The 112,080-nt window shown below is 61.3% G+C and carries 112 protein-coding genes, 1 tRNA gene and 2 pseudogenes (1 of these 115 cut by a window edge); 71 read left to right on the top strand and 44 right to left on the bottom strand.

Going from position 1 to position 112,080, the window contains the following annotated elements; genetic code table 11:
- Positions 1–104: 104 nt before the first annotated feature.
- Positions 105–1,001 (bottom strand): LysR family transcriptional regulator VtlR, encoded by an 897-nt coding sequence (locus tag NE852_RS15700; RefSeq protein WP_004671024.1) that lies wholly within the window; start codon positions 999–1,001, stop codon positions 105–107.
- A 22-nt stretch (positions 1,002–1,023) separates the two neighbouring features.
- Positions 1,024–1,998: a thioredoxin-disulfide reductase gene (trxB, locus tag NE852_RS15695; RefSeq protein WP_008530884.1), complete on the bottom strand. Its 975-nt coding sequence runs from the start codon at positions 1,996–1,998 to the stop codon at positions 1,024–1,026.
- A gap of 231 nt (positions 1,999–2,229) precedes the next feature.
- On the opposite strand from trxB, the gene NE852_RS15690 reads away from it, so the two are divergent.
- On the top strand, positions 2,230–2,697 hold the full coding sequence (locus NE852_RS15690) for an Lrp/AsnC family transcriptional regulator (protein WP_008530885.1): 468 nt from the start codon (positions 2,230–2,232) through the stop codon (positions 2,695–2,697).
- A gap of 5 nt (positions 2,698–2,702) precedes the next feature.
- Here NE852_RS15690 and NE852_RS15685 read toward each other — a convergent pair whose 3' ends face one another.
- Both NE852_RS15685 and NE852_RS15680 read right to left on the bottom strand, forming a co-directional pair.
- Positions 2,703–4,049, bottom strand: a complete 1,347-nt coding sequence (locus tag NE852_RS15685) for a sigma-54 dependent transcriptional regulator (protein ID WP_008530886.1) — start codon at positions 4,047–4,049, stop codon at positions 2,703–2,705.
- 4 nt (positions 4,050–4,053) lie between these two features.
- On the bottom strand, positions 4,054–5,925 hold the full coding sequence (locus NE852_RS15680; RefSeq protein WP_258155809.1) for an ATP-binding protein: 1,872 nt from the start codon (positions 5,923–5,925) through the stop codon (positions 4,054–4,056).
- A 225-nt stretch (positions 5,926–6,150) separates the two neighbouring features.
- On the opposite strand from NE852_RS15680, the gene NE852_RS15675 reads away from it, so the two are divergent.
- Positions 6,151–7,482, top strand: coding sequence for a dicarboxylate/amino acid:cation symporter (locus NE852_RS15675; protein ID WP_008530892.1), 1,332 nt, complete (start codon positions 6,151–6,153; stop codon positions 7,480–7,482).
- 71 nt (positions 7,483–7,553) lie between these two features.
- Here the strand turns inward: NE852_RS15675 and NE852_RS15670 are convergent, their stop codons facing one another.
- Entirely contained in the window at positions 7,554–8,609 is a 1,056-nt protein-coding gene (locus tag NE852_RS15670; protein WP_037173042.1) for a glycosyltransferase family 4 protein, read from the bottom strand.
- 27 nt (positions 8,610–8,636) lie between these two features.
- Positions 8,637–9,113, bottom strand: coding sequence for a transcription elongation factor GreA (greA, locus tag NE852_RS15665; protein ID WP_003565408.1), 477 nt, complete (start codon positions 9,111–9,113; stop codon positions 8,637–8,639).
- A 240-nt stretch (positions 9,114–9,353) separates the two neighbouring features.
- On the opposite strand from greA, the gene NE852_RS15660 reads away from it, so the two are divergent.
- Positions 9,354–10,586, top strand: coding sequence for a putative DNA modification/repair radical SAM protein (locus NE852_RS15660; protein ID WP_008530896.1), 1,233 nt, complete (start codon positions 9,354–9,356; stop codon positions 10,584–10,586).
- Entirely contained in the window at positions 10,586–12,040 is a 1,455-nt protein-coding gene (locus tag NE852_RS15655) for a UdgX family uracil-DNA binding protein (RefSeq protein ID WP_258155808.1), read from the top strand. The genes NE852_RS15660 and NE852_RS15655 overlap by 1 nt, the downstream gene beginning before the upstream one ends.
- A gap of 55 nt (positions 12,041–12,095) precedes the next feature.
- Here NE852_RS15655 and carB read toward each other — a convergent pair whose 3' ends face one another.
- From carB to NE852_RS15640, 3 genes are all read right to left on the bottom strand, one after another.
- Positions 12,096–15,584, bottom strand: coding sequence for a carbamoyl-phosphate synthase large subunit (gene carB / locus NE852_RS15650; protein WP_258155807.1), 3,489 nt, complete (start codon positions 15,582–15,584; stop codon positions 12,096–12,098).
- A 171-nt stretch (positions 15,585–15,755) separates the two neighbouring features.
- Positions 15,756–16,784 (bottom strand): zinc-dependent alcohol dehydrogenase family protein, encoded by a 1,029-nt coding sequence (locus tag NE852_RS15645; RefSeq protein ID WP_258155806.1) that lies wholly within the window; start codon positions 16,782–16,784, stop codon positions 15,756–15,758.
- Positions 16,785–16,863: 79 nt separating this feature from the next.
- Entirely contained in the window at positions 16,864–17,640 is a 777-nt protein-coding gene (locus tag NE852_RS15640; protein ID WP_008530915.1) for a LytTR family DNA-binding domain-containing protein, read from the bottom strand.
- 85 nt (positions 17,641–17,725) lie between these two features.
- On the opposite strand from NE852_RS15640, the gene NE852_RS15635 reads away from it, so the two are divergent.
- Together NE852_RS15635 and NE852_RS15630 are read left to right on the top strand one after the other, a co-directional pair.
- Entirely contained in the window at positions 17,726–18,217 is a 492-nt protein-coding gene (locus NE852_RS15635; RefSeq protein WP_008530916.1) for a DUF2306 domain-containing protein, read from the top strand.
- A gap of 76 nt (positions 18,218–18,293) precedes the next feature.
- Entirely contained in the window at positions 18,294–19,217 is a 924-nt protein-coding gene (locus NE852_RS15630; protein ID WP_008530917.1) for a neutral zinc metallopeptidase, read from the top strand.
- Between the two features lie 204 nt (positions 19,218–19,421).
- Here the strand turns inward: NE852_RS15630 and NE852_RS15625 are convergent, their stop codons facing one another.
- Positions 19,422–20,417, bottom strand: a complete 996-nt coding sequence (locus NE852_RS15625) for an aldo/keto reductase (RefSeq protein ID WP_008530919.1) — start codon at positions 20,415–20,417, stop codon at positions 19,422–19,424.
- A gap of 111 nt (positions 20,418–20,528) precedes the next feature.
- On the opposite strand from NE852_RS15625, the pseudogene NE852_RS15620 reads away from it, so the two are divergent.
- From NE852_RS15620 to NE852_RS15605, 4 genes and pseudogenes are all read left to right on the top strand, one after another.
- Positions 20,529–20,637 (top strand): annotated as a pseudogene (locus NE852_RS15620) (LysR family transcriptional regulator); the annotation flags it as partial.
- Positions 20,638–20,810: 173 nt separating this feature from the next.
- The gene (locus NE852_RS15615) at positions 20,811–22,454 is read left to right on the top strand and encodes an adenylate/guanylate cyclase domain-containing protein (RefSeq protein ID WP_245270615.1); all 1,644 of its coding nucleotides are present in this window, start codon (positions 20,811–20,813) and stop codon (positions 22,452–22,454) included.
- Positions 22,455–22,647: 193 nt separating this feature from the next.
- Positions 22,648–23,892, top strand: a complete 1,245-nt coding sequence (locus tag NE852_RS15610; RefSeq protein WP_008530923.1) for a TCR/Tet family MFS transporter — start codon at positions 22,648–22,650, stop codon at positions 23,890–23,892.
- 145 nt (positions 23,893–24,037) lie between these two features.
- The gene (locus NE852_RS15605) at positions 24,038–25,441 is read left to right on the top strand and encodes an MATE family efflux transporter (protein WP_008530924.1); all 1,404 of its coding nucleotides are present in this window, start codon (positions 24,038–24,040) and stop codon (positions 25,439–25,441) included.
- Positions 25,442–25,452: 11 nt separating this feature from the next.
- On the opposite strand, the gene NE852_RS15600 is transcribed toward NE852_RS15605, so the two are convergent.
- Positions 25,453–25,773: an antibiotic biosynthesis monooxygenase gene (locus NE852_RS15600; protein ID WP_008530925.1), complete on the bottom strand. Its 321-nt coding sequence runs from the start codon at positions 25,771–25,773 to the stop codon at positions 25,453–25,455.
- Between the two features lie 126 nt (positions 25,774–25,899).
- On the bottom strand, positions 25,900–27,105 hold the full coding sequence (gene carA / locus NE852_RS15595) for a glutamine-hydrolyzing carbamoyl-phosphate synthase small subunit (protein ID WP_008530926.1): 1,206 nt from the start codon (positions 27,103–27,105) through the stop codon (positions 25,900–25,902).
- Positions 27,106–27,376: 271 nt separating this feature from the next.
- Here carA and NE852_RS15590 point away from each other — a divergent pair, with 271 nt between their 5' ends.
- The gene (locus NE852_RS15590) at positions 27,377–27,829 is read left to right on the top strand and encodes a GatB/YqeY domain-containing protein (protein WP_008537659.1); all 453 of its coding nucleotides are present in this window, start codon (positions 27,377–27,379) and stop codon (positions 27,827–27,829) included.
- Here NE852_RS15590 and NE852_RS15585 read toward each other — a convergent pair.
- Positions 27,810–28,709 (bottom strand): hypothetical protein, encoded by a 900-nt coding sequence (locus tag NE852_RS15585; RefSeq protein WP_258155805.1) that lies wholly within the window; start codon positions 28,707–28,709, stop codon positions 27,810–27,812. The genes NE852_RS15590 and NE852_RS15585 overlap by 20 nt on opposite strands.
- A 70-nt stretch (positions 28,710–28,779) precedes the next feature.
- Positions 28,780–29,157, bottom strand: a complete 378-nt coding sequence (locus NE852_RS15580; protein WP_164841436.1) for a hypothetical protein — start codon at positions 29,155–29,157, stop codon at positions 28,780–28,782.
- A gap of 218 nt (positions 29,158–29,375) precedes the next feature.
- Between NE852_RS15580 and dnaG the strand changes: the two genes are divergently transcribed.
- The 17 genes from dnaG to NE852_RS15495 all read left to right on the top strand — a co-directional run bounded on the left by dnaG (position 29,376) and on the right by NE852_RS15495 (position 46,465).
- Positions 29,376–31,370, top strand: coding sequence for a DNA primase (dnaG, locus tag NE852_RS15575; RefSeq protein WP_258155804.1), 1,995 nt, complete (start codon positions 29,376–29,378; stop codon positions 31,368–31,370).
- Complete coding sequence (recQ, locus tag NE852_RS15570; RefSeq protein ID WP_258155803.1) at positions 31,370–33,235, top strand: DNA helicase RecQ; 1,866 nt, start codon at positions 31,370–31,372, stop codon at positions 33,233–33,235. The genes dnaG and recQ overlap by 1 nt, the downstream gene beginning before the upstream one ends.
- Before the next feature lie 69 nt (positions 33,236–33,304).
- The gene (locus NE852_RS15565) at positions 33,305–34,033 is read left to right on the top strand and encodes a bifunctional 2-polyprenyl-6-hydroxyphenol methylase/3-demethylubiquinol 3-O-methyltransferase UbiG (protein WP_008530944.1); all 729 of its coding nucleotides are present in this window, start codon (positions 33,305–33,307) and stop codon (positions 34,031–34,033) included.
- Positions 34,034–34,100: 67 nt separating this feature from the next.
- The gene (locus NE852_RS15560) at positions 34,101–35,288 is read left to right on the top strand and encodes a glycine C-acetyltransferase (RefSeq protein ID WP_258155802.1); all 1,188 of its coding nucleotides are present in this window, start codon (positions 34,101–34,103) and stop codon (positions 35,286–35,288) included.
- 216 nt (positions 35,289–35,504) lie between these two features.
- Positions 35,505–36,542, top strand: coding sequence for an L-threonine 3-dehydrogenase (tdh, locus tag NE852_RS15555; RefSeq protein ID WP_258155801.1), 1,038 nt, complete (start codon positions 35,505–35,507; stop codon positions 36,540–36,542).
- A 9-nt stretch (positions 36,543–36,551) separates the two neighbouring features.
- Complete coding sequence (locus tag NE852_RS15550) at positions 36,552–36,899, top strand: GFA family protein (protein WP_008530952.1); 348 nt, start codon at positions 36,552–36,554, stop codon at positions 36,897–36,899.
- 466 nt (positions 36,900–37,365) lie between these two features.
- Entirely contained in the window at positions 37,366–39,423 is a 2,058-nt protein-coding gene (gene rpoD / locus NE852_RS15545; RefSeq protein WP_126924255.1) for an RNA polymerase sigma factor RpoD, read from the top strand.
- Between the two features lie 316 nt (positions 39,424–39,739).
- Positions 39,740–40,033: a GYD domain-containing protein gene (locus NE852_RS15540; protein ID WP_008530955.1), complete on the top strand. Its 294-nt coding sequence runs from the start codon at positions 39,740–39,742 to the stop codon at positions 40,031–40,033.
- 182 nt (positions 40,034–40,215) lie between these two features.
- Complete coding sequence (locus NE852_RS15535) at positions 40,216–40,953, top strand: DUF930 domain-containing protein (protein WP_258155800.1); 738 nt, start codon at positions 40,216–40,218, stop codon at positions 40,951–40,953.
- Between the two features lie 30 nt (positions 40,954–40,983).
- Positions 40,984–42,084, top strand: a complete 1,101-nt coding sequence (locus tag NE852_RS15530) for a DUF930 domain-containing protein (RefSeq protein WP_037173066.1) — start codon at positions 40,984–40,986, stop codon at positions 42,082–42,084.
- Between the two features lie 102 nt (positions 42,085–42,186).
- Positions 42,187–42,348 carry a hypothetical protein gene (locus NE852_RS15525; protein ID WP_003561192.1) on the top strand — a complete coding sequence of 54 codons (162 nt, stop codon included), beginning with the start codon at positions 42,187–42,189 and terminating at the stop codon, positions 42,346–42,348.
- On the top strand, positions 42,348–43,133 hold the full coding sequence (locus NE852_RS15520; RefSeq protein WP_037173068.1) for an APH(3') family aminoglycoside O-phosphotransferase: 786 nt from the start codon (positions 42,348–42,350) through the stop codon (positions 43,131–43,133). Before NE852_RS15525 ends, NE852_RS15520 begins: the two co-directional genes overlap by 1 nt.
- Before the next feature lie 68 nt (positions 43,134–43,201).
- Positions 43,202–44,005 (top strand): AraC family transcriptional regulator, encoded by an 804-nt coding sequence (locus NE852_RS15515; RefSeq protein WP_008530965.1) that lies wholly within the window; start codon positions 43,202–43,204, stop codon positions 44,003–44,005.
- Between the two features lie 84 nt (positions 44,006–44,089).
- Positions 44,090–44,989: a DMT family transporter gene (locus NE852_RS15510; RefSeq protein WP_008530968.1), complete on the top strand. Its 900-nt coding sequence runs from the start codon at positions 44,090–44,092 to the stop codon at positions 44,987–44,989.
- 3 nt (positions 44,990–44,992) lie between these two features.
- Positions 44,993–45,691, top strand: a complete 699-nt coding sequence (locus tag NE852_RS15505; RefSeq protein WP_008530970.1) for a B3/4 domain-containing protein — start codon at positions 44,993–44,995, stop codon at positions 45,689–45,691.
- Positions 45,692–45,756: 65 nt separating this feature from the next.
- Positions 45,757–46,155, top strand: coding sequence for a DUF427 domain-containing protein (locus NE852_RS15500; protein ID WP_008530972.1), 399 nt, complete (start codon positions 45,757–45,759; stop codon positions 46,153–46,155).
- Between the two features lie 76 nt (positions 46,156–46,231).
- On the top strand, positions 46,232–46,465 hold the full coding sequence (locus tag NE852_RS15495; protein ID WP_037173075.1) for a DUF6894 family protein: 234 nt from the start codon (positions 46,232–46,234) through the stop codon (positions 46,463–46,465).
- A gap of 439 nt (positions 46,466–46,904) precedes the next feature.
- Here NE852_RS15495 and NE852_RS15490 read toward each other — a convergent pair whose 3' ends face one another.
- Positions 46,905–47,924 carry a 1-aminocyclopropane-1-carboxylate deaminase gene (locus NE852_RS15490; protein ID WP_008530975.1) on the bottom strand — a complete coding sequence of 340 codons (1,020 nt, stop codon included), beginning with the start codon at positions 47,922–47,924 and terminating at the stop codon, positions 46,905–46,907.
- Between the two features lie 153 nt (positions 47,925–48,077).
- On the opposite strand from NE852_RS15490, the gene NE852_RS15485 reads away from it, so the two are divergent.
- Both NE852_RS15485 and NE852_RS15480 read left to right on the top strand, forming a co-directional pair.
- Positions 48,078–48,539, top strand: coding sequence for an Lrp/AsnC family transcriptional regulator (locus NE852_RS15485; RefSeq protein WP_008530976.1), 462 nt, complete (start codon positions 48,078–48,080; stop codon positions 48,537–48,539).
- Between the two features lie 76 nt (positions 48,540–48,615).
- Positions 48,616–49,212, top strand: a complete 597-nt coding sequence (locus tag NE852_RS15480; RefSeq protein WP_128623587.1) for a DUF922 domain-containing Zn-dependent protease — start codon at positions 48,616–48,618, stop codon at positions 49,210–49,212.
- A 32-nt stretch (positions 49,213–49,244) separates the two neighbouring features.
- Here the strand turns inward: NE852_RS15480 and NE852_RS15475 are convergent, their stop codons facing one another.
- Both NE852_RS15475 and NE852_RS15470 read right to left on the bottom strand, forming a co-directional pair.
- Positions 49,245–49,595 (bottom strand): YidB family protein, encoded by a 351-nt coding sequence (locus tag NE852_RS15475; RefSeq protein ID WP_008530978.1) that lies wholly within the window; start codon positions 49,593–49,595, stop codon positions 49,245–49,247.
- A gap of 69 nt (positions 49,596–49,664) precedes the next feature.
- Positions 49,665–50,144, bottom strand: coding sequence for a hypothetical protein (locus NE852_RS15470; protein ID WP_008530979.1), 480 nt, complete (start codon positions 50,142–50,144; stop codon positions 49,665–49,667).
- A gap of 256 nt (positions 50,145–50,400) precedes the next feature.
- Here NE852_RS15470 and NE852_RS15465 point away from each other — a divergent pair, with 256 nt between their 5' ends.
- The 5 genes from NE852_RS15465 to NE852_RS15445 all read left to right on the top strand — a co-directional run bounded on the left by NE852_RS15465 (position 50,401) and on the right by NE852_RS15445 (position 53,103).
- Positions 50,401–50,754 (top strand): DUF1428 domain-containing protein, encoded by a 354-nt coding sequence (locus NE852_RS15465; RefSeq protein WP_008530981.1) that lies wholly within the window; start codon positions 50,401–50,403, stop codon positions 50,752–50,754.
- Positions 50,755–50,853: 99 nt separating this feature from the next.
- Positions 50,854–51,606, top strand: a complete 753-nt coding sequence (locus NE852_RS15460; RefSeq protein WP_008530983.1) for a carbonic anhydrase — start codon at positions 50,854–50,856, stop codon at positions 51,604–51,606.
- A 127-nt stretch (positions 51,607–51,733) separates the two neighbouring features.
- On the top strand, positions 51,734–52,156 hold the full coding sequence (locus tag NE852_RS15455; protein WP_008530984.1) for a secondary thiamine-phosphate synthase enzyme YjbQ: 423 nt from the start codon (positions 51,734–51,736) through the stop codon (positions 52,154–52,156).
- Positions 52,157–52,279: 123 nt separating this feature from the next.
- Positions 52,280–52,585 carry a hypothetical protein gene (locus NE852_RS15450; protein WP_008530985.1) on the top strand — a complete coding sequence of 102 codons (306 nt, stop codon included), beginning with the start codon at positions 52,280–52,282 and terminating at the stop codon, positions 52,583–52,585.
- A 149-nt stretch (positions 52,586–52,734) separates the two neighbouring features.
- Positions 52,735–53,103 carry a hypothetical protein gene (locus NE852_RS15445; protein WP_008530986.1) on the top strand — a complete coding sequence of 123 codons (369 nt, stop codon included), beginning with the start codon at positions 52,735–52,737 and terminating at the stop codon, positions 53,101–53,103.
- 242 nt (positions 53,104–53,345) lie between these two features.
- On the opposite strand, the gene NE852_RS15440 is transcribed toward NE852_RS15445, so the two are convergent.
- Positions 53,346–54,086, bottom strand: coding sequence for an SIMPL domain-containing protein (locus NE852_RS15440; protein WP_008530987.1), 741 nt, complete (start codon positions 54,084–54,086; stop codon positions 53,346–53,348).
- Between the two features lie 468 nt (positions 54,087–54,554).
- Here NE852_RS15440 and NE852_RS15435 point away from each other — a divergent pair, with 468 nt between their 5' ends.
- Positions 54,555–55,091, top strand: coding sequence for a hypothetical protein (locus NE852_RS15435; RefSeq protein ID WP_245270946.1), 537 nt, complete (start codon positions 54,555–54,557; stop codon positions 55,089–55,091).
- Between the two features lie 56 nt (positions 55,092–55,147).
- On the opposite strand, the gene NE852_RS15430 is transcribed toward NE852_RS15435, so the two are convergent.
- Entirely contained in the window at positions 55,148–55,294 is a 147-nt protein-coding gene (locus tag NE852_RS15430) for a hypothetical protein (RefSeq protein WP_008536996.1), read from the bottom strand.
- A gap of 223 nt (positions 55,295–55,517) precedes the next feature.
- On the opposite strand from NE852_RS15430, the gene NE852_RS15425 reads away from it, so the two are divergent.
- Positions 55,518–55,727 carry a hypothetical protein gene (locus tag NE852_RS15425; RefSeq protein ID WP_037173082.1) on the top strand — a complete coding sequence of 70 codons (210 nt, stop codon included), beginning with the start codon at positions 55,518–55,520 and terminating at the stop codon, positions 55,725–55,727.
- A gap of 121 nt (positions 55,728–55,848) precedes the next feature.
- Here NE852_RS15425 and NE852_RS15420 read toward each other — a convergent pair whose 3' ends face one another.
- The 3 genes from NE852_RS15420 to NE852_RS15410 all read right to left on the bottom strand — a co-directional run bounded on the left by NE852_RS15420 (position 55,849) and on the right by NE852_RS15410 (position 57,684).
- Complete coding sequence (locus tag NE852_RS15420) at positions 55,849–56,085, bottom strand: DUF982 domain-containing protein (RefSeq protein ID WP_008530989.1); 237 nt, start codon at positions 56,083–56,085, stop codon at positions 55,849–55,851.
- 85 nt (positions 56,086–56,170) lie between these two features.
- The gene (locus tag NE852_RS15415; RefSeq protein ID WP_008530990.1) at positions 56,171–56,866 is read right to left on the bottom strand and encodes a hypothetical protein; all 696 of its coding nucleotides are present in this window, start codon (positions 56,864–56,866) and stop codon (positions 56,171–56,173) included.
- Between the two features lie 742 nt (positions 56,867–57,608).
- Positions 57,609–57,684, bottom strand: a tRNA-Ile gene (locus tag NE852_RS15410).
- A gap of 222 nt (positions 57,685–57,906) precedes the next feature.
- On the opposite strand from NE852_RS15410, the gene NE852_RS15405 reads away from it, so the two are divergent.
- Positions 57,907–58,275, top strand: a complete 369-nt coding sequence (locus NE852_RS15405; protein WP_008530992.1) for a response regulator — start codon at positions 57,907–57,909, stop codon at positions 58,273–58,275.
- Between the two features lie 104 nt (positions 58,276–58,379).
- Here NE852_RS15405 and NE852_RS15400 read toward each other — a convergent pair whose 3' ends face one another.
- The 3 genes from NE852_RS15400 to NE852_RS15390 form a co-directional block, all read right to left on the bottom strand.
- Positions 58,380–58,574 carry a hypothetical protein gene (locus NE852_RS15400; RefSeq protein ID WP_008530994.1) on the bottom strand — a complete coding sequence of 65 codons (195 nt, stop codon included), beginning with the start codon at positions 58,572–58,574 and terminating at the stop codon, positions 58,380–58,382.
- Entirely contained in the window at positions 58,571–59,236 is a 666-nt protein-coding gene (locus NE852_RS15395; protein ID WP_008530997.1) for an acyl-homoserine-lactone synthase, read from the bottom strand. The genes NE852_RS15400 and NE852_RS15395 overlap by 4 nt, the downstream gene beginning before the upstream one ends.
- Before the next feature lie 217 nt (positions 59,237–59,453).
- On the bottom strand, positions 59,454–60,179 hold the full coding sequence (locus NE852_RS15390; RefSeq protein WP_008530998.1) for a LuxR family transcriptional regulator: 726 nt from the start codon (positions 60,177–60,179) through the stop codon (positions 59,454–59,456).
- A 123-nt stretch (positions 60,180–60,302) separates the two neighbouring features.
- On the opposite strand from NE852_RS15390, the gene NE852_RS15385 reads away from it, so the two are divergent.
- Positions 60,303–60,497 carry a hypothetical protein gene (locus tag NE852_RS15385; protein ID WP_008530999.1) on the top strand — a complete coding sequence of 65 codons (195 nt, stop codon included), beginning with the start codon at positions 60,303–60,305 and terminating at the stop codon, positions 60,495–60,497.
- A gap of 347 nt (positions 60,498–60,844) precedes the next feature.
- A pseudogene (locus tag NE852_RS15380) lies at positions 60,845–61,142 on the top strand (hypothetical protein); the annotation flags it as partial.
- A gap of 175 nt (positions 61,143–61,317) precedes the next feature.
- On the opposite strand, the gene NE852_RS15375 reads toward NE852_RS15380, so the two are convergent.
- Positions 61,318–61,557, bottom strand: coding sequence for a DUF2934 domain-containing protein (locus NE852_RS15375; protein WP_008531001.1), 240 nt, complete (start codon positions 61,555–61,557; stop codon positions 61,318–61,320).
- Positions 61,558–61,583: 26 nt separating this feature from the next.
- On the bottom strand, positions 61,584–61,790 hold the full coding sequence (locus tag NE852_RS15370) for a hypothetical protein (RefSeq protein WP_008531002.1): 207 nt from the start codon (positions 61,788–61,790) through the stop codon (positions 61,584–61,586).
- A 360-nt stretch (positions 61,791–62,150) separates the two neighbouring features.
- On the opposite strand from NE852_RS15370, the gene NE852_RS15365 reads away from it, so the two are divergent.
- Positions 62,151–62,534, top strand: a complete 384-nt coding sequence (locus NE852_RS15365; protein ID WP_008531003.1) for a hypothetical protein — start codon at positions 62,151–62,153, stop codon at positions 62,532–62,534.
- A 119-nt stretch (positions 62,535–62,653) separates the two neighbouring features.
- Positions 62,654–63,067, top strand: a complete 414-nt coding sequence (locus NE852_RS15360) for a DUF4174 domain-containing protein (RefSeq protein ID WP_008531004.1) — start codon at positions 62,654–62,656, stop codon at positions 63,065–63,067.
- Between the two features lie 63 nt (positions 63,068–63,130).
- Here the strand turns inward: NE852_RS15360 and NE852_RS15355 are convergent, their stop codons facing one another.
- Complete coding sequence (locus NE852_RS15355; RefSeq protein ID WP_008531006.1) at positions 63,131–63,841, bottom strand: GntR family transcriptional regulator; 711 nt, start codon at positions 63,839–63,841, stop codon at positions 63,131–63,133.
- Between the two features lie 268 nt (positions 63,842–64,109).
- Between NE852_RS15355 and NE852_RS15350 the strand changes: the two genes are divergently transcribed.
- The 9 genes from NE852_RS15350 to NE852_RS15310 all read left to right on the top strand — a co-directional run bounded on the left by NE852_RS15350 (position 64,110) and on the right by NE852_RS15310 (position 71,885).
- Positions 64,110–65,198, top strand: coding sequence for an ABC transporter ATP-binding protein (locus NE852_RS15350; protein WP_258155799.1), 1,089 nt, complete (start codon positions 64,110–64,112; stop codon positions 65,196–65,198).
- A gap of 36 nt (positions 65,199–65,234) precedes the next feature.
- Entirely contained in the window at positions 65,235–66,533 is a 1,299-nt protein-coding gene (locus NE852_RS15345) for a PotD/PotF family extracellular solute-binding protein (RefSeq protein ID WP_008531015.1), read from the top strand.
- Positions 66,534–66,691: 158 nt separating this feature from the next.
- Positions 66,692–67,606 (top strand): ABC transporter permease, encoded by a 915-nt coding sequence (locus NE852_RS15340; RefSeq protein ID WP_008531016.1) that lies wholly within the window; start codon positions 66,692–66,694, stop codon positions 67,604–67,606.
- Between the two features lies 1 nt (position 67,607).
- Positions 67,608–68,429 carry an ABC transporter permease gene (locus NE852_RS15335; protein WP_258155798.1) on the top strand — a complete coding sequence of 274 codons (822 nt, stop codon included), beginning with the start codon at positions 67,608–67,610 and terminating at the stop codon, positions 68,427–68,429.
- 1 nt (position 68,430) lies between these two features.
- Entirely contained in the window at positions 68,431–69,174 is a 744-nt protein-coding gene (locus NE852_RS15330) for an aspartate/glutamate racemase family protein (RefSeq protein ID WP_258155797.1), read from the top strand.
- A 4-nt stretch (positions 69,175–69,178) separates the two neighbouring features.
- Positions 69,179–69,790, top strand: a complete 612-nt coding sequence (locus NE852_RS15325; RefSeq protein WP_008531020.1) for a flavin reductase family protein — start codon at positions 69,179–69,181, stop codon at positions 69,788–69,790.
- 87 nt (positions 69,791–69,877) lie between these two features.
- The gene (locus NE852_RS15320; RefSeq protein ID WP_008531021.1) at positions 69,878–70,372 is read left to right on the top strand and encodes a heme-degrading domain-containing protein; all 495 of its coding nucleotides are present in this window, start codon (positions 69,878–69,880) and stop codon (positions 70,370–70,372) included.
- 132 nt (positions 70,373–70,504) lie between these two features.
- Complete coding sequence (locus NE852_RS15315) at positions 70,505–71,128, top strand: DUF2799 domain-containing protein (RefSeq protein ID WP_008531025.1); 624 nt, start codon at positions 70,505–70,507, stop codon at positions 71,126–71,128.
- A 166-nt stretch (positions 71,129–71,294) separates the two neighbouring features.
- Entirely contained in the window at positions 71,295–71,885 is a 591-nt protein-coding gene (locus tag NE852_RS15310) for a DUF2799 domain-containing protein (protein ID WP_008531027.1), read from the top strand.
- Positions 71,886–71,927: 42 nt separating this feature from the next.
- Here NE852_RS15310 and NE852_RS15305 read toward each other — a convergent pair whose 3' ends face one another.
- Positions 71,928–73,187 (bottom strand): AGE family epimerase/isomerase, encoded by a 1,260-nt coding sequence (locus NE852_RS15305; RefSeq protein ID WP_008531029.1) that lies wholly within the window; start codon positions 73,185–73,187, stop codon positions 71,928–71,930.
- A 273-nt stretch (positions 73,188–73,460) separates the two neighbouring features.
- On the opposite strand from NE852_RS15305, the gene metH reads away from it, so the two are divergent.
- The 3 genes from metH to NE852_RS15290 all read left to right on the top strand — a co-directional run bounded on the left by metH (position 73,461) and on the right by NE852_RS15290 (position 78,048).
- Entirely contained in the window at positions 73,461–77,234 is a 3,774-nt protein-coding gene (gene metH, locus NE852_RS15300; protein ID WP_258155796.1) for a methionine synthase, read from the top strand.
- Positions 77,235–77,416: 182 nt separating this feature from the next.
- Entirely contained in the window at positions 77,417–77,650 is a 234-nt protein-coding gene (locus tag NE852_RS15295; protein ID WP_008531035.1) for a type II toxin-antitoxin system Phd/YefM family antitoxin, read from the top strand.
- Positions 77,647–78,048 carry a type II toxin-antitoxin system VapC family toxin gene (locus tag NE852_RS15290; protein WP_008531037.1) on the top strand — a complete coding sequence of 134 codons (402 nt, stop codon included), beginning with the start codon at positions 77,647–77,649 and terminating at the stop codon, positions 78,046–78,048. Before NE852_RS15295 ends, NE852_RS15290 begins: the two co-directional genes overlap by 4 nt.
- 3 nt (positions 78,049–78,051) lie before the next feature.
- Here the strand turns inward: NE852_RS15290 and NE852_RS15285 are convergent, their stop codons facing one another.
- Genes NE852_RS15285 through NE852_RS15275 form a run of 3 tightly spaced genes read right to left on the bottom strand, consistent with a single transcriptional unit; the run spans position 78,052 to position 80,032 of the window.
- The gene (locus NE852_RS15285) at positions 78,052–78,816 is read right to left on the bottom strand and encodes a GntR family transcriptional regulator (RefSeq protein ID WP_258155795.1); all 765 of its coding nucleotides are present in this window, start codon (positions 78,814–78,816) and stop codon (positions 78,052–78,054) included.
- On the bottom strand, positions 78,813–79,697 hold the full coding sequence (locus NE852_RS15280) for a BadF/BadG/BcrA/BcrD ATPase family protein (RefSeq protein ID WP_258155794.1): 885 nt from the start codon (positions 79,695–79,697) through the stop codon (positions 78,813–78,815). Before NE852_RS15280 ends, NE852_RS15285 begins: the two co-directional genes overlap by 4 nt.
- Positions 79,698–79,756: 59 nt before the next feature.
- Positions 79,757–80,032: a hypothetical protein gene (locus NE852_RS15275; protein ID WP_258155793.1), complete on the bottom strand. Its 276-nt coding sequence runs from the start codon at positions 80,030–80,032 to the stop codon at positions 79,757–79,759.
- A 196-nt stretch (positions 80,033–80,228) separates the two neighbouring features.
- Here NE852_RS15275 and NE852_RS15270 point away from each other — a divergent pair, with 196 nt between their 5' ends.
- The 5 genes from NE852_RS15270 to NE852_RS15250 all read left to right on the top strand — a co-directional run bounded on the left by NE852_RS15270 (position 80,229) and on the right by NE852_RS15250 (position 85,577).
- A complete protein-coding gene (locus NE852_RS15270) occupies positions 80,229–81,488 on the top strand; it encodes an ABC transporter substrate-binding protein (protein ID WP_008531045.1) in 1,260 nt (419 codons plus the stop codon).
- Between the two features lie 222 nt (positions 81,489–81,710).
- Positions 81,711–82,658 (top strand): carbohydrate ABC transporter permease, encoded by a 948-nt coding sequence (locus tag NE852_RS15265; RefSeq protein WP_258155792.1) that lies wholly within the window; start codon positions 81,711–81,713, stop codon positions 82,656–82,658.
- Positions 82,659–82,667: 9 nt separating this feature from the next.
- On the top strand, positions 82,668–83,507 hold the full coding sequence (locus NE852_RS15260) for a carbohydrate ABC transporter permease (protein WP_258155791.1): 840 nt from the start codon (positions 82,668–82,670) through the stop codon (positions 83,505–83,507).
- Positions 83,504–84,565 (top strand): Gfo/Idh/MocA family protein, encoded by a 1,062-nt coding sequence (locus tag NE852_RS15255; protein ID WP_258155790.1) that lies wholly within the window; start codon positions 83,504–83,506, stop codon positions 84,563–84,565. The genes NE852_RS15260 and NE852_RS15255 overlap by 4 nt, the downstream gene beginning before the upstream one ends.
- 10 nt (positions 84,566–84,575) lie before the next feature.
- Entirely contained in the window at positions 84,576–85,577 is a 1,002-nt protein-coding gene (locus NE852_RS15250) for an ABC transporter ATP-binding protein (protein ID WP_258155789.1), read from the top strand.
- A 58-nt stretch (positions 85,578–85,635) separates the two neighbouring features.
- Here NE852_RS15250 and NE852_RS15245 read toward each other — a convergent pair.
- The 7 genes from NE852_RS15245 to NE852_RS15215 form a co-directional block, all read right to left on the bottom strand.
- Positions 85,636–87,005 (bottom strand): IS3 family transposase gene (locus NE852_RS15245; protein WP_128623698.1). Its coding sequence is split into 2 segments (ribosomal slippage): positions 85,636–86,525 and positions 86,525–87,005, totalling 1,371 coding nucleotides; the frame shifts between segments, so codons are not numbered across the junction.
- Between the two features lie 87 nt (positions 87,006–87,092).
- Positions 87,093–87,398 (bottom strand): NIPSNAP family protein, encoded by a 306-nt coding sequence (locus NE852_RS15240; RefSeq protein WP_008531056.1) that lies wholly within the window; start codon positions 87,396–87,398, stop codon positions 87,093–87,095.
- Positions 87,399–87,594: 196 nt separating this feature from the next.
- A complete protein-coding gene (locus NE852_RS15235) occupies positions 87,595–88,656 on the bottom strand; it encodes an ABC transporter ATP-binding protein (protein ID WP_008531057.1) in 1,062 nt (353 codons plus the stop codon).
- A gap of 12 nt (positions 88,657–88,668) precedes the next feature.
- On the bottom strand, positions 88,669–89,457 hold the full coding sequence (locus NE852_RS15230) for an ABC transporter permease (RefSeq protein ID WP_008531058.1): 789 nt from the start codon (positions 89,455–89,457) through the stop codon (positions 88,669–88,671).
- Positions 89,454–90,347, bottom strand: a complete 894-nt coding sequence (locus NE852_RS15225; protein WP_008531059.1) for an ABC transporter permease subunit — start codon at positions 90,345–90,347, stop codon at positions 89,454–89,456. The genes NE852_RS15230 and NE852_RS15225 overlap by 4 nt, the downstream gene beginning before the upstream one ends.
- Positions 90,348–90,418: 71 nt before the next feature.
- Positions 90,419–91,522, bottom strand: a complete 1,104-nt coding sequence (locus NE852_RS15220; protein ID WP_008531060.1) for an ABC transporter substrate-binding protein — start codon at positions 91,520–91,522, stop codon at positions 90,419–90,421.
- Between the two features lie 188 nt (positions 91,523–91,710).
- A complete protein-coding gene (locus tag NE852_RS15215) occupies positions 91,711–92,583 on the bottom strand; it encodes a MurR/RpiR family transcriptional regulator (protein WP_008531061.1) in 873 nt (290 codons plus the stop codon).
- 178 nt (positions 92,584–92,761) lie between these two features.
- Between NE852_RS15215 and NE852_RS15210 the strand changes: the two genes are divergently transcribed.
- The 6 genes from NE852_RS15210 to NE852_RS15185 all read left to right on the top strand — a co-directional run bounded on the left by NE852_RS15210 (position 92,762) and on the right by NE852_RS15185 (position 100,488).
- Complete coding sequence (locus NE852_RS15210; protein ID WP_258156709.1) at positions 92,762–93,532, top strand: N-formylglutamate amidohydrolase; 771 nt, start codon at positions 92,762–92,764, stop codon at positions 93,530–93,532.
- Positions 93,533–93,651: 119 nt separating this feature from the next.
- Complete coding sequence (locus NE852_RS15205; RefSeq protein WP_008531063.1) at positions 93,652–95,214, top strand: amino acid permease; 1,563 nt, start codon at positions 93,652–93,654, stop codon at positions 95,212–95,214.
- Between the two features lie 146 nt (positions 95,215–95,360).
- Positions 95,361–96,728: a glutamine synthetase family protein gene (locus tag NE852_RS15200; protein ID WP_258155788.1), complete on the top strand. Its 1,368-nt coding sequence runs from the start codon at positions 95,361–95,363 to the stop codon at positions 96,726–96,728.
- Between the two features lie 282 nt (positions 96,729–97,010).
- The gene (locus NE852_RS15195) at positions 97,011–98,396 is read left to right on the top strand and encodes an aldehyde dehydrogenase family protein (RefSeq protein WP_008531074.1); all 1,386 of its coding nucleotides are present in this window, start codon (positions 97,011–97,013) and stop codon (positions 98,394–98,396) included.
- The gene (locus NE852_RS15190; protein ID WP_258155787.1) at positions 98,393–99,544 is read left to right on the top strand and encodes an iron-containing alcohol dehydrogenase; all 1,152 of its coding nucleotides are present in this window, start codon (positions 98,393–98,395) and stop codon (positions 99,542–99,544) included. The genes NE852_RS15195 and NE852_RS15190 overlap by 4 nt, the downstream gene beginning before the upstream one ends.
- A 230-nt stretch (positions 99,545–99,774) precedes the next feature.
- Complete coding sequence (locus tag NE852_RS15185; protein ID WP_008531077.1) at positions 99,775–100,488, top strand: ParA family protein; 714 nt, start codon at positions 99,775–99,777, stop codon at positions 100,486–100,488.
- A 70-nt stretch (positions 100,489–100,558) separates the two neighbouring features.
- Here NE852_RS15185 and NE852_RS15180 read toward each other — a convergent pair whose 3' ends face one another.
- Positions 100,559–101,959, bottom strand: coding sequence for a L,D-transpeptidase (locus NE852_RS15180; RefSeq protein WP_258155786.1), 1,401 nt, complete (start codon positions 101,957–101,959; stop codon positions 100,559–100,561).
- Positions 101,960–102,215: 256 nt separating this feature from the next.
- On the opposite strand from NE852_RS15180, the gene NE852_RS15175 reads away from it, so the two are divergent.
- The 3 genes from NE852_RS15175 (at position 102,216) to NE852_RS15165 (ending at position 103,882) form a co-directional block, all read left to right on the top strand.
- Positions 102,216–103,055 (top strand): DUF4432 family protein, encoded by an 840-nt coding sequence (locus NE852_RS15175; protein ID WP_008531087.1) that lies wholly within the window; start codon positions 102,216–102,218, stop codon positions 103,053–103,055.
- Between the two features lie 71 nt (positions 103,056–103,126).
- Positions 103,127–103,465, top strand: a complete 339-nt coding sequence (locus tag NE852_RS15170) for a TIGR01244 family sulfur transferase (RefSeq protein ID WP_008531088.1) — start codon at positions 103,127–103,129, stop codon at positions 103,463–103,465.
- Between the two features lie 72 nt (positions 103,466–103,537).
- Entirely contained in the window at positions 103,538–103,882 is a 345-nt protein-coding gene (locus tag NE852_RS15165) for a RidA family protein (RefSeq protein ID WP_008531089.1), read from the top strand.
- A 70-nt stretch (positions 103,883–103,952) separates the two neighbouring features.
- Here the strand turns inward: NE852_RS15165 and NE852_RS15160 are convergent, their stop codons facing one another.
- From NE852_RS15160 to NE852_RS15145, 4 genes are read right to left on the bottom strand one after another with little or no spacing between them, the layout of a single operon-like run.
- On the bottom strand, positions 103,953–105,611 hold the full coding sequence (locus NE852_RS15160) for a thiamine pyrophosphate-binding protein (RefSeq protein ID WP_008531090.1): 1,659 nt from the start codon (positions 105,609–105,611) through the stop codon (positions 103,953–103,955).
- On the bottom strand, positions 105,608–106,810 hold the full coding sequence (locus NE852_RS15155; protein WP_008531092.1) for a CaiB/BaiF CoA-transferase family protein: 1,203 nt from the start codon (positions 106,808–106,810) through the stop codon (positions 105,608–105,610). Before NE852_RS15155 ends, NE852_RS15160 begins: the two co-directional genes overlap by 4 nt.
- Positions 106,811–106,827: 17 nt before the next feature.
- Positions 106,828–107,784 (bottom strand): DMT family transporter, encoded by a 957-nt coding sequence (locus NE852_RS15150; RefSeq protein ID WP_258155785.1) that lies wholly within the window; start codon positions 107,782–107,784, stop codon positions 106,828–106,830.
- Positions 107,785–107,801: 17 nt separating this feature from the next.
- On the bottom strand, positions 107,802–108,731 hold the full coding sequence (locus NE852_RS15145) for an alpha/beta fold hydrolase (protein WP_008531093.1): 930 nt from the start codon (positions 108,729–108,731) through the stop codon (positions 107,802–107,804).
- 159 nt (positions 108,732–108,890) lie between these two features.
- Here NE852_RS15145 and NE852_RS15140 point away from each other — a divergent pair, with 159 nt between their 5' ends.
- From NE852_RS15140 to NE852_RS15130, 3 genes are all read left to right on the top strand, one after another.
- Positions 108,891–109,631 (top strand): ribonuclease, encoded by a 741-nt coding sequence (locus NE852_RS15140; protein ID WP_008531094.1) that lies wholly within the window; start codon positions 108,891–108,893, stop codon positions 109,629–109,631.
- A gap of 98 nt (positions 109,632–109,729) precedes the next feature.
- A complete protein-coding gene (ettA, locus tag NE852_RS15135; RefSeq protein ID WP_008531095.1) occupies positions 109,730–111,379 on the top strand; it encodes an energy-dependent translational throttle protein EttA in 1,650 nt (549 codons plus the stop codon).
- Positions 111,380–111,592: 213 nt separating this feature from the next.
- Positions 111,593–112,080, top strand: the 5' portion of a protein-coding gene (locus NE852_RS15130; RefSeq protein ID WP_258155784.1) for a GNAT family N-acetyltransferase. 91 nt of this gene lie beyond the right edge of the window; only the first 488 of its 579 coding nucleotides appear in the window; the start codon lies at positions 111,593–111,595; the stop codon falls past the right edge of the window.

The following is a 112,080-nucleotide window of genomic DNA, read 5'->3' as shown; positions in this document are numbered from 1 at the left end:
AGCTATGTGCGATATGGTGGTTTAATGGGCAAACGGCAACCCTTATTTGTGCATGCCAGTCATGCGTCTTCTGCATAGTATGCAAAAAGTCGACAAGTCAGGGCTCAAAAATTCCAGTTTCTGGCCTTGCTGACGATGAAATCGCGGAAGGCTTTCAGTTTGGCGGCGTTCTTGATTTCGTCGGGATAGCAGAAATAGGTGTCGAAGGAGGGGACATCGGCATTGATCGCCAGCTGGATCAGGCCGGGGTCGCGGCCGACGATGTAATCCGGCAGGCAGGCGACGCCGATTCCGAGCAGGCAGGCGCGCTTGATCGAGGTCTGGCTGTTGATCTGCAGATGCGGGATGCGCTTGTTGTCGGAGGAGCGGCCGGCGACCTCAAGCCAGTTGACGTCGAGCAGGTAGCTCGGCGCCGGTTCGCCGAAGGTGATGATACGGTGATTGTCGAGATCTTCGATCTTCTGCGGCTCGCCGTGGCGGTTGATGTAGGAGGGGGCCGCATAGACGTGCATATGCACGGTGAAGAGCTTGCGCTGGATGAGGTCGGATTGCTGCGGTTGGCGCAGGCGGATCGCGCAGTCGGCATGGCGCATGTTCACATCCACTTCCTCGTTGTCGAGGATGAGCTGGATCTGCACATCGGGATAGAGCTGGAGGAATTCCTGGATCTTGTCGGTCAGCCAGCCCTGGCCGAGGCCGACTGTCGTGGTGACGCGCAGCTTACCGGACGGCGTCTCCGTCGTTTCCGTCAGCTGCATCTTCACGGTTTCGAGCTTCAAGAGCACGTCATGGGCGGTGCGGTAAAGCAGTTCACCCTGTTCCGTCAGAATCAAGCCGCGCGCGTGACGGTGGAACAGCTTGGTGCCGACATCCTGCTCCAGCGCGCTGACCTGGCGGCTGATGGCGGATTGGGACAGATGCAGTTTGTCCGCCGCATGCGTGAACGAACCCGCCTCGGCAGCTGCGTGGAAAATACGCAGCTTGTCCCAATCCAATGGCATTCCCCCGCCCCTCATGCCGATCTTACTCCGCGGCCACGGCGACGGGCATGTGGCCCGTCAGGTATCGCTCTGCTTCAAGTGCGGCCATGCACCCCATGCCGGCGGCGGTGATCGCCTGGCGGAACGTATCGTCCGTCACGTCGCCGGCGGCATAGACCCCTTCCAGGCTGGTCGCTGTCGAATCCGGCGCGGTCCAGAGATAGCCATTGTCCTTCAGCTTCAGCTTGCCCTTGAAAAGCTCGGTCGCCGGGGCATGGCCGATCGCGACGAAAACGCCGTCGATCGCCATTTCGGTGATCGCGCCGGTTCTGAGGTCACGCAGGCGCGCGCCGGAGACGGATTGCGGCATCGGGGGCTTGGCCGGTGTGCCGGTGATTTCGGCCACCTCTGTGTTCCACAGCACCTTGACGTTTTCCTTGGCGAAGAGGCGCTCCTGCAGGATCTTCTCGGCGCGGAAAGAATCGCGGCGGTGCACTACCGTCACCGACTTGGCGATATTGGAGAGATAGAGGGCTTCCTCAACGGCGCTGTTGCCGCCGCCGACCACGATCACGTCCTTGTTGCGGTAGAAGAAGCCGTCGCAGGTGGCGCAGGCCGAAACGCCGAAGCCCTGGAAATGCTGCTCGCTCTCGATGCCGAGCCACTTGGCCTTGGCGCCTGTGGCGATGATCAGCGTATCGGCGGTCCAGACCTGGCCGCTGTCGGTGCGGGCGACGAAGGGGCGCTGGTTCGTGTCGACTTCGGTCACAAGGTCGTTGACGATCTCGGCGCCGACATGTTTTGCCTGCTGCAGCATCTGCTCCATCAGCCAGGGACCCTGGATCGGATCGGCAAAGCCCGGATAATTCTCGACGTCGGTGGTAATCATCAGCTGGCCGCCCTGTTCGAGACCGGCAATCAGGACCGGCTTCAGCATGGCGCGCGCGGCATAGACCGCGGCAGTATAGCCGGCGGGTCCGGAACCGATGATGAGCACCTTCGTGTGGCGGGCAGGCATGTCATTTCCTTTCGACTGGCAGGAGAGCGGCGGCTAGGTGGCGATTGCGGCCGTTTCGCGGTCCATGCGCCATTTATGAACGTCCAATGCTATTATTCAAGGGCAGCCTTGCATTACCAACAAGGCAAATCGCCCTGTTGTGCAAGAATCCGTCATCACAGTGAAACTTTCTTGCGTATTCCGCGGCTTTATATAGAAGCTCCCCGCGGAGAATTAAAGAAAGGCAATGATGTGGGGCGGACCGAACTCGACGTCATCGATATAAAGATCCTCCGGGAGTTGCAGGCCGATGGCCGCATGACCAATGTGGAGCTCGCCGACCGCGTCGGCATCTCGGCACCGCCCTGTCTGCGCCGGGTGCGCAAGCTCGAGGAAGCGGGGGTCATCGAGGGCTATCACGCGATGCTGAACAGCCCGAAACTCGGCTTCGACCTCGTCGCCTTCTGCATGGTCGGCCTCAAGCACCAGTCGGAAGGCAATCTCAAGTCCTTTGCCGCCGCCACCACCGAGTGGCCGCTGGTGCGCCAGGCCTGGATGGTCTCGGGCGACAGCGATTTTCTGCTGCATTGCGTGGCGGAAAACCTCACCAGCTTCCAGGATTTCGTCATCGAAGTGCTGACGGCGAACGAGCACGTGGATACCGTGCGCACCATGCTGACGATCCGGCAGGTGAAGAAGCTGGGACTGGTGGAAGTCTAAACAGCCTATTTGCGGGAAGCATAGCCGCCGCGGCTGATACCGTGGCGCTGGAGTTTGTCGTAGAAGGTCTTTCTGGGAATGCCGAGCGCTTCGATGGTGCGGCGCACGTCGCCGTCATTGGCCGAGAGCGCGTCACGGATGATCTCCGCCTCATAGCGTTCCAGCCGTTCGGGAAGCGTGCCGCCCGTCGGCGGTTGGGGAACTGCCGCCGTTCCTCCGCCTTCAACGCCGAGCACCACCCGTTCGGCATAGTGGGACAGCTCGCGGACATTGCCCGGCCATGCATGGGTGACGAGATGGCGGCGAACATTCTCCGAAAGCTGCGGGACATCGCGGCGGAAGCGCTCGGCGGCGCGAGCGGCGAAATGGGAAAACAGCAGCGGAATATCGTCGCGGCGTTCTCTGAGCGGCGGAATCGAGATCGTCACGACATTCAGCCGGTAATAGAGATCCTCGCGAAAATCGCCACGCACACCGGGATCTCCGAGGTCGATCTTGGCAGCCGCGACGACGCGCAGATCGACGGGACGTACCTCATTGGTGCCGAGTGGCGTGATTTCGCGCATCTCCAGCACGCGCAGCATCTTGACCTGCGTGGCAACGGGCATGCTCTCGATCTCGTCGAGGAAGAGGGTGCCACCGCTTGCATGTTCTATGCGGCCCATGCGCCGCTTCTGGGCGCCGGTAAAGGCGCCGGCCTCGTGGCCAAACAGCTCGCTTTCGATGACGGTTTCGGGCAGCGCTCCGCAGTTCAGCGCCACGAAATTGCCCTTCCGGCGGCGGCTCCATTGATGCAGGATCTGCGCGACGACCTCCTTGCCGCTGCCGGTTTCGCCGGCAACAAGCACGTCCACATCGGTATCGGCGATGTGGCGAAGAATGTTTCGGAGGTTTTCCATGACCGGCGTCTGGCCGATCAGGGGCAAGGTTTCCTGCGCATTTTCGGCAGCCCTGCGCAGCATGCGATTTTCCAGCACGAGCCGCCGTTTTTCGCTGGCGCGGCGCACGCTCTGGACGAGCCGGTCGGCCGGAAAGGGTTTGGCAATGAAATCGTAGGCGCCATCCTGGATCGCCTGGACGGCCATCGGAATATCGCCATGGCCGGTCATCAATATCACCGGCAGGTCGGCATCCATGTCCTTAAGCGTGGCGAAGAACTGCAGTCCGTCGATTTCTGGCATGCGGATATCGGTGACGACGGGGCCGGCAAAATCCGCCGGCAGATCCGCCAGCGCCGCTTTCGCGCCGTCATAGGCCGAAACGGAAAAGCCGGCGAGTTCGAGTGTCTGGGCGGTGGCGCGGCGCAGGTCCTTGTCGTCGTCGATCAGCGCGACCGGGCTCGGTGTGTCCATGGTCTCAAGCCCTCCTCAGGTGAACGATGAACCGGCTTCCCTCGTCGTTGCTCTCGACTTCCATGCGGCCGCCGTAATCGCCGACGATGTCCTTGGAGATGACAAGCCCGAGGCCTAAGCCTTTTTCCTTCGACGTGTTGAAGGGCGTGAACAGCCCCTTGCGGATCTCGGGCGAAATGCCGGGGCCGTTGTCGGAGACGGTCAGCGTCACAGTCTCCGCATCGACCGAAGTCCTGACCTCGACGCGGCCGAGATCGGCCTTCGGGGCAACAGCCTCCAGCGCGTTCTGAAGCAGGTTGATGAGCACCTGCTCGAGGCGGATCCTGTTTCCCATGACCTGCAGGTCGGCCGGCGGCAGGTCGATGTCGAGCGTATCCATGCGCCCGGCAAAGCGGCTGCGCAGCAGCATGACCGCGCCTTCGATGACGTCCTTCAAGCCAGTCGGCTCCGCACCCGCGCGGCCCTTGCGGGCAAAGGTCTTCAATTCCTCGGTGATCGCGCCGATGCGCTCCGTCAGCGCCGCGATGTTTTCGAGATTTTCACCGGCGGGCGCGGTCTGGCCGCGGTCGAGAAAGGTGCGGGCGTTGTCGGCATAGGCGCGAATGGTCGCAACGGGCTGGTTGATCTCATGGGCGACGCCGGCGGCAACCTGGCCGAGGATCGCCAGGCGGTTTGCCTGCACCAGATCCTGCTGCACCGCCTGCAGCTTCTGCTCCGTGCTTCTATGGCCGATGATCTCGGCCTGCAGCCGGTCACGCGCCTGGCTGAGATCGAGCGTCCGTTCGGCCACGCGCCTTTCCAATTCCTCCCGCGCCTGCTGCTCTCTTGATATCCGCAGGGTGATCGTCTGACGGCGGCGCAGCAGGAAGGCGGCGGCGGCGAGCAGCGGCAGGAGCGTGAGGAGCGCGAGCATGCGGGCCTCGCGAATTCCGGCATCGACGGAGGGGCCGAGCGCCACTAGATGCTGCAAATGCCATCCCGTCTCGGGAACCGGCGTGCCGACGTCGAGAAACCTGGTCTTTCCGGCGCCACCGGGCATGACGATCTCGACGACGTCGAGCCTGTCGCCGAGATTGCGAACGGCATCGAGGGGCAGGGGCCGAAGCGGCGCATCGCCGAACTGCAGGCTTTCGCGGATCGCCGTCAGCCGGTCCTCGGCGATCCGGCCGATCGTCATGAACCGCCACGACGGAATGCTGGTGATGAGGACGATGCCGCGTTCGTCGACGACGTAGGAGGGTGCGTCGGTGGCATTCCAATCCGCCTCGACGTCGTCGAACTCCACCTTGACCACGACGACCCCGAGGAGGCCGTTATCGCCGGATATCCGTTCGGAGATATAGAGACCTGGTTTCTTGCTGACGGTGCCGAGGGCGAAGTGCTCGGCCTGTCCCTTTGCGACGGCGCCCTGAAAATATTCCCGGAAGCGATAGTCATTGCCGACGAAGCTCGTTGGCTCGCGCCAATTGCTGGCCGAAACCGCCATGCCGTCCTTGTCGATGACATAGATGACGGCGGCCTTCGTGCCCGCCGCCAGCATTTCCAGCTTCTGGCTGAGCCGCTCGAAGGCGCCGGCATCGCTTCCGGCAAGGGCTGTGGCAAGCGCATTGTCTTGTGACAGGACGAAGGGAAGGGCCCGGTATTTTTCAAGGACGGTGCGCAGCAGCGCCGCATTCAGCCTGGCATCCATGCGGGCCTGTTCCTCAAGGGCGGCCTCCGCCCGTTGCCGGCCGATCTCGCCACCCGCCCAGAGGCTGGCGACGGCTGCAAGGAGCGCGATGACCGCATAGGCCCACCACATCCGACGGATGCGATGGTGCAGGGGCAGGGTGGGCCACAGCGAAGATACGGACAAGGACATGGTGGATTTGTGCATTTTTCTGCACGGGATGCAAATGGATTTGTGCGGATTTCCGCATCGCTTATTTAGCTTTTCGATGGCGATATAAAATATTCCGTAGCGAAATCAAACATTTGTCTTTGCTCTGCGAAACTGGCACGGCGATTGCGAAGGAGATGGCAACAACGGCTGAGCTGTTGGATTGAAGCGAGCGGCTCGGGAGGCCGGAGTTCGTTCCGGGCGAGCCTTTAGGAGGACATCATGATCGCAACACCAGTGCATGCAGTCGCAGACGACAAGGGCCGGAAGCCCTTTTATTCCCATCTTTACGTTCAGGTTCTCGCGGCCATCGCCGCGGGCATCATTCTCGGTCACTTCTATCCCGACCTCGGCACGCAGCTGAAGCCGCTCGGCGATGCCTTCATCAAGCTCGTCAAGATGGTGATTGCGCCGGTGATCTTCCTGACGGTGGCGACCGGTATTGCCGGCATGAGCGACCTGAAGAAGGTCGGCCGCGTCGCCGGCAAGGCGATGCTTTATTTCCTGACTTTCTCGACGCTGGCGCTCGTCATCGGCATGATCGTCGCCAATGTGATCCAGCCCGGCGCCGGCATGAACATCGATCCGGCCTCGCTCGATCCGAAGACGGTCGCCACCTTTGCCGAGAAGGCGCATGAGCAGAGCATCGTCGGCTTTCTCAGCAATATCATCCCGACGACGATCGTCGGCGCTTTTGCCGATGGCGACATTCTGCAGGTGCTGTTCTTCTCGGTGCTCTTCGGCATCGCGCTCGCCATGGTCGGCGAGAAGGGCGAGCAGGTCGTCAATTTCCTCAATGCCCTGACGGCTCCCGTCTTCAAGCTCGTCGCCATCCTGATGAAGGCCGCCCCGATCGGCGCCTTCGGCGCCATGGCGTTTACGATCGGCAAATATGGCATCGGATCGATTGCCAACCTCGCCATGCTGATCGGTACGTTCTACATCACCTCGTTGCTCTTCGTGCTCGTCGTTCTCGGCGCCGTCGCCCGCTACAACGGCTTCTCGATCCTGGCGCTGCTGCGTTACATCAAGGAAGAGCTGCTGCTGGTTCTCGGCACCTCGTCTTCGGAAGCCGCGCTTCCGGGGCTGATGAACAAGATGGAAAAGGCCGGCTGCAAGCGCTCGGTCGTCGGCCTCGTCATCCCGACAGGCTATTCCTTCAACCTCGACGGCACCAATATCTACATGACGCTTGCAGCCCTCTTCATTGCCCAGGCAACCGGCATCAACCTCTCCTGGGGTGACCAGATCCTGCTGCTCTTGGTGGCGATGCTGAGCTCGAAGGGTGCCGCCGGCATCACCGGCGCCGGCTTCATCACGCTTGCCGCAACCCTCTCCGTCGTGCCCTCCGTACCGGTCGCCGGCATGGCGCTCATCCTCGGCATCGACCGCTTCATGTCGGAATGCCGGGCGCTGACCAACCTCGTCGGCAATGCGGTCGCGACGATCGTCGTGGCGCGCTGGGAGAAGGAGCTGGATACGGTGCAGCTCGCCAGAGCGCTCGGCGGCCATGCCGAGGACACGTCGACTGCCGGGCTGCAGCCGGCGGAATAACCGGCCGCTCTCTTTGTCATCCCTGAATATCGCAGCGGCCCGTTATCTGACGGGCCGTTTCTCTTTGTGCTTCAGCGGTTGTCGCCGAGGAGGCGATCGTAAATGGCGCCGATCGCACTTGCTTCCTTCTCCAGCGCGAAATTCGCCCTGACATGGCGCAGCGCATTCTCGCCATGGGCGATCGCCAGAGCGGGGTCTGCGATGTAAGGGACGATCGCCCGCGTCAGCGCCTCACCGTCGCCGGCGGCCACCACCGAGCCGGTCTCGCCCTCGGCGATGAGTTCGGCATAGGCGCCCGCGTCCGACGCGACCACGGCGGTCCGCGAGGCCATGGCTTCAAGCGGCGTCAGGCCAAAACCTTCGTTGCGGGAAGGGGCGACATAAAGCGTCAAGCGGCGATACCAGACCTTGATATCGGGTACTTCGCCGAGGAAAAGCATCCGGTCGGTGAGGCCCGCGGCGGCAACATCCGCCTTGAGCTTGTCGCCAAAGGCGGTGTGCTCCGCCGTTAGCCGGCCGGAGACGACGGCCGTCCATTCGGGATACTGCGGCAGGAGCTCGATCATCGACTTGACGAAGAGATCGGTGCCTTTCTGATGGCGCACGCGGCCGAAACAGCCGACGAGATAGCGGCCTGGCAGGCCGGTGGCGGTTATGCCGTCATCGGCCGTTTCCGGCGGGTGGAACAGGGAAAGGTCGACGCCGTGCTGGATGACCGTGTGCGGCACCTCGAGGAAGGAGCCGGAACGGTCGCTGGTCGCGATCACCGCGTCCATGCGGCGGATCAGCCATTTCGTATAGGCGGTGTGGCGACGCTGCGCGGCCGAGGTGAAGAGCAGCTTCAGGGGCATGCGCAGGAGATGGCGAAGCAGGATGCCGACGGCCATCTCATTGTTGCGCCGGGCGTGCCAGACGCGGTGGCGTCGGCGCGCGGGCCGGCGCCACAGGCCGAGGAGTTGCGGCCATGTCAGTTTCGCCAAGCCCTCCGGCAGGCCGGGGCCGAGCGTTGCGATCCGGATGCCGAGCCGGATCTGGCACGGAATGAGCTGGACGATGGTCGACGTGACGCCGGAGAGCCGGCGCTTGAAATTGGGCGCGATGATCTCGACGTCACGCATATCAGGCAAGGGATGGGTCTCGTGTCTGGCGGGCGATCAGCCCCAGGAAACCTGGAGGATTTCGTAAGCCTTGGAGCCGCCGGGCGCATTGACTTCGATGGAATCGCCGACTTCCTTGCCGATCAGCGCACGCGCGATCGGGGAGGAAATGGAAATGCGGCCGGCCTTCACATCGGCTTCCTGGTCGCCGACAATCTGGTAGGTCTTTTCTTCCTCGGTGTCCTCGTCGACGAGCTTCACCTTGGCGCCGAACTTGATCTTGTCGCCCGACATCTTGGTGAGATCGATGACCTCGGCGCGCGCCGTCAAGTCTTCCAGCTCGCTGATGCGGCCTTCGTTGTGGCTCTGGGCTTCCTTGGCAGCGTGGTATTCGGCGTTTTCGGAAAGGTCGCCATGGGCACGGGCTTCGGCGATCGCCTCGATGATTCGGGGGCGCTCCTCCTGCTGACGCCAGCGCAGCTCTTCCTGCAGCTTGACGAAACCACCCGGTGTCATCGGTACCTTTTCAACCATTTTTCTGTCCTTCAGTCTTCGTGTCCGCGCAGTCAGGCACACACAAAAGAAAACAGGTCCCGAAGGGGAGCTTCGGAACCGTGCCACAATACTAGTCGAACGCTTATAGCAGATCGCCGAGGCCGATTTCCAGAAAATTCGCATGAATGAAACGTAACCCACTGCGACGTCAGGCGGTGCACCTCGAAAACGGGCAGGGGAGATTGACTTTGCACATTGGAACATATAGTGAACATAGCGATGAAGAAGTCGCTTGCCGAACGCTTGGCCATCCTTTCCGACGCTGCGAAATATGACGCTTCCTGCGCTTCCAGCGGCACGGTGAAACGCGATTCGAGCGCAAGTGGCGGGCTCGGTTCGACGGAGGGAGCCGGCATCTGCCATGCCTATGCTCCGGACGGGCGCTGCATTTCGCTTCTGAAAATCCTGCTGACCAATTTCTGCATCTACGACTGCGCCTATTGCATCAATCGCTCGTCCAGCAATGTCGAGCGGGCACGTTTTACGGCGGAGGAGGTCGTCTGGCTGACGCTGGAATTCTACCGCCGCAACTATATCGAAGGCCTCTTCCTGTCCTCCGGCATCATCCGTTCGTCCGACTACACGATGGAGGAGATGGTCCGCATCTCGCGCGAACTACGCATGACGCATAACTTCCGCGGTTACATCCATCTGAAGGCGATCCCCGAGGCATCGCCGCATCTGATCGAGGAGGCGGGGCTTCATGCCGACAGGCTGTCGCTGAATATCGAGTTGCCGACGGATCAAGGAATTACCCGCTTCGCACCGGAAAAGAAGCCCGCCAATATCAGGCGTTCGATGGGTGATCTCAGGTTGAAGATCGAGGCGGCCGAAGAGCCGACGCTCAAAACGAGGAAACGTCGGCGTTTCGTTCCGGCCGGCCAGAGCACGCAGATGATCGTCGGCGCCGATGGAGCGAACGACGCGACGATCCTTCAGACCAGCGGCCGGCTTTACAGCAGCTATGGCCTCCGACGCGTCTATTATTCCGCCTTCAGCCCGATTCCCGACGCTTCGAAGAATTTGCCGCTCATCAAGCCGCCGCTGATGCGCGAACACCGGCTCTATCAGGCTGACTGGCTCTATCGGTTCTATGGTTTCGGCATCGACGAGATCACCGCGAACCAGGCGGGCGGCATGCTCGATCTCAATCTCGATCCGAAACTTGCCTGGGCGCTTGCCAACCGGGGCGAATTTCCCGTCGACGTGAACCGCGCCGATCGGGAGAAGTTGCTGCGTGTGCCCGGTCTCGGCACCAAGACTGTTAAGGCGATCATTTCGGCGCGGCGCTTCCGCCGTCTGCGGCTCGATGATCTCGCCCGGCTTGGTGTTTCGATCAAGAAGGTTCAATCCTTCATCTCGGCGGAAGGCTGGTCGGCGCGCCGGCTGATCGACCGCCCGGATCTGCGCGCCATGTTCGAGCCGCAGCCCGAACAATTGTCGCTGCTGTGATGCGCCGGGTCGTGCTGGCGGGGCGCGGGGACCTCGCCGAATGGCGCGATGCCGCACGCGCCTTGGCGGGCGCCGGCCTATTGCCCGAGGAGATCGACTGGCGCGAGAAAAGTGCTGAGGCCGATCTTTCATTTCAACGTGACGCCATGCCGCCGGCGCCGGCAACATCAGGCAAGCCGATGACGGTGCCGCCCGCCTTCATCGAGCTTGCGGAGACGGTTCTCTGCCATTCCGATCCGGCGCGGTTTTCCCTGCTTTACCGACTGCTCTGGCGGCTGCAGCTGGACCGGCAGTTGCTGGAGGTGACTTCCGATGAGGATGTCGTGCGGGCCAGGCTGATGGCGAAGAACGTTTGGCGCGACGCGCACAAGATGACGGCCTTCGTCCGCTTCAAGGAAGTGGGTGCGGCATCGGCGGGCCGCCGGAAATTCCTCGCCTGGTTCGAGCCGGACCATCATATCGTCAGGCGCACCGCTCCCTTCTTCCAGCGGCGCTTCACCGACATGGACTGGCGGATCGCAACGCCGAAGGGATCCGCCGCATGGGATGGCGAACGGCTGACGATCACCAACGAACCGTGCGAAAAGCCCAATCTCAGTGATGCCACGGATGAACTCTGGCGCACGTATTATGCCAATATCTTCAATCCGGCGCGGCTGAAGGTGAAGGCGATGCAGGCAGAGATGCCGAAGAAATACTGGAAGAACCTGCCGGAAGCCGATCTGATTCCTGGGCTGATCGCGTCAGCAGAAAACAGAGTGCGGGAGATGGCCGCGCGGGAGGCGACGCAATCGCTGCCCTTTCACGACCGCCTGCAGGATGCGGCGCGCAATCTTCCCACCGAGCCCCCGGCACCCGCGGGCACTCTGGAGGCCCTGCGCGCGGAAGCCGCCGTCTGTGCCCGCTGTCCGCTTCACGCCCATGCGACGCAGACGGTCTTCGGGGAGGGGCCTGATGATGCGGAGGTGATGTTCGTCGGAGAGCAGCCGGGCGATCAGGAGGATATCGCGGGGCGCCCCTTCGTCGGTCCGGCCGGCAGGCTTCTCGATCAGATGATCGCGGAGGCGGGCATCGACCGTTCGACGCTCTACGTCACCAATGCGGTCAAGCATTTCAAATACGAGCCGCGCGGCAAGCGGCGTATCCACCAGAAGCCCAATATGGGCGAGGTGAAGCATTGCCGCTGGTGGCTCGACCGGGAGATGGCGCTCGTCAAGCCGAAGCTGATCGTCGCGATGGGAGCGACGGCGCTTGCGGCGCTGACCGATGTGAAGGAGCGCCTGCAGGATGTCAGGGGAAGGGCGATGGCGATCGAAGGAGGGCGCACGCTCTTCGTGACCGTGCATCCATCCTATCTGCTGCGCATCCCAGATGAGCGGTTGAAGGCGGAGGAGGTGGCGCGGTTTCGCGAGGATATGATGACGATTCAGCGGCTTATCGCATCAGCAGGATAAAGAGATTCCGGCGGAGTTCGCGCCATCACCCACCTGGCGATGGCGCTGTCCGATTTCAGGCGAAGTAGCTCTGCAGCGGCCGGACTTCGAGATTGCCGGCCTTCAGCGCCTTGATCGCCTGGGCGGCGGCTTCGGCGCCGGCCATCGTCGTGTAGTAGGGCACCTTCTGCATCAGCGTCGCACGGCGCAGCGACTTGGAGTCCGAAATCGCCTTGTTGCCGTCGGTGGTGTTGATGACGAGCTGGACCTGACGGTTGCGGATCGCGTCTTCGATGTGCGGGCGGCCTTCCAGAACCTTGTTGATCTTGGTGGCGGTGATGCCGTTCTCGCCGAGGAAGCGGGCGGTGCCGCCGGTTGCCAGGACCTTGAAGCCCTGTTCGACGAGGATGCGGATCGCCGGCAGCACGCGCGACTTGTCCTCGTCGCGCACCGAGACGAAGACCGTTCCGTCGCGCGGCAGCTCGACGCCGGCGCCGAGCTGCGACTTGGCGAAGGCCAGCGCAAAATCGGTGTCGAGGCCGATGACTTCGCCAGTCGAGCGCATTTCCGGGCCGAGCAACGTATCGACGCCGGGGAAGCGGGCGAAGGGGAAGACGGCTTCCTTGACGGCGATGTGCTTGAGCTTGCGCGGATCGGGCTTTTCACCGTAGGCGGCGAAGGTCGCATCGAGCTTCTCGCCGGCCATGACGCGGGCGGCAATCTTGGCGATCGGAGCGCCGATGGTCTTGGCGACGAAGGGCACGGTGCGCGAGGCGCGCGGATTGACTTCGAGAACGTAGACCGTGCCATCCTTGATGGCGAACTGGACGTTCATCAGGCCGCCGACGTTGAGCGCCTTCGCCATGGCTTTGGCCTGGCGCTCCAGCTCGTCGAGCAGGTCGACGGGCAGCGAGCGCGGCGGCAGCGAGCAGGCGGAGTCGCCGGAATGGATGCCGGCTTCCTCGATATGCTCCATGATGCCGGCGACATAGACGTCGGTGCCGTCGGAGAGGCAGTCGACGTCGACTTCGATGGCGTGGGTGAGGTAGCTGTCGAAGAGCAGCGGGTTCTTGCCGAGCAGAGTGTTGATCTGGCCGGTCTTGTCGTTGGGATAGCGCTGCTTGATATCCTCAGGCACCAGTTCCGGAACGGTATCGAGCAGATAGGTCTGCAACTGGCCTTCCGAATGCAGGATCTGCATGGCGCGGCCGCCGAGCACGTAGGAGGGGCGCACGACCAATGGGAAGCCGATTTCGGCAGCGACCAGGCGGGCCTGCTCGACCGAATAGGCGATGCCGTTGTTCGGCTGGTTCAAGTCGAGCTTCATCAGAAGCTTCTGGAAGCGATCACGGTCTTCGGCAAGGTCGATCATATCGGGCGCGGTGCCGAGGATCGGGATGCCGTTCTTCTCGAGCGCCTCGGCAAGCTTCAGCGGCGTCTGGCCGCCGAACTGGACGATGACGCCGACGACTTCGCCCCTTTCCTGCTCGGCGCGCAGGATCTCGATGACATCCTCTGCCGTCAGCGGCTCGAAATAGAGACGGTCCGACGTGTCGTAGTCGGTCGAGACGGTTTCCGGGTTGCAGTTGATCATGATCGCTTCATAGCCGGCATCCTTCAGCGCGAAGGCGGCATGGCAGCAGCAATAGTCGAACTCGATGCCCTGGCCGATGCGGTTCGGGCCGCCGCCGAGGATGACGACCTTCTTGCGGTCGGAAACCTGGGCTTCCGAGCGGGCGGCGCCGACGAAAGGCGTCTCGTAGGTCGAATACATATAGGCGGTCGGCGAGGCGAATTCGGCCGCGCAGGTGTCGATGCGCTTGAAGACGGGGCGAACGTTCAGGCCGTTGCGGCGTTCGGCCACTTCCTTCGGGCGCTTGCCGGTGAGCGTCGCGAGACGCGCATCGGAGAAGCCCATCGCCTTCAGCATGCGCAGATTGGTGGCATCGTCAGGCAGGCCGTGCTCGCGGATGCGGGCTTCCATGTCGACAATGTTCTTGAGCTCGGCGATGAACCAGGGGTCGATCTTGCAGCCTTCATGCACCTCTTCGATGCTGAGGCCCTGGCGCAGCGCCTGGGCAACCATGCGCAGGCGGTCCGGCGTCGGCGTGCCGATGGCGGCGCGGATGGCGTTCTGGCTGGATTCGCCTTCCTCGAAATCGGGGATCTCGATTTCGTCGAGGCCGGTCAGGCCGGTTTCGAGACCGCGCAGCGCCTTCTGCAGCGATTCAGCGAAAGTGCGTCCGATCGCCATGACTTCACCGACCGACTTCATCGCGGTCGTCAGAACAGGCGAGGCGCCCGGGAATTTCTCGAAGGCAAAGCGCGGGATCTTGGTAACGACGTAGTCGATCGACGGTTCGAAGGAGGCCGGCGTTGCGCCGCCGGTGATGTCGTTTTCCAGTTCGTCGAGCGTGTAGCCGATCGCGAGCTTGGCGGCGACCTTGGCGATCGGGAAGCCGGTGGCCTTCGACGCGAGTGCGGAGGAGCGCGAGACGCGCGGGTTCATTTCGATGACGACGAGGCGGCCGTCCTCCGGATTGACGGCGAACTGAACGTTCGAGCCGCCGGTTTCGACGCCGATCTCGCGCAGCACCGCGATCGAGGCGTTGCGCATGATCTGGTATTCCTTGTCCGTCAGTGTCAGCGCCGGCGCGACGGTGATGGAGTCGCCGGTGTGGACGCCCATCGGATCGATGTTCTCGATCGAGCAGATGATGATGCAGTTGTCCGCCTTGTCGCGGACGACCTCCATCTCATACTCCTTCCAGCCGAGCACCGATTCTTCGATCAGCACTTCCGTGGTCGGCGAAGCATCGAGGCCGCCGCCGACGATCTCGAAGAATTCCGAACGGTTGTAGGCGATGCCGCCGCCGGTGCCGCCGAGGGTGAAGGACGGGCGGATGATGGCGGGCAGGCCGACATGATCGAGCGCCTGGGCGGCGATCGCCATGGCATGGTTCATGTAGCGCTGCTTGCGGTCGCTTTCGCCGAGGTTCCACTGATTTTCCAGCTCGTCCAGCGCCTTGTCGAGATCGGCGCCCGAGAGGCTTTCGCGCAGCTTGGTACGTTCGGCCTCGTGAGTCTTGCGGTCGAGGTCCTTGATATCGGTTGCGTTCGCCAGCATCGAGCGGGGTGTTTCCAGGCCGATACGGGCCATGGCCTCGCGGAACAGCGCGCGATCCTCGGCCATGTCGATGGCGGCGGGCTTGGCGCCGATCATCTCGACATTGTAGCGGTCGAGCACACCCATGCGCTTCAGAGAGAGGGCGGTATTCAAAGCCGTCTGGCCGCCCATGGTCGGCAGCAGTGCGTCCGGGCGCTCCTTGGCGATGATCTTGGCGACGACCTCGGGGGTGATCGGCTCGACGTAAGTGGCGTCGGCTAGCCCCGGATCGGTCATGATCGTCGCCGGGTTGGAGTTGACGAGGATGACGCGGTAGCCCTCCTCCTTCAGCGCCTTGCAGGCCTGGGTGCCGGAATAGTCGAATTCGCAGGCCTGGCCAATGACGATCGGTCCCGCGCCGATGATGAGGATCGATTTGATGTCTTGGCGCTTCGGCATGGGCGATATCCATTGTCTGGCTGCGCAAAAAGCCGGCCAGGGTGGGAGATCACCAGGTCGGGTCGCGCATTGAGGTCTTTTCAGGCTAGAAGCGGCTTATAGGCAAATGTTTTTGCAAACGGAACCCCATAAATCACGGAATCGACAGGAATCCCGACATGGCGCGAAAGGCTATTTCCCGTCGGGCACGACGAGCACCCGGATTTCGCCGCCGCGCGCCGGATTGATGATCGCTTCCGGCGCCTCGGCGAGACCGATGCGCCTCGATATCAGCGGCTCGACTTTGATCCTGCCGGAGGCGATGAGATCGGCAGCGCGGCCATGGGTGAAAGGGTTGACGAAGGAGCCTGTCAGCCTGACCTCGCGAAAAAGCAGGTCGAAGGGTTCGATCTCGATCATCGCACCTTGCGCCATGACACCGAGGATGACGGCGCTGCCGCCGCGCCGGGCAAGCCGGGGCGCCTGCTGCATGGTCTCGGCAACACCGGCGCATTCGAAAACGACATCGGCGCCGCCGGGCAGCAGTCCGTCATCGGAGATGATGCGGGCAATGACGTCACCCTCACCCGGATCGACCGTCGCGGTGGCGCCGAGGCTTTCGGCCAAGCGGCGCTTTTCGGCGCTTCGCGTCACCAGCACCACGCGGGTGGCGCCCGCAAGCCTTGCCAGTTGAACCGTGAGAAGGCCGATGACGCCGCCGCCGAGCACGACAACCGACGCGCCGGTGTGCAGCCCGCCGAGATCGACGCCGTGAATGCAGCAGGCGAGCGGCTCGCAGAAAGCGCCATGGAGCGGATCGAGATCACTCGGCAGCGCGAAGGCCTGGCTTTGCGGCATGGAGACATAATCGGCGAAACCGCCGTCGCGGTGGATGCCGATCGCCTGCAGATTCCGGCAGAGATTGACGCGGCCGCGCCGGCATTCCTCGCAGCCGCCGCAGGCAATGTTGGGATCGCCGGTGACACGCATGCCGGGGCGGAAATCGGTCACGCCGTCGCCGACCGCCTCGACGATCCCCGCGAATTCATGGCCGAGCGTTACCGGGGGCTTCGACGGAAATTCGCCGTGGAAGAGATGCCGGTCGGTGCCGCAGATGCCGCAAGCTTCGACGCGGACCAGCAGTTCGCCTGGGCCGGGCGCCGGCTTTTCGACCTCGCACAGCTGCAGTTTTCCTGTCGCTTCCAGGCGTACGGCCTTCATCGGCATTTCCTCCTGCGTTCTCCTCTTAGTTCAGGAAGAGCGAAATCGGGAGTCCCGTCAAGCGTTTGGCCGCTCTTCCTTACGTGAAGCGGCGGCGCACGTGCTCGGCATAGCTGCGGCTGACCGGGATTTCGGTGCCGTCGCGGGTGAGGATCATGAGCCTGCCATTGTCCCGTCTGACGCCTTCGACATGGGCGTCGGCCACCCAGTGCGAACGGTGGACGCGAAGGCCTGATGTCGCGGCGGTTTCCTTCAGCGCATCGGCGAAGCGCAGGAGCACCAGTTCGCGCCCGCGGCTCGTCACCACCTCGGTATAATGATCGCGAACGGAAAGGCGCAGCAGCGGGCCGCGATTCTCGGGCTTCAGCCGGTCGAGGATCGAGGCGCCGGGTTTGTTTTCTTGGGGCGCGGCCGCTTCGGCGATTTTTTCGTTCATCGCCATGTAACTCAAAAAACAGAAGAGGGCGCAGAGTGGCATTGAGAAAAGCGCGCGCTGCAGGCCGCTTTCCAGCGTGGTCGGTTCGCTGGTGAAGGCATAGTCGACAAGGCCGATGGCAAAACCGATCGGCAGGGCGGCGGCAAGCGAACCGATCATCATGCGCGCGAACATGGAAACGATCACTCCCCGCAGCAGGTTTTCGGCAAAGATTGCGCAGAGGATGGCGATCGCCCAGGCGAATGCATGCAGGCTCAGCCAATAGGCGAGGCGTTCGCCGAAGCCCATGCGCTCCATCGTGCCGTAAGGACCAGTGAGGGCAAAGAGCAGGACGATCGCGGCGAAGATTCCCCAGAAGCGCCGGGAATGGAGAAAGACCTGCAATTCGCGAAGCGTGGACTGCAAGAAGGGGTGATTCACGAAGTTTTCCTGCCGTTTGCGCGGTTCAGATTGAGAAGACGGAAGTCTTGGCGGAAAGAGGGATCGAATTCAACCGGAGTCGCCCATGACCCTCGAACCGCTTCTCGATGCCCCGCTCGCCGTCCAGTTCCACGTCGCCGCTGTTACGCCGGCGGCTCTTCTCGGCGCCTATATCCTGCTCAACCCGAAGGGCACGCCTCTGCACCGGCTGCTCGGCAAAATCTGGATGGCGCTAATGGCGGTGACGGCGATATCGAGTTTCTTCATCCACCAGATCAATCTCTTCCATGGGTTCAGCCCGATCCATCTTTTGTCGATCGCAACATTGTTCGGCAGCTGGAATGCAATCGCAGCCGCCCGTCGTGGTGATATCCGCAGGCACAAGCGCATGGTCGCCAGCCTCTATTTCGGCGGCATCGTGCTTGCCGGCCTCTTCACTCTCGTGCCTAGCCGGATCATGCACAGGGTCGTTTTTACAGGTGCGGAGTGGCAAGCCTCTCTCGTCGCGGCGCTGATCGGGGCGATCCTGGTTGCGATGGTGCTGCGCGGCCGGCGCAGGGAGCGGATCGCCCGATGAAGCCGCTGGAATTCCCTTCGCCGACGGATATATAGATTCCTGAGCGTAAGCACGGGAATTGCCGGGGAGAACTGAGATGGAATGGAGAGGCCGGCGTCAGTCCGACAATGTCGAGGATCGTCGTGGCGACCCGACGAGCGGGGGCAGTCCCTTCGGCCGCGGCGGCGGCTTCAATTTTCCCTCCGGCGGCGGGGTTCGCCGGGCCGGCGGGGGCTTGAGCATCGGCACAATCATCTTCCTTGTCGTCATCTATCTGATCTTCAAGGCGATGGGCATCGACCTGATGCAGGTGCTCGATACCGGCAGCATGTCGAGCGGTCCGGGCTACGAGCAGAGCCAATCGGGCACGCGCCCGCCCGCCAATGACGAGATGACCGCCTTCGTGCGCACCGTTCTTGCCGAGACCGAGGATACCTGGCACGGCATCTTCCAGTCCCAGGGCAAGGAGTATGAGGAGCCGCGCCTGGTTCTCTTCTCCGGTCAGACGGAGTCGGCCTGCGGCTTTGCCTCCGCCGCGACCGGGCCGTTCTATTGCCCCGGGGATCACAAGGTCTATCTCGACACCGCCTTCTTCCAAGAGCTTTCGGACCGGTTCGGCGCATCCGGCGATTTCGCCGAGGCCTATGTCGTCTCCCACGAAGTCGGCCATCACGTGCAGAACCTGCTCGGCATCCTGCCGAAGTTCAACCAGGCCCGTCAGCGCATGAGCGAGGAAGAGGCCAACAAGATGTCGGTGCGTGTCGAGCTGCAGGCCGATTGCTTCGCCGGCATCTGGGGCAAATATACCCAGCAGAAGGGTATTCTGGAGGCGGGCGACCTCGAGGAGGCGCTGAACGCCGCCCAGCAGATCGGCGACGATACGCTGCAGAAGCGCTCGCAGGGCTATGTGGTTCCCGAGAGCTTCAACCACGGCACCTCGGCGCAGCGCGTCAGATGGTTCAAGCGCGGGTTTGACAGCGGGCAGCTGACGGCGTGCGATACGTTTTCCGGGCCGGTTTGAGGTTGCTTAGCTGAGGTTTGCGAGTGTCGCCCCCTCATCCGCCTGCTGGCACCTTCTCCCCGAGGGGAGAAGAGACCAAGCCGCTAGCCTCCGTTCCTGCCACAAACGCGGAATGCAACGCCGCCACAAATCTCTTCTCCCCAGCGGGGAGAAGGTGCCAGCAGGCGGATGAGGGGGCCTCACGGCATGCCTTCAACCCTCCTGTTATTTCTCACTATCCATGTGTTGCAGCATATGCTCGGGATAGCGCCCGCCGGCAGCCGCATCCTTCGGGACCGCGCGTTCGATGGTGGTGAAATCTTCTGCCGATAGCTGCACCGCGCGGGAGCCGAGCGCCTCTGTCAGCCGGTCGCGGCGGCGCGCGCCGATGAGGGGGACGATATCCCTACCCTTGGCGGCGACCCAGGCGATGGCGATCTGGGCGACGGAGACGCTTTTTGTCTCGGCGATCTCGCGCAGCTTTTCCACCAGAGCGAGGTTCTGCTCGACATTGCCTTCCTGGAAGCGCGGACTATGGGTGCGGAAGTCGCCGGCGGAGGCGGCCTGACCTTTCTGCCAATGGCCGCTGATCAGGCCGCGCGAGAGCACGCCATAGGCGGTGATCGATATGCCGAGTTCGCGTGTCGCCGGCAGGATTTTCTCCTCGATGCCGCGCGAGATCAACGAATATTCGATCTGCAGGTCGACGATCGGGGCAACAGTGGCGGCGCGGCGGATGGTGTCGGCGCCGACTTCCGACAGGCCGATATGCCTGACATAACCCGCCTTGACCATGTCGGCGATGGCGCCGACCGTGTCCTCGATCGGCACGTTCGGATCGAGGCGGGCGGGCCGATAGACATCGATATAATCGACGCCGAGGCGCTGCAGCGTATAGGCAAGGAAGTTTTTGACCGCTACCGGGCGGCCATCGATGCCGCCCCAGCCGCCGACAGGATCGCGTAGCGCTCCGAACTTGACGCTGATGACGGCATTCTCGCGCCGGCGGCCTTTCAATGCCTCGCCGATCAGCATCTCGTTATGGCCCATGCCGTAGAAGTCACCGGTGTCGAGCAGGTTGATGCCGGCGTCGAGTGCGGCGTGGATGGTCGCGATGCTTTCTGCGCGGTCGGCAGGGCCGTACATGCCCGACATGCCCATGCAGCCGAGGCCCATAGCGGAGACTTCGGGTCCGGTCTTTCCCAAACGATAGGTCTGCATCGTCTTCTCCTTCGTCCGCGCCGGAGCGGCGCTGTCGGATGTCGTTTTACCGTTTTCGCATTTGTCCGATAATCCGGATGGTATCGCACAGGCTGTGCGGGAGAATGCACAATGAAGGATCTTCCCTTGAGTGATCTGGATGCCTTCGCGGCGATTGCAAGGGAGCGCAGTTTTCGCGCCGCCGTCCCGCAAAGGGGGAGTGTCAGCGTCATCGCTCAACAGAGGACCTCGACCGTCGATTAAGGCATCATCTTCTGCTCATTGTCTGCCTGCTCTTGCGAAGACGGAGGAGCGGTTCTGTGTTAGCTTCGCTAAACTTATGGATGCGATCTGTGGGAACTTCTCGGAGGGCGAATGGCGAGCGTTCCTGTCAAGCGGCGGCTGGCTGCGATCATGGCCACGGATGTGGTCGGTTATGCCCGCCTCATGGAGAGTAACGAAGAGGCGACCCTTGTTCAGATCAAGGCGCTGCAGGCTGACGTCATCGCGCCGAACATCGAGCGCAACGGCGGCAGGATATTCAAGCTGATCGGCGACGGAACCCTGTCGGTATTCGATTCCGCTACGGGGGCGGTCGAATGCGCGATGGCGATACAGAGCGAACTGGTGCGCCGCGAGCCGGAAAACACCCATATGGTTCTCCGGATCGGGATCAACCTTGCCGACGTGCTGGTCGACGGCACGGATATGTTCGGTGACGGCGTAAACGTCGCCTCCCGGGTTGAGGCGAGTGCCGTACCCGGCGGCATCTGCATCACCGATGGTGTCTACCACCAGATCGCCGCGCGGATCGGCGGCGAGTTCGTGGAGGGTGGCGAAAAACGCCTGAAGAATATCGAGCGGCCCGTTCGCGTCTGGCACTGGCAACCCAGTCATACGGGAGCCGGGAAGGCGGAGTCCTTGCCCATTGCTGAATCAGTGTCGTTGGACCCGGAAAAAGTCCTGGTCAGAATTGGGATCATCTTCTCACCTCTTCCCCATCAGCAGGAGGTCATGGGGCTGGTCACCGCCGGCCTCGAACAGTTCCTTTCGGACCGCCACTGGATCGACGTCGCCTCTGCCTCAGCGACTGAAATGGGCAGGCGTGCCCACGACTATACGGTCAGTATCGGCGTACATGGGGCCGGTCCGTTCCGGTTGAACGTCAGGTTCCTGCGAACCTCGGCCACCTCAATCCTCTGGTCGAGGGCCTTCGATCTTCCTGCGGATTGCGATATCGACGCCATCGAACTGGTTGCGACGGGCGTTGTGTCGCTCGTCGTGGACAAGGTGCTTTCCGCTGCATCAACGACCGTTGCCCGGAAACCGGAGGCGTCCTGGTCGGCATACGAGAACTTTCTTTACGGCAGGATGCTCGACGCCAAACATCTGCTGCCCGAGGCGGAACGCTTTTTCAAGAAGGCAACGGAACTTGATCCAACGCTCATCGACGCGCATGCGATGCATGCCCTTGCACTTACTTATCGCTTCTCCATGGAGGGCGTATTCGAAGTATTGCATCATGCCGAAGAAATCTCGCGCATTGCGCTGCAGCTCGACAATAACCACGCCTTTTCCCACTTTGCGGCGGCATCGGTTCAACTGGCGATGCGAAACCATGATGGTGCGGAATCCCACTACGTCAAAGCACGCGACCTTGCGCCGGGCGACGTTGAGATCCGCGCCGATCATGCCGAGTTGCTTCACTACGCTGGTGATCTGGAGAAGGCCGCAACCGAAATCGAAGAATGCTTCAGGAAGTCGAAATATCCGCCTGTGTGGTTCTGGGCAGTCAGGGGCTTTATCCGGTTTCAGCAAGGCCGTGCGGACGATGCGGTCGAGGATTTCGAAAATATTCCCAAAAAGTCCTGGCGGACCCTGATTTTGCTTGCCGCAGCTCACGCTATGCGCGGCGACGAAGTGCGGCGGAGGCGCAGTGAGGTCGAGGCGCGCAGCCTTCAGCCTCGGCTAAGCCCGGAGCTGGTGCAAAGAACATTTCCCTATCGCGATGAAGGTGCGGTTGCGAAGCTCCTGGGCGCTTTCGGAGTTGGCGCATAGATGTCCGACGATCCCGTCCGCGTCCATCTTCGGGGCTTGTGGCGCTTACATCCAGGACGCAGCATAAATTTCGCGTACAGCAACATCAAAAACTTTGAATGTTCACGGATTGTTTCGGTTTATTTTCTGAGCTATGTCACCTTTCCGGCGACGCGATCGTCTTTTCAGAAAATCATCGCTGTAGAGATGCCTCATGCTTGATCCCAAATTCGTTCGCCGCGGCCTTTTCCTGGTCTTCGTCATCCTCTTTCTCGACATTATCGGCATCGCCATCATCATGCCGGTGCTGCCCGCCTATCTCGAACAACTGACCGGCGGCAGCGTCAGCGATGCGGCGGTCGACGGTGGCTGGCTGATGCTCGTCTATGCCGGCATGCAGTTCCTGTTCGCGCCGCTGCTCGGAAACCTGTCGGATCGTTTCGGTCGCCGGCCCGTCCTTTTGCTTTCGGTGCTGACCTTCGCGATCGACAATTTCATCTGCGGCATCGCCACCAGCTTCTGGATGCTGTTCGTCGGTCGCGTCCTTGCCGGCATCAGCGGCGGCAGCTTCGCCACCTGCTCGGCCTATATCGCCGACATCAGCACGGAGGAGAACCGGGCGAAGAATTTCGGACTGATCGGCATCGCTTTCGGCGTCGGCTTCACGATCGGTCCCGTCGTCGGCGGGTTTCTCGGCGAATTCGGCCCGCGCGTGCCGTTCCTCGGCGCGGCTGCGCTGTCGCTTCTCAACTTCATAGCCGCCTGCTTCCTGCTGCCGGAAACGCTGGAGGCGAAGAACCGCCGCCGCTTCGAGTGGAAGCGCGCCAATCCGCTCGGCGCACTGCGCCAGATGCGCCACTACCCCGGCATCGGCTGGGTCAGCCTCGTCATGTTCCTGTTCTTCCTGGCGCATGCCGTCTATCCCTCGGTCTGGTCGTTCGTCTCGACCTATCGCTACGGCTGGAGCGAAGGGCAGATCGGCCTGTCGCTCGGCATCTACGGCATCGGCGCCGCGCTCGTCATGGGACTGGTTCTACCGCGTGTCGTGCCTCTGCTCGGCGAATGGAAGACCGCGCTTCTCGGCCTGTGTTTTTCCGCTGCGGGTCTGATCGGCTATGCTTTTGCCTGGCAGGGCTGGGTGGTTTATGTCGTGATCGTCGCCACCGTCATGGAGAACGTCGCCGATCCGCCGCTACGCAGCATCGCCGCCGGCAAGGTGCCACCTTCGGCGCAGGGCGAACTGCAGGGTGCACTCACCAGCCTCAGCAGCATCACGACCATCATCGGGCCGCTGATCTTCACGCAGATGTTCGGTTATTTCACACGGGCCGATGCGCCGGTCACCTTCGCCGGCGCGCCCTATCTGACGGCTGCGCTGTTCATCCTGCTGGCCGCCGGCGTGTTCCTCACCCGCGTCCGGATTCGTGCGCCGGCAGAGGCTTTGGAAGCTGCGGGCTGATCGATCAGAAACACTGATGTGATGATGAATTTTTCATCATCTGCCTCCTTTAGGGTGGTTCTTTGCGGGGCTTTCCTCTAAGTCCGGGGGGTATTTCGCCAAAAAACTGCGCGGCGACGCATATTTCAACCGCAGGACAGGTGTCATGGACACGCCGATCGACGTGCGCAGGCTTGCGCCGACAACCGATAATCGTTGGGGCGCGCATTTCCGCGCAACGCTGGCGCTCGGCATTCCCCTGATCGGCGCCCAACTCGCCCAGCTCGGCATCAATACGACTGATGTGATGATCGTCGGCCGCCTCGGTGCTGAGCATCTGGCGGCGATGGTTCTCTCGGCCCAGTTCCTGTTTACGATCCTGATCTTCGGTTCGGGCTTTGCCATCGCCGTCATACCGATGGTGGCGCAGGCCTACGGCCGCGGCGACGTCGTCTCCGTGCGCCGGTCGCTACGCATGGGTCTCTGGGTGGTGATCGGCTATTGGGTCATCATGCAGCCGGCCTTCTTCAATTCCGAGCAGATCCTGCTCTTCGCGCAGCAGAAGCCGGAGGTGGCGAAGCTCGCTCACGGCTATATCATGATCGGCCAGTTCGGCGTGTTGCCGGCGTTGCTCTTCAACGTGATGCGGGCGCTGGTCAGCGCCATCGGCAAGGCGGGCATCATCCTCAACGTCACTATTGTCACGCTGGTGTTGAATGCGATCTTCGCCTATGCCCTCGTGCTCGGTCATTTCGGCTTTCCGGCCATGGGGCTAGAGGGCGCGGCGATCGTTTCGGTCGTGGTGCAGACGGCCGGTTTCCTGTTCATCCTCGCCTTCGTAGAGAAGCGGGAAGAGACGCGACGCTACGAAATCTTCGTTCGGTTCTGGAAGCCCGACTGGCATGCGCTGCTGGAGGTCATTCGGCTCGGTCTGCCGATCAGCGTTACCATCCTTGCGGAGGTCAGCCTGTTCACGGTGGCCTCGTTGCTGATGGGCTATATCGGCACCATCGAGCTCGCCGCGCACGGCATCGCCCTGCAATGGGCCTCGATCGCCTTCATGATCCCGCTCGGTCTCAGCCAGGCGGCGACGGTGCGCGTCGGCGTCGCGCACGGGCAGGGCGATTATGACGGGCTGGTGCGCGCGTCGATCATGGTCGTCGGCATCGCCTGCGCGATCTCGGCGGTCGGCTCGGTGCTCTTTGCCACAATGCCGCAATTCCTCGGGAGCTGGTTCCTTGACGTCAGTTCGCCCGAGGCGCCCGAGGTGCTTGCCTATGCCGGGCCGCTGATCGTCGTTGCCGGGCTCTTTCAGCTCGTCGATGGGCTGCAGGTGATCGCCAACGGATTGCTGCGCGGCCTGAAGGATGCGCGCGTGCCGATGATCATGGCACTGATCGCCTATTGGCCGATCGGCTTCTTCCTCGCCTGGGCCTTTGCTTTCCCGCTCGGGTTCGGCGGCATCGGCATCTGGTTCGGCTTCCTCGTCGGACTGGCGGCAGCAGCCGTCATGCTCTGCGCGCGCTTCTATGTCCTCCTTCGCCGGCAGGGAGCAACTGCCGCCGCCTGAGGCCCTCGCCGTCAGGCAGCGACAGGTTTGTAGCTGGCGATATCGGCACGAATGCCGAGGCGCGCAAACATTTCCTGCGGATCGAAATTCGCGGCCCTGTGCGCCGCCGCGACGGCTGCCCGCACGCGCTCGACGACGTCAGCGCTTTCCCATTGGGCGATCGTCACGAAATTGAACTCGCCGGGGCCGGCGACCTGTTCCAGCACCGTATGGTCGATGAAACCGTCCTGCGCCTCCAGCACCTTGTGCGTCATCATCACATTGACGAGAAATTCCTCGCGCGCCGCAGCCGGCACGGCGAATTTGTCGACTCGATAGAAAGCTCCGCTCATGCATTTTCTCCTGCATCAGATGTCTGCAGTCAGCTTGATAATTCCTCAAGTTAAGTTGGGGTCAATATGGAGGCAAAGAAAAAGGCCCGGTTGAACGGGCCTTTTCGAAATCGGTATTTCCCGAGATCAGCGCTCGGCGAGTGCCGGTTCGCCCTTCTTCTCGCGCACCATGTTGACGAAGCGGCGGAAGAGGTAGTGGCTGTCCTGCGGACCGGGAGAGGCCTCCGGATGGTGCTGGACGGAGAAGACCAGCTTGCCGAGGACGCGCAGGCCGCAATTGGTGCCGTCGAAAAGCGAAATGTGAGTCTCTTCAACGCCATCGGGCAGCGACTTCGAGTCGACAGCGAAACCGTGGTTCATCGAGACGATTTCGACCTTGCCCGTCGTATGGTCCTTGACCGGGTGGTTCGCGCCGTGGTGGCCCTGATGCATCTTCTCGGTCTTGGCGCCGAGCGCGAGGCCGAGCATCTGATGGCCGAGGCAGATGCCGAAGAGAGGAATGTCGGTCTTGATAAGCGTCTGGATCACCGGCACGGCATATTCGCCGGTTGCGGCCGGATCGCCCGGGCCGTTCGACAGGAAGATGCCGTCCGGCTGCATGGCGAGCACGTCTTCGGCGCTTGTCGTCGCCGGCATGACCGTCACCTTGCAGTCGAGGCCGGCAAACAGGCGCAGGATGTTGCGCTTGACGCCATAGTCGAGGCAGACGACGTGGTATTTCGCGTCCGCCGCGCCGAGTTCGCCATAGCCTTCATTCCAGACCCACGGGGTCTGGGTCCATTGCAGGGACTGGCCCGAGGAGGCGATCTTCGCAAGATCGAGGCCTTCGAGGCCGCTCCAGGCCTTGGCTTCGGCCTTCAGCGTCTCGATGTCGAAGACACCGTTCGGGTCGTGGGCGATAACCGCGTTCGGGGCGCCGTTCTCGCGGATCCAGGCGGTCAGCGCGCGCGTGTCGATACCGCAGAGGCCGATGATGCCGCGAGCCTTCAGCCACGCGTCAAGGTGCTTGGCGGCGCGGTAGTTCGAGGGTTCGGTGATATCGGCCTTGAAGATGACGCCGACGGCGCCGTGGCGGGCGGCAGGCGTCAGATCCTCGATGTCCTCGTCGTTGGTGCCGATATTGCCGATATGGGGAAAGGTGAAGGTGACGATCTGGCCGAGATAGGAGGGGTCGGTCATAATCTCTTCGTAGCCGGTCAGTGCGGTATTGAAGACCACTTCGGCCTGGACCTTGCCGGTGGCGCCGATGCCCTTGCCTTCGATGACCGTGCCGTCGGCAAGAACGAGCAGGGCGGTCGGCTTTTCGATTGTCCAGGGTGCTGTCGCGGTCATCTTCATCCCGTTTCCGGCGGTCGGCGCGCGTTGCCGCGCGTGTCGCCATTTGATCTCGCAGGCGTGTGGGCACGGCTATGCCGCGCGTCTTCAGGCCTGATCACGAATTTTGGTGCAGGTGGCGGTAGATAGCCACGCAATCGCTTACGGTCAACTCTTTGTAGCCGAGATTGCGGCTGTTTTCCTGCGCTTTGTCGCCCTGACCGCGCAATTTATTTGATCCGCCGCATCAGCGTGGTTTATGAAGCGGCAGCAAAAAAGGAGTAAGACCATGCTGCGCGATCAACTCGCCACCCAGCTGAAAGAGGCGATGAAGGCCAAGGATTCGGAGCGGCTTTCCACCGTCCGCCTCATTCAGGCCGCGATCAAGGACCGCGATATCGCCAATCGCGGCACCGGCAAGGAGCAGGCGAGCGACGACGAGATCCTGCAGATCCTCGCCAAGATGGTGAAGCAGCGCGACGAATCGGCAAAGATCTACGAAGAGAATTCCCGGCCGGAGCTTGCTGCCAAGGAGCGTGCCGAAATCATCGTCATCCAGGATTTCATGCCGAAGCAGCTCTCCGACAGCGAAGTGCGCGCCAACATCTCGGCGATCATTGCGGAGACGGGCTCCTCGGGCGTCAAGGACATGGGCAAGGTGATGGCGGCGCTCAAGGAGCGTTATGCCGGGCAGATGGATTTCGCCAAGGCGTCGGCGACCGTCAAGGAACTGTTGAACTGATGCGCTCGGCCTGCGGTTCGTCGCGGACCGCAGGCCCGAGCACCGCCTCGGCGGCCTGATCGATGATGGCGAATTTCGACGCCTGATAATTCCAGTATTCAAGAATGAAGCGGCCGGACAGCCAGAAGTCGCCCTTGCGGGAAGGCTCGGTCCAGCCGACGCTCTCCATGGTCGCTGCCTGTGTCAGAATTCGCTTCAGGTGGGTGTTGGAGATCATGAACTGTTCGCGGATTTCTCTCAGCGACAGCGGACCGATCGCAACACGCCCGGCCGTCCGGGGAAAATCCGGAAGGCGCGAGATCAGATAGTCCATCACCAGCCCGCCGGAATTCGCCCAATTGAACAGGTTGAAGGTCGGGCCCGGACTGCGCACCGCCTCGCTGCCGATGATCGCCCTTGCGATCAGCGGCTGGATCGCCGCCATCTTCGCGGAGGGATCGGCGCTAATCTTATCGGCGCGTTTACCGCCATCGAGGCTGTCGAGGATCATCATATGGGCGACCAGCCAGCGGATGAAATGCTGCTCGGCGATTTCGGTGGGCTCCAGATAGCGCGTGCGCTTATCGGGGCCGGGAACCGCGCGCAGGAAGCGATAGGCCAGCATTTCCTGCATGAAGGCTGCTGCGGTGTTGCGGCTGGCGATATCGTTCTTGACGGCGAAGTCGATGAAGCGGCCGGAATAGAGACCGCTCCTGCCGTCGTCCGGATGGCCGTAATGAAGTGCAAAGCCGGCATGGGCCATCAGCCAGCGTTGCTGAGCTGCGAAAATCGAGGCGATGCGCGGGCTCTCGCGATAGATCGAAAGCATCTGATTGGCGCAATGCAGTATCGCAGCGAGGAAGCGATCGTCTGCTGCAAGATTTTTCGCAGTAAAGGCCATTGGAGGGGTCCAGGAGTTCGGCGCATACATCTTTCACGCAAGCGCCGCCTGTCAACGGTTTTGTCAATAATCAGTTAATTTCAAAGGGAAATTGTATCAAGGGAAGCCAGAAATTAAGAAGGCAGGAGCTGGGGGCGCTCCTGCCTTCTTGCTCTTTGCTTCCACCGGCACGCAGGGCCGAAGCCCAAGCCGGAGGGTATTTGCAAAGGCACCCTTGCGAAGCGGCGCCGGGGGTAGGGATGGTGCTTCGCTCGGGGATCGCTTTGTTGAGATCGAACCTATTGCGGTGCGGCGGCGTATTCAAATTACAAAAAAATAATGATTGCCGGAAACGGCTGTTTTGAGGGCTTTTAAACGAAGCCTCGGCGAGTGGCCGGAAGATGGAGATACTCCATCGGCGGATTTGACAAGCCCCTGTTTTAAAACGGTTTAATTCAACCGTGCCCAAGGTTGAGACTCCTGCGGAAGCATTTGCGAAAACGGAATTCCTGGTCCCAGAGGACAATAATGTCGCACCCCTGTCGCAGGGGCGATAACGTGTTGTTGATTGGATAATGGACGTTGCCGGCGGCGGGTGCACTTGCCTGTGAATAGCGGGTTTTCCCGACGAGTTTCGTGGCATGGCGCGGCAAAGCAGCTTATATGGAGCTTGGCCAAGAGGTATAAATGCGCTTTTCCAACACCTTTCTCGATGAGATCCGCGATCGCGTTCCGATTTCGAACGTGGTTGCGCGTCGTGTGAGCTGGGACAAGCGCAAAACCAATGTTTCGCGCGGCGACTACTGGGCCTGCTGCCCGTTTCACGGCGAGAAATCCCCGAGCTTCCACTGCGAGGACCGGAAGGGCCGCTATCACTGCTTCGGTTGCGGCGTCACCGGCGACCATTTCCGCTTCCTGACCGAGCTGGAGGGCCTGAGCTTTCCCGAGGCCGTGCAGCAGGTCGCCGACATGGCCGGCGTGCCGATGCCGCTTGCCGACCCTGTCATGGAGAAGCGCGAGAAGGAGCGCGGCTCGCTGATCGACGTCATGGAAATGGCGACGCGCTTCTTCCAGGATCAGCTGCAGACGGCGAATGGGGCAAGAGCGCGCGCCTATCTGCGCGACCGTGGGCTGACGGGACGCACCATCGAAACCTTCCGCCTCGGCTATGCGCCCGACAGCCGTAATGCGCTGAAGGAATTCCTTGCCGGCAAGGGCGTCACCAAGGAGCAGATCGAGGCCTGCGGACTGGTCGTTCATGAAAACGTGCCTGTGTCCTATGACCGCTTCCGCGACCGCATCATGTTTCCGATCCTCTCGTCGCGGGAAAAGGTGATCGCCTTCGGCGGGCGCGCCATGTCGGCGGATGCGCCGGCGAAATATCTGAACTCCAACGAAACCGAGCTCTTCCATAAGGGCAACGTCCTTTACAATTTCGCCCGCGCGCGCCGCGCGATCCAGGGGCCGGGCCGCGGCGATTCCCAGGACGACAACGCGTCCGGCACGATCATCGCCGTCGAAGGCTATATGGACGTGATCGCGCTCTATCAGGCGGGCGTCGAGAACGCCGTAGCGCCGCTCGGCACGGCGCTTACCGAAAACCAGCTCGAACTGCTCTGGAAGATGGTGCCGCAGCCGGTGCTCTGCTTCGATGGCGACGGCGCCGGCATCCGTGCGGCTAATCGCGCCGCCGAACTGGCGCTGCCGCATCTGAAGCCTGGCCGCTCCGTCCGTTTCGCGCTGCTGCCCGACGGCAAGGACCCCGACGATCTCGTGCGCGACGACGGGCGCGCGCCCTTCGACAAGGTGATGAGCCAGGCAAAACCGCTCTCCGAGATGCTTTGGAACCGTGAGATCAACACCGGCAAGTTCGACACGCCCGAGGCGCGCGCCGAACTGGAGGCGCGGCTGAAGCAGCTCGTCGCCGTCATCGCCGACGAGAATGTGCGCCGTCACTACCAGCAGGATATTCGCGACCGGCTGAACGCCTTCTTCCAACCGCAGTTCCAGAACCGCGGCAATGGCGAACGGCGCGGCTTTAACGGCCGGGCAGGCCGCGACAATGCCGGCAAGGCAGGTCCGAAAAGCCCGAACGTCATTTCAGACCGGCTTGCACGCTCCGTCCTGGTGCGCGGCCATCAGGACAACACGGCGCTGCGCGAAAGCGTGCTGGCGCTGACGATCGTCAACCATCCCTCGCTGATGATTGACGACTACGACGAAATTGCTGCGATCGAATATGACAGCAAGCCGCTGCAGCGGCTCTGGTCGGCGATGCTCGGGGCTGCCGCTGTCGTCGCCGGTCCGCATCTGACGCGGGAATATCTGACCGAACGGCTGGAATTCGAGGGCTTCGGCCCGCTGATCAAGAGCCTCGACCAGCAGGTGCGCAATGCCCGGCTCTGGACAGCGACCGAGGAGGCGGCGATGGAGGATGCGCGCGAGGGGTATCGCCAGGCGCTCGCCTTCCACAAACGGGCAAAGGCCTTGCGCCGGCAGAAGATCGAGCTGGAGCGCGAGATTGCGCTTGCGACCGAAGCCGGAGACGGCGAGGCAATAGCCCAGCTGATGCGGGCGCAGCAGGAAGTGCATTTCGAAGGAGTGCGCCTCGAAAACCAGGAAGCGATCATTGACGGCTTCGGCGTGCTTTCCGGCCGCGTCAAAGGGGCCGCGAACCACTGATGCCGCTCAGCGAACGCAATGAACCGGGCTTTTCCGCTTCCGACGCGCTGTTTTCGGCCCGCCGCGCGCCGCTCGATGTCTTGAAGGAGGTCTATGGCTATTCCTCCTTCCGTGGCAAGCAGCAGCAGGTCGTCGAGCACGTGGTATCAGGCGGCGATGCGGTGGTGCTCTTTCCGACAGGAGCGGGCAAATCGCTTTGTTTCCAGATCCCGTCGCTCTGCCGCGACGGTGTGGGCATCGTCGTTTCGCCGCTGATCGCTTTGATGCGCGATCAGGTGGAAGCGATGAAGCAGCTCGGCATCCGCGCCGCGGCGCTCAATTCGTCGCTGTCGCGCGAGGAGTTCGTCGAGGTTCGCCGCGCACTTTCGGCCGGTCGGCTCGACCTTCTCTATGTCACGCCCGAGCGCATCCTGACCGATGGTTTCCGCGACCTGATCGCCAACGAGAGGATCGCGCTGTTTGCGATCGATGAGGCTCATTGCGTCTCGCAATGGGGCCACGATTTCCGGCCGGAATATCGCGAGCTCGGCCGGCTCGGCGAGCAATATCCTGGCGTACCGCGCGTGGCGCTGACGGCGACGGCCGACCCGCATACGCGCGACGATATCGTCGAGCGGCTGGGGCTCAACGATGCCGAGATCTTCACCACCAGCTTCGACCGGCCGAACATCGCCTATGAAATCGTCGAGCGCGACCAGCCGAGACAGCAGCTCCTGCGCTTCCTGTCCGGCCACAAGGACGACAGCGGCATCGTCTATTGCCTGTCGCGCGCCAAGGTCGAGGATACCGCCGAATGGCTGAACGGGCAGGGCATCCGTGCGCTGCCCTATCATGCCGGCATGGACCGGGCGCTTCGAGATGCCAATCAGGATGCTTTCCTGAAAGAAGAGAACCTCTGCCTGGTCGCCACCGTCGCTTTCGGCATGGGCATCGACAAGCCGAACGTGCGTTATGTCGCCCATCTCGACCTGCCGGGCTCGGTGGAGGCCTATTATCAGGAGACTGGGCGCGCCGGCCGTGACGGCCTGCCGTCGGAGGTCTGGATGGCCTATGGCATGGCCGACGTCATCCAGCGCCGCCGGATGATCGACGAGGGCAATGCCGCCGACGAGATCAAGCGGGTCGAGCGCGCCAAGCTCAATGCCTTGCTGGCGATCTGTGAAACCGCCTCCTGCCGCCGGCAGGCGATCCTTGCCCACTTCGGCGAGGCGCATGCCGGCCAGTGCGGCAATTGCGACACCTGCCTGAAACCGGTCGAGACCTGGGAAGGCACGGAAGCGGCGATCAAGGCGCTCGCCGCCGTCTACCGCACCGGCGAGCGGTTCGGCGCCGGCCACGTCATTGATGTGCTGGTCGGCAACGTCAACGAGAAGACCGAGCGTTTCGGCCATGTGGATATGCCCGTCTTCGGCGCCGGCAAGGACATTCCGGCCCGCACATGGCAATCCGTCTATCGTCAACTGCTCGCCATGGGGCTGATCCGCATCGATCATGAAGCCTATGGTGCGTTGAAGCTGGAGCCGGAGGCCCGCGCCGTCTTCAGGCACGAACGGCAGGTCTTCTTCCGCAAGGACAGGCCGGCCTCGGAACGGCGCACCAAGAAGGCCGAGCGCGGCGAGCGCAAATCGGGCCTGTCCGGCGCCGACGGCAGCCTTTTCGAGGCGCTGAGGGCCGAGCGCATGGCGATCGCCAAATCGCTCGGCGTGCCGCCCTATGTCGTCTTTCCCGATACGACGCTGATTGCCTTCGCCACCGAGCGGCCGCGGAGCCGCAAGGAACTGCTCGGCATATCGGGCGTCGGGCAGTCGAAGCTCGAACGCTACGGTGATGCGTTCCTGGAGATCATCCTCGCGCAGGACGGCTGAACGGGCCTGGCCGATCCTTGAGATCGGCGGAAAAGGCATGATAGATGCTGCCTCCGAGGAGGAGTGCCGATGGCCCAGAATATCTACGACCAATCGGAATTTTTCGCCGGATACAGCGCCATGCGCCGCTCCGTCGAAGGGCTTGATGGTGCGGCTGAATGGCCGGCGGTCCGGACCCAGTTGCCGGACCTCACAGGCAAACGCGTTGTCGATCTCGGCTGCGGTTTCGGCTGGTTTGCCCGCTACGCCCGCTCAGTCGGGGCTGCAAGTGTCCTCGGCCTCGACATATCGGAGAATATGATCGGCCGGGCGAGGGCGGATACGCGAGATGACGCGATCACCTATCGGATCAGCGATCTCGAAGAGCTGGAACTGCCCGAAGCCTCATTCGATTTCGCGCATAGTTCGCTCGCTTTTCACTATGTCAAAAATTTCGAGCGGCTTGTCGCCACGGTTTACCGGGCGCTCGTTCCCGGTTCGCATTTCGTCTTTACGATCGAGCATCCGATCTTCATGGCCCCGCGTCATGCCGGCTGGGGCACGGATGTCGATGGGCAGCGCATATGGCCGCTCGATAGCTATGCCATCGAGGGAAGCCGGACGACGGATTGGCTGGCCAAGGGCGTCGTCAAATATCATCGCCGCCTGGGTACTACAATCAACACGCTGGTTTCTGCCGGTTTTGCCATTCGTCATGTTGAGGAATGGGCGCCGAGCGAGCAGGATCTGATCGGCCATCCCGAATGGGCCGAAGAGCTCGATCGGCCGACCTTTCTGCTTGTCTCGGTCGAGCGTTGAGCAAGACAAGCAAGCGGCGATATGCTAACCGACGCTTAGACGGGAAACATCAAGAGAAGGGCCCTCAATGACCTCGAATTTCCTCTCGCACCTCCGCAGCGAACTGGCTGCGCTGAAGGACGCCGGCCTCTATAAGTCCGAACGCGTCATCACGTCGAAGCAGGCCGGCGAAATCGCCATTGCCTCCGGTGAACGCGTGCTGAATTTCTGCGCCAACAACTATCTCGGCCTCGCCGATAACGAGGAACTGGCCGAGGCCGGCAGACAAGCGCTTGACCGCTATGGCTACGGCATGGCCTCGGTGCGCTTCATCTGCGGCACGCAGGAAGAGCATAAGCAGCTCGAAGCGCGCATCTCCTCCTTCCTCGGCATGGAAGACACGATCCTCTATTCCTCCTGCTTCGATGCCAATGGCGGCCTGTTCGAGACGCTGCTCGGCGAAGAGGATGCGATTATTTCCGACGCGCTGAACCATGCCTCGATCATCGATGGCGTGCGTCTCTCCAAGGCCAAGCGTTTCCGCTATGCCAACAATGACATGGCGGCGCTTGAGGAGGAGCTGAAAAAGGCCGAGGGTAGCCGTTTCAAGCTGATCGCCACCGATGGCGTCTTCTCGATGGACGGCATCATCGCCAATTTGGGTGGCGTCTGCGATCTCGCCGAGAAATATGGCGCGATGGTCATGGTCGATGACAGCCATGCGGTGGGTTTCGTCGGCAGGAACGGCCGCGGCTCTCCGGAACATTGCGGTGTCGAGGGGCGGATCGATATCATCACCGGCACGCTCGGCAAGGCGCTCGGTGGCGCTTCCGGCGGCTATACCTCTGCCAGGACCGAGACTGTCGAATGGCTGCGGCAGCGCTCGCGGCCCTATCTGTTTTCGAACACGCTGGCGCCGGTCATTGCCGCCGCCTCGCTCAAAGTGTTCGACCTGATCGAAAATGGCGACGCCTTGCGCAAGCGCCTTTCCGACAATGCCGATCTCTTCCGCCGCGAGATGACCAAGCTCGGCTTCACGCTTGCCGGCGAAGGCCATCCGATCATTCCCGTCATGCTGGGCGATGCTAAGCTCGCGCAGGATATGGCGGGGCTGATGCTGAAGAAGGGGATCTATGTGATCGGCTTCTCCTTCCCCGTCGTGCCGAAGGGCCAGGCCCGCATCCGCACGCAGATGTCGGCGGCGCATTCGAAAGCGGATGTGGAGCGGGCGATTGCGGCTTTTGCCGAGGCAGGTCGGGAGTTGGGTGTGATTTGAGTGAGGTTTGCTCCCTCTTCTCCCCAGCGGGGAGAAGGTGGCCCGAAGGGTCGGATGAGGGGGCGGAGCGAAGCGACGATCGTACGTTTGGCTAGAAATAATATTGGATTTGATGGCCTGCCGTGCCGCCCCCTCATCCGCCCTAACGGGCACCTTCTCCCCGCTGGGGAGAAGAGGGAATAGCGAAGCTGGCGTCAAGAAACGGTGGGAACAGATATGTCGAACATGATGAAGGCGCTGGTCAAGTCGAAGCCGGAAGTCGGGCTTTGGATGGAGAATGTGCCGGTGCCGGAGGCGGGGCCGAACGATGTGCTGATCCGGGTGAAGAAATCGGCGATCTGCGGCACCGACGTGCATATCTGGAACTGGGACCAGTGGGCGCAGAAGACCATTCCGGTGCCGATGGTCGTCGGCCATGAATTCTCAGGCGAGATCGCCGAGATCGGTTCGGCGGTCACCCGCTACCACGTCGGCGAGCGGGTCTCCGGCGAAGGGCATATCGTCTGCGGCAAGTGCCGCAACTGCCGGGCGGGCAGGGGGCATCTCTGCCGCAACACGCTCGGCGTCGGCGTCAACCGGCCGGGTTCCTTCGGCGAGTTCGTCTGCATTCCCGAAAGCAATGTGGTGCCGATCCCGGATGATATTTCAGACGAGATCGCGGCGATCTTCGATCCTTTCGGCAATGCGGTGCACACCGCGCTCTCCTTCGATCTCGTCGGCGAGGACGTGCTCGTCACCGGCGCCGGGCCGATCGGCATCATGGGAGCGCTCGTCGCCAAGCGATCGGGTGCCCGCAAAGTCGTCATCACCGATATCAATCCGCACCGGCTAGAACTGGCGCGCAAGCTCGGCATCGATCACGTGGTCGATGCCTCCAAGGAAAACCTTGCCGACGTGATGAAGGCGATCGGCATGACGGAGGGTTTCGATGTCGGGCTCGAAATGTCGGGTGCGGCACCGGCCTTCCGCGACATGATCGACAAGATGAACAATGGCGGCAAGATTGCCATTCTCGGCATTGCGCCGGCTGGTTTCGAGATCGACTGGAACAAGGTGATCTTCAAGATGCTCAATCTCAAGGGCATTTACGGCCGCGAGATGTTCGAGACCTGGTACAAGATGATCGCCTTCGTCCAAGGCGGCCTCGATCTTTCGCCCATCATTACCCACCGCATCAAGATCGACGATTTCCGCGGCGGCTTCGAGGCGATGCGGTCGGGCAACTCAGGCAAAGTGGTCATGGATTGGATGTGAGGGGACGACATGCTCTATGAAGGAAGCTGCCATTGCGGCAACATTGCTTTCGAGGTCGACGGCGAATTTACCGAGGCGCTCGACTGCAACTGTTCGCTCTGCCGCCGGCGGGGCGGGCTTCTCGCCTTCGCACCGCGCGAGAAGCTGGTGCTGAAGACGCCGGAAGAGAATATCTCGACCTATACTTTCAACAGGCATGTCATCCGGCATCATTTCTGCGCCAATTGCGGCATCATGCCGTTCGGCGAGGGTGTTGCCCCGAACGGTGCGGCGATGGCTGCGATCAATCTGCGCTGCATTCCCGCGATCGATCTCGGCTCGCTGACGGTGAAGCCCTATGATGGGGCGGCGCTTTAGATAATATTTGCGTGAAAGAGGCGAATATACCGCCGGCACAACTGAAAAACGGCCGAAACAACTGTGACGGCGGCCAAAATCCTGGCTGCCCTTGTCTTTTGTTCGCCGCTTCTTAAATAAGGTTCGCAATCGCAGCCGCGGTTCAAAGCCTGTGGATAAGGCTTTTTCCGATATTTCGTGAGCTTTTTTTCTGGAAAAGCTTGACGAGAACAAAAAATGTGGGAATCACCGTTCGACTTGTTGAGATGGTGAACTGGGTCAAGGCGGATCGCGCAACCATGGCCGGAAATCCTGAAGCAAGAAAGCTTTGCTGTCCGGTGCCGGCTATCGTGGTTAATCAGGCTTTAAATGTCATCCCGTTAGGTGGGCAAAGGTGATTCTGGGGCGGCGCGGGCGATGCGCCAGGCCCTGAGACGGCCCATTCACCGTAGCGAGATTGGATAGCGTCAGGAAGGCGACGATATAAATGGCAACCAAGGTCAAAGAGAACGAAGACGCGGAAGTCGAACGCGACGGCGCAAGCGACGGCCCTCTTCTCGATCTTTCTGATGACGCAGTCAAGAAGATGATCAAGGCCGCCAAGAAGCGCGGCTATGTGACGATGGACGAGCTCAACGCCGTCCTGCCGTCCGAGGAAGTGACGTCCGAGCAGATCGAAGACACGATGTCGATGCTTTCGGACATGGGCATCAACGTCATCGAAGACGAAGAAGCCGAGGAAGCCGGTGCTTCTGGCGGCGGCGATGACGACGACGCCGGCGGCGACGAGGAAAGCGAAGGCGGCGAACTCGCGCCTTCGAGCGGCACTGCGCTTGCGACCGCCAAGAAGAAAGAACCGACCGACCGTACCGACGATCCCGTTCGCATGTATCTGCGCGAGATGGGCTCGGTGGAGCTTCTCTCTCGCGAGGGCGAAATCGCGATCGCCAAGCGCATCGAGGCCGGCCGCGAAACGATGATCGCGGGCCTCTGCGAGAGCCCGCTGACCTTCCAGGCGCTGATCATCTGGCGCGACGAACTCAACGAAGGCACGACGCTGCTGCGCGAGATCATCGATCTCGAAACGACTTATTCCGGTCCTGAAGCCAAGGCTGCCCCGCAGTTCCAGAGCCCCGAGAAGATCGAGGCCGACCGCAAGGCCGCCGAGGAAAAGGAAAAGACCCGGCGCGCCCGTTCCGGCGACGACGACATCACCGATGTCGGCGGCGAAAGCATGCCTCCCGAGGAGGAGGAAGAGGACGAGGACGAATCCAACCTTTCGCTGGCGGCAATGGAAGCCGAGCTTCGCCCGCAGGTGATGGAGACGCTGGATACGATCGCCGAGACCTACAAGAAGCTGCGCAAGCTGCAGGACCAGCAGGTCGAGCAGCGCCTGTCGGCATCCGGCACGCTGTCCACCGCCCAGGAGCGCCGTTACAAGGAACTCAAGGACGAGCTCATCAAGGCCGTCAAGTCGCTGTCGCTCAACCAGAACCGCATCGACGCCCTGGTCGAGCAGCTCTACGACATCAACAAGCGCCTCGTTTCCAACGAGGGCCGCCTGCTGCGTCTGGCCGAATCCTATGGCGTCAAGCGCGATAGTTTCCTGGAGCAGTACCAGGGCGCCGAGCTCGATCCGAACTGGATGAAGTCGATCGGCAATCTGGCCGCGCGCGGCTGGAAGGAATTCGCCAAGGGCGAAAACACGACGATCCGCGATATCCGCCAGGAGATCCAGAATCTGGCGACCGAAACCGGCATTTCGATCTCGGAATTCCGCCGCATCGTGCACATGGTGCAGAAGGGTGAGCGCGAAGCGCGCATCGCCAAGAAGGAAATGGTCGAAGCGAACCTTCGCCTCGTCATCTCCATTGCCAAGAAGTACACGAACCGTGGTCTGCAGTTCCTCGACCTCATTCAGGAAGGCAATATCGGCCTGATGAAGGCGGTCGATAAGTTCGAATACCGCCGCGGCTACAAGTTCTCGACCTATGCGACGTGGTGGATCCGTCAGGCGATCACCCGCTCGATCGCCGACCAGGCCCGCACGATCCGTATTCCGGTGCATATGATCGAGACGATCAACAAGATCGTCCGCACGTCGCGCCAGATGCTGCACGAGATCGGCCGCGAGCCGACGCCGGAAGAACTGGCCGAAAAGCTCGCTATGCCGCTCGAAAAGGTCCGCAAGGTCCTGAAGATCGCCAAGGAGCCGATCTCGCTCGAAACCCCTGTCGGTGACGAAGAAGATTCGCATCTCGGCGATTTCATCGAGGACAAGAATGCGCTGCTGCCGATCGACGCCGCCATCCAGGCGAACCTGCGCGAGACGACGACCCGCGTTCTCGCCTCGCTGACGCCGCGCGAGGAACGTGTCCTGCGTATGCGCTTCGGCATCGGCATGAACACCGACCACACACTCGAAGAAGTCGGCCAGCAGTTCTCTGTCACCCGCGAACGTATCCGCCAGATCGAGGCGAAGGCGCTGCGCAAGCTGAAGCACCCGAGCCGCTCCAGAAAGCTGCGCTCGTTCCTCGACAGCTAAGGCTTCGACGACGTCATTCTTATCGGAAAGCCGGGCCTCGTGCCCGGCTTTTGCTTTTGTGATTAGTACCAATGATCGCGGTGGCTTTCTTGTCCCTCCATGGTGACCGGGCTATAATCCGGCCACGGGGGAAGGGATCGATCGCAATGCGAGCGAGAATCGGCGCGTCCCTGACTGGGCTAATCCTCCGCTAGATCCGGATGGCTTTAGGCCGGATCGGCCTAAAATCTGAATCCGGATCTACCTCGAAAAATTGGGCATGATCTCGTCCGAAAGCCGCTTACACTTTTCGGCATCATGCTCGGGGAGGTGCGACATGACCACTTACATCCTTTTGATCAATTGGACGGATCAAGGCATTCGCAACGTTCGCGACTCGGCAAAACGGCTGGACGCGGCCAAAAAATTGCTGGCCGGCGTCGGCGGCTCCTTTAATCAATTCTATCTGACGATGGGCGGGCACGACATGGTCGCCGTCTGCGAGGCGCCCGATGACGCCGTGATGGCGCATTTCACCCTGTCGCTGGCGATGGGCGGCAATGTCCGAACCCAGACGCTCAAGGCTTTCCCGGAAGCCGCATACCGGGATCTCATCGGCTCGCTCGGCTGATCCTGACGAGAGCCGGAATATCTTGATCTTGGAGGTTGCGGAGCCTCGGCTGCGCTGGCAGTGTCGCCGCGTGCTTCAATTTCCCGCGGCAGGCCTCCCGGCCCGAATTCGGCAAGGTCATGATGAAAGCGCTCCTCAGTTTGACGATCTTCATCGATCGCTCGACCGCCGCCACCTGAGCGATGGAACTCGCGGCGGACAATTGGGATGACGGGGGACGGCGAAGCGCAGCTGCGTCATTTGCGCTGCATGTCATTGCAATCCTTCTTCTTCTCTTCCTGCTGCCGAGAGCCGAGCCGCCTCTGCCATCTTTTGATGACGGTCTCTCGGTGGAGATTGTCCCGCAATCGGCGGAAGCGCCGAAGGCGCCTGGGCCTGCTAGGTCGCCTTCGCCGGAAAAGATGAATGCTGAGGTGGACGAGCCCAAAGGCGAGCCGCTGCCGCCGGTCGCGCGTGATCCGGCTGTTGCGGCAATGCTGCCTCCCGTGCCGATCGCTCCACCGGCGCCGAAGCCGGGGGAATTCGTCGCGGCAAGCCGGCTCTTTTCCGACCAGGTGCTTGCCGATCCACGCAGCCGGCGCGCCCGCGAGACGCTGCGGCAGCTCTCCGGCGGTGAGCGCAATCTGCAGCTCTGCGATCTCGAGGCGCTGGAGCAGGTGCGCCGCGCCCGCCCGGCCATGGCGCCCGACTTGCTCGCCCCCTATGCGATGGCGGCGGAGAAGGTGAGCGGCGGCAGCGTGGAAGTGAAGGGCGGCGCTTTTCGCAGCAAGCGCAAATGGTACAACATCCAGTTCAAATGCGAACTCGATGCCGGCTCCGGCAAGGTCGCGTCCTTCGCCTTTCTCGTCGGCAGCGCCATTCCGGAAAATGAATGGCATGAACACAATCTGGTGGCGGACGACGGGCCTGCCGATCAATGAGCTAAACCGCAATCACGAGGTTTTTTCTATTTGTGGCTTGATGCTGCCGGTTTTAAAGGCCACATCGCTGCTGTGACAGAAGAAGACGTGGAACCGGCGGAAACGCAGCACGAAACGAGAAAGCAGCGGCCTGAAATCCGCTGGGGTGTCGTCGCGTCCGTTGTTGCGCACATTCCGATCGTTGCTCTTCTCATTTTCGGACTGCCGAAGATCCAGCCGAAGCCCCCCGAAGACGAGAGCGTCAAGGTGGAACTCGTTCCACCGCCGGAGGAAAAGAAGCCGGAGCCCAAGCCCAAGGAAAAACCACCGGAGCCGAAACCGCCAGAACAGGCGAAGAAGCAACCTCCGCCACCTCCGCCGCCCCCACCGCGGGCTGAAAATAAGCCATTGGAGCAAGCCAAGCCGGCAGCTCCAATGCCGGGTTTGAAACCTGTCTTCGAGTTCGGCGATCGGGACAGCGGACCGAAAAGATCGATGATGGGAAACTCCTCTGGGGGCGAGGCAAAGCCTGCGACGACAGCGCCTCAGCATGACGCAAAGCCGGAACGGGAGCCCGAAGAGGCCTCCGCAGAAAAGCCACAGACCGAGAGGACTCCTGCAAGGCCGGTTCCCGATGATATACAGCTTCCCGAGGTTGCGGCGACCGACGTCTCTCCTGAGCGCAATGCGCCTCTTGCGGAGGCGACGGGTGGAGTCAAGACCGATATCGAGGCGCTCAAGCCACACGAACAGAACCCTCCTGAGCCGCCCAAGACGGACGCAAAAAAGGACAATCTCGTCAAAGCAAAGACCTTGTTTTCGCAGGTCGCCGATGACGATCCCGTGGCGAGAATCGCGATGGATGGCGTGCCGCGCGGTAAACGTGTTGCCCAGCTTTGCAGAAGCGAACTCCAACAACAACTGATCCACGCTTCGCCGAGCTTTCAGCCAATTATTGTACCTAGTCAGAGTTTGCCATATGGCACCGTTCTTGATCTCCGAGCCGCCTTCCGCACAGTTGAAGACTGGTATGATGTACACTTTCGTTGTGAGGTGGACGAGGACGCTTTAAAGGTTGTCTCTTTTGCTTTTGATGTTGGAGACAAGATTCCAAAAGACCAATGGAAAGGCCGAGGCTTTCTGAAATACTGACCTTCACGTGGCACAAGCCTGCTCCGGCAACCAGCCACACGCAAGGAACCGCATCTAGCCTCTCCTCATGGCCGTGATGGTACGGTGAGGAAGGACAATGATATGTCGAACGAGATTGAGCGTTTTCTTGAGCGTCAGGACGAAGCCGTCAGCGCGCTGTTCCTGGAAAACAAGGGCGACGAGCTGACCGATATTCTAGTGGCGGCACTGGAAGAAGCCTTCGAGATCCTTCTCGAGGCCGCGCCCGCCGAAACATTTCATTGATGGTTTCCGAGAGATTGTCTGCCGGTCCGGTGGCGGAGCGCCTGTCAGCATACCGGATGGAGCGGGATGCGCTCGGCCGGTCGGCGGCAAGCGTCTTCCGGCTGGAAGCTCTCGGATTGCCGACCCTTTATCTGAAAGCCGAGGAGGCGGGTCCCTTCGGCGAACTTGCCGACGAGGCAGATAGGCTTCGTTGGCTCAAGGCTTCCGGTCTGCCGTGTCCCGATGTCATTGCCGAGGAGAGTGACGGTGTGCACAATCGGCTGCTCATCGATGCGCTGCCGGGGACCGATCTTGCCAGCGCGTCGGCGTTGACGCCGCTTGCGCGGGTCGAATCGCTGGCGGCAGCACTTCTCGACCTCCATCGCCTGCCGATCGCCTCCTGCCCGTTCGATCATCGCCTGGAAAAGCGCCTGCCGATCGCCAGGGCGCGCATGGAGGCGGGGATCGTCGACGAGGAGGATTTCGATGCGAGCCGGCTTGGGAAAACCGCTGCCGAACTCTTCGCCGAGCTCAAGAGGCTGAGGCCCGGCGACGAGGATCTCGTCGTTTCGCATGGCGATGCCTGCCTGCCGAATTTCATCGCTTCCGACGACCGGTTCTCCGGCTATATCGATTGCAGCCGTCTCGGCGTCGCCGACCGTTACCAGGATATCGCGCTCGCCTGCCGCAGCATCGCCGACAATTTTGGCAAGGGGCTGGTTCAGCCATTTCTTGATCGTTACGGCCTGCCGGCGCCGAATCCGGCAAGGCTCGATTATTACCAGCTGCTCGATGAGTTCTTCTAGCCGCCGCGGTGGTTGCGTCCTGTCCGTCCGGCTGGCAAAGTGACCGGGATCGGACCTGCGGACCAGACATGCCGAAAAACCAGTTCAGGATGCTGCGCTCGGCGCTGGCGGGCGTCGAAGCGGTGGAAGCCGAGACGCGTCACAGCTTCAGCAGGCATACGCATGAGCAGTTCGGCATTGGCCTCATCCTTGCCGGCGCGCAGAAATCGCTGAGTGGGCGCGGCATGGTGGAGGCCGAGGCCGGCGAGATCATCACGGTCAATCCGAACGAGGTGCATGACGGCGCGCCGATCGGCGAAGGGCGATCCTGGCGCATCCTCTATTTCGATCCTGCCATCGTCACCGGTCTGTCGCGTGAGATCCGCGAGAGTGGGACGGGACAGTCGGAGATTCCAAATCCCGTCATCCGCAACCGTGCGATCGCCGCCCGCTTCGACACACTGTTTCGCGCGGTGACCGGCGAGACAGCCGACGCATTGCTGCATGAGGAACTGCTTCTGCAGCTCGTTGCCGATGTCATGCGGGAATATGCCGGGCAAGAAGACCGGACGGCAGTGCCGGCATCCATCCGCGCGGCGCGGGATCTGATCGACAGCGATCCGCTTGCATCAGTCTCGCTTGCCGATCTTTCCCGGGAAAGCGGGCTCAGCCGCTTCCAGGTGCTGCGCGGTTTCGCCAAGGCGACGGGAATGACGCCGCATGCCTATCTCGTGCAGGCCCGCATCCATATCGCCCGGCGGCTGATTTCCGCCGGCACGCCGCTTGCGGAGGCAGCCTTTGCCAGCGGTTTTGCCGACCAGAGCCATATGACGCGGGTCTTTGTACGCAAATACGGGCTGTCGCCGCGCTCTTATGCCTCCGCTTTTCTCTGAGCAGCGGCACGGCGTCTGCAATTTCGTTCAAGACCTCAGACAGGTCCCTGGTGTTTCGTCGGCGCTTCCAACAGGAGACGTTGAATGTCGAGACAGGTTCAGGGACATCTCTATCTGGCGCTGGCCATGCTGACGGTGGGAAGCACGGTCATTGCGAGCAAGCTCATCGCTTCGGGCCTGCCGCCGTTTACCGCGACCGCCCTGCGCTTCGCTCTCGCCTTTCCGGTCTTCCTCGTGCTGATGCGGGTGACCGGCACGCGGCTGCCGAAGTTCTCCCGTCATGACCGCTTCATCCTCGTCGTCCAGGCCGGCGCGGGCAGCGTCGGTTACACCACGCTGCTGATTACAGGCCTCGGGCTGACCTCGGCGGCCGATGCCGGCGTCATCATCGGCACGTTGCCGGTGGTCTCGGCTGCAATTTCCATTCTGCTGCTTCGCGAGCGGCCGCAGCGCTCTTTGCTTCTTGCCATAGCCTTTGCGACAGCAGGCGTGCTTTCGATCGCCTTCACGCCGGATGCGGCCGGTGGGTCGCTCTTCGGCAATGCGTTGATCGTCCTGGCGGTCGTCTGCGAAGGGCTGTTCATCCTTCTGAACAAACGGCTGAAGGCGGAGATTGCGCCGCTTTGCCAATCGACACTGATGACCGGCATCGGCTTGGTCGTCTCAGCGATTCCCGCGGTTTTCGAGGCGCCTTTCGCCCATGATGTTTCCGCAAGCGCCGTCGCTGCCGTGGTCTATTATGCGCTGGTGCCGACCGTCGGCGGGTTTCTGCTCTGGTATGCGGGCGCGGAACGGGTGAGCGGCACGGAAGCCTCGCTCTTCACCGCGCTTGCCCCGGTTTGTGCCGTCATGCTCGCTTTCGTCATCCTCGGCGAGCCGGTCGGGCTCAACCAGGTCGCCGGCATTGCCTGCGTGCTGGCCGCCGTGTTCGGGCTTGCCCTGGCCGGAAGCCGTGTCACAACGAACATTGCCGGGGAGAGATAGGCCATGCAGTTCAGCCACTCCAATGCCATATGGCAGGTCTTTCCGGAGCTTCGCGCCGGCGCGCTTCACGTCGAGGGCATTCATGCGGCGGCAGATGTCGGGGCGGCGATCGCAAGCTTCTGTGCGATTGCCAAGACCCGGCTCGCCCAAGCGCCGGAAGGCGAATTCCCTGAGATCCAGGCCTGGCGGCGCGGCTTTTCCCGCATGGGACTGAAGCCGACGCAATATCGCTCGGCGTCCGAAGCGCTGTTGCGCCGCTTTCGCCAGGAACAGGCGCTGCCGCGCCTCAATCCGCTCGTCGATCTCTGCAATGCGATTTCGCTCGCCTTCGCGATGCCGATTGCCGTCTTCGATACGGAAAAGATTGCCGGCGATCTCGAGGTGCGGCGGGCAACGGGGCATGAAACCTATCTCACCTTCGGCGGCGAGATCGAATATCCCGAGCAGGACGAGGTGATCTTTGCCGATGACGAGGGGAAAGCGCATGCGCGACGCTGGACGAACCGCCAGAGCGGGCGTTCGGCAGTGCGGGAGACAACGCGCTCGGTGCTGATCGTCGCCGAGGCGCTGCATGCCTCCGCCGGCGAGGATGTCGCCAGGCTGGTTGGGACAGTCGCCGATGCGCTCGCGCAACATTGGCCGGTTGCACCGAAGACGGCGATGCTCACTTCGGTTTCGCCGCGCTTCGAATTCCCGGTTTGAGACCTTGGGCCGGGTCCTTGCGCGCCCTATCTGAGTGGGATCGATATCTTCTGGAGACGAAGCTCATGGCGGACAAGTCAATCAAGATTCCGGGGCCGGACCATCCGATTTCCATCGAGCATAACCCCTCCCGAGTCGTCGTGACCGTTGGCGGCAAAGTCATTGCCGACAGCCACAATGCGCTGACGCTGCGCGAGGCCTCTTATCCGCCGGTGCAGTATATTCCGCGCCGGGACGTGGACATGTCGCTGCTTCGGCGCACCGACCACAGCAGCCATTGCCCCTATAAGGGCGATGCCTCCTATTACAGTATCACTCCGGGCGGTAAGCGTTCTGAGAATGCGGTCTGGACCTACGAGGCGCCGAATGCGGCCGTCAGCAGCATCAAGGACCATCTCGCCTTCTATCCCGACCGCGTCGACGGCATCGAGGAATTGGCTTCGCCGGAGGCCGGCAGCTTCTGATGGTTCGGCTGCAAATCCGATCTGGCGGAACATGTCGCCCAACGGATCGTTAGCAGCATAATCGATGGAGCATGCCGTGCCGAAATTCTACTTCCGACTTTTCGACCGCGATGGCGCCGGAGCAACCGAGATGGGCCATGATTTTGCGTCCGTCGAGGTCGAAAAGTCGGAAGCGCGTCGCATCCTCGCCGAGATGGCCGCCGAAGGGCTGCCGTCGGCGCCTCTCAACATGTTTTCGGTGGAACTTTTCGATGAAAGCCGCAAGCCCGTCACGGAAATCCGGCTGATCCTCGAGGAAATTACCAGATAGCCGCAGGTTCGGCCTTCCATCCCGTCAAATCCCTGTCGATGCGGCGAGAGCATCGCCAAACCGGCGGCTCCCTTTAACGGCCGCCGCTTTTGGAGCCATTCATTGCTGAAGACGAGGCTGGCGACCGTGACAGGTTCGCCGCTTTCGTCGCGAACGGTGACGGCGATGATCGAGTGATCACCTGCATTTCCCGGGAGGTCGCAGCAGACATTTCTGCTGCGAATGTCACCAAAGCCCTCGACATGCTTGCTGTCGATAGCGATGGGCTTCAAGTCTCCACGGCATGGATAACCTGTCGTCGATAGACCTCAACCTCCTCGTTGCCTTCGACGCCATCATGGCTCTTTTCCGATCTCGCCAGGGTGAAGACGCTGCAGGGCTGATGCCTCTCGCCCGGAACTGTGCAGCAGTTCCGGGATAACGACACGCATGCCTGCGGTTACCCCTCGCGGTAGTAGTAGCTGTAGCCGTTCAGCGCCGGCGCGCCGCCGAGATGGGCGTAGAGGACCTTCGACCCCTCGGGGAAGAAGCCTTTGCGGGTGAGGTCTATCAGGCCCTGCATGGATTTGCCCTCATAGACGGGGTCGGTGATCATGGCCTCTGTGCGGGCGGCAAGGCGGATCGCCTCGTTGGTCTCCTCGGACGGCACGCCATAGGCCGGGTAGGCGTAATCGGGATTGATGACGATTTCGTCGTCGCGAATGGCGCGACCGAGCCCGACCAATTCCGCGGTGTTGTCGACGATGTGACGGACCTGCGCGCGCGTCTGATCGAGCGTGCCCGAGGCATCGATGCCGATCACCCGGTCGGCGCGGTTCTGCGCGGCGAAGCCGACGATCATGCCGCCCTGCGTCGATCCCGTGACGACGCAGACGATGATGTAATCGAACTTGAAGCCGAGCGCTTCTTCCTGCTTTGCGACTTCCTCGGCAAAGCCGATATAGCCGAGGGCGCCAAATTTGTGCACCGAGGCGCCTGCCGGGATCGGATAGGGCTTGCCGCCGGCATCCTTCACGGACTGGATGGCATCCTCCCAGCTCTTGCGGATGCCGATGTCGAAACCGTCATCGACAAGGCGGCTGTCGGCGCCCATCAGCCGCGTCATCAGGATATTGCCGACACGATCGTAGACGGCGTCGTAATGCGGCACCCATTTCTCCTGGATGACCACGCATTTCATGCCGATCTTGGCGGCTGTTGCCGCGACCATACGGGTATGGTTGGACTGTACGCCACCAATGGAAACCAGCGTATCGGCGCCTGAAGCGATCGCATCCGGCACGATATATTCGAGCTTTCTGAGCTTGTTGCCCCCCATGGCGAGACCCGAATTGCAGTCGTCGCGCTTGGCGTAGATCTGCACCTTTCCGCCGAGCGCCTGCGTCAATCTCGGAAGATGCTCGATCGGCGTGGGGCCGAAGGTGAGGGGATAGCGTTCGAATTTGTCGAGAAGGGACATGGCAGCGCTCCGTGATGGCATGGTCGCGGATCGTAAGGCAAACCCTCTGAAAGGTGCTCTCTATTTTTGGAGGCATTCTTTCGTTTCAGAAGAAATTCTCGTATTCATCTGAAATCATCTGCAATGTTTTTACTCAAAACGGAAGATTCTTTCATGGAGCCGTTGGACCGGATCGACGTCAAGATTTTGCGTGCCTTGCAGGCGGAAGGCCGATTGACGAATGCCGAGCTTGCGGAGCGCGTCAGCGTCAGCCCCGCCACCTGTCACCGGCGCACGCAGCGGCTGTTCGACGAGGGTTACATCACCGGCGTCAGGGCGGAAGTCGCGCCTGCCTCGGTTGGCCTCGGGGCGCTTGTGATGGTCGGCGTGGTCCTCGACCGCTCGACGCCGGAGAGTTTCGCGGCCTTTGAAAGTGCCGTGCTCGAATTGAAGGATGTCCTCGACTGCAATCTGGTCGCCGGTGATTTCGATTACCTGCTGAAGATCAGGGTCCGCGACATGGCTGATTTCAACAAGCTGCATGGGCAAAAGCTGATAGCGCTTCCCGGTGTCCGGCAGACCCGCACATTTTTCGTCATGAAGGAGGTCAAGGAAAATGCGCGCCTGCCGTTCTGACGCCGCTTTCTGCCTCGTTGAAACCTACACCCGCTCCGACTAGGGTCCGCGCTGGACATCATTCGGCGGGGTTGGCGTGAAAACAGGTTTTTTATTCTTCGTATTGGCGGCGGTCTTCGTGTCGGCGCCGGTTGTTGCTTCGGCCGAGTGGCAGGCTGTCGAAGACGTCAGGCCCTATTCGATTTCAGGCAAGACCGGAGCCGAGCTTTATGAATCGATCGGGATGCGTGGGCCTGAGGTCGGCATCGGCCGGGTGATCGCGCATACGACGTTCAAGCTGACCTGGACCCGCAAGTACGAACCGCAGGGCAATGCCTGCGTCATCACGACCAATCGGCCGAAGCTGATCATCACCTATACGCTGCCGAAGCCGGCGGCCGCGCTGCCGCCGGCCGTTAGGAGCAGTTGGGACGCCTTCATCTCGGGCGTGCAGGCTCATGAACGGGTGCATGGCGAGACGATCAAGGACATGGTCAAGGAGATCGAGGCGATGAGCATCGGCCTCACCGTCGCCGACGATCCCGACTGCAAGAAGATCAGGATCGAGCTGACGCGCCGCCTCGGCGAGATCTCCCAGAGGCAGCGCCAGCGCGGCCGGGACTTCGACAAGGTCGAACTCGGCGACGGCGGCAATGTCCAACAGCTCATCCTCAAGCTGGTCAATGGACCCTGATCGGGCCGAAGCGCGCTATGGCGCGTTGAATGTCAGGAACTGCGGATCGTCCCATCAGGGCTTGCCTGATCGACCGCCGCCGGCAGGTGTTGCGCCAGAATATTCGCCACTTGATCTGTGGGCACGCCAAGCTTCTGCGCCAGCGAGACGAGATATTCGTTCGACAGCGCGGAGCGGATTTCATCCGGTGTGATCGGCTGGTTTTCGCCGCGTCCGAGCCAGGAATTGACCTGTGATCCCAAGCCCGCTTCGTTCAGCTTCGCCACCACGCCGTCCAGCCCGCCGAATTGGGAAAAGGCATCGGCCATCAGGCCGCCCAGGCCGCCCGGGTGGCTGCTGATCGCCTTTCCCAGCAAGCCGCCCAAATTGTCAAATAAACTCATTGCATCCTCCTTATGGATCGTTGTCGACGCCGCCTTAGGGCGACGCCGACGATTGCCAGTGAGATGACGTCAGGACTTCAGTTTGCTGTTGCAGATGCTGTAGTAGCCGCCACCCTTCTTGATCCAGGTGAGGCCGTTCAGCGTGTTGCTCGCCTTGTTGGCATTGTATTGATCGAGGCAGGTATGCATTCTCGCTTTGCCCGGGGACTCGCTTGCATATTTCTCCGAGACCTTCGTGGGGAACGTCACGCCTTTCGGAGCCTTGGCCGTGGTTGCCGGCGGCTCGGCTGCGTTGTCCGTATTGGCCATTGTCGGCTCTTCGTTCTTGGCATCGCCCGCAGCAGGTGCCGCGGGTGCTGCCGCTGCGTCGGTTCCGCATTGCGACTTGCGGAAATCATTCCATTTCATTCCGTTCAGGCTGTTGGCCGCCTGCGCCGCTTTGTATTTGGCGCTGCATTCCTTCATCGTCAGGGCATTCGCGTGAGACGCGAAGGTGAATGCTCCGATACCAAGGGCGATGGCTGTTGCGATAGAAGCAAGCTTGATCATGAATACATCCTCCACGAACTGTGTTGATGCCGACGCCTGAACGCGGGCACACACGCCGTTTGGGTGAGTACCGTCAGGCCACTCCAGATCGGAGAGAAATACTGTCAAATTTTAGGCGATGCTCATATAAGTACGTAATAAATCAAGAAATATTAATTTAGATGTGCTGCCAATCGGTCTCCCCGTGGGTGGACCTGTCCGATCGGTCTCCTATCTCTCCCGTCAAAACGAGGCGCAGACGCGCGGGAGAAGTGAGATGTCCTATGTCGATGGGTTCGTTGTGGCGGTTCCGAAGGAGAATATCGAGGCATACAAGAAGTTCTCGACTTTCGCCGGCTCGATCTGGAAGGAATACGGCGCGCTCGAATATGTCGAATGCATCGGCGACGATGTGCCCTACGGCGAGCTGACCTCCTTTCCCCGCGCCGTGCAGGCGAAGGAGGATGAGGTGGTGGTGTTTTCGTGGATTACCTACCGGTCCCGGCAGGAGCGCGACGATATCAATGCCAAGGTGATGGCCGATCCCCGGCTCAAGGGCGACCAATGGCAGATGCCGTTCGACGGCAAGCGGATGATCTATGGCGGCTTCGAGACGCTGCTCAAGCTCTGATTGTTCCCGCCCGATGCGTTCAATCCGTTCGCGGTTGTGATATAGTCCGCCAGCGTTTCGCCGGGCCGCAGCTGACGCCTGGCAATGGGGGGAGCGGACATGCAGCGGCGCAACTTCATCAAGGGACTGATCGTGCTTGGCGCCTGCCCGGCCTGCGCCAGGGCGGCGCTTGCCGCCGGGGGGCCGCATTGGAGCTATGAGGGCCAGTCCGGCCCGGACCACTGGGGCGCGATGGCGCCTGACAATGCCGCCTGCTCGGCCGGTTCGCAGCAATCGCCGCTCGATCTGACCGGCGCCGTCAAGGCGGAGCTTCCGCCGCTTGAGATCGACTGGAAGGCGGGCGGTAAAATCGTCAATAACGGGCACACGATCCGGGTCAACACGCCCGCGGGCAGCAGGCTTTCGCGCGGTGGCAAGAGTTACGAACTGCTGGAATATCATTTTCATGCGCCGAGCGAGCACCATGTCGACGGACAGAAATTCCCGATGGAGGCGCATTTCGTCCATCGGCACAAGGAGACTGGCGCGCTGGGAGTGCTCGGTGTCTTCGTGACGCCGGGGGCCGCCAATTCCGATTTCTCGCGGCTCGCCGCCGCCTTTCCGAAAAAGGCGGGCGGGGAGGCCGCCGTCGACGATGTCGATCCGAACGGCTTGCTGCCGAAGGAGCGCAGCTATTGGTCCTATGAGGGATCGCTGACGACGCCGCCGTGCAGCGAGATCGTCGACTGGATGGTTCTGAAGCAGCCGATCGAGGTCGATGAAAAGGATATAAAGGCCTTCACGTCGCTCTATCCGATGAACGCCCGGCCGGTGCTCGCCGCCAACCGGCGTTTCATCCTGTCGTCATTTTGAGGCAAAGCATTTACTCGCCCGGGCGAGCTTGACTTGCCCCGGCGAGCTTGACTTGCCCCGGCGAGCTTGACTTGCCGGCCAGGGCGCGCCAACTCGCGGGGATAGCCTTGCGAGATAGGAAGACGCCTTGCCCCAGACGATCCTCACACTGTCCACGCGCGGACAGGGCCTTTACGAATTCACCGATGAGGCGGATGCCTTCGTCAGCGCGTCGGGACGGGACGAGGGGCTGCTCACCGTCTTCGTGCGCCACACATCCTGCTCGCTGCTGATCCAGGAAAACGCCGATCCCGACGTGCGCACAGACCTTATCTCGTTCTTCAGCCGCCTCGTGCCGCCGGCCTCCGATCCCGCGATGGGTTGGGTCGTGCACCGGGACGAAGGGCCGGACGATATGCCGGCGCATATCAAGTCGGCGCTGACGCAGGTATCGATCGGCATTCCCGTCGCGAGCGGCCGCCTGATGCTCGGAACCTGGCAGGGCCTCTATCTCTTCGAACATCGCGACCGGCCGCATCGGCGGGAAATCGTCCTGCATCTCAGCCCCTGAAAGGGTTAATCCTTCTGAATGAGAAGTGAATGCCTGGTTCGAACGCCATTCAGTTTGCAGCGTTTACTGTCGAGACAATCCCTGAAAGGGGAGCTTTGTAATATCCCTCGACGGAGACACTCCATGACGCATTTCCTCGCCAAGGCTTCGCTTGCCGCATTGCTCGCCCTCTGCGCCATTCCGGCCACCGTTTCCACGGCAGCCGCCGCGGGACCGCAGACCCGCTACGCCATCGAAGCGCAATATCATCAGCCCATTCACGGTTGCTCGCCGATGCAGGCGGTGCGCAAGGCGCACTATTTCGGCCTGCGGGACGTCCGCATCACTCGCATGTCGCCGCGTGTCGTCGTCGTTGCCGGGCGCGACCGCCGCGGCTGGGACAGGATCACCTTCGCCAATGTGCGCGGCTGCCCGCTGATCCGGCGCTGAGGCGGCGCTTGCCGCCGGTTTGCCTTGACTGCGCCACTTTCAGCCGTCTTTTGTCTAATCCGTATGGGTGATTCCCGCATGATGGTGCGGCGTGATGCGGAGAGTGGGAGGGTGGCCTGGCCGCACCGACTTCAAAGGAGAGTTTTTAGATGATGCAGTTTTTGGCAAAGGCGGGTCTTGCCGTCATGCTGACAGCCGGCACCCTTGCCGGCACGGTGGCCCCGGCTGCCGCCCAGTTCAATATCATTATCGGCGAACCGGACCGTGGTCCGCCCCCGGAATACCGTCGTGTGCCGCCGGATTATCGCCGTCCGCCCCCGCCGCCCGGTTACGGCCGGCCGATGCGCGGCTGCGATCCGCGTCTCGCCGAAGACATGGCCAGGGACTACGGCTTCCGCCGCGCGCGCGTCGTCGATATCACCCCGCGCCGCGTCATCGTGCAGGGCTGGACTCGTCGCGGTCCCGATGAGATGAGCTTCGCCAATGTGCGCGGCTGCCCCGCTCTGCGCCGCTACTAAGAGAATTGCCGCCTCGTCTCCCCGATGCGGTGCTCCAGCATAATTCTCTAAATCGGTATCGATTTAGAGACAAATTATGCAGCAATTCAAAGTGTTACAGCGTTCTTTGCGCGTCTGAAAGACGTGCGGTGCTATAGAAAACCGCCCTTGCCCGTCTCCCCGGATTGGCAAGGGCGGTTTCTTTTTGTGAGCCCGTTTGTAGCCGGGCGGAAGAAGCGATCTTCTTCCGCCCGGCCGAAGCCTTACTGCTCGATCGCGAAGGTCACGGTGACGCTGACATTGTAGTTGTTCTCGCCGCCCTGGACGGGAACGGCGCCATCAGAGGCTTCCTTCATCATCGTGGCGCGATAGACCGGCTGCGGCAGCGGGCGAGGCACGTTCTCGTTGATCTCGATGATGCGGCCGAGCTTGACGCCGGCGGCCTCGCTCAGCGTCTTCGCCTTCTTGACCGCATCGGCAACGGCCTTCTTGCGCGCGTCTTCGAGCGCGGTTTCCGGCTTGTCGTTGGTGAAGTGGATGTCGCCGCCCTGGTTGATGCCGAGGCTGACGGACTGGTCGATCACTTGACCGAGCTTGGAAAGATCGCGCAGCCGCAAGGTGACGGAATTGATGGTCTGGTAGCCGATCAACTGCGGTTGTGCGGGCTGGCCGTCGGTCGGCTGCGGATAGTTGTATTGCGGCTGGATCGAAAAGCCCGAAGTCTGCAGGTCGCGTTCGGCAATGCCGCCGCTCTTCAGCGCGGCGAGCACGTCGTTCATCGCCTTGTTGTTCTCGTCGAGCGCTTCGCGGGCGGTCTTGGCCTGCTTGACGACGGCGAGATTGACGACCGCCATGTCAGGCGCCACGGCCGATTCGCCGTCTCCCGTTACCGAGATCACCGGCTCGCGCGGCTTTGCCTCCTGAGCGAATGCGGGCGCTGCGGCGGCAAGCGGCAGAGCCAGAAGGGCAGTCATAAGAACAGTCTTGGAAAGAATCGGCGCCATGTTTTCATTCCCTAGTTGTCGTTTCCCGGATCAGCTTTCTGTCGGTTGATTGTGAAGCTATTGCGGCGGAAGGGAGGGGCGCGGGCGTGTGGAGAGAAATAATGTGAGAGGAACTTGAGAGGGTGTGCCGTGTGGGACCCCCCTCTGCCCTGCCGGGCATCTCCCCCACAAGGGGGGAGATTGGCAAGTGGCTAGACCTTCCCGGCTCTCTACCGTTTCGCCGAGCTGCAAGCCCCAATTGTTTGGGGAAATCATCGCGCCCAGCCGATCTCCCCACCTGTGGGGGAGATGCCCGGCAGGGCAGAGGGGGGCGTCCCACGGCACACCGGTAAAGTGGTAAGCAAACATGCTCCTCTCCGCATAAACAGGCCACTTCCCAAATCCCGCAAACCTGATAGCAAAGACGGCGGGTTAAGAAACAGGGGCTTCCGGACACGTCGTGGCCGGCAAGGGGGCAGCATGCGCTTCATGGCAATTCTTTCGATCGGCCTCGCCATCAGTCTGGCGGGGTGCTCTCAGGTGGCGGAAAAGGCGGAGAACGCCGCCAACCGCTCTTACACCAGCTATGCGCTGGGCAAGCCCTATACCGACATCGCCAATCTCGGCCAGTCGCCGATGGCGCAGCTTTCCGGCTCCGGCGCGACCTTCGGGCCGATGATCGGGGCGACGTCGTTGAAGAACGGCATGACGATCTACCGGCACATGGCGCCGGCCGCCAAGACCGAGACCGGCACGAATTTCGCCGGCCTGGTCGGCAGTTCCACGGTATCGCAGAACAACCGGCTTTCCTATTTCCTGGTGGGCGCCGACGGGATCGTCAAGGATTGGGCGACGGGCTCCGTGCAGGGCAGCGCCAGCGACTGCGTGCAGTATATCGGCGGCATCATCAATCGCTGCAGCGAATGCGCCAGCTCCAGGCCTCGCTCGCGCTCTACGACATGCGCGTGGCGACGAAGGCCGGCCAACCCATTTCCAGCTGGGGCGAACCGGCCGCAGCCGTCGTGAACTGAGGAGGGGGCTGGCCGGGATAAGATCGTTATCTACCCGGCAGCTAGCAGAGCTTAGGCGCCGAAATCATCCATGAAGGACGGATGGATGGCGGGCTTACGCTCTTCGCGAGCTTCGCGCATGCGCTGGGGAACAGCGCCGAAACCGCTGACGAAACGGCTCAAGAGCCGGCGGTTGAAAAGTTTCTGTATGGCATTCATGGCAGTTACTCATTCTTTTTTTTGTTAGCCGGCAGCGTATATTTTGCCCAGACTGCCGGAACAATGGGCAATTTTGCATGACAGTTATGTGACAGCGCATGGGCTTGAGAAAGCAGCCTGCGAGGTGATCACATTGACGTTAAGAGGGGTCGTCCGGGCGGTCGGGCGCTATAAATTGTGCACTTGGGGCAAAAGCCATGCCCCTCGCGAAGGAGAAGCTCAGATGACCCGATTTTTCGCATTCATCATGACCAGCACGCTGATCAGCCTCGCCACGATCACTTCGGGCTGCACCTCTTCCGGAAGCCTCGATCAGACTTCGTCGATTGGTGGCGGCTATTATGGTGGCAGCTATCATTATGAGAGTCAGCCACTCAATCCGGCGTGTGGCGGTGGATTCCGGCCGAGTGACGGGCGGTCTTGCAGTTATTAGGGCCGTGCTCAGCTCGCAATCGATGACGACATAGCTAGCACAGATAAGCAATCGCCGAGGGGAACTGTCCCGCCCGCTCGTTATGTATTTCGGCGATGAAGTCCCCCGCAGCAGGGAAGAGTTACGAACTGCAATCAATATCGCTAAGCTTTGCAGCGGCGATAAGAGCGCGACGCACTTCTTCTGGCGACGCAACCTCGTTGATCGCATCCAGCACCAACATCTCGGCGGCCCTTGCCGCCGGCGTTTGTTCTGGCCAGTCGTTCATCAGGGTATTTCCTGCCTGCAGAACGGTGCGGAGTGTCCGCTTTTTGCCGCCGATCGTGATGGTGACCGGTCTGAACTTCGGTTTGCTCATGGCGCATCCCCTCCCACGGAACACGCGACTCAACGAATCACTTCAAGACTCGTTCCAGTTGAGTACGTCCGAGCATTCGGATTAGCTACCGGCCACCCTTCTGTGTCAAAATCACAATTATCTCGGCCAGCAGAACGTCAAGCGAATTTGAGGCATCAACTTGCGTTATCGTCGGAAGCACCTCTTTCCTTCGAATATGAGAATGTAGATGCAGGTCTGCAATGTTGCGTGATGTCGTATCTAGGTTTTTGAACTCTCGCTTCAGCGTTGCTCCACCATGGTTGTTAGCGACTTCTGCGAACGACTGCTTTCCGAAGATGGGTGGGACGTGATCAACGATGGCCCTCGTCAGCATTGCCATCGAAAGATAGCTCTCGGTTGCGAAGGCGAGGTTGAGCTCTTCACAAAGGCGTATCAGCTTCGTCAGATCGAAATCAGACGGCGACAACTGAGCTAAAGCTTCTATCCTTGCGGGATCAACGACGGCCCTCGATGTTAGAGCAAGCTTGACCTCTCTCCTTCCCGTTTCGAGGCTTTGCTTGTTCACCTGATGAGGCATAGTCATAGCCCGCAGCACAGCCTTCGTGGGCAGGCCGGCAAGCCACCGTAGGCGACTGTCTATTGCATCTTTCGCAAGGCTTCGTTGAAACATGCTTGGCGTCTGCATCGGCAAGCCGAGGTCGATCGTAGACAGCGCTGCCCACTCTGCAGCAATGCCACTTTCTGGAAATGTTTCCATTAGCCAGTGCGCAACCACACTGATCCACCCTGACGCCTGCATATTGAACTCAAGCGGCGCGGAATAAGAGGCGATGGCTTTGAGGCGGCACCGCGCTGCGTCATATCATCAAGACCCTGCATGCATCCTCGGCGGCATACTCGTCATTCGCCCAACGAAGAAGGCCGGCAGCGATGCCGGCCGACTCTCACAGAAACAGCTGGATCAGCATGATCGCAGCGGTAATCCGGCTCGACTTCGATCTTGAAGCCCCGGCCGCGCAAGTAAATGAAACGCATGTTCATTATCCTTGAACATGCCCGAACGTTCAGGCGATCAAACCTGATGCAGATCTGCAGTGAAAACGGCTATTGCCGCGAACTAAGAGAAGAATAATTAGGGCACCCACCCAGAACGCCGCTGTTATCCAGCTTGGCGGCTGTAGGATTGTTCTTCCGAGTGTTGCGCTGATTGTTCCGCTACGTGAGTTCAGTTCGGTTCGGACAGAGTTCCTAATCACAAAGATAGTTAAGTCCGCTGATTCGTCAAGACCGAAGAGACTGCAAACAAAAGCCCCCCGTCGAAAGACAGGAGGGTTTCGCATTACAGCCCGAAGAAAAGGCGAGGACCGAAGCCAAGCTGATCTTGAGATCAAGCTTCAGTCGGAACGACTTCGTCGACTGACTGGCTTCGAGAAGCAAAGATGCTCCTCTCTCAGTGGGCGAAGTCATGGATGAACAACCCAATGTCCCCCTTGGATGTCTTCCCAAGAAACCGATATCCAACTCATTGATTTTAAACGAAATGGTGGGCCCGGAGGGACTCGAACCCCCAACCAAGCGGTTATGAGCCGCCGGCTCTAACCATTGAGCTACAGGCCCCTGGCGCCGATGTTAGCGCCTTGGCGCCGGAGGCCGGCGCCGTGATGCCGGGGCAATGGTTCCCGCAGCATGGGTTTCGCTCTAACGCAAATTGCAGGGAGCTACAAGCCGGGGCCACAAGCATCTGTGGACGATGCATATTTCATGGGCAGAGGCACTGGAACCTTCTCGCGGCGGCGACACTTATTCGAATCACATACCGTATGAAGAGGGCGATTGCAGATGGTGGGTTCGAACAGTGCCGTGGTGCTCATCGTGGAGGACGAGTCGGTGATCCGGTTCAACATCCTCGACGTGCTTGAGGACGTCGGCCATGTGGCGCTTGAGGCGGCGAATGCCGACGAGGCGCTGGTGGTGCTGAAGGGGCGGCCGGATGTCGATATCCTCTTCACCGACGTCAACATGGCCGGTTCGATGGACGGGATCCAGCTTGCCAAGCGCGTGAGGGCGATGCGGCCGAACATCGGCATCATCATCACCTCGGGCATGGTGCGGCTCGATCCGATGGCGCTGCCCGCCAATACCGCCTTCCTGCCGAAGCCCTATATGCACGATGCGCTGATTTCGGCGATCGATTCCCTAATGACCTAGCTCTCAAACGCCGCGCAGCCGCAAAACGGGGACTGGTTTTGCGGCTGCGCGCGAGGCGCCGGGAGGTATGCTCGTCTTCAGATGCGGCGGAGGGAACCGCGCCCTCAGCTGAAGCTGCTCTTCAGCGCCTCGTTTTCGTGATGGGCCTTCTTCTCGTAGATCGTGAACAGAGCCATCGAGAGGAGATAGGAGAGGAAGGGGTCCCCTATCTGCGTGGCGATATCGCGGGATGCGAGCACGTGGCGCTCCAGCGCGCTGATATCTTTCTGCATTGCGGTTGTTTCAGCGAGGCGGTTCATGCTGCCATCTCCAGGAATTGGGTCACGACCGAGCGGGCCGGTACGTGCCTGACATATAGGGGTAGGGTCAGGCCGAGGGCGGCGCGCATCTTGCGCAGCACGCGGTCAGACACTTCGAAGGCGCCGCAGCAGACGGGGTACTTGCCGTAGCCGTCTGCGCGGCCGAGTTCTTCCACTTCGGCGCCTGCGCGCTTGTAGACGCGCTTGAGATAGGGTTCGTAGTTGGAAATCATCGTATGGATGCCGTGGTCGAGCGCGCATTCGCAAAGGGCGAGCAGCATCATCGAGAAGGCGCGGCCGGCGTCGATATTCGGGAAGTCCCGGGCTATCGCCTCCTCGTCAATGCACATGCGCGTGCCTTCCCAGATGCCGGGAGCGACGAGCTCGGCAGCGGCGGGGAACGTCTCACGGAAGACGTCGTAGAGAAGGGTCGGGCCGGTCGTCGGCATCAAGCGCATGCCGCCATAGAGACGGGTGCGGCTGTCGTTGCACCAGACGAGATAGGCGGGTGAAAGAGAATCGTAGCTGTCGCGCTCGTATGGGCCGATGACAGGAACGTCCCAGCCGAGCGTATCGGCGAAGACCTTCTTGCGCAGGCGAAACATCTGGTCGAGTACGGCAGCGTACTTCTGATACTCATGTGCCTGAATGATAACGAACATTTTGCCCTCCAGCGTTTTCAAGTCCGTGGAAAGCAGAATGGTTCAGGCAGGCCGGATCGGAAATTCCCTCAGATAGGCCCCCCCAGATGGGGGGATTAGCCCAAAAGTATGATGAAACGGGTTAGGACACGTGCAGCCGCGGCGCGGCAAGAACCGCGAGGCTCCGGCTTTTTTGATCGGGGCATCGTCCGAAAACCGTTCTGATTTTCGGGTTGTTCTAGGGATTGATGATACGCAGCTGCACGGCCCGCGAGGCGGCGGCCGAAATCGTGGCGCAGCCGAGCTTGAAGCGGGCGGTCTTCAGGTAATCGCGCGTGGTATGCTCCGATATGCCCAATATGACCGAGATGTCCTTGTAATCCTTGCCGAGAGCGGTCCAGTGGAGGCATTCGATCTCGCGCGGCGACAGCGCCGGCACGGGATCGTTCTCGCCGTAGAGTTCGTAGACGGCCTTGCGATGAATGAGATGGGCGATCTCGATCCACTCGTTGCGGTAGCGGCGTACGAGCTCGATCCATTCCTCCTGCGGTATGCGGGCATTCACGGAGAGGAGGGCGCGACGCTGCGCCTTGTCGGCGACGGGAATGGAATAGCCATTGCCGCCGATACCGTGCTTCTGGGCATCGACCAGCATGGCATAGGCCTCCGGCGTCGGCTCGACCTCGCTCCAGTCGAAGGGCAGCTGGCGTTCGAAGCCCTGCTTGACGATCGGATCGACCTTCACATAGCTGTTGAGGAGGTAGCGCGAGACCCAGGCGTCGGGGTAAGTGGTGCGCACGAAGGGGGAATCGATCTTGCTCGCGATCGTCTGGGCGAGATGGTAGGTCACGAAATCGAGCGCATATTCCGCCTGCAGAATGCGGATGGCGGCATCCACATTGGCCGCACCCTTGATCTGTTCGAAAGCGGACTCGAACTTTTCGCTATAGGTATTCTCGTTCATTTCCTACCGCCCCAATTCCCTCAATTTTAACGTGACGAACGTCACAAATACAAGGCATCCCCACATATGCGGGGAATGACTAACTCGCCTCCATTTGCTAGCGCCTTCATGAGGAGACCTCATATGGACAGCAAGAGACCATTCGAGATTGTCGACTGCCAGCAGGCGGCCAAAGGCCTGAAATCCAGCTGGCAGGACATGGCAGGTTCCGAAGCGCTCATCCGCGCGCTCGTTGCCGAACGCAACGGCGACACCCCGATGGCGCTGTTCTGGACTGCTGTCCATAAAGCGCTCTGTGAGGAAAGCAACGCCTTCTGACGCGGCGCTGCGAGCAGGCTCCGACTCTCTCCCTATATCAACAGGCCTGGCCGGACATTGAAACCGGCGCCCGTCGCGGCCAGCGAGGCTGTGCCGCGGGACGCTCTCATCTTGCTCTCGTAACCGATCTGCTGAGACCACCGAACGGCGGCATTCCAAGGAGGTCAATGAGAAACCGCGTTCTTCGATCGATTTGCGCCATCATGCTTGACGAAGCGTTTCAGACGGGCGCAATGGTGTTGATGTAAACGGTTACACCGTGCCAAAGCGGCTCATGTTGGCCGAATAACATCCGGCATTCAGGAGCTGTTTCCTATGTCTGCCGCTTGCCGGCACGAATGATTCGGATGCCGGGGCGCGAGCAGAACGGAATTGATCTCGCTGAAAGGCGCGTGCCTACCGGCTATGCCGAGAAAGTTCGCCGGCAATATCATGAGAGTTTCGTTCCGCAGGCGATCGAGACGGGCGTACATTTCCATGCGGAAAATCCCGACGGGCCGAAACTCATCCGGGAGACAAGCGCGTGGCTGATCCTGGGCCATCTCAATTCGCGCGGGGCAGGAGAAGTCGCGGCACTGGGAGCAGGCGTTCGGGTGGGGGCTGATCCGCCGGCATGGCCAGCCGCTAACGACGCATACGGAGCTGCGGTGGGCATAAATACAAGCCCGCGCACGGCGGTCATGGCGGAGATCGGCTCGCGATCGAAACCTTCGATGCGCCGCTCGCTGCAGCTCAGAGTTGTACTTTCATGATGTTCTGAGGGGAGGGGAAAGTGCGCTTCCGGCTCAGCCTGGACTGAGCCGGTGCGCTGCGTGCGGGATCATCCGACCTTTGTCGACGGATTGATCCAGTCTTGCCGCGGCATTTCGGGCCGTGCGGGTTTCGTGCGAAACTTCACCAGCACCTCGCGGCCGTCGACGGTGGCCCGCGTGCGTTCCAGAGCATTGCGTTCGGCTACCGCCTGGCGCCAGTGCTCGTCATCTCGGCCGCTGGGACGGCCCTGTTCTTCCCAGATCGAGTAAGCTCTTTTGCTGATCCATTCGTGACGTGTGTCGCTCATTTATCCATTCCATTCGTGAAAGGGAGTTATTCGGCAATTCTGTCCCGCGGAGCCGGCTGACGGCGCTTGGCTGCCATCAGCAGGTCGAGTTCGATCGAAGAGGGCCCGAAACGGGTGTACAGGCTCTCGGCCTGATCGCTGCGCAGTCCATATTTGGAAGCGAATTCATCAAGGCTATAGGGGCGGCCGCGCAGGATCCTGCTTCGGCGCTCCGATTCGCGGATTGGCGTCATTGGTGGTAATCCCAGTCGGTTTGGCGAGTTATCCGAACAAAACAGATTACAGCCATAAAAGTTCCGTGAATTTTCAGGGTTTTTTGGCCGCGCGGTGCCATTCCGAAGCAATTTCACGCCGATGGCATAGAATTTTAACGGTGGCGCCCGTTGAGAAAATTTCAACTAAAAAATGAAGCTATATCATAGCGTTATGAAATTCGCTTCCGCAGGTTGGGATAAATGGCTTTATCCCCGCCGCGTTACTCTATAGAATCAATAGTGTTATTCGGTTCGCAGGGGGCAAATTGTTGGCCATTCCCGCGTTGATGCGACCGATACCGGAGGACTTTGGCTTCAATCCATCAAGAGGAGACAGACATGATGAATGCCCTGCCGCCACTTCATGACGGCCACGCGCCGTTTACCCTCCAGCAGCTGTTTCGCGAAGCGCTCTATGCCTTTGAGGAATGGGACAGCGAATTGACCGAACCGATCGTGACTCACGAAGGACGGGTCATGCCCATCAGCTTCGTTTTCGAGGCCATGCGCGAATGCACAGACATCGTGCCGATGAATATCGTCGGCGCCGTCACCGAACGGCTGACAAAGCCATGGGAGGGCGAAGGCCCGCTCGACCAGATGACCTTCTCGACGGCGGCGCGCGTAATGCGTGTATTGGTGCGCAAGCGCCTTCTCGCCAACGGCACCGCAGACCTCGTCGCCGTTTCGGCCCACGCGGCCGAAGACCAGAGCCGCGACTGACTGGATTAGGGATCGTGGCCATGGCCGCGATCCTTTTCCTCTTGCCCTGGGAACCTCGCCCATCCCCATCCGTTAGTCCGGCAGCACGGCCACATCAGAGATGGCCGAGGAATGAGCACATGCTGAAATCCATCGTTCATGAAATCATCGGCGCGCCTCACCGCGAGCCGGAACTCCCGCGATCACTCGAGCAGTTTCGCGACAGCAAGCGCGTGCTGATCATCTTTGCCGATGCGCAGGACGACCGCCCTCTCATTCAGGACGAGTGGCTGCGCAAGGCGCAAATGCGTCTCATCGAGGAAGACATCGAGGTGTTCAGCATCGCCGGCGGCGGCGCCTTTGCGCTGTTCGACGACGACTGGGAACTCGATGCCGACGATGTGAGAGAGCGGCTGCAGGGGCCGCCGTCCGGCGAATTCGGTCTGATCCTGATCGGGCGCGACGGAACCGTCAAACTGCGCTCCAGCGAGCCGCGCACCGCGGAGGAAATCTTCGAGGCCCTTGAGAGCCTGCCGAAGACTACGCCTTGGTAACTGCTCGAGGCTTTGGTTGTTCGGGCGCGGACGTGGCGAAAGCCGCTCGCGCCTTTTCGGCGTTCAGAGCTCGAAGGCTTCCTTCAATCCAAGGCTCTTGCGTTCGCGCAGGTCGAGATCGGCCTCGATATGGGCGATGTGGTGCAGCATCAGCTGGCAGGCGCGATCGAGGTCGTTGCTTTCGATCGCCGCAATGATGTCGCCATGTTCCGAATGGCCGCAGCTCGACACGGTCGACTGGCCGTAGAGCGCGATCACCAGGGAAGATCGGGCAACAAGTTCTTCCATGAAGCGCTGCATGATCGCATTGCCTGAAATTGCCGCCAGCATCAGATGGAAATCGCCGGATGCCTTGATCTCTGCCCGGCGCGCCGTCTGGCCGCGCTCGCTCATCAGGCGGCCTTCCTCCAACAGAAGCTCTCTCATGCGCCCGATATCGGCGGGCGTGATCCGTTCTGCCGCCTCGCGCAATATGCCGGGCTCGACCAGGCGGCGGGCGGAAAAGATCTGCCGGGCCTCATCGGGTGAAGGGTAGGCGACGAAGGCGCCGCGGTTCTTCTCGACGCTGACGAGGCCTTCATAGGAGAGCGCCTGCAAGGCGGCGCGGGCAAGCGTGCGGCTGACACTGAAGAGATTGCCGACATCGCTTTCGGAAAGCTTGGTGCCGGGCGAAAGCCTGCGCTCGACGATCGCTTCACGAATGGCGTCGCGGATCTGTTGCGCGCCGGTTTCGGCGGTATCTTCGGCCTGCTGGACCTTGGCAGCGGATTTCATGAAATCGTTTCCTGGTGAACGTGCAAACCATATCCGGCTTCGCGGCAAAAGTTAAACGAATTTGCGCGCGAAATGACGGTCAAATTGTATACGATTATTTGCACGAATTGAGGACGAAAGCCTAATTCCTGTGCATATGTCGATCTGCCCATAAAATGCTCGTGTGTGCCGAATGATGTTGAAAATCCTTGCCTCATAAGGGTTTAAGACGGCGTAACGCAATCTGGCACGGCAGATGCATCGTCTTTTCCGAACAAGGGAAGGCATGATGTCGAAAGCAGCAGAGATCGATATAGTATCCGTTTCGAAGGTGTACGGCGCGACGACGGCGGTCCATGCGATCAGCCTGAAGATTCCGGCCGGCTCCTATTGCTGCTTCCTCGGTCCGTCGGGCTGCGGAAAGACCTCGACGTTGCGCATGATCGCCGGCCATGAGAGCATTTCCTCGGGCGATATCCGGCTCGGCAAAACAGTCGTCACCGATTTTCCGCCGGCCAGGCGCGGCACGGCGATGATGTTTCAGTCCTATGCGCTGTTCCCGCATCTCGATCTCATCGACAACGTCGCCTTCAGCCTGAAGATGAAGGGCGTCGACAAGGCGGAGCGCCGGGCCAAGGCGCTCGAAATGCTGAAGCTGATGCAGATGGAGCCTTATGCCAACCGGCGTCCGGCTCAGCTTTCCGGCGGCCAGCAGCAGCGCGTGGCACTGGCGCGCGCGCTGATCACCGATCCCGAAGCGCTGCTGCTCGACGAGCCGCTGTCGGCGCTCGATCCCTTCCTGAAGATCCGCATGCGCGCAGAGCTCAAGAAACTCCAGAAGTCGCTCGGCATTACCTTCGTCCATGTCACCCACAGCCAGGAGGAGGCGATGGCGCTCGCCGATATCATGGTCATCATGAATGATGGCCGGATCGAGCAGGCGGCCGCACCCCGCGAAGTTTTCGAGCGGCCGGCGACGGCCTTCGTCGCCCGCTTCATGGGCGACCACAATGTTTTGTCCGGCCGGGTGACGTCGAGCGAGAACGGCGTGATCGTCATGACCGTGCCCGAGGGCCAAAGCTTTTCCGTGCGCGGATCAGGCAGGGCGGTTGGCGAGCCGGTCGATATCGGCATCCGCACCGACCGCGTGCGCCTGCAGGTCGCGACCGAATGGACGCTCGGCTTCAATGGCATCGTCTCCAACGTCGAATATCGCGGCTCTTCGGTAAAGATCACCGTTCTCGGCGCCGGCAGCGACGACTTCACCGTCATATCTGACGATGGCGCTTATTTCGACCGGCCGGTCTCGGTCGGCGATGCCATCGCGCTCAGCTGGGCGCTCGACGATGCCGTGCTGCTCGGCCGCACCTCCGCATGAACCATCAACTTCCACATCAAGAAAAGGGGAACTGACATGACGACTGAAACGACATCGACCAAGGCGGAGAAGGGTCTTTCCCGCCGCACGCTCCTGAAGACGGGTGCGGCTGCCGTCGGCGCCATTGCCGGCTCCGGCGCGATCACCGGCTTTCCCTCCATCTGGGCGCAGACGAACATCACGCTTCGCCAGTTCGGCACCGGCGTTTCGAACATCAATGCGATCGCCGAGAAGTGCAAGGCCGATCTCGGCATCACGCTGGAGATGACGGCAACCGATTCCGACGCCGCAGCCCAGCGCGCCGTCACCCAGCCCGACAGCTACGATATCGCCGACATCGAATACTGGATAGCCAAGAAGGTGTTCCCGACAGGCGTGCTGCAGCCGATGGACGTCAAGAAGCTCAAATATTACGACAAGATCGTGCCGCTGTTCATCAACGGCAAGATGAAGCCGGACAGCGTCATTGCCCAGGGTACCGCACCGCACACGGTCGGCTTCGTCGAGGAGCAGGCTTCCAAGAAGTTCGCCAAGGAGCCGACGCAGTGGATGACGATGGTTCCCACCATCTACAATGCAGATACGCTCGGCATCCGTCCGGATCTCGTCGGCCGCGACATTACGAGCTGGGCCGACATCATGGACCCGAAGTTCAAGGGCAAGACCTCGATCCTCAACATCCCGTCGATCGGCATCATGGATGCGGCGATGATCATGGAAGCCATGGGCAACATCAAATATGCCGACAAGGGCAACATGACCAAGGCAGAGATCGACAAGACGATCGAATTCCTGATCAAGGCCAAGGGCGACGGTCAGTTCCGCGCCTTCTGGAAGAGCTTCGACGAGTCGGTCAATCTGATGGCATCGGGCGAAGTCGTCATCCAGTCCATGTGGTCGCCGGCCGTTGCCGCCGTCCGCTCCAAGGGCATCGCCTGCAAGTACCAGCCGCTCAAGGAAGGCTACCGCGCATGGGGCGGCGGTCTCGGCCTTGCGTCGCACCTCAAGGGCGCACAGCTCGATGCGGCCTATGAATATATCAACTGGTACACATCAGGTTGGGTCGGCGGTTACCTCAACCGCCAGGGCTACTATTCCGCCTGCATGGAGACTGCCAAGAACTTCATGACGGCAGACGAGTGGGGCTACTGGATCGAGGGCAAGCCGGCGCAGGGCGATATCCTTTCTCCCGAAGGCAAGGTCATGGAGAAGGCCGGCGCAGTCCGCGACGGCGGTGCCTTCGAAGCCCGCATGGGCGCGGTCGCCTGCTGGAACTCGGTCATGGACGAGGACCGCTACATGGTTCGCCGCTGGAACGAGTTCATCGCTGCCTAAGGCGATTGCCGTTTTCCCCTCCCCAAACCTCCCCACAAGGGGGAGGGAGTCCGGCGAGGGTGCGGCCTAAAACTCCCTCCCCCTTGTGGGGAGGGTTGGGGAGGGGTCTTTTGAGCCCTCCCTATGCGGATGATGAATGACTTGCGAAAGGGCAAGGGATGGCAACGATCGCTTCAGAGCAGACGGATCAGGCTTCGCGGCCGGCGCACCGCCGTACCTTCCGCCTCTCTCCCTCGGCCATCTCCTATCTCCAGGCGAGCCCGCTCATCGCCATTCTCGGTTTCTTCTTCCTGCTGCCGATTGCCATGATCGCTATCGTCAGCTTGTGGGACTATGATTTCGCCGGCCTCTATCCCGATTTCCTCACCATGAACTACACCGACACGCTCGGTTCATGGGTGACGTGGAAGACCTATCTCAATACGCTGAAATTCACCGCCATCGTCTGGGCGCTGACGCTGGTCATCGGATTCTGGGTCGCCTATTTCCTGGCCTTCCATATCCGCAAGACCTCGACGCAGATGATCCTCTTTCTCGTCTGCACCGTGCCGTTCATGACGTCGAACATCATTCGCATGATCTCGTGGATTCCGGTGCTCGGGCGCAACGGCCTCGTCAATTCGACGCTGATCCAGATGGGGATCATTCCGCAGCCGATCGAATGGCTGCTCTATTCCGATTTCGCCGTCGTGCTCGCCATGGTGCATCTCTATACGTTGTTCATGGTGACGCCGATCTTCAACACGCTGATGCGCATCGACCGGTCGCTGTTCGAGGCGGCGCGCGACGCGGGCGCATCCGGCTGGCAGGTGCTGTGGAACGTCGTCATTCCGCTCGCCAAGCCCGGCATGGCGATCGGCACGATCTTTGTCGTGACGCTTGTGATGGCCGATTTCTCGACGGTGCAGGTCATGTCCGGCGGACAGAGCGCTTCGGTGGCGCTGATGATGAAGAACCAGATGTCGCTGCTGCAATATCCGGCGGCGGCTGCCAATGCCGTGGTGCTGCTCGCTGTCGTGCTGCTGATGGTCGCCGCCATCCTGCGCGTCGTCGATATCCGCAAGGAGCTTTGAGATGAACCACGAAAAACGCGGCCTCGGATTCTATCTGCTGGCGATCTTCTTCATCGTCTTCGTGCTGTTCCTCTACGGTCCGCTGTCGGCGATCCTTATCCTCTCCTTCCAGGGGCCGGACGGCGGCCTGACCTTCCCGATGAACGGCGTTTCCACGCATTGGTTCTTCAATCTGTTCGAGAAACAGGCGGTCGGCGATTTCGGCGCCTCGTTCCGTCGTTCCTTCTCGCTCGGGTTGATGGTGATGGTGGTGACCGTCGTCGTGTCGCTGCTTGCCGGCCTTGCCTTCCGCCGCCGTTTCCGTGGCTCTACGGTGCTGTTCTATGCCACCGTCGCAAGCCTCGTGGTGCCGTCGATCATCGTCTCGCTCGGCATCGGCGTCGTTTTCCAGGAGGGTGGGCTGAAGCCCGCCTGGTACTCCTCGGCCTTCGGCGCGCATCTGACCTGGACGCTGCCCTTCGGCGTGCTGATCATGTTTGCCGTCTTCAATCGCTTCTCGCCGGCCTATGAGGAGGCGGCGCGCGACCTCGGCGCCTCCTCCTGGCAGACCTTCCGCCATGTCGTGCTGCCGATGATCGCGCCGAGTCTGATCGGCGTCGGCCTGTTCGGCTTCACGCTCTCCTATGACGAGTTTGCCCGCACGTTGATGACGTCAGGCACCTACAACACGCTGCCGCTCGAGATCTACGGCATGACGACCAACGTCACGACGCCCGTGCTCTATGCCCTCGGCACGGTGACGACACTGTTTTCCTTCACCATTATTCTCATCGCGCTCGGCATCATGACCATGCTCAGCCGGAGACAGGCAAAGACAGGCTGAAATGCGCATCCTCATCATCAATCCGAATACCACGGCCTCCATGACCGAGAAGGCCGCGACCGCCGCGCGCGCGGTGGCTGCTTCAGGCACGGAGATTATCGCAGCCACCTCGCGCATGGGACCTGTCTCCATCGAAGGCCATTACGACGGGGCGCTGGCGATTCCCGGCCTCCTCTCCGAACTCAGGGAGCGGCAAAGCGAGGGCTACGACGCGGCTGTCATCGCCTGCTTCGACGATACGGGGCTCGAAGCGGCACGCAGTTTTGCCGATGTGCCGATCCTCGGGCTTTGCGAATCCGCGGTTGCGACGGCGGGTTTTCTCGCTCAGCGCTTCACTGTGGTGACGACGCTGGAGCGGTCGCGGGTGCTGATCGACAATCTGGTGCGCCGCTACGGCATGGGCGAGCGCGCCAAGGTGCGCGCCTCCGATATCCCCGTGCTGGAACTGGAGGATGCGGCTTCCGGCGCGATCGGCAAACTTCGCGCCGAGATCGAGCGGGCGCTTGCGGAAGACGGCGCCGAGGCGATCGTGCTCGGCTGCGCCGGCATGACGGATCTCGCCAGAGAATTGCAGGAGATCTACGGCGTGCCTGTCGTCGATGGTGTCGCGACTGCCGTCAAACAGGCCGAGGCGCTTGTGTCGCTCGGGCTTTCCACCAGCAAACGCGGCTCCTACGCAGCGCCGCTGCCGAAACCCTTCATCGGCGCGATGAGCGGTTTCTCGCCGGTTCCGAAGGCTGTCTGAACCGATGGCTATTTCCTTCGACTTCGAGCAGTTGACGGAGCGCGAACGCTACAAGCTGATGATCGGCACGATCATTCCGCGACCGATCGCGCTGGTGACGACGGTCGACGAGCACGGGCGGATCAACGCCGCACCTTTCAGCTTTTTCAACTGCCTTTCGGCTGATCCGCCTATCTTGGCGATCGGGGTCGAGAACCATCCCGACATGTCGTTCAAGGACACCGGCCACAATATCCGCATGACCGAGGTCTTCACGGTCAATATCGTCTCCTTCGCGATCGCCGAGGCGATGCATGTCTGCGGCGCCAAATATTCGCGCGGCGTCGACGAGCTGAAAGAGGCGGGGTTGACGGCGATGCCGGGCGAGAAGGTGGCCTCGCCCTACATCGCGGAGGCGCCGGCCGCCTTCGAATGCCGGCGGCATGTGACGCTGGAACTCGGCCGCTCCAGGCAGATCATCATGGGCGAGATCGTCTATGCGCATTATCGTGACGGCGTCGTCGATCCCGAAAGGCTGCATGTCGATCCGGCCGCCATCGACGCCATCGCAAGGCTCGGCGGCGATACCTGCGCCACCATCCGCGACCGCTTCGAGATGCTGACACCGAAGCTCTGAACGCGATAGCGTCAAGTTTTGCTTTACTTTTTTGCCTCCGGCGAGAATGGTCTGCAGGGGATCATCGCTGCAGAGGAGGGCTTACCAATGACCATCGAGGACGATCTCAGCCGGATCGCGGAGCAGGAGAAGGCGCTGAGCTTCGATGCTTTCGACCTGACGACGGCATGGCAGCTCGGCAAGCTCCTGCAGGAACTCGGCACCGAGCGCGGCCTCGGCATCGCGATCGACGTGACCCTGCATTCGATGCCGGTCTTCTATGCGGCGCTTCCGGGTGTCACGCCCGACAATGTCAACTGGGTCCGCCGCAAGCGTAATATGGTTCTGCGCTATTTTCGCAGCAGCTATGCTTCCGGCCTGAAACTGAAGAAGGACGGCAAGACGGTCGAGGACAACGGGCTTTCCGGCGACGACTATGCGCCGCATGGCGGCAGTTTCCCGATCAATGTCAGGGGCACGGGCTGCGTTGGCGCGGTGACCGTCTCCGGCTTGCCGCAGCGAGACGACCACAACCTCGTGGTGGAAGCGCTGGCGTTGATGCTGGCGAAGGATCTGGACACGTTGCGGCTCGCCCCGCTTTGATGCGGCTATCCCTGCCGTAATTTCGACAGAAAAAAGCCATCAAAAATGCAAAATCGCGTCGCCGCTCCGGTGACGCGGGCTTGTCCTGCGGCTAAGGTGCGGCATCGCCCTCCTTAACCTTTCCGGGACATCATGATCCGCCTGTTCCTCGCGCTTGCCGCCGCCATCGGTTTCGGCCTCTTCCTTGCCTCCTGCAACACGCTTTCCAAGGAGGAGTGCGTCGCCGCCGACTGGCGGGTGATCGGCGAGAGCGACGGCGCTGCCGGCTACGAGCCGCAGCAGCGCTTCGCCGCGCACGCGAAATCCTGCGAGCGGGTGAAGATCGTGCCCGATCAGACGATCTGGTTCCAGGGCTATCAGGCCGGCCTCGTGCGTTACTGCACGCCGCTCAGCGGACTGGCGCGCGGCCAGTCGGGTGGCGGCTACGCCAATGTCTGCCCGCCGGACACCGCTCAGGGCTTTCTGCGCGGCTTCAACCTTGGAGCCAAGCAGCACGGGCTCCAGGAACGCCTCACCTCGATGCAGAACGACTACAGCTCAAAGGAGGCAAGCATCGACGAGCTTTCCGACAAGCTGAAGGATGCGAAGGACGAGGAGAGATCCGAACTGCGCCGGCGGGTCGAAGACCTGGAAGACGACATGCACGATATTCGCCGCGACCAGCGCGACGTGCAGGACGATCTCGACCGCGTCAACGAGGATGTCGAGTGGTTCCAGCGGAACCCGAACGTCGCGTTGCCCGCGCCGGGGTATTGAGCCCGGCGTCGAAGCTTGCCGACGGTTGTCGAGGACACTTTTCGGGTCGTGACTTCGCACCCAAAATAAAGCTGCCCAAATGGAAGATCGCACGAACGCGCGTAGTGACAGACGGATACGCAACTGGTAATTATGTTCCTGTTTTGTTCTGTTGGGCGGGTTCGTTATGTTGCGTTTATTCTCTATCATTGCCGCCATCGGCATTAGTCTGTTCCTTACCTCTTGCTACACGATCTCGAAAAAGGACTGCCTTGCCGGCGACTGGAAAGGTATCGGTTTCACTGATGGGTTCAACGGCTATCAGCCGCAAGAGCGGTTTGAAGGGCACATTAAGTCCTGCAAACGAGTAAAGGTCGTGCCGAACCTCAGCCTTTGGAATCAGGGCTACAAGAAAGGTCTGTTGCGTTATTGCACAGCGTGGAGCGGGCTTTGGGAAGGACAGCATGGACACAGCTATAACGGTCTGTGCCCGCCTAAGACGGAGGCTCAGTTCCTGCGTGGTCACGAGGTCGGCTATCGCCAGTATTCGCTTAGATTGAAACTGTGGTGGCTCGAAGACGACTACAAACGCAAAGAAGAGGAGCTTGAAGAATTAAAGGAAAAAATGAAGAAAGATCCTGCGGAAGACAGTTCACTTTTGAATTACTGGAAGGTTCAAGATCTCGAAAAGGAACTCAGCGACATACGTGACGATCAGGATCGCGTGCGAAACGACCTCAATGAAGCAAATCGAGAAGCGCGCCAGTTCGAGAGGTAGCTGTAAACGCAAAATCGGCACAGGGCTGCTGAGGCTTTCGCCTCAGAGCCTGCCGCCGGCTTCGAGTATCCCCTTCGTCAGGCTGCCCGTCGCCGGGAAGAGTGGGATCAGGCAGGCCTGCAGGGCGTGGTAGATATCGCCCTTGCCGGGGAAGAGCGAGTGGGAGGGAACGAGATCCTCCGTCAGTTCCTCGTGCCAGCCGCCGTTCTTGTGGTCGATGAAGGCGCGCTCGATAACGTTCCAGATCTTGCGGTAGCATTCCTCGTGATAGTCGCTCGGCAGGTGTTCGTTGAGGAAGTGCGCGGCAGCGGCGCCTTCGCAGGCCGGCCACCAGAGCTTGTTGCGCTTGGCGGGCTTGTCCGCCCAGTCGAGCGTGTAATAGAAGCCGCCCTTGTCGTTGTCCCAGCCGAGCGCCATGGATTGCTCGAAAAGGGCTTTCGCTGCATCCGGCATCCATGCGATGCGTTTGCCGCCGAGCGCCCAGAGCTGCAGGATGAGGCGAGCCCATTCCAGCCAATGGCCGGGTGTCGTGCCGGCCGGGCGGAACATTTCGTTCGGATGATAGTAATCCTTATCGAGGTTCCATTCGGCATCGAAATGTTCGGCGACGCGCCAGTCGACCGAACCGGCCGAGCGGCGAATGACGAGATCGGCGATGCTTTCGGCCTTTGCCAGGTATTGCCTGTCGCCGGAGACTTCGAAGGCTGCCATCAGCGCTTCGGTCAGGTGCATATTGGAATTCTGGCCGCGATAGGCGCCGCCGTCGAGCGGCTGCCAGTCGGCGGTGAATTCCTCGGCGATCGCCCCGTTTTGCGGCTCCCAGAACTTCGTGTTCAGGATCTCCGTGATATCGGCGAGCATGCCGTCAGCCAGCGGATGGCCGATCGTCTTGGCGGATGAGGCGGCCAAGAGAACGAAGGCATGGCCATAGCCCTGCTTGTTGGAATCGACGGGACCGGCATTGTTGAGCGACCAGAAATAGCCGCCGTTTTTACGGTCGCGGTGATGGTTCCAGAGATAGTCCATGCCGTGGTCGACGACGTCGGAGGCGCCGGGACGGCCGAGTAGGGCGCCGATCGAGAAACAATGTACCGCGCGCGCCGCGATATGGATGCTGCGAACCTGGCCCTCGGCGTCAAGCGGCCAGCCGGTATCGTCGAGATCGTAAAAGCCGCCCTTGGGATTGATCGACTTGTGCTGGAAGAAATCGAAGAGGCCGTTTGCCTGGGCGAGCAGCCAGCCGCGATGATAGGCGCGGCCCGTCCAGTTTCCGAGTGCGGCGTTGCCGGTTGCGGGTGCCATGATACTCCTCCGATTTCGTGCGCACTATGTCGCAAACGCGTATATAGAGGTCGCGCGAGTCTGTCATCCGGTTAGCGCATCGGCGCGAAAATCAGGAACCGATTTTCTGAAGGCACAATACGAGGATTGAAAGCGTAGAGCGTCCTTTGCGTGTCCGAAAATACATCCGGCGTTACGGGCTTGAAAACTACGAAATCGACAGGCATATATTGACATAAAGATATCTTTATGTGATTTGGACTGTCTGGTCTTACGACGTCAAGGAGCCCTCCCGTGTTCGACAATCTCTTTGGTCCCGAAGGGGGCAAGCGCGACGGCAGTGAAGTTTTCGCAGCTTTGAAAAAAGCCGCGAGCGAGCGCATCCTTGTTCTCGACGGCGCCATGGGCACGCAGATCCAGGGGCTGGGCTACGATGAAGACCAGTTTCGCGGTACGCGCTTCATCGGCTGCGCCTGCCACCAGAAGGGCAACAACGACCTTCTGATCCTCAGTCAGCCGGATGCGATCGAAGAGATCCATTATAAATACGCCAAGGCTGGCGCCGATATTCTCGAGACCAACACCTTCTCCTCGACCCGCATCGCGCAGGCCGATTACCGGATGGAAGGCGAGGTCTATGCGCTGAACAAGGAAGGTGCCGAGATCGTGCGCCGCGCGGCTGTCCGCGCCGAGCGCGAGGACGGCCGCCGCCGCTTCGTCGCCGGCGCCATCGGGCCGACCAACCGCACCGCCTCGATTTCGCCCGACGTCAACAATCCGGGTTTCCGCGCAGTCACTTTCGACGATCTGCGTGACGCCTATGGCGAACAGATCGACGGTCTCATCGACGGCGGCGCCGATATCATCCTCATCGAGACGATCTTCGACACGCTGAACGCCAAGGCAGCGATCTTCGCCTGCGAGGAGCGCTTCGAAGCCAAGGGCGTACGCCTGCCGGTGATGATCTCCGGCACGATCACCGACCTTTCCGGCCGCACGCTCTCCGGCCAGACCCCATCGGCCTTCTGGAACTCGGTGCGCCACGCTAATCCCTTCACGATCGGCCTCAACTGCGCCCTCGGGGCTAACGCGATGCGCCCGCATCTGCAGGAGCTTTCAGGCGTCGCCGACACCTTCATCTGCGCCTATCCGAATGCCGGCCTGCCGAACGAGTTCGGCCAGTATGACGAAACGCCGGAGCTGATGGCCGCCCAGATCGACAGCTTCGCGCGCGAGGGCCTGGTCAATATCGTCGGCGGCTGCTGCGGCTCGACGCCCGAACATATAAGGGCGATCGCCGAGACCGTCGCGAAATACAAGCCGCGTCCGATTCCGGAGCATCGCCCCTTCATGTCGCTGTCTGGCCTCGAACCCTTCGAGCTGACCAAGGACATTCCCTTCGTCAACGTCGGCGAGCGCACCAACGTCACCGGCTCGGCGAAGTTCCGCAAGCTGATCACCAATGCCGATTACACCACGGCGCTCGATGTCGCCCGCGACCAGGTCGAGAACGGTGCGCAGGTGATCGACATCAACATGGACGAGGGCCTGATCGATTCCGAAAAGGCGATGGTCGAGTTCCTCAACCTGATCGCCGCCGAGCCTGATATCGCCCGCGTGCCCGTGATGATCGACTCGTCGAAATTCTCGATCATCGAATCCGGCCTGAAGCGGGTGCAGGGCAAGCCGATCGTCAATTCGATCTCGCTGAAGGAAGGCGAGGAGAATTTCCTCGCCCAGGCGCGGCTGCTGCACAATTACGGCGCTGCTGTCGTCGTCATGGCTTTCGACGAGACGGGGCAGGCCGACAATTACAACCGCAAGGTCGAGATCTGCACGCGCGCCTATAAGCTGTTGACGGAAAAGATCGGCTTCCCGCCCGAGGACATCATCTTCGACCCGAACATCTTCGCGGTCGCGACCGGCATCGAAGAGCACAATAATTACGGCGTCGACTTCATCGAGGCGACGCGGACGATCCGTCAGCGCATGCCGCTCGTGCATATTTCCGGCGGCGTCTCGAACCTGTCCTTCTCGTTCCGCGGCAATGAGCCTGTGCGCGAAGCGATGCACGCAGTGTTCCTCTACCACGCCATTCAGGCGGGCATGGACATGGGCATCGTCAATGCCGGCCAGCTCGCCGTCTACGACAACATCGACCCTGAGTTGCGCGAGGCCTGCGAAGATGTGGTGCTCAACCGTCGCCCCGACAGCACCGAACGTCTGCTCGAAGTGGCTGAGCGTTTCCGTGGTGCGGGTGCCCGGGAAGGCCGTGTCCAGGATCTCTCCTGGCGTGAATGGAGCGTCGAGAAGCGTCTCGAACATGCGCTCGTCAACGGCATCACTGAATATATCGAAGCCGATACGGAGGAGGCGCGCCAGCAGGCCGCCCGGCCGCTGCACGTCATCGAAGGGCCGCTGATGGCCGGCATGAACGTCGTCGGAGATCTTTTCGGCTCGGGTAAGATGTTCCTGCCGCAGGTCGTGAAATCTGCCCGCGTCATGAAGCAGGCCGTTGCCGTGCTTCTTCCCTACATGGAAGAGGAAAAGCGCCTCAACGGCGGCGAGGAACGGCAATCGGCCGGCAAGATCCTGATGGCGACGGTCAAGGGTGACGTGCACGATATCGGCAAGAACATCGTCGGCGTCGTGCTCGCCTGCAACAATTACGAGATCGTCGACCTCGGCGTCATGGTGCCGGCGACGAAGATCCTGGAAACGGCGATCGCCGAAAAGGTTGATATCATCGGCCTTTCCGGGCTGATCACGCCATCGCTCGACGAGATGGTGCACGTCGCGGCCGAGATGGAGCGGCAAGGCTTTGAAATCCCGCTACTGATCGGTGGTGCCACGACCAGCCGCGTGCATACGGCCGTGAAGATCCATCCGGGCTACAACAAGGGCCAGGCGGTCTATGTGACCGATGCGAGCCGCGCCGTCGGCGTCGTCTCGGCACTGCTCTCGCCGGAAACGCGGCAGGGCTATGTCGATGATGTAAGAGCCGAGTATGCCAAGGTGGCGGCCGCCCATGCCCGCAGCGAAGCGGAGAAGGTGCGCCTGCCGCTGGCCCGCGCTCGCGAGAATGCGCACAAGACCGACTGGCCAGCCTACCAGCCGACCAAGCCGCAATTCTTCGGCACGCGGGTGTTCGAGGATTACGATCTGGCGGAGCTTGCCAGATACATCGACTGGACGCCCTTCTTCCAGACCTGGGAATTGCGCGGCCGTTTCCCCGCAATTCTCGAAGACGAGAAGCAGGGCGAGGCGGCGCGTGCGCTCTGGGCCGATGCGCAGGCGATGCTCAAAAAGATCATCGACGAGAAGTGGTTCCGTCCGCGCGCCGTCATCGGCTTCTGGCCGGCCGGTGCCGTCGGTGACGATATCCGCCTCTTTACCGACGAGAGCCGGAAACAGGAGCTTGCCACCTTCTATACGTTGCGCCAGCAGCTCTCGAAGCGGGACGGTCGGGCGAACGTGGCGCTTTCGGACTTCGTCGCACCTGTTGCAAGCGGTGTGCAGGATTATGTCGGCGGGTTCGTGGTGACATCAGGCATCGAGGAAATCGCCATCGCCGAGCGCTTCGAACGGTCGAACGACGACTATTCCTCGATCCTCGTCAAGGCGCTGGCCGACCGCTTCGCCGAAGCTTTTGCCGAGCGCATGCACGAGCAGGTGCGTCGCGAACATTGGGGCTATGCCAAGGACGAGACGCTTAGCAACGAGGAGCTCATCACCGAAGCCTATGCCGGCATCCGGCCGGCGCCGGGTTATCCCGCCCAGCCGGACCACACCGAGAAGGCAACGCTCTTCAAGCTGCTCGATGCGGAAAAGGCGGCCGGCGTCAAACTCACGGAGAGCTACGCGATGTGGCCCGGCTCGTCCGTATCCGGCCTCTATATCGGCCACCCCGACTCCTATTATTTCGGCGTCGCCAAGGTGGAGCGAGACCAAGTGGAGGACTATGCCAAGCGCAAGGGCATGGAGATTTCCGAGGTCGAGCGGTGGCTTGGGCCGGTGCTGAACTATGTGCCGCGTAAGGCCGACGAGGAGATTGAGGACGCGGCGTAGAGACGCGCCCGCCCGTTCTTAATGCAAAGAATCAAGAGACGATGAAGCCGGGAAGTGATTCACTTTCCGGCTTTATGATTTTGATATGGTTCAATAATCGTCCGTGTTCCGGCTTTTCGAATTCGATAGCGGAATTCATGGCGAGATGGTATGGTTAGCCAAGTTAGCTAATGAGGGCAGCTATGCAGGTTACCATTCATGCCGCAAAGACCAACCTGTCGAAATTGATCGACGCCGCCCTTTCCGGTGAGGAAGTGGTGATCGCCAAGGGGCGCAAGCCTGTCGTGAAGATCATTCCGATTGTGCAATCTTCCTTCAAGATCGGCCTGCTCAAGGGGCAGGTTGCTGGAAATGGGCCTGACTTTTTCGAGCCCATGGATGAGGGCGACCTTGCGGCATGGGAAGGGATCGAGTGAATTCACTTCTGCTCGACACCCATGCCTGGGCATGGTCGCTGACCGGCGATAAGCGGCTCTCGGGCAAGGCGGTTGCTCTGATCGAAAAGGCGGAGAATATTCTCGTCAGCCCTATATCCCTGTTTGAAATCGGACAGAAAGTGCGTCTCGGCAAATGGCCGGAGATGGAGCCTTTCATCGGCCGATTGTCGGAACTGCTGCAAGATCAGGGCGGGGTTGCCGCGGCACTAACACCGGAAATCTGTCTGAGCGCGGCGATGATGGATTGGGCGCATCGCGATCCGTTCGATCGGTTTCTTGCCGCTACCGCCATGCAGAATGGGATACCGATCATTTCCGCCGATGCGATCTTCGATGAACTCGCCGGAAATCAGCACTGGATTGCTCGCTTCTGGTAGGGCTCACGTCGCCCCGATCGTCAGCTCCGCAACAAAATCATAAGCATCGCCGCGATAGAGCGAGCGGGTGAATTCCACGGCGCGGCCGGAGCCGAGATAGGAGATGCGCTCGATCGACAGGCCGGCCGCACCCACGGACACGCCGAGAAGCTGCGCGTCGGCTTCCTTCATATTGGTTGCCGAGATGCGCTGAACGGCCCGTACCGGGCGGACCTGGCGGCGTTCGAGTTCGGCATAGAGCGAATTGGTGACGGCCGAGGGGTCCGGCAGGAATTCGCCGGAGACGCTGGCATTTTCGATCGCCAGCGGCTGGTCGTCGGCGATGCGCAGGCGGGAGAGACGCGAAACCTTCACGTCGGCGGCGAGGCCGAGGATCATCATCTCGTCGGGCGAGGGGGTGTGGATGCCCTTATGCAGCCATTCGGAGCGTGAGGACATGCCGCGCCGCGCCATGTCCTCGGTGAAGGAGGTGAGCTGCGACAGGCGCTGCTCGACCTTGGAGACCGGCTTGGCGACGAAGGTGCCCGAGCCGTGGCGGCGCACCAGCAGGCCGTCGGCGACGAGTTCATCGATCGCCTTGCGCACGGTGACGCGGCTGACGGCGGCAAATTCGGCGATGTCGCGCTCCGGCGGCAGCGCATCGCCATGGCCGAGCGTGCCGGTCCGCACGGCTTCTTCGAGCGTGCGGCGCAGTTTGACATAGAGCGGGCCGGTGCCGGCCGCCTGCAGTCGCTCCAGGGACAGGATGGTGGCGAGGTCGTCGCTCATGCTGCACCTCTCTGCTGATCGTTCAGGAGCTTGATCGCAAGTTCCACCGCGCCGTGCAAGGCATCATTCTTCGGTTTGGCAAGCAGCGCCCTGTAACAATCGGAAAGCCACGGCTCATAGGCCTGGGCGAGGCCGCCGAGGAGGCAGATCGACGGGCATTCGGGCCAGAGGAGCGCGTCGAGGCTCTCGCCGATCGCTGTTGTGGCATCCCTGACGATGCCCGCGGCGACGGCATCGCCTTCGCCGGCATGCTTGAAAACCATCGGCGCGTAGCGGGCGAAATCATTCGGCCGCGCCGAATGCGCGAATTCGGCGATGCGCTCGGGATCGTTGCCATATTCAGCCATGACCGCTTCGGTGATCGGCGATCCCAAACGCACCCCGTCATAAGCGAGCAGCGCGCGTTCCATGAGGTCGCGGCCAAGACGGGCGCCGCTCGCCTGATCGCCGACGACGAAGCCCCATCCGCCGATGCCCTTCAGCCGGCCATCCCTGCGCGCATTATAGACCGAACCGGTGCCGAAAGCGCCGACGATCCCGTCGGCATCACCAAGCGCCCCCTGCAGGGAAATGAGCGCATCGGTGACGACGCGGCCTGCGGCAAAGGGCAGGGCTCTTTCGATTCGCCGTCCGTAATCCGTGACATTGGCGCCGGCGACGCCCACGACCGACACAGCGGAAGAAACGGCATCAGCCTCGAGCCCGGCATCGCGCAGCGCCTCGCGAGCGGATTCGACGATGTTGAGAAGAGAGTTTTCGAGATCCGACAGGATGTTGGCGGGGCCCGCCTTGCCGCGGCCGATGACCTTGCCGTTCCTGTCCGCCACCGCGGCCCGGCAGCTCGTTCCGCCGCCGTCTATGCCGATTGCAAGCTCCGTCATCGCGCCTCCGAAATGCGCCGTTGCCACATGGTTTTATTACAATACCAAAAAAATACCATTTACCAAGTGGGAATGGCGATGAAAATCCACCTTTTTATTCCATTGATTTCATTAGATAAAATTTTTAAATGAATTTTTGGCGGCGAAAAAGTTAAATTCGGCTGGACAATTGGTATTTTTTTGGCCTTAATTCGATCAAAGGGAACAGCGTTCCGAAGCCCAAGAAAACCGGCAGCAAAGCCAAGCCGGAACCGCTTCGAGGATGATTGCAAGAACACCCGCAGGCCCGCGTGGCCAGTGGTTGAGTTCAGGCATCCATCGGCTTTCCCAGTCATTTCGCCACGCCCGGTGCAGGCCACCGGGAAGGCGCGCAGTCCGGCCGCAGGCGATTCCGCCTTTGCGTCCGTCGAGCTTTCGGGGCCGGCAGTCGCTGGCGGCCCTCAAGGGGCGTTGGGTGTTTCCTCAAGCACACCAACCGCTTGTTTCAGATCGAAAACGGCGCCTTCCGGCGCCTGAAAACAGGAGAGGGAAATGAAAAACACTGCTCTGAAAAGCTTCCTGCTTGCCACAAGCCTGCTGACATCGGCAGGTCTCGTCCATGCCGCCGACGTCACGCTGACTGTGGAAAGCTGGCGTAACGACGACCTGCAGATCTGGCAGGAAAAGATCATCCCGGCTTTCGAAGCCAAGAACCCGGGCATCAAGATCGTCTTCTCGCCGACCGCGCCGACCGAATACAATGCTTCGCTGAACGCCAAGCTCGATGCCGGCTCCGCTGGCGATATCATCACCTGCCGTCCGTTCGACGCCTCGCTCGAACTCTTCAACAAGAAGCAGCTCGTCGATATCACCGGCCTGCCAGGCATGGAGAATTTCTCGCCGGTCGCCAAGGCCGCCTGGTCGACCGACGACGGTAAGTCGACCTTCTGCGTGCCGATGGCTTCGGTCATCCACGGCTTCATTTACAACAAGGATGCCTTCGACAAGCTCGGCATCTCCATTCCGAAGACGGAAGACGAGTTCTTCGCCGCTCTTGACAAGATCAAGGCTGACGGCACCTACATCCCGCTCGCCATGGGCACGAAGGACCTCTGGGAAGCCGCTACCATGGGCTACCAGAACATCGGCCCGAATTACTGGAAGGGTGAGGAAGGCCGCGAAGCGCTGATCGCAGGCAAGCAGAAGCTGACCGATGCCGACTGGGTCAAGCCCTATGAGGAGCTTGCCAAGTGGAAGCCCTATCTCGGCGAGGGTTTCGAAGCCCAGACCTATTCGGACAGCCAGAACCTCTTCACGCTCGGCCGCGCCGCCATTTATCCGGCCGGTTCCTGGGAAATCGCGCTCTTCAACACCCAGGCGCAGTTCAAGATGGGCGCATTCCCGCCGCCGGTTCCGAAGGCTGGCGATACGGGCTACATCTCCGACCATCCGGATATCGGCGTCGCCCTGAATGCCAAGAGCAAGCATGCCGAGGAAGCCAAGAAGTTCCTGAGCTGGGTCGCTTCGCCCGAGTTCGCCGACATCTACGCGAACTCTCTGCCCGGCTTCTTCAGCCTGAACTCCAACCCGGTCAAGATGTCCGATCCGCTTGCCCAGGAATTCGTCTCCTGGCGCGGCCCGTACAAGTCGACCGTGCGCTCGACCTACCAGATCCTGTCGCGCGGCACGCCGAACCTCGAAAACGAGACCTGGGTCGAATCGGCCAACGTGATCAACGGCACGGATACGCCGAAGGTTGCTGCCGAGAAGCTGCAGAAGGGCCTCGACAGCTGGTACAAGCCGGCCAAGTGATGTGATCGGGGGTGGCGTTTGCTGCCCCTCATCCGGCCTGCCGGCCACCTTCTCCCCGCTCGCGGGGAGAAGGAGACTCGCAAGCGACCTCCCCAGCCCGACATGGCATCCAGACAGGGCATGTTCCCCCCTATCCGCCGCGCGGAGAGAGGGTGGGGTGAGGCGCAACGTTTTCCACCTGTGCTGCGCCTTGCAGCCAGTCGACAAGAACAGGCAAAAGCCATGAGCGAAACCCACAACGCGGCCGAAATCGTCCCGATCAAGCGCCCGGTGCGCTGGCACATCTTCGTCTTCATGCTGCCCGCGGTGATCGTTTATTCCGCCGTCATGGTGCTGCCGCTCATCGAGACGCTCAGGCTGTCGCTTTACAATACGGTCGACGGGCAATCAGCCTTTGTCGGACTTGCGAATTTCAAGGTTCTATTCGGCGATCCGCGCTGGGCGCATGATTTCTGGAACGCGCTCGTCAACAACCTGATCTTCTTCGCCATCCACATGTGCGTGCAGAACCCGATCGGCGTGGCACTTGCCGCCCTGCTGTCGGTGCCGAAGCTGAGGGGGGTGGCCTTCTACCGCACGGCGATGTTCCTGCCCACACTGCTTTCCTTCGTCATCGTCGGTTTCATCTGGAAGCTGATCCTTTCGCCGATTTGGGGTGTCGCTCCCTGGATGCTCGATCTCATCGGCCTGAAATTCCTGTTCGCACCCTGGCTCGGCAAGCCCGGCTCGGCGCTGGTCGCCGTCTCGCTGATCTCCAACTGGCAATATATCGGCATTCCGATGATGCTGATCTATGCAGCGCTTCTCAGCATCCCCGAAGAGGTGATCGAGGCGGCCGAATGCGACGGCGTCACCGGCTGGGCGCAGTTCTGGAAGATCAAGCTGCCGCTCATCCTGCCGGCGATCGGCATCATCTCTATCCTCACCTTCGTCGGCAATTTCAACGCCTTCGACCTGATCTACACCGTGCAGGGGGCGCTCGCCGGGCCCGATATGTCGACCGACATTCTCGGCACGCTGCTCTACCGCACCTTCTTCGGTTTCCAGCTGCAGTTGGGCGACCGTTCGATGGGTGCCACGATCGCGACCGTGATGTTCCTCATCATCCTCGCCGGCGTCTCGCTTTATCTCTTCGTCATCCAGCGGCGCATGCGTCGCTACCAGTTCTGAGGAGCGCGCATGTCCAAGGCACGCACATCTCCCATCCGCACCGGCCTCGTGCACCTGGCGCTCGGCGCCTATACGCTGGTCGCGCTGTTTCCGGTGTTCCTGACCATCGTCAACTCGTTCAAGGATCGTGCCTCGATCTTCCGCGAACCGCTGATGATCCCGACGCCATCGACTTTCAGCCTCGTCGGCTACCAGACGGTGCTCGGGCAGGGCGATTTCGCCACCTATTTCCAGAACAGCTTTGTCGTGACGATTGTCTCGATCCTGCTGGTGCTGCTCTTCGGCGCCATGGCGGCCTTTGCGCTGTCGGAATACCGCTTTCGCGGTAACTTGCTGCTCGGGCTCTATATGGCGATCGGCATCATGATCCCGATCCGCCTCGGCACGGTGGCAATCCTGCAGGGTATGGTGGCGGCCGGCCTCGTCAACACGCTGACGGCGCTGATCCTCGTCTACACCGCGCAGGGCATACCGCTGGCGATCTTCATCCTGTCGGAATTCATGCGTACGGTTTCGGACGACCTCAAGAATGCCGGGCGCATCGACGGGCTTTCCGAATATGCGATCTTCTTCCGCCTGGTGCTGCCGCTGGTGCGCCCGGCAATGGCGACGGTCGCCGTCTTCACCATGATCCCGATCTGGAACGACCTCTGGTTCCCGCTGATCCTTGCACCTTCGGAAACCACCAAGACGGTCACGCTCGGCTCGCAGATATTCATCGGCCAGTTCGTTACCAACTGGAATGCGGTGCTGGCGGCGCTGTCGCTCGCCATCCTGCCGATCCTCATCCTCTACGTCATCTTCTCGCGGCAGTTGATCCGCGGCATCACGTCGGGAGCCGTCAAATGAGCCAGGATAAACCGATCCGTGTCCTCGTTGCCGGCCTCGGCAATATGGGCCGCAGCCACGCGCTCGCCTATCACAACAATCCGGGCTTCGAGATCGTCGGTCTCGTGAACCGCTCGACGCCGGCGCTGGAGCCTGAACTGCAGGGCTATACGGTTCACCCCGACTTCGCGACGGCGCTTGCCGAGCTGAAGCCGGACCTCTGCTCGATCAACACCTATTCCGACAGCCATGCCGATTATGCCGTCGCTGCCTTCGAGGCCGGCTGTCATGTTTTCGTGGAGAAGCCGCTGGCGACCACTGTTGCCGACGCCGAACGGGTCGTGGCGGCAGCTGAGAAGGCGGGTCGCAAGCTGGCGATCGGCTATATCCTTCGCCATCACCCGTCCTGGATGAAGCTGATCGAGGAGGCGCGCAAGCTCGGCCCGCCTTACGTCTTCCGCATGAACCTCAACCAGCAGTCCAGCGGCCCGACCTGGGCGACGCACAAGTCGCTGATGCGCACGACTTCGCCGATCGTCGATTGCGGTGTGCATTATGTCGACGTCATGTGCCAGATCACCGATGCGAAGGCCGTCGAGGTCCGCGGCATGGGGCTCAGGATGTCGGAGGAGATCGCCGACGACATGTATAATTACGGTCACCTGCAGGTGCTGTTCGAGGACGGCTCGGTCGGCTGGTACGAGGCCGGTTGGGGGCCGATGATTTCGGAGACCGCCTTCTTCGTCAAGGACGTGATGTCGCCGAAGGGCGCGGTATCGATCGTCATGGACCCGAACGCCAAGTCGGACGATATCGACACCCACACCAAGACATCGGTGATCCGTCTGCACACGGCCGAGACCGGCCCGGACGGCAAGTTCATCCGGCCCGACCAGGACATGAGGATGACGGGCGAGCCCGGTCATCAGGCGCTCTGCGACCTGGAACAGGCCTTCATGCTGAGGGCGATCCGCGAGGATCTGAACCTCGATCGCCATATGGCGGATGCGGTGGCGTCGCTGCGCATCTGCCTTGCCGCCGACGAGAGCGTGCGTACCGGCCAGCCGGTCAGATTATAAGGAATAACCAGTGGGATCGCTTCAACTCAAATCCATCCGCAAGACCTATGGCACGCATGAGGTGCTGAAAGGCATCGACCTCGAAGTCAAGGACGGCGAATTCGTCATCTTCGTCGGGCCGTCGGGCTGCGGGAAATCGACGCTGCTGCGCAGCATTGCGGGCCTGGAGGATATCACCTCGGGCGCCGTCGTCATCAATGGCCGCGACGAAACGCTGACGCCGCCGGCCAAACGCGGCATCGCCATGGTGTTCCAGTCCTATGCGCTCTATCCGCACCTGACGGTGAAGGACAATATGGGGCTTGGCCTTAAGCAGGCCGGCACGCCCAAGGACGAGATCGACAAGCGCGTCAGCAAGGCGTCCGGCATGCTCTCACTCGCACCCTATCTGGCGCGGCGGCCGGCCGAACTATCCGGCGGCCAGCGCCAGCGCGTCGCGATCGGCCGCGCCATCGTGCGCGAACCGGAACTTTTCCTGTTCGACGAGCCGTTGTCGAACCTCGATGCGGCGCTGCGCGTCCAGACTCGCCTGGAAATCGCCCGGCTGCACCGCAGTCTGAAGGCGACGATGATCTACGTCACCCACGACCAGGTCGAGGCGATGACCCTTGCCGACAAGATCGTGGTGCTGAATGCCGGCACGATCGAGCAGATCGGCTCGCCGATGGAACTCTACAGCCGCCCGGCCAATGTTTTCGTCGCAGGCTTTATCGGTTCGCCGCAGATGAATTTCATCCCCGGCGAGAAGGTCGGTGATCACAGCGCCAAGACGATCGGGGTGCGCCCCGAACACATGACGCTGTCGCGCGAGCAGGGGAGCTGGGCTGCGAAGGTCGTGCATGTCGAGCATCTCGGCGCCGACACGATCATCTATCTGGAATCCGACCAGTGCGGCCTGCTGACGGCGCGCCTCTTCGGCGAGCACCAGTATGAGCCCGACGAAATCGTCTATGCGACGCCGGACCAGGCGCGCGTGCATCGCTTCGATGCCGACGACCGGGCGATCCGCTGAGCGGATGACGGAACGAATAGCCCCGCCAGCGTGAACTGACCCCATAAAGTTGGACGGTTCATAGGCTGGGATGATTTGAGGGCTGGGTCCTGTATTTCACAGGGCTCAGCCCTTTGAGTTTCATCCTGATGCGATCGTTGTTGTAGTAGCGGATGTATTCGTCGATTCCGTCTCGCAGATTGTCGATGCTGTCGAACTGATTGGGATGGAAGAACTCGGACTTGAGCGTGGCAAAGAAGCTCTCCATGGCGGCATTGTCGAGGCAATTGCCCTTGCGTGACATGCTTTGGGCGACATTGCCTTGTTGGAGCATACGGCTCCACTCTGGCATCTGATATTGCCATCCCTGATCGGAATGCAGGATCGGCCTGTCATCGTCATCGAGCTTGGTCAATGCCTTGTTGAGCATGTCCCTGACCAGCTTGAAGATCGGCCGCCTCGCCATCTCATACGCGATGATCTCGCCATTGTGGAGGTCCATGACCGGCGACAGGAAGAGCTTCTCGCCGGCGACATTGAACTCGGTGACATCGGTTGCCCACTTCTCGTTCATGCGCCTGGCAGCGAACTGTCGTTGGATGAGATCTGGCGCGACGTGCCCGGCCTGGCCCCTGTAAGAGCGGTACTTCTTCGGCCGAACCAGGGACTTCAGCCTCATCTCGACCATCAGCCGCTGGACAGTCTTGTGGTTGACCGCCTCTCCGCGGCCACGGATCGCCGCCGTCACCCGACGATAGCCGTAGCGTCCCTTGTGTTCATCGAAGATCGATCGGATCGTCACCTTCAGGGCCGCATGTCGGTCGCCGGAGGAGAGCACCTTCTGCCTATAATAGAACGTGCTGCGCGCCAGGCCCGAAAGCGCCAGCAGCCCGTCGAGCGGATGCTGCGGCCTTAACGCCTGGACGGCTTGCGTCCGTTCGGCGCGTGACGCGCCTGCGTTAAGGCCTCCAGTTTTTTTAGGTAGGCGTTCTCCATGCGCAGATAGGCCAGTTCCGCCAGCAATTCCTCGCGGCTCTTGGCAGCGTCATCCTGCGCTCCATCCGTGCTGGTGTCCGTGGTAGGGGGCTCGGGCATCGATCGCGGTTTGCCTCTCCGGCGCGGGACAAGGGCCTCAAGCCCACCGCGCTCATATTGCCTCTCCCAGACTGAGAGGCTACCGGCGTTGCGAATGTCGAAAAGCGCGGCCGCCTGTCGACGGGACAGACCATCTTTCCACATACGTTCGAGGACCGATAGTCTGAACTGCGCATCATAGTGACTATGTTTACGTGCCAAGCCCGCCAAGCCATGCTCCGCGTGGCTGGCGACCCACCGCCGCACCATCGAATAATCAAGCCCGAAGCGCAGACCTACCTCCCGGTAGCTACGCTCACCACAACCGTAATACTCAATGACTTCTTGCTTGAATGCGCTGCTGTATTTGGACATGCAAAACCCCCGAAGTTGGGTGTCCAACTTTCGGGGGTCTGTTCAAGCGTGCGGGGCTTTTTGCTTCCAGCCGGCGCGCGGGCTCGATCAGCCGAGCACAGGCCGCATGAAACTGCGTTCATAGCTGACGATACTTCGGTTGCGTTTGTCGAGTTCGAAAGCAGCCTTACATTCGGGATCGCTTGCCATGCGCGTGCGATAATCCTCGTAGGCAGCAAGGCTCGGGAAGGAAAACAATGCCACGGCAATGTTGTTGGCGCCTTCAGAGGGCAGAAAATAACCGTGATGGGTGCCGCCCATCCTGTTGACGATCGGAATCCAGAGCCGGGCATATTCCTCGAATTCGGCAAGCTTGTATGGATCGATCACATAGCGCAGGTGGCAGGTAATCATTGAAATATCCCATCGCGTAAAATACCGGGCCGCCGGCTGCCCGGCTCATTTGGTTTATTCAACTTCTGCCACGGAGCTGGGAGAGTTCAAGCGCTTTGTCGTGATGGCTGCATCACCTTTTCTGACAGTTCGGGCGGCCTGAAATGAAAAAAGGCGCCGCGTCGGCGGCGCCTTTCGCACGAGTTGCGTTGCCGGATCAGTCGCGGATGATCAGCAGGTCGGCTGCCATGAAGCGCAGCGTCACGGTTTCGCCGGCCTGCGGTGGCGTGGTGCCGGGGCTGTTGAACATGTCGAAGGAGATGACGTTGCCGCCGACATTCATGCGGGTGCGGATGACCGAGCCTAAGAAGTGAGCCGAGACGACCTGGCCGGTCAGCGCGGTATCGCTTCTGGCGCTGTCGGAGAGCGAGCCGGCTTCCGGGCGCAGCGCCAGCGAGATGGTTTCGCCGGCCTTGTTGGCGGCGACCGACTGCTTCAGCGTGATTTTCTGATCGCCGATCTGGATGAGGTTGGCGTCGGGATCGACGACCTTGGCCTCGATCAAGTTCAGCGTGCCGACGAAGGAGGCGACGAAGCGGGTTGCCGGCGTGTTGTAGATCTCGAAGGGCGAACCGATCTGGTCGGCCTTGCCGGCATTCATGACGACGATGCGGTCGGAGATCGACAGCGCCTCTTCCTGGTCGTGGGTGACGAAAACAGTGGTGATGCCGAGCTGCTGCTGGATCGCACGGATTTCCTCGCGCAGCGACACGCGGATCTTGGCGTCAAGCGCCGAAAGCGGTTCGTCGAGCAGCAGCACCTGCGGCTTGACGGCAAGCGCGCGGGCAAGTGCTACACGCTGCTGCTGGCCGCCCGACATCTGGTAGGGGAAGCGGTCGGCCAGGTGATCGAGCTTGATCAGGCCGAGCATTTCCTTGACACGGGCATTGATATCGGGCTTCGGCGCGCCGGCGACCTTGAGGCCGAAGGCGACGTTGTCATGCACCGTCATGTTCGGGAACAGGGCGTAGGCCTGGAAAACCATGCCGATATTGCGCTGGTTCGGTTTCAGCGAAGCCTGGTCCTTGCCGTTGATGGTCAGCGTGCCGCCGGTCGGCGTTTCGAAGCCGGCGATCATGCGCAGAACGGTCGTCTTGCCGCAGCCCGACGGCCCGAGGAAGGAGACGAATTCGCCCTTCTCGATGTTCATGTTGAAGTTCTTGACGACCTGAACCGGGCCGAAGGATTTCTGAATGTTGGTCAGTGTGAGAAAAGACATGAGCCAGTTACCTTAAGCCTTTGCCGGGCGGGCTTTGCCGAAGCGGGAAACGAGATTGAGCAGGCCCATGCTGAGCCAGGTGATCGAGAAGGCGATGACGGCGAGCGCCGAAGGCTCATAGGCCTTGTTGGCGCCGACGAGCTGCAGGTACGGACCGAAGGCCGGGCGGTTGAGCAGCGCGGCGAAGGTGAATTCGCCCATGACGATCGCGAGCGTGATGAAGGCGCCCGAGAGCACGCCGCTCATGACGTTCGGGAAAATGCACTTGAACATGATGGTCGTCCAGCGCGCGCCGAGGCTTTCGGCCGCTTCCGTCAGCGTGCGGACGTCGATGGCGCGCATCGCGGTATCGACGGCGCGGTACATGTAGGGCAGCGACAGCGTGATATAGGAGAAGACCAGCAACACGTTGGTGCCCATCGACGAACTCGTCATGGGCAGATAGGACGACGAGTTGTACATCCTGAGATAACCGAAGACGATGACGATCGCCGGAATGACGAGCGGCAGCAGCGTGATGAACTCGACGACCGGACGCATCTGCGGCAGGCGCAGGCGCACCCAGTAAGCCGTCGGCACGACGAGCAGCATGCCGAAGATGATGGTGAGCAATGCCATCAGCATCGAATAGCCGAAGGTCTCGTGGAATTGCGAATCCGAAAAGACCGACTGATAGGCATCGAAGCTGTACTCGCCGCGGCGCATGCGCAGCGAAAACTCGACGGTGCCGATGAGCGGAATGACGAAATAGGATGCACCCAGAATGATGGCGATCCAGGCTCCAAGACGTTGAGCTTTCATTTCTGCCACCGTTCGGCGCGCATGCGCAGCATGAGGTAAAGGATGTTGGAGACGCCTGTTATGACGATCATGCCGAGCGCGATGGCGTAACCCAGATTGGCATTGTGCAGGACGTCGCCGCGGATCTGAGCGTAGAGCAGGATCGGCACGATATTCAACGAGCTGCCGGTCAGCGCGAAGGCGGTGGCGATGGCGCCGAAGGCGTTTGCGAAGAGCAACAGCGTCGTGCCGAGCAGGCTCGGCCAGAGGATGGGCATTGCGACCATCGTCCAGTATTGGCGGTTGGTTGCGCCGAGAATCTGCGAAGCTTCGCGCCATTCCTTCTTCATGCCGTCAAGCGCCGGCGTCAGGATCAGCACCATCAGCGGGATCTGGAAATACATGTAAGTGATGGTGAGGCCGAAGAAGGACAGCAGGTTGAAGCCGGTGCTGTAAAGATTGAAATCAAAATATTCACGCAGCAGGACCGTCACGAGGCCGGTGCGGCCGAGCGTTGCGAGGAAGGCGAAGGCGAGCGGCACGCCGGCGAAATTCGAGGCGACGCCGGAGAAGGTCAGAAGCGTCGAGCGCACGGAGGCGGGCAGGCCGCCGAGCACGACGGCCCAGGCGAGGAAGAAGCCAATCAGCGCGCCGCCGAGAGCCGACGCCACCGAGACGCGGATACTGATCCAATAGGCGCTGATAATCGATGGAGTGAAGAGATCGCCGATATTCTTCAGCGTGAAATTGCCCTCAGGCGTCAGGAACGCGCCGGCCACAAGATAAAGCGTGGGGATAATCAGGAACAGCAGGGAAAAAATAAGGAAGGGTGCAATGCCCAGCCAGTCGATCACGCGGTCTTTGTTGATCAAGGGGGCGCTGCTTACCATTGGCGTTGAAACGGTACTCATGGAAAGCTCATCCTGGGGCGTCGGAGTGAGAAAACCTCCCCGCCTTTTGGGCGGGGAGGCAGGATTGGAGATTACTTGACGGCGGCGCCGACGACGGAATCCCAGTTCTTGGTGATGGCTTCCTTGCCGGCAGCCTGTTCTTCGAGCGTCGGGAAGACAGCCTTTTCATAGGCTGCTGCCGGCGGCAGCTTGTCGAGCAGGTCCTTCGGGATCTTGTTGTTCTTGGCAAGATCGTTGAAGCGGATCGGGTGGCAATAGCCCTTCAGCCAGCCGAGCTGACCTTCGTCGGAATAGAGGTATTCCATCCAGAGCTTCGCAGCGTTCGGGTGCGGAGCGAAGGCGGAGATAGCCTGGACGTAGACGCCGGCAACGACGCCGGTCTTCGGAACGACGACCTCAAACGGAGGGTTGCCCTTCAGGCTTTGACCCCAGGAGAGGGCATTGTAGTCCCAAGCGACGATGATCGGCGTGGAGCCCTGTGCGAACGGAGCAGCCTTGCCGACGACCGGTACGAAGTTGCCGGCCTTGTTCAGTTCGGCGAAGAACTTCAGGCCTTCCGCGCCTGCCTTGGCTGCGTCACCGCCGGAGGCGGAAAGACCAGAGGCATAAACGCCCTGGACGGCCTGGTTGGCGGTGCGCGGATCGCCTGCGAGCGCGACGCTGTTTGCGTAATCGCTCTTCTTCAGGTCGGACCAGTCGGCCGGCGATGTCTTGACGAGGTCCTTGTTCACGAGGAACGAGAGAACGCCGTAGTAGTCGCCGTACCAGAAGCCATCGGCATCCTTGGCGGTGTCCGGGATCGAATCCCAGGTCGATACCTTGTAAGGCTGGATCAGGCCGTCCTTCTTGGCGGACGGGCCGAAGGAGAGGCCAACGTCGATGACGTCGGGAGCCTGCGGGCCGGTGTTGCCCTTGTTGGCCTTGATGGCTTCGACTTCGTCGCCCGAACCGGCATCCGGGTTCAGCTCGTTGACTTCGAGACCATACTTGGCCTTGAAGCCGGCAATGACGTCGCCATAGCCGCACCAGTCGTGCGGAAGAGCGATCGTCGTCAGGGTGCCTTCCTTCTTGGCGGCAGCGATAAGTTCAGCGCTCGGCTCAGCAGCGGCAATCGCGGTCGAAGCCACGATCATCGCAGTAGAAAGTGAAAGCAGTCGAGAAATGTTAGAGATCACTGTTGTTCTCCTTCGGGTTTCAGTGTCTGGCGATGCTGTTAATGAGCTTGCATGAAGCTTGTGTGACAGTTGGATGACGTTAATTTTGCCATGAATAGCAAGCGTTTGCGACGGATGGTTTATTTGCGACAATGCCACCCGTTTTCGCGAGAAGCCGTCATTGTTTTTTCTTTGTTTTAGCCGCCCTCCTAACCCGGTTTGCGGAAAAGCTTGGTCTGCTCGAACAGGCCTTCCAGCGTCTTCATGCGCTCCTTCGTCTCGTCCCAGGTCGAATTCTGAACAGCCTCGATCAGCGCTTCGACAATGAAGAGGGTGACGACGGAAGAATCCCAGGCGGACGGCGCCTCGATGCGGACGCGGAAAGCATGCTTGGCGAGCTTGGCGGCCGGCGAGCCCCACTGGTCGGTGAACACCACGATTTCGGCGCCGCGCTTGCGGGCGGCGGTGGCAAGGCTCACCATCTCCTGCTCGTAGCGGCGGATGTCGAAGATGATCAGGATGTCGCCGGCGTTCATGTTGAGGACATATTGCGGCCAGCTGCTGGAATTCGACGACAGCAGCGCCGTTGCCGGCCGGATCACCTGCATATGGGTGAAGAAATACTCGGCAAGCGCGCCGGTGATGCGGCCGCCGGCGAAATACAGGCCGCGCTTGCGGTCCGACAGCAGCGCCGCGACGTTGTCGAAGGTCGCGGTGTCGAGATCGGTCAGCGTCTGGCGCAGATTGCCCATGATGGCGTCGGCGAAACGGTTGAGGATATGGGTGCCCGGCGCGTTCTGCGCCCAGCGGTCGTGCTTGGCGATCGGGTTGGAGATGGTCGCCTCGACTTCCTGATGCAGATGCGCCTGGAAATCGGGATAGCCCTTGAAGCCGAGCTTCTGCACCATGCGCACGACGGTCGGCGTCGAGACGCCGGCATTCTCCGCAATGGTGGTGATGCTGCCGAGGCCGGAAACGGGATAATTGTCGAGAAGGCTTTCGGCCAATTGCTTCTCGGCGCGAGTCAGCACCCCAAGATGCGAATGGATGACGTCTGAAACCGTCTTCGACGCGGTGGTCACTTGATTATGCTCCCCGGGGGTGGTCTGGCGCCACTTCCCCAACCAAAGTTAACAACGCTGTCATAATCCATGTCAACAGCTGTCATGAAAAGAAATTTTCAGCGGACGCTTGACACTGGTCGAAAGCTGAAGAATTCTTTTCTTATAAAGTTTTTATTAAGGGATAGGAGTGGCGCCTTTGGTGCTGGCCCGGCCGAAAATCCTCAGCGAAGCGGACGGCGAATGCGTCGGGATCGAGCGCGTCGACGGTTGCAGCCCGGTGCTGCTCGTCTGTGAGCACGCTTCGAGCACGCTTCCTGCCTCCTTCGGCGATCTCGGCCTGCCCAGCGAAGCGCTGACGAGCCATATCGCATGGGACCCCGGGGCCCTGGCGGTTGCCCGCGGCATCTCGAAGGCGCTCGACGCCACACTCGTCTATCAACGGTTCTCCCGGCTGATCTACGACTGCAACCGTCCGCCGAGTTCGCCCGGCGCAATGCCGGAGACGAGCGAGATCTATGCCATTCCCGGCAACAAGGATCTGACCGACGAAGAGCGCCTTGCACGCACGGACGCGCTCTACGTGCCTTTCCATGACGCCATTCGCGGGCTGATCGGCGATCGCCGGGCGAGGGGGCAGGACAGTGTCATCGTGACGATGCACAGCTTCACGCCGGTCTATCACGGCCGCCAGCGCGCCGTCGAACTCGGCATATTGCATGACGAGGACAGCCGGCTCGCCGACCGCATGCTGGACGCTGCGGCTGAGGCGCCGCTTTACAGGACGGAACGCAACGAGCCTTATGGGCCCAGGGACGGCGTGACCCACACGCTGATCCTGCATGGGCTTTCGAACGGCTTACGCAATGTAATGATCGAGGTCCGCAACGACCTCCTCGCAAACGATGGCGGCCAAGGGGTCATGGCCGACTATTTGACAGGGCTTCTCCGGCAAAGCCTGGAAGCCTGACAAAAAAGAAGACCCGAGGGAGCAGTTTATCTGCGGACGTCCGCACGGCGAAAATGCCGCGGACAATTGGCACTGGACCGGCCCGCAATCCCGCGGCCGGTCGTGAACAGGGGGAAGTCATGTCGGACTATACCGAACTGGACAAGAAGCAGGATGTGCACATCCTGCATTCCATGGGCTATGCCCAGGAACTCGAACGACGCATGAGCTCGTTCTCAAACTTCGCCGTCTCATTCTCCATCATCTGCATCCTCTCCGGCGGCATCAATTCTCTGGCGCAGGCGACTTCGGGTGCCGGCGGAGCCGCCATCGGCATCGGCTGGCCTGTGGGATGCTTCATCTCGCTCGTCTTCGCCGTCGCCATGGCGCAGATCAGCTCGGCCTATCCGACGGCCGGCGGCCTCTATCACTGGGGTTCGATCCTCGGCAACCGCTTCACCGGCTGGCTGACCGCCTGGTTCAACCTGCTCGGTCTCGTCACCGTGCTCGGCGCCATCAACGTCGGCACCTACTATTTCTTCATGGGGTCGTTCGGCACCAGCTATTTCGGGCTGACGGACACGACGATGGTGCGCATCGTCTTCCTCGTCATCATCACCGGCGCGCAGGCGCTCGTGAACCATATGGGCATCGGACTGACCGCGAAGCTGACCGACTTTTCGGGTTATCTGATCTTTGCGACCGCGATCGCGCTGGCGGCCGTCTGCCTGATTGCGGCGCCCTCCTACGAGATCAGCCGTCTCTTCACCTTCGCCAACTATTCCGGCGAAGCCGGCGGCAATGTCTGGCCGACCGGCTCGGGCGCCTGGGTCTTCCTCGTCGGCCTGCTGCTGCCGATCTACACCATCACCGGCTACGATGCCTCGGCGCATACGTCGGAAGAAACCGTCAAGGCCGCGGAGTCGGTTCCGCGCGGCATGGTCGCGTCCGTCCTGTGGTCGGCGCTTTTCGGCTACATCATGCTGTGCGCCTTCGTCCTCATGCTGCCGAACATGGACGATGCGGCCAAGCAGGGCTGGAATGTGTTCTTCTGGGCGATGGACAGCCAGGTGAACCCGATCGTCAAGGATATTCTCTATCTCGCCATCCTGGTCAGTCAGTGGCTGTGCGGTCTTGCGACCGTTACCTCGGTCTCGCGCATGATCTTCGCCTTCTCGCGTGACGGCGGTCTGCCGGCATCGAAGGCGCTGTCGAAGGTCAGCCCGCAGTATCGCACGCCGGTGGCCGCGATCTGGACCGGCTCCATTCTGTCGGTACTTTTCGTCTGGTTCACCTCGCTCGACTTCATGAAAATCGGTGATACGCCGGTTTATACGATCGTTGTCTCGTGCACCGTCATCTTCCTCTTCTTCTCCTTCGCGATTCCGATCACGCTCGGCCTCTTCGCCTGGGGCACGTCGAAGTGGGACAAGATGGGTCCATGGAACCTCGGTGAAGGTGTCTTCAAGCTCTTTGCCGTGCTCACGATCATCGCGATGATCCTGATCTTCATTCTCGGCATCCAGCCGCCGAACGGTACCGCGCTTTACGTGACGGTTGGCTTCCTCCTGCTGACCGCGATCGTCTGGTTCGGTTTCGAGAGCCGGCGCTTCAAAGGACCGCCGATCGGCGCCGATGTCGCAAAGCGCCAGGCCGAAATCGCGGCCGCTGAAGCAGCGGTCGGCGAGAGCGGCGAAAGATAAAGATCGAGGCTTCCCTCTCAAATGGTGGGGCCGCATCCTGCGGCCCCACCACCGGCTCAACGAAAAGGCATCTGGCCGCAACGTCTGGCCAAGCGCATGCGCTTTCGTTGCCCCGATCTCTCAATTCCAATTCAGGCGGATCAATCATGAGCAGCAGCTACACAATCGACGATCTCAGGAAGGATGTGGCCGAAGGGCGCATCGATACGGTTCTGGCCTGCCAGGTGGACATGCAGGGCCGGCTGATGGGCAAGCGTTTTCAGGCGGAATATTTCGTCGAGAGCGCCTGGAAGGAAACGCACAGCTGCAACTACCTGCAGGCGACCGACATAGAGATGGAAACCGTCTCCGGCTACAAGGCGACGAGCTGGGAGAAAGGTTACGGCGACTATACGATGAAGCCGGATCTTGCGACGCTGCGCCGTATTCCCTGGCTTGAGGGCACTGCGCTCGTGCTCTGCGACGTGCTCGACCATCACACCCATGAGGAGGTTGCCCATTCGCCGCGCGCGATCCTGAAGAAGCAGGTGAAGCGTCTCGAAGACATGGGCATGAAGGCCTATATGGCTTCCGAGCTCGAATTCTTCCTGTTCGACCAGAGCTACGAGGCGGCGCATGTCTCGGGCTACCGCAATCTCAAGCTCGCCAGCGCCTATAATGAGGACTATCACATCTTCCAGACTACCAAGGAAGAAGAGGTGATGCGGGCGATCCGCACCGGCCTGCAGGGCGCCGGCATTCCGGTCGAAAACTCCAAGGGCGAGGCTTCCGCCGGCCAGGAGGAGATCAACGTCCGTTACGCCGACGCGCTCGCCATGGCCGACCGGCATGCGATCATCAAGAACGGCTGCAAGGAGATCGCCTGGTCGAAGGGCAAAGCCATCACCTTCCTTGCCAAGTGGAACTACAATGCCGCCGGCAGTTCCTCCCACATTCACCAGTCGCTGTGGAGCCTCGAGGAAAAGCCGCTGTTCTTCGACCATACCGGCAAATACGGCATGTCGCCGCTGATGCACAATTACGTTGCCGGGCTTCTCGCCCATGCGAGCGAGATCACCTATTTCCTGGCGCCCTATATCAATTCCTACAAGCGCTTCATGGCCGGCACCTTCGCCCCGACCAAGGCGATCTGGAGCAAGGACAACCGCACCGCCGGCTACCGCCTCTGCGGCGAGGAGACCAAGGGGATACGCATTGAATGCCGCGTCGGCGGCTCCGATCTCAATCCCTATCTTGCCTTTGCCGCGCTCATCGCCGCCGGCATCGACGGGATCGAGAACAAAATGGAACTCGAAGCTCCCTTCGTCGGCGACGCCTATGGCGGCAAGGACATTCGGGAGATCCCTCGCACGCTGCGTTCGGCGGCGATTGCGATGTCGGAATCGGCGATGCTGCGCAAAGCCTTCGGCGATGACGTGATCGACCATTACACTCGCGCTGCCGAATGGGAGCAGGAAGAATACGACCGCCGCATCACCGATTGGGAAGTGGCGCGCGGTTTCGAAAGAGCTTAATAGGCATTTCGCGGGTTGCTTGCCTCTCACCCTAACCTTGCCTGGGTCGAGCCGGTGGTCTCGACCCGTCCTGCGGACCCCCGAAAAAACGGGGAAAGGGGACGTGCCCTGCGCGGGATTTGCGGTTGACGAAAGCGGTGCTGCGTAGTCCCTTCTCCCCGCGAGCTGGGGTCCGAAGGACGGGTCGAGACCAGTGGCTCGACCCCAGGTGCCGGCAGGCGGATGAGGGGCCACTATGACCCTCGGCGAAATATTTGATCAATACGAGGACAGGAAACGATCATGGCAATGATCCAATGCATTTCACCGGTCGACGGATCGGTTTACGCGGAGCGTCCTGCGCTTTCGCTCGACGCTGCCAAGGACGTGGTGGCGCGCGCACGCAAGGCGCAGAAGGCCTGGGCGAAGCGGCCGCTCGAAGAGCGTGTCCAACTCGTGCTGAAGGGTGCCGCGCGGTTGAACGAGATGTCCGACGTCGTCGTGCCGGAGCTTGCCTGGCAGATGGGCCGGCCGATCAAGTACGGCGGGGAATACAGAGGCTTCAACGAGCGCTCCAACTATGTCGCCTCGATCGCGGCTGATGCGTTGGCACCCCTCGTCGTGGAAGAGAGCGACCGTTTCGAGCGCCGTATCGAGCGCGAAGCGCATGGCGTCGTCTTCGTCGTCGCCCCGTGGAACTATCCCTACATGACGGCGATCAACACGATCGCGCCTGCGCTGATGGCCGGCAATACGGTGGTGCTGAAACACGCCTCGCAGACGCTTCTAGTTGGCGAGCGGCTGGTCCAGGCCTTCGTCGAGGCCGGCGTTCCGGAGGACGTGTTCCAGAACGTCTTCCTCGATCATGAGACGACGTCGGCGCTGATTGCCGCCGGCAGTTTCAACTTCGTCAACTTCACCGGATCGGTCGAAGGTGGACGGTCGATGGAGCGGGCGGCTGCCGGCACGTTTACCGGGCTCGGCCTCGAACTCGGCGGCAAGGATCCGGGTTACGTCATGGAAGACGCCGATCTCGAGGCTGCCGTCGATACGCTGATGGATGGCGCCACCTACAATTCCGGCCAGTGCTGCTGCGGCATCGAGCGCATCTATGTGCATGAATCGCTCTATGACGCCTTCGTCGAGAAATCGGTCGCCTGGGTTTCGAACTACAAGCTCGGCAATCCGCTCGATCCGGAAACTTCGCTCGGGCCGATGGCGAACAAGCGCTTTGCCAAGGTGGTGCGCGAGCAGATTGCGGACGCGATCGCGAAGGGCGCCAAGGCGCTTGTCGATCCCAAGCTTTTCCCTCAGGATGACGGCGGCGCCTATCTTGCGCCGCAGGTCCTCGTCGATGTCGACCATTCCATGGCCTTCATGCGCGAGGAGACCTTCGGCCCGGCAGTCGGCATCATGAAGGTGAAGAGCGACGCGGAGGCGCTCGCTTTGATGAATGACAGCCAGTACGGGCTGACGGCCTCGCTCTGGACCAAGGATGTCGATCGGGCTGCGCGTCTCGGCCGCGAGATCGAAACCGGTACCGTTTTCATGAACCGCGCCGACTATCTCGATCCGGCACTCTGCTGGACCGGCGTCAAGGAGACCGGCCGCGGCGGCTCGCTGTCGATCATCGGCTTCCAGAATCTGACTCGCCCGAAATCCTTCCACCTGAAGAAAGTCACAGCATGAGCAGCAACATCACCGCAAACTGGAGCTACCCGACATCGGTCAAGCTCGGCCGAGGCCGGATCAAGGAACTCGCCGACGCCTGCAAGAGCCTCGGCATCAAAAAGCCGCTGCTCGTCACTGACCGCGGCCTCGCCTCGATGGCGATCACCAAGAACGCGCTCGACATCCTCGAAGATGCCGGCCTCGGCCGGGCGATCTTCGCCGATGTCGATCCGAACCCGAACGAGAAGAACCTCGAAGCCGGCGTCAAGGCTTTCAAGGACGGCGGCCATGACGGTGTCGTCGCCTTCGGCGGCGGCTCCGGCCTCGATCTTGGCAAGTGCGTGGCCTTCATGGCCGGCCAGACGCGCCCGGTCTGGGACTTCGAAGATATCGGCGACTGGTGGACGCGCGCGAGCCTCGAGGGCATCGCGCCGATCGTCGCCGTGCCGACGACGGCCGGCACCGGTTCGGAAGTCGGCCGCGCCAGCGTCATCACCAATTCCGAAACGCATGTGAAGAAGATCATCTTCCATCCGAAGTTCCTGCCCGGTATCGTCATCTCCGATCCGGAACTGACGGTCGGCATGCCGAAGATCATCACGGCCGGCACCGGCATGGATGCCTTCGCGCATTGCCTGGAAGCCTATTCCTCGCCCTTCTACCATCCGATGTCAGCCGGCATCGCACTCGAAGGCATGCGGCTCGTCAAGGAATTCCTGCCGCGCGCCTATAAGGAAGGCACCGATCTCGAAGCCCGTGCCAATATGATGTCGGCAGCGGCCATGGGCGCTGTCGCTTTCCAGAAGGGGCTCGGCGCCATCCATGCGCTGTCGCACCCGATCGGCGCCGTCTACAACACGCATCACGGCATGACCAATGCGGTTGTCATGCCGGCAGTACTGCGCTTCAACCGCGCTGCGATCGAGGAGAAGATCGGCCGGGCGGCTGCCTATCTCGGCATTTCGGGAGGCTTCGATGGCTTCTATGACTATGTGCTGAAGCTCCGCTCCGAGCTCGGCGTGCCCGATACGCTGACCGCCATGGGAATCGCCCCTGATCGTATCGACGAATTGTCGGCAATGGCGATCGAGGATCCGAGCGCCGGTGGCAACCCGGTTGCGATGACGCTTGAAAATACCAAAGCCCTTTTCAGGGATTGCTTCTGAGAATTTGAGGGTGGACCTGCAGATTGGCCCGGAAAGCTTTGGCTTTCCGGGCTTTTTTCGTCTTGGGGCATCCCCAATTTTAGGGATATGAAAAATACCGGCTGCAATTTCGCCGCGCGCGTTTGGAATTTGTTAACCATGATTGTAAAGGATGGCTTAACCGCACGATGCTCCGACAGTGCGCAAAAGAGCGATGCCGGCTCGCGCCATTTTCCCTTCGAGGATCAAACATGCCTGTCATTACATTCGCAAATACCAAGGGCGGCGCCGGCAAGACCACCGCTGTTCTCCTGCTCGCAACCGAGCTTGCCCGCAAGGGCTACCGCGTCACCATTCTCGATGCTGATCCACAGCACTGGATTTCGCGCTGGCACGAAATATCAGGTCATGTCCCCAATGTTTCGGTGATCGATTTCGTGACCACCGCCTCGCTGCCCCAGCATATCAGTGAGAACAAGCACAATACCGACTATTTCATCGTCGACCTGCCGGGCGCGCGCAATCCCTTGCTCGCCACCGCCGTCGGCCTTTCCGACCATGTGTTGATCCCGATCCAGGGCTGCGCGATGGATGCGCGCGGCGGCGCACAGGTGCTCGAACTGCTGCAATATCTGGATGAGAAGGCGGGCATCAAAATCGGCCATTCGGTGGTGCTCACCCGCGTCAACTCGATGGTGACGACGCGGGCGCTGCAGCTCGTCAAGTCGCTGCTCAGCGAGCGGCACGTGCCGGTGCTGGATACTGCGATCATCGAACGCTCGGCTTTCCGCGACATCTTCGATTGCGGCGGCACGCTGCACACGATCGATCCGGTGCGCGTCAGCAATCTCGACAAGGCGCGGGAGAACGCCGCCTGTTTCGCCGAGGAAATGATGCGCAAGCTGCCGGTCAGGCTGCCTGCCTCGGCCCACTTGGGAAACTCGCTGGTCCGCTCGGCGGCCTGATTTCCCCGTGATGAAACGAAAAGGCCGCCGGAGCGATCCGGCGGCCTTTTCTATTTGTGAATGAAGCGGCTCAATCCACGAATTCGACCGTCACCCCCGGCTTGACCATCTTGGCGAGCTCGGTAGCGTCCCAGTTGGTCAGGCGAATACAGCCATGGCTCTGGGTGCGGCCGATCTTCGAAGGTTCGGGCGTGCCGTGGATGCCGTAGGTGGGCTTTGAGAGCGCCATCCAGACCGTGCCGACCGGGCCGTTCGGGCCAGGCGGAATGTTGAGGATCTTGTCGTTGCCGCCCTGCTGGAAATTGATTTTCGGATTGTAGGTGTAACCGGGATTGAACGCGACGCGCTCGACCGTCACGGTGCCCGAGGGGGAGGGCGTGTCGGTTGAGCCGATCGAGGCGGGGTAGGCGGCAATGAGATTGCCGGCGCCGTCGTAAGCGAAGACCTGCTTGCGGGCCTTGTCGGCGATGATGCGGGCAACCTCGCCGCTCTTCGGCTCGCCCGGATTGACGACCTTGATGATCGTGCCCGCAACGCTGAAATCAGCGCCGGGGTTCATCTCCTTGAGGAAGGCTTCATCCATGTGGAAGCGCTCGGCCAGCATTTCCGTCGTCGAGGTAAAGGCGAGCGACGGCAGCATTGCCTTCTGCGAATAGTCTTCCGGAATCTGCGCGACATAGGGGCCGGCCGCATCGGCGGGCGTGATCGTATAGCTGACGACGGGCAGGCCGCCGTTCATACGCAGTTCTTCCAGAATGGCATCGGTGTCATTGGGGTCGAGCTTCGACCCGGTCATCTGGTCGTAGGCATAGATCCCCTTGGTGACGTTCGAGCCCATATGCCCGTCGATGACACCGGGCGAGATGCCGGCGCGGTCGAGGAAGACCTGCAGCGCGACGATCTCCGGCTTCGACTTATTCTTCAGCGTGATGATGGGTTCATCAGGTACGGCCTTCGGCGCGTCGGCGGGCGGGATCTGCTGATCGGGATCGATCGAGGCGTAGTCATCACCCGGCTGCGGATTGCCGATGCTGTTGTCGTCGGGATAGGGCTGCTCGCCAAGCGGCTGTCGCTCGATCGCCGCATCGCGCGGAATGCCGCCGGTTACGGCGCCGCGCTCGGAGTATCGCGTATCGCCATTGTTACCGTCGTCGGCATAGTAGGGATCGTTGCCGTATTGGTCGTTATCGACCCCGCGCGGGCCGGGGCGCGGCGGATAATAGCCGCGGGCGCGCATTTCGGTGGCGACGACGTTGCCATAGGCATCGATCAGCACGCGGTTGCCGCTGCGGTCGCGGGCATAGGCAAAGCCGCGAGGCACATAGTCGAGAATTTCGCCGTTCGGCGTAACCAGCACGATATCGCTCTGGCGGCGGTCGCGGAACTGCTGTGCGCCCGCTTCGGGCGCTGTAACGGCAAAGGCCGCCAGCACGGCCGCAAGGGAAAATGCCGACTTCAAAAAGCGATTCACGTCTCAGACCTCGAACAGTGACTGGGCAGACACACACCCGTCAATTTTGACGCTAGTGTGGAATTTATGAAACCGTGCTGAACAAAATATGAAAATCACTAAGATTTCCTTTTGCTCATAAACGTTTGCGTCCTTGCGCCCGTTCCGCAAAATCCACCTTTGCGGCAAAAAGACAAGACCAGAACGGAGCCGATTGACGAAGCGCGGCGCGAAACCTAACGCTACGGCGGCCGATAAGTCCTTGAGGAGACCCGAGATGATCGAATTTGCCGCCGCAAGCGCGCCGCGCCTGATGCTGGATGAGACATCGGTGCTGGATATCGGCGGATGCACCGTCGAGGGCGTCGATATCGCGCCGAAGCGGGCCATACCCGATGACGGCGATCCGCGAATCGATCATTCGCTCGAAGGTTTCCTCTTCACCTGCGGGCCGGACCATATCCGCCACCGCCAGCCGATTCCCGGCCGGGGCGACGGCAAGGTCTATCCGCTGCACGGATCGGCCTCCGGCCATGCGGCGAAGGTGCTGTGGACGAAATTCGAGAACGGCAATGCCGAATGCCGTGCCGATATCGACATCGTGACCGTGGAAGGCTTGCCGCAGCGCATCGAGCGGCTGTGGCGGATCGACGGGTCGACCGGCGAGGTGAGCCTCGATGACCGCGTCGTCAATACGAGCGACCAGATCGTGCCGACCTTTCTGATGTATCACATGAACACCGGAGGCAAATGGCTGGACGAGGGCACGCGGCTCGAAGGGCATATGCTGGAGAATGGCGGCTTTCCCTGGACCTTCGGCGAGGAGTCGGGCGGCATCTTCTGTGTCCCCGCGCCGGCGACCGAGGACGGCTTCGCGGAAGTCCGGCTCGGCCCGATCGCCGCGATCGGCGGCAAGACGCTCCGCGTGCGCTTCCGCGCCGATACTCTGCCTTATCTGCAGGTCTGGCGAAACCAGAAGGCGCCGGCCCATATCATCGGCATCGAGCCGGTTTCACACCGATGGGTCTTGCGCGACGAACTCGAGGCGGCCGGCGAGTTCAACATGCTGGCGCCAGGCGAAAGTCGCAGCTATGCGCTGAGCTTTGCCTTCGTGTAAGCGAAGTGTTGTTGACGCTTGCCAGACTGCGTCGTAGACCATCAGCCCACGATTTATGAGGAGACAAGACGATGGATATTCGCCAGATCGACGATGAATATTCGGTTTCGGGTCAGATCACGCTCGATGATCTCGATGAGATCAAGGCGCTGGGCTTCAAATCGATCGTCTGCCACCGCCCCGACCATGAAAGCCCGGACCAGACGTCGTTTTCGCTCATCGAGGCGCGCGCCAAAGAACTCGGTATCGAGATCGCCCATGTGCCCGTCGGGCCGATGGGCGTAACGGAGGAAGCGGTGCAGGGAATGGTCGATGCGCTCGATGAATTCCCGCGGCCGATGCTCGGTTATTGCCGTTCCGGCGCGCGCTCGACGGCAATCTATCAGAAGACGCATCATATCCGTAACTGAGCCCGTTCCGGGCGTTGAATTTCCGGCGCTGCGCCTCAGCGCCGCCCTTTTCCATTCACTGAGGAGACTACAATGAGCATTAAGCGTATCGACGTCGGCGCGCGCATGAGCGGCGCCGTCATTCACGGCAACACGATCTATCTCGCAGGCCAGGTGGGCGAGGGCGAAAGCGTCACCGATCAGTGCAAATCGGCGCTTGCCGAAGTCGACCGGCTGCTCGCCGCTTCCGGCAGCAACAAGTCCAAGATCCTGCAGACGATCATCTACCTCTCTGATATCGCCTATTTCGGCGAGATGAATGCCGTCTGGGAAGGCTGGATCGACCCGGCAAACCCGCCGGCCCGCGCCACCAGCGAAGCCAAGCTCGCTGCGCCGAAGTACAAGGTCGAATTCATCGTCACGGCTGCGCTCGACTAAAAAGCCCTGTCATTTTGATCGGCTGAAGCCGGTGGGTGTGGACTCACTCTGAATGGAGTGAGCCACGGGCTCACCGGCTTTTCGTTTGGGCGATTTCCGACAGCGTTCTGGTCGGCGTGATCGCCTCGGGATCGAGCTTCACCTCGATGATTGCCGGCTTACCGCTTTGGCGCGCCCGCTCGAAGGTCGGCGCAAATTCCTCCGTGCTTTCCACCGTTTCGCCGTGGCCGCCATAGGCGCGGGCAAGGGCTGCGAAGTCGGGATTGGTGAGATCGGTGCTGCTGACGCGCCCGGGATATTCGCGCTCCTGATGCATGCGGATCGTGCCGTACATGCCGTTGTTGACGACGATTGCGATGATCGGCAGGCCGTAGCGGATGGCGGTGGCGAATTCCTGGCCGTGCATCAGGAAGCAGCCGTCGCCGGCAAAGCAGATGACCTCGCGCTCGGGAAAGAGCTGTTTGGCTGCCACCGCAGCCGGCAGGCCGTAACCCATCGAACCGGAGGTCGGGGCCGACTGGGTGTTGAAGCGGCGGAAGCGATGGAAGCGGTGCAGCCAGGTGGCGTAGTTGCCGGCGCCGTTGGTGAAGATCGTCTCCGGCCCGGTATTGGCCTCCAGCCATTCCATGATCGGCCCCATCTGGACGGCGCCCGGACCCGTCGCCGGCGGCTTCGACCAGCCGAGATAGGCCTGGTGCATGCGCTCCGTGCGCTCGGCCCAGCGCGGTTCGGCCGGCGCTTCCAGATCGGCGAGGGCCGCGACGAAATCGGCAGGCGCTGCGCAGATGGCAAGATCCGGGCGGTAGATGCGGCCGAGTTCGGAAGCGTCGGGATAGATGTGCACCAGCGATTGCTGGGGGTAGGGGATATCGATCAGCGTATAGGAGGAGGACGGCATTTCCGACATGCGGGCGCCGAGCAGGATCAGCAGATCGCTCTCCTTGATCTCTTTTGCCAAAGCAGGATTGATGCCGATGCCGACATCGCCGGCATAACAGGGATGGAGATGATCAAACAGCATCTGCCGGCGGAAGGAGCAGCCGACGGGCAGTTGAAAGCGTTCCGCGAAGGCCTGGAAATCGGCAACGGCGTCGGCATCCCATCGCGTGCCACCGAGGATCACCATCGGCCGCTCGGCCTTCAAGAGGCGCAGATAGAGGTCGTCGATCTGGCTGCTGCCGGGATGAGCTTCGACGCTGACGTAGCGCTTGGCGCGGGGTGCCTCCACCTCGTCGCGCAGCATGTCTTCCGGTAATGTCAGCACGACGGGGCCGGGGCGGCCCGATGTGGCGATCGCAAAGGCGCGGGTGACGAATTCGGGAATGCGGGCGGCATCGTCGATCTCTCCCACCCATTTGGCGAATTCGGTGAAGGCGCGGCGGAACTCGACCTCCTGGAAGGCCTCGCGCTCGCGCGCTTCCCGCTGCACCTGGCCGATGAAGAGGATCATCGGGATCGAGTCCTGTTTGGCGATGTGCAGGCCGGCCGAGGCGTTGGTGGCGCCGGGGCCGCGGGTCACCATGCAGATGCCGGGTTCGCCGGTCAGTCGGCCCCAGCAGTCCGCCATCATCGCGGCGCCGCCTTCCTGGCGGCAGACGAGGACGTCGATATCGCTGTCGCGCAGCACATCGAGGACGGCAAGGAAGCTCTCGCCGGGCACGCAGGAGAGGCGTTTGACGCCGTTTGCCTTCAGCGCCTCGACGATCAGTTCCCCGCCGGTCTTCTTCATGACGATGCCTTCCTCTCGTACACGGCGAGTTCCGCCAGAATTTCTTGCCCGTGTTCGCCGAGCCGAGGGCTCGGCCTGGTGTAGCGCAAGGGCGTCTCGGACATGACCACCGGCGTTCTGACGCCGGGGATGACGGTGCCGGCGGCATCCGCCAGATCGATGCGCAAGCCGCGGGCCTGCACCTGCGGATCGGCGAACATTTCCTCGATCGTGTTGATCGCGCCGGCGGGAACCGCGTTGTCCTCGCAGGCTTTCAGAAGATCCGCCTTCTGCCATTTCAGCGTCTCGGCGGAGATGAGGCGGCGCACCTCGCCGCGATTGGCGACGCGGGCCCTGTTGGTGAAGAAACGCTCGTCGCCCGACATCGCCTCCAGGCCGAGGATGGCGGAGAGGCGGCGGAACTGGCCGTCGTTTCCGACCGCAAGAATGAGATAACCGTCGGCGGCCGGCACGACCTCATAGGGCGAGATATTGGGATGGGCATTGCCGAGCCGGGTCGGTGCCGTGCCGGAGATCAGGTAGTTCATGTTCTGATTGGCAAGGACGGCCGACTGCACGTCGAGGAGCGCCATGTCGATGAGCTGGCCTTCGCCTGATTTCAGCGCGTGGATCAGCGCGGCCTCGATCGCCGAGACGGCATAGATGCCGGTGAATATATCGGCGATCGCCACACCCGCCTTCATCGGCTGGCCGTCCGGCTCGCCTGTAATCGACATGAAGCCGGACATGCCCTGGACGATGTAGTCGTAGCCGGCGAGGCCCGCATAGGGGCCGGTCTGGCCGAAGCCGGTGATAGAGCAATAGACGAGCTTCGGGTTCACCTTGCGCAGGCTGTCATAATCGAGCCCGTATTTGGCGAGGCCGCCAAGCTTGAAATTCTCAATCACAACATCGGCGGTGGCCACGAGCCGGCGGACGAGATCCTGGCCTTCCGCGCTCTTCAGGTCGGCGGTGATGGAGCGCTTGCCGCGATTGGTGGCATGATAATAGGCGGCCGAGAGATTTTCGCCGTCGGCGCCTTCAACGAAGGGCGGGCCCCATTGGCGGGTATCGTCACCGCCGTCGGGATTTTCCACCTTGATGACATCGGCGCCGAGATCGGCAAGCATCTGCCCCGCCCAGGGGCCGGCAAGCACGCGGGCAAGCTCGATCACCCTGATGCCGGCAAGCGGCGGCTTTTTGGTCATGGTCTGCGTCATGTTCCTCCCGGCATTGTCTACGGCGCCAGCGTTGCCTCAGATGTATCGGATACGGGTCTGGATGCAAAGCGGCGCTCGCGCCAGAGGATGTAGAAGCCCGATGCCATGATGATCATGATGCCGAGCCATTTGACCGCATTCGGAAAGTCGCCGAAAACAAGCCAGGCGAAGATCGTCGCCGAGACGATCTCGAAATATTGCAGCGGCGCCAGCGTCGAGGCCGGGGCCGCGCGATAGGCATAGACACCGAGGATGCCCGCCGTCGCAGCGGTGGCGCCGACGCCAGCGAGGTAGAGCCAGGCGCTGCCTTCGGGCATGACGGGATCGAAGATATCGGAGCCGCTTCCCTGCCCAAAAACAAGCAGGGCGGCGCAGAAGAGCAGGCCCCAGATGCCCATCTGAAACTGCATCGCCCACGGATCTTCCTTGTGCGAGAGGACGCGGGTCATCAGCACGAAGGTCGCGACGCAGAGCGCGCTGAGAACAGGCAGGAGCGCGACATAGCCGACCTCCTCGAAACTCGGCTGGATGATCAGCATCGCCCCGAAGAAGCCGACGCCGCAGGCGGTGTAGCGCCGCCAGCCGATCGTTTCCTTCAGGAAAATGCCGCCGAAGATCGTCACGATGATCGGCTCAACGAAGAAGATCGCAATCGCGTCGGCGACCGCCATGTATTTCAGCGTGGTGACGAAGGAGATCATCGAGACGGTGATGATCGCGCCACGGATGGCATGGAAGAGGTTCTGGCTCCAGGAGAAATCGGCAAAGCTGCGCCGCCACAGCACGATCGGCAGCATGCAGAGCGCCTGGACGGCGAAGCGGCCGGCGGTGACTTCTGCGGACGGGATAGTGACGACAGCAAGCTTGGAGAAGATGTCGATGGTCGGCGAGACCATCACCGATAGAAACATCAGCCCAAGCCCGGTCGTCACTTCGGAAGCGGACGAAGCGGGGCGGGCGGAAGTGTTGCTCATGATGGAATCCCTGTGGCTCAGGTTCTCGCGACGGCGGTGTCGCACCAGTCCGCGAAGGCCGCGATCGCTTGATCCGCGCCGACCTCGTTTAGAGTTTCGTGCCGCATATTCTGATATATCACCGTGTTGATACGAGAGAAGCCGTGGGTTTTCAAATGGTTTGACAGCCAGAGAGTGGCTTTTCCACGCTCCGTTGCGGGATCTTCTCCGCCGCCGACCAGATGGATCGGCATATCGCGCCGCAGCTGGTCGAGGTGGATCTTCTGCGGTGGGCGGAAGGTCATCTCGAAGAGATCGAGCCAGAGAGAGACCGAGGCATCGAAGCCGCAAAGCGGATCGGCGACATATTTGTCGACCTCGCCCGGAATGCGCGACAGCCAGTCGAATTCGGTGCGGCGGTTAGGAATGGATCTGCCCCAGGCACCGAAGGTGAGCTTTGGCAAGAGGCCGCTCGGCACATCGGAGCCCTTCAGCATGCGCTCGGCAAGGAGGATCGCCTGAGCGGCGCGGCCGGCAAGGCCGACGGCGAAATTCGAATTCCAGACCGCGACGGCATCGAAATCGGCAGGTGCCGTTATCGCCGTATTGAGGGCGATGAGGCCGCCCATCGAATGGCCGAAGAGGATCACAGGCAGGCCCTGATGGCGGGACGCGGCATGGGCGCGCATGGCAATGACGTCGCCGATCACCTTTTCGACGCCGTCGCGCCGGGCGAAGCGGCCGATCGGCGCGTCGGGCGCCGTCGTCTCACCGTGGCCGCGATGATCATGGGCATAGACGTGATAGCCGCGCGACGCCATCATCTCGGCAAAGGCGCAATAACGTTTGGAATGTTCGGCGAGCCCGTGCGATATCAACAGGATGCCGCGTGCCGGAGCGGCAGCCTCGGCATGATGATAGGCGAGCGACGCATCCGGCAAGGCCAGCCTTTGCGTATCAGAAAACATGCGGATCCTCCCGGTCGCAGCAGACCAGATCGCGCGGCAAATGCAACATCAGCGTTTGATTTATCCGATAACAATTTTTTGGGTTTGCTGCGATTCAGGGTTGCGGGCTTTTGATCTTCGTGCTTATTTGTTCCCGTATTGTTCTTTTGGGGGTTGAAAATGAGCAGCATTGAGTTGCGTACCTTGGCGTTCGCCTTGTCGATGGTTCTTGCCGGCGCCGCCACGGCGCAGGAGGGTGGCGGGCGTACCCGCTTCATTCTTGCGGCGAGCTGGCAGCCCGCCTTTTGCCAGACGAACCAGAAGAAGGCCGAATGCGCGAGCCAGACCGGTGAGCGTTCGGACGCGACGAATTTCTCGCTGCACGGGCTCTGGCCGATGAAGCAGGATTATTGCGGTGTGAGCGCCGAGCAGAAGGCCGCCGACAAGGACGGCAAATGGAATGAATTGCCGGAGGTTACGCTTTCGGCGGAGGCGAAGTCGGCGCTCGCAAAGGCAATGCCCGGCACGCAATCCGGCCTGGAACGGCATGAATGGGTGAAGCACGGCACCTGCATTGGAATGAGCGCCGAAGACTATTTCGGCGTCGGTATGCATCTCGTCGGCGCGCTCAACGCGTCGGCCGTGCGCGATCTCTTCGCCGCCAATATCGGCAAGACGCTCAAGGCCGATGAGATCAAGGCGGCTTTCGACAAGAGCTTCGGTCCCGGTGCGGCCGACCGCGTCAAGATGAGCTGCCGGCGGGCCGGCAAGGTCAGGGTGATCAGCGAGTTGACGATCGGGCTTTCAGAGAGTGCGGGAACGGCCTCGGCAAAGAGTGCGGCGCTTGCCGATCTGATCCAGGGGGCCGGCAAAACCTCGTTCGGCTGCGACGAAGGTGTCGTCGACGCGGCGGGCTTCTGACCGGAAATCCTGCCTAAACCGGGTTTCGGCGTTGCCCGCAGGCGCTGTTTCGCCTACATAGCGGCACGATCGAAGTTTCCCGCCCGGAGCAGCGCAGTATGGCACGTCAGTTCATCTATCACATGTCCGGCCTCAACAAGGCCTATGGCAACAAGAAGATCCTGGAGAATATCCACCTTTCTTTCTACCCGGATGCCAAGATCGGCATCCTCGGGCCGAACGGCGCCGGTAAATCCACTGTGCTGCGCATCATTGCCGGCCAGGACAAGGAGTATACCGGCGAAGCCTGGCTCGCCGAAGGTGCGACGGTCGGCTATCTCGAGCAGGAGCCGAAACTCGATGCCAGCAAGACGGTGTTCGAGAACGTCATGGAGGGCGTAGCCTCGAAGACGGCCGTGCTAGAGCGTTACAATGAACTGATGATGAACTATTCCGACGAGACGGCGGAAGAGGGAGCCAAGCTCCAGGACATCATCGACAGCCAGAACCTCTGGGATCTGGAAAGCCAAGTCGAAATGGCGATGGAAGCGCTGCGCTGCCCGCCGCGTGACGCCGAGGTCACCAGCCTTTCCGGTGGTGAGCGCCGCCGTATCGCGCTTTGCCGCCTGCTGCTTTCGCAGCCGGACCTGCTGCTGCTCGACGAACCGACCAACCACCTGGACGCCGAAACCATCGCCTGGCTCGAAAAGCATCTGCGGGACTATCCGGGCGCCGTGATGATGATCACCCACGACCGCTACTTCCTGGACAATGTCACCGGCTGGATCCTCGAACTCGACCGCGGCCGCGGTATTCCCTACGAGGGCAACTACTCGGCCTACCTGCTCGCCAAGGCCAAGCGCATGCAGCAGGAAAACCGGGAAGAGGCAGGCCGTCAAAAGGCGATCAGCCGCGAACAGGAATGGATCGCTTCCAGCCCGAAGGCCCGGCAGGCCAAGTCCAAGGCGCGTATCAAGTCCTACGAGCAACTCGTGGAAGCCGCCGAGAAGCAGCGTCCCGGCGACGCGCAGATCATCATCCCGGTCAGCGAACGGCTCGGCCAGGTGGTCATCGAGATGCAAGGCATCACGAAGGGCTTCGAGGGCCGCACGCTGATCAACGACCTGTCGATCAAGCTGCCGCCGGGCGGCATCGTCGGTATCATCGGCCCGAACGGCGCCGGCAAGACGACCTTGTTCAAGATGATCACCGGCCAGGAAAAGCCGGATAGCGGTTCGATCCGCATCGGCGAGACCGTGCATCTCGGTTATGTCGACCAGAGCCGCGACGCGCTGGCCGCCGACAAGACGGTCTGGGAGGAAATCTCCGGCGGCGCGGAAATCATCAAGCTCGGCAAGTTCGATATGAACTCCAGAGCCTATTGCGGCGCCTTCAACTTCAAGGGCGGCGACCAGCAGCAGAAGGTCGGCAATCTCTCCGGTGGTCAGCGCAACCGCGTTCACCTTGCCAAGATGCTGAAGGCAGGCGGCAACGTTCTGCTGCTCGACGAACCGACCAACGACCTCGATACGGAAACTCTCGGTGCGCTGGAAAGCGCGCTGGAAGCGTTTGCCGGCTGCGCCATCATCATCAGCCACGATCGCATGTTCCTCGACCGCCTGGCGACGCACATCCTCGCCTTCGAAGGCGAGGGCCATGTCGAATGGTTCGAAGGCAACTTCGAGGATTACGAGCAGGACAAGATCCGCCGCCTCGGCCCCGATGCCCTGAACCCGGGCAGCCAGGCCCACAAGCGCCTGACGCGCTGATCGAAGCCGGACCCCTGTGGGCGAGCTTGCTCGCTGGAAATTTCACGGGTTTTTTGCTGAATACGTCGCCGCAACGCTTGATTTGCGGCGACGCCCAAATCAAGCGTTGCGCCAGTTGTATATTTCGGCAATTACAAGGCATGGAATGCCTGGTTGCCATTGCGTTGGGCACGAGGCCGTCTCTCACTTTTCAACAAGCCTGACGATCTTGCTATGGCTGCCCGTAAAAGCGAATTTCCTGCGCTGCTGACCGATCGCCTACGCCTGCGCGAGCCGGTTTTCGGTGACTGCGGCGAGCTCCATGAGCTGATCTCAATTCCGGAAGTCACACGTTTCTCGAACTGGCCGGATGCGCCGAAAAAAGCGCAGATCGAGCGCGTGATGAAATGGATGTGTAGCGCGTTCGCCAAAGGAAAGGCGTGCGCGTGGATAATAGAAGAGCGTGCCTCTGGTCGGTTCTTAGGGGCCATACGGTTCAACAGCATCGACAAGTACGCAAAGTGGGCCGAGATCGGCTATGAATTGCACCCGTCGTTCTGGGGGAAGGGGCTGATGAGCGAGGCGGTGAAAGCAGTCGCTCGATGTGGATTTGATGACTTTTCCCTGAACCGAATCGAAGCCTGGACTCTGCCGGGGAACCGGGCGTCGGACCGGGTTCTGGAAAAGGCCGGGTTCCGATATGAGGGCACACTTCGTCAGAA

The organism is Rhizobium sp. Pop5 (genome assembly GCF_024721175.1).
In the GTDB taxonomy this organism is placed as follows: Bacteria; Pseudomonadota; Alphaproteobacteria; order Rhizobiales; family Rhizobiaceae; genus Rhizobium.
The sequence above is the reverse complement of the archived record's forward strand: the minus strand, read 5'-3'. Positions and strand labels throughout refer to the sequence as shown.

Bases quoted from the DNA above. Each gene is read 5' to 3' on its own strand.
- NE852_RS15700 (WP_004671024.1), bottom strand. From the start codon at position 1,001: ATGCCATTGGATTGGGACAAGCTGCGTATTTTCCACGCAGCTGCCGAG.
- trxB (WP_008530884.1), bottom strand. From the start codon at position 1,998: ATGCCTGCCCGCCACACGAAGGTGCTCATCATCGGTTCCGGACCCGCC.
- NE852_RS15685 (WP_008530886.1), bottom strand. From the start codon at position 4,049: ATGGACACACCGAGCCCGGTCGCGCTGATCGACGACGACAAGGACCTG.
- NE852_RS15680 (WP_258155809.1), bottom strand. From the start codon at position 5,925: ATGCACAAATCCACCATGTCCTTGTCCGTATCTTCGCTGTGGCCCACC.
- NE852_RS15675 (WP_008530892.1), top strand. From the start codon at position 6,151: ATGATCGCAACACCAGTGCATGCAGTCGCAGACGACAAGGGCCGGAAG.
- greA (WP_003565408.1), bottom strand. From the start codon at position 9,113: ATGGTTGAAAAGGTACCGATGACACCGGGTGGTTTCGTCAAGCTGCAG.
- NE852_RS15660 (WP_008530896.1), top strand. From the start codon at position 9,354: ATGAAGAAGTCGCTTGCCGAACGCTTGGCCATCCTTTCCGACGCTGCG.
- NE852_RS15655 (WP_258155808.1), top strand. From the start codon at position 10,586: ATGCGCCGGGTCGTGCTGGCGGGGCGCGGGGACCTCGCCGAATGGCGC.
- carB (WP_258155807.1), bottom strand. From the start codon at position 15,584: ATGCCGAAGCGCCAAGACATCAAATCGATCCTCATCATCGGCGCGGGA.
- NE852_RS15645 (WP_258155806.1), bottom strand. From the start codon at position 16,784: ATGAAGGCCGTACGCCTGGAAGCGACAGGAAAACTGCAGCTGTGCGAG.
- NE852_RS15635 (WP_008530916.1), top strand. From the start codon at position 17,726: ATGACCCTCGAACCGCTTCTCGATGCCCCGCTCGCCGTCCAGTTCCAC.
- NE852_RS15630 (WP_008530917.1), top strand. From the start codon at position 18,294: ATGGAATGGAGAGGCCGGCGTCAGTCCGACAATGTCGAGGATCGTCGT.
- NE852_RS15625 (WP_008530919.1), bottom strand. From the start codon at position 20,417: ATGCAGACCTATCGTTTGGGAAAGACCGGACCCGAAGTCTCCGCTATG.
- NE852_RS15615 (WP_245270615.1), top strand. From the start codon at position 20,811: ATGGCCACGGATGTGGTCGGTTATGCCCGCCTCATGGAGAGTAACGAA.
- NE852_RS15610 (WP_008530923.1), top strand. From the start codon at position 22,648: ATGCTTGATCCCAAATTCGTTCGCCGCGGCCTTTTCCTGGTCTTCGTC.
- NE852_RS15605 (WP_008530924.1), top strand. From the start codon at position 24,038: ATGGACACGCCGATCGACGTGCGCAGGCTTGCGCCGACAACCGATAAT.
- NE852_RS15600 (WP_008530925.1), bottom strand. From the start codon at position 25,773: ATGAGCGGAGCTTTCTATCGAGTCGACAAATTCGCCGTGCCGGCTGCG.
- carA (WP_008530926.1), bottom strand. From the start codon at position 27,105: ATGACCGCGACAGCACCCTGGACAATCGAAAAGCCGACCGCCCTGCTC.
- NE852_RS15590 (WP_008537659.1), top strand. From the start codon at position 27,377: ATGCTGCGCGATCAACTCGCCACCCAGCTGAAAGAGGCGATGAAGGCC.
- NE852_RS15585 (WP_258155805.1), bottom strand. From the start codon at position 28,709: ATGGCCTTTACTGCGAAAAATCTTGCAGCAGACGATCGCTTCCTCGCT.
- dnaG (WP_258155804.1), top strand. From the start codon at position 29,376: ATGCGCTTTTCCAACACCTTTCTCGATGAGATCCGCGATCGCGTTCCG.
- recQ (WP_258155803.1), top strand. From the start codon at position 31,370: ATGCCGCTCAGCGAACGCAATGAACCGGGCTTTTCCGCTTCCGACGCG.
- NE852_RS15565 (WP_008530944.1), top strand. From the start codon at position 33,305: ATGGCCCAGAATATCTACGACCAATCGGAATTTTTCGCCGGATACAGC.
- NE852_RS15560 (WP_258155802.1), top strand. From the start codon at position 34,101: ATGACCTCGAATTTCCTCTCGCACCTCCGCAGCGAACTGGCTGCGCTG.
- tdh (WP_258155801.1), top strand. From the start codon at position 35,505: ATGTCGAACATGATGAAGGCGCTGGTCAAGTCGAAGCCGGAAGTCGGG.
- NE852_RS15550 (WP_008530952.1), top strand. From the start codon at position 36,552: ATGCTCTATGAAGGAAGCTGCCATTGCGGCAACATTGCTTTCGAGGTC.
- rpoD (WP_126924255.1), top strand. From the start codon at position 37,366: ATGGCAACCAAGGTCAAAGAGAACGAAGACGCGGAAGTCGAACGCGAC.
- NE852_RS15540 (WP_008530955.1), top strand. From the start codon at position 39,740: ATGACCACTTACATCCTTTTGATCAATTGGACGGATCAAGGCATTCGC.
- NE852_RS15535 (WP_258155800.1), top strand. From the start codon at position 40,216: ATGGAACTCGCGGCGGACAATTGGGATGACGGGGGACGGCGAAGCGCA.
- NE852_RS15525 (WP_003561192.1), top strand. From the start codon at position 42,187: ATGTCGAACGAGATTGAGCGTTTTCTTGAGCGTCAGGACGAAGCCGTC.
- NE852_RS15520 (WP_037173068.1), top strand. From the start codon at position 42,348: ATGGTTTCCGAGAGATTGTCTGCCGGTCCGGTGGCGGAGCGCCTGTCA.
- NE852_RS15515 (WP_008530965.1), top strand. From the start codon at position 43,202: ATGCCGAAAAACCAGTTCAGGATGCTGCGCTCGGCGCTGGCGGGCGTC.
- NE852_RS15510 (WP_008530968.1), top strand. From the start codon at position 44,090: ATGTCGAGACAGGTTCAGGGACATCTCTATCTGGCGCTGGCCATGCTG.
- NE852_RS15505 (WP_008530970.1), top strand. From the start codon at position 44,993: ATGCAGTTCAGCCACTCCAATGCCATATGGCAGGTCTTTCCGGAGCTT.
- NE852_RS15500 (WP_008530972.1), top strand. From the start codon at position 45,757: ATGGCGGACAAGTCAATCAAGATTCCGGGGCCGGACCATCCGATTTCC.
- NE852_RS15490 (WP_008530975.1), bottom strand. From the start codon at position 47,924: ATGTCCCTTCTCGACAAATTCGAACGCTATCCCCTCACCTTCGGCCCC.
- NE852_RS15485 (WP_008530976.1), top strand. From the start codon at position 48,078: ATGGAGCCGTTGGACCGGATCGACGTCAAGATTTTGCGTGCCTTGCAG.
- NE852_RS15475 (WP_008530978.1), bottom strand. From the start codon at position 49,595: ATGAGTTTATTTGACAATTTGGGCGGCTTGCTGGGAAAGGCGATCAGC.
- NE852_RS15470 (WP_008530979.1), bottom strand. From the start codon at position 50,144: ATGATCAAGCTTGCTTCTATCGCAACAGCCATCGCCCTTGGTATCGGA.
- NE852_RS15465 (WP_008530981.1), top strand. From the start codon at position 50,401: ATGTCCTATGTCGATGGGTTCGTTGTGGCGGTTCCGAAGGAGAATATC.
- NE852_RS15460 (WP_008530983.1), top strand. From the start codon at position 50,854: ATGCAGCGGCGCAACTTCATCAAGGGACTGATCGTGCTTGGCGCCTGC.
- NE852_RS15450 (WP_008530985.1), top strand. From the start codon at position 52,280: ATGACGCATTTCCTCGCCAAGGCTTCGCTTGCCGCATTGCTCGCCCTC.
- NE852_RS15445 (WP_008530986.1), top strand. From the start codon at position 52,735: ATGATGCAGTTTTTGGCAAAGGCGGGTCTTGCCGTCATGCTGACAGCC.
- NE852_RS15440 (WP_008530987.1), bottom strand. From the start codon at position 54,086: ATGGCGCCGATTCTTTCCAAGACTGTTCTTATGACTGCCCTTCTGGCT.
- NE852_RS15435 (WP_245270946.1), top strand. From the start codon at position 54,555: ATGGCAATTCTTTCGATCGGCCTCGCCATCAGTCTGGCGGGGTGCTCT.
- NE852_RS15430 (WP_008536996.1), bottom strand. From the start codon at position 55,294: ATGAATGCCATACAGAAACTTTTCAACCGCCGGCTCTTGAGCCGTTTC.
- NE852_RS15425 (WP_037173082.1), top strand. From the start codon at position 55,518: ATGACCCGATTTTTCGCATTCATCATGACCAGCACGCTGATCAGCCTC.
- NE852_RS15420 (WP_008530989.1), bottom strand. From the start codon at position 56,085: ATGAGCAAACCGAAGTTCAGACCGGTCACCATCACGATCGGCGGCAAA.
- NE852_RS15415 (WP_008530990.1), bottom strand. From the start codon at position 56,866: ATGCAGGCGTCAGGGTGGATCAGTGTGGTTGCGCACTGGCTAATGGAA.
- NE852_RS15405 (WP_008530992.1), top strand. From the start codon at position 57,907: ATGGTGGGTTCGAACAGTGCCGTGGTGCTCATCGTGGAGGACGAGTCG.
- NE852_RS15400 (WP_008530994.1), bottom strand. From the start codon at position 58,574: ATGAACCGCCTCGCTGAAACAACCGCAATGCAGAAAGATATCAGCGCG.
- NE852_RS15395 (WP_008530997.1), bottom strand. From the start codon at position 59,236: ATGTTCGTTATCATTCAGGCACATGAGTATCAGAAGTACGCTGCCGTA.
- NE852_RS15390 (WP_008530998.1), bottom strand. From the start codon at position 60,179: ATGAACGAGAATACCTATAGCGAAAAGTTCGAGTCCGCTTTCGAACAG.
- NE852_RS15385 (WP_008530999.1), top strand. From the start codon at position 60,303: ATGGACAGCAAGAGACCATTCGAGATTGTCGACTGCCAGCAGGCGGCC.
- NE852_RS15375 (WP_008531001.1), bottom strand. From the start codon at position 61,557: ATGAGCGACACACGTCACGAATGGATCAGCAAAAGAGCTTACTCGATC.
- NE852_RS15370 (WP_008531002.1), bottom strand. From the start codon at position 61,790: ATGACGCCAATCCGCGAATCGGAGCGCCGAAGCAGGATCCTGCGCGGC.
- NE852_RS15365 (WP_008531003.1), top strand. From the start codon at position 62,151: ATGATGAATGCCCTGCCGCCACTTCATGACGGCCACGCGCCGTTTACC.
- NE852_RS15360 (WP_008531004.1), top strand. From the start codon at position 62,654: ATGCTGAAATCCATCGTTCATGAAATCATCGGCGCGCCTCACCGCGAG.
- NE852_RS15355 (WP_008531006.1), bottom strand. From the start codon at position 63,841: ATGAAATCCGCTGCCAAGGTCCAGCAGGCCGAAGATACCGCCGAAACC.
- NE852_RS15350 (WP_258155799.1), top strand. From the start codon at position 64,110: ATGTCGAAAGCAGCAGAGATCGATATAGTATCCGTTTCGAAGGTGTAC.
- NE852_RS15345 (WP_008531015.1), top strand. From the start codon at position 65,235: ATGACGACTGAAACGACATCGACCAAGGCGGAGAAGGGTCTTTCCCGC.
- NE852_RS15340 (WP_008531016.1), top strand. From the start codon at position 66,692: ATGGCAACGATCGCTTCAGAGCAGACGGATCAGGCTTCGCGGCCGGCG.
- NE852_RS15335 (WP_258155798.1), top strand. From the start codon at position 67,608: ATGAACCACGAAAAACGCGGCCTCGGATTCTATCTGCTGGCGATCTTC.
- NE852_RS15330 (WP_258155797.1), top strand. From the start codon at position 68,431: ATGCGCATCCTCATCATCAATCCGAATACCACGGCCTCCATGACCGAG.
- NE852_RS15325 (WP_008531020.1), top strand. From the start codon at position 69,179: ATGGCTATTTCCTTCGACTTCGAGCAGTTGACGGAGCGCGAACGCTAC.
- NE852_RS15320 (WP_008531021.1), top strand. From the start codon at position 69,878: ATGACCATCGAGGACGATCTCAGCCGGATCGCGGAGCAGGAGAAGGCG.
- NE852_RS15315 (WP_008531025.1), top strand. From the start codon at position 70,505: ATGATCCGCCTGTTCCTCGCGCTTGCCGCCGCCATCGGTTTCGGCCTC.
- NE852_RS15310 (WP_008531027.1), top strand. From the start codon at position 71,295: ATGTTGCGTTTATTCTCTATCATTGCCGCCATCGGCATTAGTCTGTTC.
- NE852_RS15305 (WP_008531029.1), bottom strand. From the start codon at position 73,187: ATGGCACCCGCAACCGGCAACGCCGCACTCGGAAACTGGACGGGCCGC.
- NE852_RS15295 (WP_008531035.1), top strand. From the start codon at position 77,417: ATGCAGGTTACCATTCATGCCGCAAAGACCAACCTGTCGAAATTGATC.
- NE852_RS15285 (WP_258155795.1), bottom strand. From the start codon at position 78,816: ATGAGCGACGACCTCGCCACCATCCTGTCCCTGGAGCGACTGCAGGCG.
- NE852_RS15280 (WP_258155794.1), bottom strand. From the start codon at position 79,697: ATGACGGAGCTTGCAATCGGCATAGACGGCGGCGGAACGAGCTGCCGG.
- NE852_RS15275 (WP_258155793.1), bottom strand. From the start codon at position 80,032: ATGACTGGGAAAGCCGATGGATGCCTGAACTCAACCACTGGCCACGCG.
- NE852_RS15270 (WP_008531045.1), top strand. From the start codon at position 80,229: ATGAAAAACACTGCTCTGAAAAGCTTCCTGCTTGCCACAAGCCTGCTG.
- NE852_RS15265 (WP_258155792.1), top strand. From the start codon at position 81,711: ATGAGCGAAACCCACAACGCGGCCGAAATCGTCCCGATCAAGCGCCCG.
- NE852_RS15260 (WP_258155791.1), top strand. From the start codon at position 82,668: ATGTCCAAGGCACGCACATCTCCCATCCGCACCGGCCTCGTGCACCTG.
- NE852_RS15255 (WP_258155790.1), top strand. From the start codon at position 83,504: ATGAGCCAGGATAAACCGATCCGTGTCCTCGTTGCCGGCCTCGGCAAT.
- NE852_RS15240 (WP_008531056.1), bottom strand. From the start codon at position 87,398: ATGATTACCTGCCACCTGCGCTATGTGATCGATCCATACAAGCTTGCC.
- NE852_RS15235 (WP_008531057.1), bottom strand. From the start codon at position 88,656: ATGTCTTTTCTCACACTGACCAACATTCAGAAATCCTTCGGCCCGGTT.
- NE852_RS15230 (WP_008531058.1), bottom strand. From the start codon at position 89,457: ATGAAAGCTCAACGTCTTGGAGCCTGGATCGCCATCATTCTGGGTGCA.
- NE852_RS15225 (WP_008531059.1), bottom strand. From the start codon at position 90,347: ATGAGTACCGTTTCAACGCCAATGGTAAGCAGCGCCCCCTTGATCAAC.
- NE852_RS15205 (WP_008531063.1), top strand. From the start codon at position 93,652: ATGTCGGACTATACCGAACTGGACAAGAAGCAGGATGTGCACATCCTG.
- NE852_RS15200 (WP_258155788.1), top strand. From the start codon at position 95,361: ATGAGCAGCAGCTACACAATCGACGATCTCAGGAAGGATGTGGCCGAA.
- NE852_RS15195 (WP_008531074.1), top strand. From the start codon at position 97,011: ATGGCAATGATCCAATGCATTTCACCGGTCGACGGATCGGTTTACGCG.
- NE852_RS15190 (WP_258155787.1), top strand. From the start codon at position 98,393: ATGAGCAGCAACATCACCGCAAACTGGAGCTACCCGACATCGGTCAAG.
- NE852_RS15185 (WP_008531077.1), top strand. From the start codon at position 99,775: ATGCCTGTCATTACATTCGCAAATACCAAGGGCGGCGCCGGCAAGACC.
- NE852_RS15175 (WP_008531087.1), top strand. From the start codon at position 102,216: ATGATCGAATTTGCCGCCGCAAGCGCGCCGCGCCTGATGCTGGATGAG.
- NE852_RS15170 (WP_008531088.1), top strand. From the start codon at position 103,127: ATGGATATTCGCCAGATCGACGATGAATATTCGGTTTCGGGTCAGATC.
- NE852_RS15165 (WP_008531089.1), top strand. From the start codon at position 103,538: ATGAGCATTAAGCGTATCGACGTCGGCGCGCGCATGAGCGGCGCCGTC.
- NE852_RS15160 (WP_008531090.1), bottom strand. From the start codon at position 105,611: ATGAAGAAGACCGGCGGGGAACTGATCGTCGAGGCGCTGAAGGCAAAC.
- NE852_RS15155 (WP_008531092.1), bottom strand. From the start codon at position 106,810: ATGACGCAGACCATGACCAAAAAGCCGCCGCTTGCCGGCATCAGGGTG.
- NE852_RS15150 (WP_258155785.1), bottom strand. From the start codon at position 107,784: ATGAGCAACACTTCCGCCCGCCCCGCTTCGTCCGCTTCCGAAGTGACG.
- NE852_RS15145 (WP_008531093.1), bottom strand. From the start codon at position 108,731: ATGTTTTCTGATACGCAAAGGCTGGCCTTGCCGGATGCGTCGCTCGCC.
- NE852_RS15140 (WP_008531094.1), top strand. From the start codon at position 108,891: ATGAGCAGCATTGAGTTGCGTACCTTGGCGTTCGCCTTGTCGATGGTT.
- ettA (WP_008531095.1), top strand. From the start codon at position 109,730: ATGGCACGTCAGTTCATCTATCACATGTCCGGCCTCAACAAGGCCTAT.